Below are 110,840 nucleotides of genomic sequence, written 5' to 3' on the forward strand. Positions count from 1 at the left end.
CCGACGCGCTGGGGCTGACCGGCAAGCACGTCTACTTCAACGAGCAGTGGGTGCCCTACCACGAGCGCCAGAACTGGCTGCTGGACGCGAACTGCGGCGTCACGACGCACTACGAGCACGTCGAGACGACCTTCGCGTTCCGCACCCGGGTCCTGGACTACCTGTGGGCGGGCCTGCCGATCGTCACCACCGACGGCGACGCGTTCGCCGACCTGGTCCGGACCGAACGCCTCGGCGTCGTCGTCCCGGCCGAAGACGACGCCGCCCTGGCCGACGCGCTCGAAAAGGCGTTGTACGACGAGGAATTCGCCGCGGGCTGCGTCGAGCGGCTCGCCGTCGTCGCGCAGCGGTTCGCGTGGCCCGAGGCGCTGAAGCCGCTGGTGGAGTTCTGCCGCGACCCGCGCCCGGCGGCCGACCGGCTGCCCGGCTCGGCGGACCTGGTGACGACGCCGCCGATCCGCGGCCGGGCGATGCTGCGGCGGGACCTGGACCTGATCCGCGAATACCTCGACGCCGGCGGGCCCGCGGAGCTGGCCCGGCGCGTGGGCGGTCGCGCGGTGAAGGTCGCGAAGCAACGGCTCCGCCGTGGCTAGGTCTCTGAGTGTTCTCCTCGACGGCACCCCGCTGCTCGGCGCGCGCACCGGGATCGGCCGCTACACGGCCGCGCTGAGCGAAGAACTGGTCTCGATCCCGGAGGTCGACACGCGCGCGGTGGCGTTCACCCTGCGCGGCTGGCGGCGGTTGCGCCACGTGCTCCCGTACGGCGCGCGCGCCCGGGGGATGCCGGTGGCGGCGCGGCTGCTGCGGGCGGCGTGGCTGCGGTCGGACTTCCCGCCGGTGGAGCTGTTCGCCGGCCCGACGGACGTGGTGCACGGGACGAACTTCGTGCTCCCCGGCCGCCTCCGTGCGGCGGGCGTGGTGACGATCCACGACCTGGCGTTCCTGGACAACCCGGCCGAGCTGGCCCCGAGCGACCGCGGCTTGCCGGCCCTGGTCCGCCGCGGCGCCCGCCGCGCCAACGTCATCTGCACCCCGACGGCGGCGGTGGCGGACGCGGTGGCCGAGCGCCTCGACGTCTCCCGCGAGAAGATCGTGGTGACCCCGCTGGGCGTGAACCCGGCGTGGTTCACCGCCCGCCCCCCGGACGACGAGCGCCGCGCGCGCCTCGGCTTGCCGGCGCGGTATCTGTTGTTCGCGGGCGCGGCCGGGCCCCGCAAGGGCTTGGACTGGCTGACCCGGGCCCACGACGCGGCCCCGGACCTCCCGGACCTGGTGTTCGCCGGCCCGGGCCCGTTCCCCCGCGGCCCGCGACGGTTCCAGACCGGCTATCTGTCCGATGTGGACCTCCGCACGGTGGTGGCGGGCGCATCGGCCCTGGTGCTGCCTTCGCGCGACGAGGGGTTCGGCCTGCCGGTCCTGGAGGCGATGGCCTCCGACGTCCCGGTGGTGTGCACGGACATCCCGGCCCTGCGCGAGGTGGCGGGCGAGTGCGCGAGCTTGGTCCCGTACGGCGACGTGGACGGCTTGGCGGCCGCGCTGCGGACGGCGGTGACGGACCCACACGCGGTGGCGACCTCGGCATCCCGGCGAGCCCACGCGGCCAACTTCACGTGGCGAACGTGCGCCGAGCTGACGGTCGGCGCCTACCGGCTGGCCTCAGGGCGCCACTGACCTCTTGTAGGCGGCGAGAACACCGTCGAGCGACCGCTCAGACGGATCCGGCCTTCGTCCATCCACAGGGCGCCGGTGCACAGTTCTCCGAGCAGTTCGTCGGAGTGCGAAGCGAAGACCGGGATCCCGGACCGGTCGCTTCGCCGGCAAGGACCAGCTCCTGTTCGCGGTGAAGGATCAGCTGCTCAGCCGTTGAAGGCGAGCGTCGGCGAAGCCCTCCGCGACCCGCCACCCGGGGTCCGCGCGGTCGTCGGCGCGTTCACCCAGTCCTTGGCGGGCCACCATCCAGCAGGCCTTCGTCGAAGCCGTGGGCGACAGCCCGGCCGCCCGGACCGTCATCGGCGCCTGCGTGCACCGCGCCGCCACCCGCCACTACTGGCCCGACGGCCTGGACTGGACCACGTGGGCCGCCGAGACGACCGCGATGACACTCGCTTACTCGGCACCCTCGAAGTAGGCGTCCAGCGCCGCTTCCCACGACCGCAGCGGCGTCAACCCGGCCTCCACCCACGAAGCCGGCGACAGCACCGAGTACGCCGGACGCGGCGCGGGCCGTGGGAACTCCGCCGTGGTGCACGGCTTCACCCGGGACGGATCCGCCCCCAAGTGCGCGAACACCGCACGCGCGAACCCGCACCAGCTCACCGCACCCGAGTTCGTGCAGTGCAGCACCCGTGCCGCCGGCCCCTCCCCCGCGACCACCCGTGAAGCCAGCTCCAGCAACCCCGCCGCCAGGTCGGCCGTCCACGTGGGACCGCCCACCTGATCGTCCACAACGGACAGTTCCGGCCGGGAAGACTCCAAAGCCGCCATGGTCTTCACGAAGTTCGACCCCGACTTGCCGTACAGCCAGGACGTCCGCACCACCCACGACGACGCCCCGGACCCGAGCACCGCGTCCTCGCCCGCCGCCTTCGTGCGGCCGTACGCCGACCGGGGCCCCAGTTCGTCCGTGGGCTCGTACGGCTGCGAAGCGTCTCCGGAGAACACGTAATCCGTCGACACGTGGATCAGCGGCACCCGCCGGGACGCGCAGGCCGCCGCGAGCACGCGCGGGCCGTCCGCGTTCACCGCGAACGCCCGCTCCTCGTCCGTCTCGGCCTTGTCGACCGCCGTGTACGCCGCCGCGTTGATCACCACCGGCGCCGAACCCGCTGCCCGGGCCCGCTCGGCCAACGCGCCGACCGCGGCCAGTACCTGGCCCGTCGCCGTCACATCCAGTTCGGCCGAACCCGGAGCCACGACGTCCACCGAAGCGGACGCCAGTGCGGCGAGATCCCGGCCGAGCTGCCCGGAACCCCCGGGCACAAGCACCGTCAGCGGCACAGAAACTTCCCCTACTTCTTCAGCGCGGCCCGCTCGGCCAGCGGTTCCCACCACGCACGATTGTCCCGGTACCAGGCCACCGTCCCGGCCAGACCGTCTTCGAAGGAAACGCGCGGAGCGTACCCCAGCTCCTCGCTGATCTTCGTGATGTCCACCGAATACCGGCGGTCGTGGCCCTTCCGGTCCTCGACCGGCTCGACGCTGTCCCAGCCCGCGCCGACGGCCTCGAGCAGCTTCTCCGTCAGCGAGCGGTTCGTCAGCTCGGTGCCGCCGCCGATGTTGTAGATCTCGCCCGGGCGGCCGCCGTCGGCGACCAGCTGGATGCCGTGGCAGTGGTCGTCCACGTGCAGCCAGTCACGGACGTTGAGGCCGTCGCCGTACAGCGGCACCTTCCGGCCGTCGAGCAGGTTCGTCACGAACAGCGGGATGACCTTTTCCGGGAACTGGTACGGACCGTAGTTGTTGGAACACCGGGTGATGCACACCGGCAGCCCGTGGGTGCGGAAGAACGACCGTGCCACCAGATCCGACGACGCCTTCGACGCCGAGTACGGCGAATTCGGCTCCAGCAGGTGGTCTTCGGACCACGAACCGTGCTCGATCGAGCCGTACACCTCGTCGGTGGACACGTGCACGAACTTCGAGACGCCCGCTTCCAGCGCCGCCTGCAGCAGGTTCTGCGTGCCGAGCACGTTCGTCAGCACGAAGTCGGCGGCACCGAGGATCGAGCGGTCCACATGCGACTCCGCGGCGAAGTGCACGACGAGGTCCACACCGGTCATCACGTCGGCCACCAGTGCCGTGTCGCAGATGTCGCCGCGGACGAACCGCAGCCGCGGGTCGGCGGCCACGGGGGCCAGGTTGGCCTCGTTGCCCGCGTAGGTGAGCTTGTCCAGCACCACCACCTCGGCGTCGCGCAACGCCGGGTAGGCGCCGGTCAGCACCTGCCGGACGTAGTGCGACCCGATGAAGCCGGCACCACCGGTGACCAGGACCCGCATCTTCCCGCCTTTCCCTCGCGCCCCGGAGGGGGCAATCCGCCCCCAGCCTACGGAGGTCCCACAACACCCTCAGTAGAGTCTCGGTGGAGGCACGCTGGTGCCCTGGGGGAAGTACGGGGTCACAGGGGAGGAAGCGCGTGACCGAACAGGCTGCGCCGACCATCCCGGCGCGCCGGGGGCGGACCGGCCACGGTGTCGCGGTCTTCGCCCGCCGCGGCGGCAAGGTCGTGGTGTCCCTGCTGTCCGTCGCCGTCCTGGCGCTGACCTGGTACGGCTGGAACTACATCGGCGACCCGAACACCGGCCTGACGACCACGAACGTGTTCGCCGACACCGAAGCGCACGCGAAGCCGCTCGACGGCGCGGTCGACATCCTGCTGGTCGGCCAGGACAGCCGCACCGACGCGCAGGGCAACCCGCTGCCCCGCGAGGTGCTGGACATGCTGCACGCCGGCGTCTCCGACGGCGAGCTGAACACCGACACGATGATCCTCGTGCACATCCCCCAGAACGGGAAGCAGGCGATCGCGATCTCGTTCCCCCGCGACTCGTGGGTGGAGCTGACCGGCGGCTTCGGCAAGCACAAGCTCAACAGCGCGTTCGTCTACGCGTACACGGACACTTACCGGGCGTTGCAGCGCCAGGGCATGACCGACCTCAAGGAAGCCGACGCGCAGGCAAAAGTCGCAGGGCGGAAGAACCTCATCGCCACGATCGAGAAGTTCATCGGCAAGCCGGGCATGATCGACCGCTACGCCGAGGTCAACCTGGCGAGCTTCTACGAGATCACCAAGTCCATCGGCGGCGTCGAGGTCTGCCTCAAGGGTCCGGTCAAGGAGACGAAGTCCGGCGTCGACCTGCCGGGCGGGCGCCAGACGATCGAAGGCGTGCAGGCGCTCGCGTTCGTCCGCCAGCGCTACGGCCTGCCCAACTACGACCTCGACCGGATCGCGCGGCAGCAGGCGTTCCTGTCCGGGCTGGCCCGCAAGGTGATCTCGACCGACGTCCTGACCAGCCCCGGCAAGATCGCCGATCTGGTGGCGGCGGTGAAGAAGTCCGTGGTGCTGTCCCAGGGCTGGGACCTGACGGAGTTCGCCGAGCAGATGCGCGGCCTGACCGGCGGCCGGATCGAGTTCCACACCATTCCGACGCTGGGCAACGCGACCATCGGCGGCGCCGACGTGCTGCGCGTCGACCCGGCCCAGGTGGCGGCGGAGGTGATGCGGCTGACGTCGGACGGCGACACCCCGGCCACGCCGACGTCGACGCAGCTGGCCGGCGCGCAGGCCGTCACGGTCGAGCTGTTCGACGGCTCGGGTTCGCCGTCGCTGGCCGGCCAGACGCACGCCACGCTGCAGAGCAAGGGCTTCACGCTCGCCGCGGACCAGCGGCTGAGCACCCGCAACGCCACCGTCATCCGCTACCACCCGGGCGACGACACCGCGCTGGGGCTGGTCAAGCAGGCGCTGGGCACCGCGGCGCAGGCCGAGCCGGACCGGGACGTCCCGGCCGGGCACGTGCGCGTGCTGCTGGGCAAGGACCTGCGGAACTCGGCCGCCGGAGCCGGTGGCGCCCCGACGTCGCCGGCCACGAAACCGCCGGTGGCCCCGGCCACCCCCGCCGCGCCGCCGATCACGGCGGGCGACGTCCCCTGCGTCAACTAGACTGGGTACGCAGGGTGTTCGGGGGAGGAAAGCCAGCGTGGCAGACGACCAGGAAGAACCGGAGGCAACCGCCGAGCCGGTGACGGAGAGCGACGACTGGAAGCCGTCGCCGTTTCCGCGGCAAGCGCCTGCGCCTTCGCGGGTGCGTCGCGCAGGCCGGGTGACGCGCCGCGTGGCGGTCGGCTTGGTGTCCCTGCTCGCGCTCGGTGCCAGCGGCTACGTCTACGTCACCAAGGACCAGCTGCAGAGCACGGTCCCGACGACCGACGCGCTCACCCCGCGGGCCGGCGAGCCCGCGCCGCCGCCCGCGGACGACGGCGCCGAGGACATCCTGCTCGTCGGCAGCGACGCGCGCACGGACGCGCAGGGCAACGCGCTGCCGCCGCGGGTGCTGCGGCAGCTGCGCACCGAAGCCAACGACGGCGCGGTGAACACCGACACGATGATCCTGCTGCGGGTGCCGAAGAACGGCGGCAAGCCGTCGGCGGTCTCGATCCCGCGCGACACCTGGACGGCCATCCCGGGCCGCGGCGAAGCCAAGATCAACTCAGCGTACGGCGTGGCGAAGGCGCGCGCGGCGCAGGCGATGCGGGGGCAGGGCGAGCGCGACCAGGCGAAGATCGAACGCGACTCCGACACCGAAGGCCGCCGCGTGCTGGTGCAGGCGCTGCAGGACCTGACGCAGGTGCGGATCGACCACTACGCCGAGATCAACCTGCTGGGGTTCTACCTGATGACCGAGGCGCTCGGCGGCGTCAAGGTGTGCCTGAACCACGCGACCGAGGACAAGGACTCGGGCGCGAACTTCCGCCGCGGCGAGCAGACGGTCTCGGGCGGCGAGGCGCTGTCGTTCGTCCGGCAGCGCAAGAACCTGCCGCGCGGCGACCTGGACCGGATCGTGCGGCAGCAAGCGTTCCTGTCGTCGGCGCTGCACCAGCTGCTGTCGGCGGGCACGCTGACCAGCCCGGGCATGCTGAACGACCTGATGGACGCGGTCCACCGGTCGCTGACCCTGGACCCGGGCCTCGACCTGCTGCAGTTCGCGCAGCAGGCGAAGGGGATCGCGTCGGGCGACCTGACGTTCGCGACGATCCCGGTGGTGACGGCGAACGGCCGCAGCGCGGACGGGCAGAGCATCGTCCAGATCGACCTGAAGGCGGTCCGCGAGTTCGTGGCGGGCCTGGCGGGCCGTCCCGCCCCGGCAGCGGCGGCCCAGGCCCCGGCGGGCGGCGGTTCCGGTGGCGGCTCGGGCAGCGGCGCCGCCCCCGCCGCGGCGCCGCTGCCCGAGGCCTCCCCCGGAGTCACCTGCGTCAACTGAAGTCGGCGCGGTGCTCCTCGACCCACTGGCGGAACGTCCGCGGCGCGTGGCCGGTCACCTCGCGGACCACGTCCGTCACCACCGACGGCTCCCGCACCGTCCGCTCCCAGGCCCCGAGCACGGACGCCGGCACGTCCGGCGGCCAGCCCAGCGCCAGCATGCGCTCGATGGCCTGCTCCTTCGTCAGCTCTTCGACCCGCAACGGCCGGCCGAGAACGGCCGAAAGCACCTCGGCCTGCTCGCGGAACGAGATCGGCTCCGGGCCCGTCAGCGCGAGCGACTCCCCGTCGTGCGAGCCGTCGATCAGGATCCGGGCCGCGACGTCGGCGATGTCCCGCTCGTGGATCGCCCCGATCCGCGAGTCGGGGTACGCCGTGCGGACCACTCCCTCCGCGACGTCGGCGCGCCAGCCCAGGGTGTTCGTCGCGAACGCGCCCGGGTTCAACGCCGTCGAAGCGAACGACCCCGCGGCCAGGGCCTGCTCGACCGCGCGGTGCAGCCCCGCGATCCGGCTGTGCGCGGCATCCGGTTCGAGGGTCGCGGCCGACGACAGCAGCACGACGTGCCGCACGCCGGCCGCCTCGGCCGCCTTCACGAATCCTTCGATGCCCTGCGGACGCGTGTACAGGAAGGCGGCGGAGACACCGTCGAGCGCGGGCTCCAGCGTCGAGGCCACTTCCAGGTCCGCGCTCACCTTCGCGACGCCGTCCGGCACGTCGAGCTTCGCGGCGTCACGGCTCGACGCGCGCACGTCCTGACCGGCCGCGACGAGGGCGTCGACCACCGCGCGCCCGACGTGTCCGGTGGCTCCGGTGACGAGAATCGTCATGCTGTCCCCCAGCTCGCGAGATAACTTTGCTTTCAAAGCAAACGTACTGAGGCCGGTCAGCCGGTGTCAACCGGCGCGGCGCGCGGTCCGCGCTTTAGCCTTGTCCCCATGAGCCTGACCGACGAGCTGCTGCGCCCGCTGCCGGCCGCCCAACCGTTGATCACCCACTACGACGACCAGCTGGGCAGCCGCGTCGAGCTGTCCGTGGCGACCACCGCGAACTGGGCGGCGAAGACGGCCAACTGGCTGACCGAGGAGTTCGACGTCGAGCCGGGCGACGCCGTGGCGGTGCAGCTCCCGGCGCACTGGCAGACCGTCGGCGTGCTGCTCGGGGCGTGGTGGTGCGGGGCGCGCGTGGTGACCGAAGGCGCGGGTGCGCGGGTGGCGTTCGTCGGGCCGGACGACCCGGAACCGACCGGCGCGGCGGCCACCGCCGTCGTGACGCTCGACCCGATGGGCCGCGGCCTCGCCGAGCCGCCCGGCGGCGGCGCGTTCGACTACCTGAGCGAGGCGCGGCTGGCCGGCGACCAGTACCGCCCGCTGTTCCCGATCCCCGGCAGCACGGCCGCGCTCTTCGAGTCCACTGTGGAGGAGGTGCTGGCCGAAGCCAGGGCCCGCGCGGCGAAACTCGGCCTCACCGCCGGCGACCGGGTGCTGTCCACCCGGGACTGGACCGAGCCGGAGGGCATCCTCGACGGCCTGCTCGTCCCCCTGGCGGCGGGCGTCCACCTGGTCCACATCAGCAACGCGGACCCGGCGAAGCTGGACGCCCGCCGCGAGGCGGAACGCACCACGGCGGACCTCCCGGCGTGAAACGGTGAAGGCCACCTCGGCGAGGTGGCCTTCACCGCGCTTGCGGCTCAGGCGTTCTGCAGCTCGCCCGCCTCGACGTCGCGGCGGGCGCGCCTGCGGCCCCACAGCAGGTGGTCGAGCGAGATCCGGCCGCCGTTGAAGCCGAGGGCGAGCCCGGCGAGCGCGAGCACCAGGACCAGCTCGTAGCCGCCCTGGCCGGTCAGGCCGTTGTCGATGTGCACCGAGAGCAGCGCACCGACCGAGATCACGACGTAGCCGATGCCGACGAGCGGCAGCAGGAAACCCACGATGAAGGCGACCGAGCCGAGGATCTCGACCGTCATCGCGAAGACCGCGGCGGCCGTCGGCAGCGGGATGCCCGCCATCTCGAAGAACTTCGCCGTGCCGTCGATGCCGTTGTTCCACTTCTGGAGCCCGTGCGCGAGGAAGACGACCGCGACGCCGATCCTCCCCAGCAACAGGGCCACGTCCTTGAATCGTCCGAACATCGGTTTCAGCTCCCGGGTAGGTGAATATTCAACTGACCCGACCCAAAGTAGGGCACCGAGCACCCGGACCCGAAGCTCCGGACGGTGATCGACAGGAAACCGACAGGCACGCCCTCAGCGCTTGTGCGCCCAGGCCGCGCCGAAGCAATAGGCGCCGAACGCGGCGAGGCCGAGCGCCACGACGGTGAGCAGAACCGGGCCGAACGGCTGGGCGGCGAGCGTCTTCAGGGCCGCGTCCAGCCCGCCGGCCTTGTTCGGGTCGGCCTGGAAGCCGGCGATGGCCAGCAGGATCGCGACGACGGCCAGGACGACACCCTTCGCCAGGTAGCCGGTGGTGCCGACCCCGCCGATCCAGCGCTTGGTCTTGCCCGGCAGCTCGGTCGTGTTCAGGTCTTCGAGGAACTTCTTCTTCGCACCCTTGACACCGGCGGCGATGGCGACCCCCAGCACGCACGCGGCGGCGATCACGACCAGCGCCGGCCCGGCCGGCAGCTGGAGCAGCTTGGCGGTGAACTCCTGCTGGTTCTGGTTGCTGGACCCGCCTCCGCTGCCGGTGGCGATGCGGATGGCGCTGATGCCCAGCGCGATCACGACGACACCGCGCGCGGCCGCGCCGATCCGCTTGCGCGTCCGCTTGCCGCCGCTGACCCACTCGTAGCCGGTCGCGGCCATCATGAACTGCCAGAGCCCGAACAGGATCAGGCCGACGGCGACGATCCAGAGCAGGACCTGCCCGAACGCCGTCGAGCCGATCTGCTCCAGGGCACCCTTCTGGTCGGCCTGCTCGCTGTCGCCGAAAGCGACCTGCAGGGCCAGGTAGGCGATGACGAGGTGCACGACGCCGTAGCACGCCATGCCGGCGCGGCCGAGCAGTTGCGCGGTGTTGCTCTTTTCGCCTCGTTCGGCGGTGGCCTCTGTCCGGTTCATGCCTGCTGGAGTACCCACGCCCGACCCCGTTCCGCTCGGCCAAGCGGCCTAATCACTTGCTGTGCCTGGGACGATCCGCTCATGGACAACCCGCTGCTCGGCTATTGGTCGGAACAGGAGGTCTACCCGAACGACCCCGAGTACTCGGACCTGGGCTTCCGCCCGGACGGGTCGGGCTGGATGTACTGGGCGAGCTGGAGCACCGAATTCCTCGTCCACCGGTTCCGCTGGCACGTCCCGGCACCGGGCCGGCTGACCGCCCGGCTGCACCTGACCGTCGGCGGCGAGTGGTCGGTGGCCGACGGGCACGTCACGCACCAGGTCGAGTACCGGGAGGAGGCCGACGCGGTCGTCGAGCTCGGCTGGGCGATCGAACCGGACTCGGAGCTGACCCTGGACCGCCCGCTGGCCGACCTGTGCGGCACGCGGTTCCGGCCGGTCGCGGCGGGCGGCACCGATCCGACGGTGACGGCGGCTTAGGCCGGGCGGCGCCGCACCTCGTCGAGACCGGCCCAGCCGCCGTTGACCGCCAGCAGCGTCAGGACCTGTTCCGCCTGCTCGGCGAACCGGGCGAGGTCCTCGTGCAGCAGGGCCGCGCGTTCGCCGTCGAGCTGGTCGAAGTCGTCGAACCACAGCGAGATCGCCGAGCCCGCCGTGACGGCGAGGCCCTGCGTCAGGCTCAGGAACCCGGCCGACGGCTCATCGGCGGCCGCGCGGTAGGCGGTCTCGATCTCGTCGCACGCGGCGAGCAGGTCACGCAGCTGGCGGACGGCGCCGGCCGGGGTCCCGTCCCAGGCGGCGGTCGGCCAGGCGCGATCGGACAGCTCGAGCCACAGCCGCCAGCCGGCGACCAGCTCGGCTTCGTCGTGGGGCGTCCAGGACGCCGGAACCGGCCAGTACATGCTTCGAGGGTGACACCGCCGGAGCGCAAATCCGCCCCGGCGGTGGGTTATGTCTCATGTGGCGAAACTCAGCCGAGGACGGGCGGCACGAAGACACACGGCGGCGTCTTCGCGTGCGCGGGATCGAGCGCGTTGAGCACCAGCCCCTGCGCGACGGGGTCGTAGGTGATGCCGAGGTGGTCGGTGAAGTCGAGCCCGCAGACGTCCTGCAGCAGGATGTTCCGCACGTTCGACGCGGGGGCGAGGAAAGCGCTCGTGTACGGCGTCACGACGTCGTCGTAGCGGGTCTGGATGACGGTGTACCGGATGCCGGGCACGGTTTCCCCGCCGGCGTTGAGGTCGGCGAGGAAGTCCGAGCCGACGGCCTGGTCGTTGCAGGCCTGGCAGACGGCCCCGAGCGCGGCGGGGACCCCGGGGATCATCTCGAGGGTGCTCAGCAGCCCGAAGAGATCGGTCCCGTGGTTGGACGGCGACAGCCCGACGAGCCGGCTGATCTTGTCCGCGCCCCCGAGGTACTTGATCCAGTACCGGATGTTCATCCCACCCTGCGAGTGCCCGACGACGTCGAGCTTCGCGGCCCCGGTGGCGGCGAGGATCCGTTCCCCGAAGGCGGCAAGGGCTTTCGCGGTGTCGGCGACGGGCCCGACGGTCTGCAGGAAGGAGCCGGGGGCGCCGCCGAAGTTCCCCGCGAAGACGCAGTACCCGGCGTCGGCGAGCTTCTGCGAGAGGTTGGCCCAGTTTTCGTAGGCGTTGGCGGTGGTCCCGTTGGAGAGGAGAACCGGGTTGGGGTGCTGCGCGCTCGGTTTGCAGTTCCAGTCGTTGGCCCCGGGAGGAGCGATGGTGGGCGCCCCGAGCGAGTAGACGGCGGCCGTGAGGATGGTGGGCTGCACGGGCCCGGTCGGTTCTCGTTCGGCCGCTCGACCGGTTCCGGCCCCCAGTGCGAGTGCCGCCACCGCGGCGACGACCGTCGTGAGCCACCTGCGCGTCGTTGCGCCCATCCGCTTCACCTCTCTGTGAACCGATGGTGACCCGCGTCACCGCACGTTCAACGCGCGAGTAACTTGTTCGAACCTCCCCCTAGTGGGTCATTTTCCGCCGACGGCGAGGGCGTCCCGGAAGTAGCCGGCGAGCTTCTCGACGGCGGGGTCGATGTACTCCTTCTTGTCGTAGAGGTCGACGTGGCTCGCGCCCTCGATCCAGTGGAGCTCCTTGGGGCCGGTGGCGCGCTGGTGGACGTCGACGGCCATCCACGAAGTGACGGCCCGGCTGCCGACGATCTGGAGCAGCGGGCGCGGGGCGATGAGCGGAACGGCGTGGAAGGCGTCGAAGGATGCCAGCTTGTCGACGCTCGGCCAGGCGAAGGACTTGGCGGACCGCTCGTGCTCGCCGCGCGGGGTGCAGTAGTACTCGAAACCCTCGACACCGTGCTCACCGCCGAGCGCACCGGCCTGTTCGGCGGTCTCGGGGAACATGGTCAGGACGCCGGGGTCGTCCCCCCGCGCGGCGGCGGTGCGAGCCTGGGCGGCGAGGTCGAGCAGGCCCTGGAAGACGGCGGGATCCTGGGTGCCGTCGGCACCGAACCGGAACTGGCGGGCGACGTCGGCCCCGCTGACGGTGGCGACGGCCTTGACGCGGTGGTCGCCCCCGGCCGCGGCGAGCGAGTAGCCACCGGAAGCGCAGATGCCGAGCAGCCCGATGCGGTCGGCGTCGACCTCCTCCCGGGTGATGAGGAAGGAGACAGCGGCCTTGAAGTCTTCGACCCGCTGGGCGGGGTCTTCGAGCCCGCCGGGCAGGCCGCCGGACTCGCCCTGGTAGGCGGCGTCGAAGGCGAGGGTGACGAAGCCGCGTTCGGCCATCAGCCGGGCGTAGGTGCCGGCGGTCTGTTCCTTGACCCCGGTCCCGGGGTGCCCGACGACGAGGGCGGGCCACGGCCCGGCGGCCGGCGTGTCCGGGGTGTGGAGGTGGGCGGCGAGTGTGATGCCGGCGCTGTCGAAGGTGACGGTGGTCCTGGCCATCGGGGTGTTCTCCTCGAGACGTGGTGGTCGTTGCTCCACCACAGTCCGTCGGTTCCGCCCCGGGCGGGAGAGCGGGTTCCTGCCTGGGAAAGACCTTGCCCCCCTTCGAGCGCGGCGGCGCGGGGACACTGGAGGCATGACACCGGATTCCGGCCCCCGGGCGCTGGGCGCGTTCCTCAAGGCCCGCCGCGCCCAGCTGACCCCGCGGGACTGCGGCCTCCCGGACCGGGCGGCGGGCCGCCGGGTCACCGGCCTGCGCCGCGAAGAGGTCGCCGGGCTGGCGGCGATCAGCGTGGACTACTACACGCGCCTGGAGCAGGGCCGCGTCCGGGCCTCGGCACCGGTGCTGATCACCCTGGCGAAGGCGTTGCGCCTGGACGAAGACCAGCAGCGCTACCTGTACGAGCTGGCCGGCCGGGCCGACGCCCTCCCCCGCAGGCGCCGGCCCGCGCAGCGCGTGCGTCCGGCCATGAGCAGGCTCCTGGCCCAGCTCACCGGAACCCCGGCGCTGGTGCTCGGCCGGCGCCTGGACATCCTGGCCTGGAACCCGGCGGCCACGGCCCTCTTCACCGACTTCGCGGCGATCCCCCCGCACCAGCGCAATTACCTGCGCTTGCTGTTCACGAACCCGGCGGTCCGCGAACTCCACGAGAACTGGCAGCACGACGCCCGCGAGGCAGTGGCGGCCCTCCGCATGGAGGCGGCGGCCGACACGGCCGACCCGGAGCTGTCCCGCCTGGTCGGCGACCTCTCGGTCGCCGACCCCGACTTCCGCACGTGGTGGGCGGAACACCACGTCAACAACGCGAGCTACGGAACCAAGCACTACCGCCACAGCCTGGTCGGCAACCTGACGCTGGACTGCGACACCTGGGCCAGCCCGGACGGTTCGGGCCAGCGCCTGATGGTCCTGACGGCCGAACCGGGCACGCCGTCCCACGACGCGCTGTCGATCCTCACAGCGTGGGAAAGCGAACCGAACCGCGCCGGGCGAGCCGGCGCCGACGGCTGGTAGACGACCTGGCGAAGTCGGGGAACTCGGCGTGACTGCGGAGTGAGCGGGTCCGGCAGGGGATACGCAGGTGCCGATCGCGCACCACGCGTGCGACATCCGCCACGTCGCTGCTTACCCTGCCGGTTCGGCTGTGCCTCGGGCGCCCCGTGCACCTGTTGAGGCGGATTGGCCACAGTATGGCGCCACGGTCCGCTGGTCCCCAACGGGTTTACCGGTACCCGACTGCCGCCCGCCCTGCCGGATCAAGATCGATCTAGCCCTTGAGGAGAGCCCGGGCCATCACGACCTTCTGGATCTGGTTGGTGCCTTCGTAGATCTGCGTGATCTTGGCGTCGCGCATCATGCGCTCCACCGGGAAGTCGCGGGTGTAGCCGGCGCCGCCGAAGAGCTGGACGGCGTCCGTGGTCACCTCCATCGCGATGTCCGACGCGTACGTCTTCGCCGCGGACGCCATGAAGCCGGCGCGCTTGTCGCCGCGCTCGGAGGCCGCCGCCGAGGCGTACACCAGGTGGCGGGCCGCCTCGATCTTGGTCCCCATGTCGGCCAGCATGAACTGGACGCCCTGGAACTCCGCGATCGCCTTGCCGAACTGCTTGCGGTCCTTCACGTACGCCACCGCCGCGTCCAGGGCGCCCTGCGCGATGCCCAGCGCCTGCGCGCCGATCGTCGGACGGGTGTGGTCGAGCGTGCGCAGCGCCGTCTTGAGGCCGGTGCCGGGCTCGCCGATGATGCGGTCGGCCGGGATCGTGCAGTTCTCGAAGTAGATCTCCCGCGTCGGCGAGCCCTTGATGCCGAGCTTCTTCTCCTTCGGCCCCACCGAGAAGCCCGGGTCGTCCTTGTGCACGACGAACGCCGAAATGCCGTTGGCCTTCTTCTCGGCGTCCGGGTCGGTCACCGCCATCACCGTGTACCACGACGACTCACCGGCGTTGGTGATCCAGCACTTGGTGCCGTTGAGCACCCAGTGGTCACCGTCGAGCCGGGCCCGCGCCCGCATGGACGCGGTGTCCGAACCGGCCTCCCGCTCCGACAGCGCGTACGAAGCCGACGCCTCCCCCGACGCGATCGAGGGCAGCACGAGCTTCTTCAGCTCCTCCGAAGCCGACAGGATGATCGGCTGGGTGCCGAGCTTGTTGACCGCCGGGATGAGCGACGCCGAAGCGTCGACCCGCGCGACCTCTTCGATCACGATGCAGGCACCGACCGCGTCCGCACCCTGCCCGTCGTACTCCTCACCGATGTGCACGGCGTTGAAACCCGACTTGACCAGCGCGTTGTACGCCTCGATCGGGTAGCGCTCGTTCTCGTCGACCTCCGCCGCGTACGGCGCGATCTCCTTCTCGGCCAGGGCCCGGACCGCGGCCCGCAGCTCCTCGTGCTCCTCGGCAAGCTGGTACAGGCCGTCGGTCACTTCCGGTCACCTTCTCTACGACGTCGGGAGGGATCTATCGATGTTAGCGCTCGTTCACCTACGTCGTCCTTGTGGCGTTGACCGCACCGTTCGTATGGTCGGGTGATGCCGATCACCGCGCCGACGACGCCGCCCGGTCTGCCCACCTCCCTCGAGTACCCCGAAGTCCCCGTCGGTTCGATCCTGGCGGCGGGTGCCGCGCGCTGGGGCGACCGGACGGCCTTCGCCCACGACGGCCGCAGTCTCTCCTTCACCGAGACCCACCGGGCCGCCTGCCGGTTCGCCAACGCCCTGCGCGAACGCGGCATCGGCCGCGGCGACGTCGTGGCGCTGCACCTGCCGAACTGCCTGGCCTTCCCGGTCGCCTACTACGGCACGCTGCTGGCCGGGGCCACCTTCAGCCCGGCGAACCCGCTGCTCCCGCCGGACGACCTCGCCTTCCAGCTCGCCGACTGCGAGGCCGCGGCCGTGGTGACGTTCGGCCCGGTCGCGGGCGCGCTGGCGAGCGTCGCCGACCGGATCCCGGCGCGGTTCACCGTGGTCGTCCAGCCCACCGGCGACCTGCCCGAGGGCGCGCTCGAGTTCGAGGCGTTCCACGCCGCCCAGCCGGAGACTCCCCCGGACGTCGACCTCGACCTCCACGAGGACCTCGCCCACCTCGCCTACACGGGTGGCACCACCGGCCGGTCCAAGGGGGTGCGGCTGTCGCACCGCAACGTCGTGGTCAACACGCTCCAGCACGCCTGCTGGGGCACCGGCTCGGTCCCGGCGCTCGACGCGCACGGCGACGTCACGCTCGACCAGATCGGCAGCGAGGACGAGTGGCCGTCGCGCCTGGGCACCGGCGTCGCGATCAACCTGACGCCGTGGTTCCACGCGATGGGCATCATCGGCGGCCTCAACGCGGCGGTGATCGCGGGCACGACGATGGTCCTGCACACGCGCTTCGACCCGGCGGCGTACGTCGCCGACGCCGAGCGGCTCCGCATCACCGGCATCGGCGGCGCACCGGCGTTGTTCGCGGCCCTGCTCGCGACACCGTCGTTCCACACCGCCGACCTCTCGTCGGTCCGCTCGATCGGGTCGGGTGCGGCACCGATGAACCACGCGATGATCAACGCGCTGCGCGAGCGGTTCCCGGGCGTGGTGGTCACCGAAGGCTACGGCCTCACCGAGGCGACGATGGGCGCGGTGATCTCGCCGACGTACCGCTCGGGCACGCGCAAGGTCGGCTCGGTGGGCGTGCCGATCTTCGACACGCAGGTCAAGATCGTCCCGCCCGAGGGCGGCGAAGACCCGCTGCCCGTCGGCGAGCGGGGCGAGGTCTGCCTGCGCGGCCCGCAGATCATGCTCGGCTACCGCAACCGCCCGGAGGAGACGGCGGCCGCCCTGGTGGACGGCTGGCTGCACACGGGCGACATCGGCATCCTCGACGACGACGGCTACCTGTCTATTGTGGACCGCAAGAAGGACATGCTGCTGTACAAGGGGTACAACGTCTTCCCCCGCGAGCTCGAGGAGCTGCTCGTCACCATGCCGGGCGTCGCGGCGGCCGCGGTGGTCGGCCGGCCGGACCCGGAGGTCGGCGAGCTGCCGGTGGCGTTCGTGGTGCCCCGCGAATCGCTGGACGCGGACGCGCTGATGGCCGCGGTCAACGAGAAGGTGCTGCCGTACAAGCGGCTCCGGGAGGTGCACGTGGTGACGCAGATCCCGGTGTCCGCGGCGGGGAAGGTGCTCAAGCGCGAGCTGAGGCAGCAGCTCGTCGGCGACTTGGACGGCTGACCGCGGCGCACGGGCCGGCCGGCGACGCGCCCGGGCCGGCTCGTGCTCCGGCGAGCCCGGCTAGTGGCCGGTTTTCTCGCGCAGGGCCGCGTCCTTGTCCAGCACCAGCTTCTCCAGGTCCGCCTGGAACTTCGCCATCTTCGCGCGCAGGCCCTCGTCGGACGCCGCCAGGATGCGGACCGCCAGCAGGCCCGCGTTCCGCGCGCCGCCCACCGAGACGGTGGCCACCGGGATACCCGCCGGCATCTGGACGATCGACAGCAGGGAGTCCAGGCCGTCCAGGTACTTCAGCGGGACCGGGACGCCGATCACCGGCAGCACGGTCGCCGAGGCCACCATGCCCGGCAGGTGGGCCGCGCCGCCCGCGCCCGCGATGATCACGCGCAGGCCGCGCGAAGCCGCCGACGTCGCGTAGTCCAGCATGCGCTGCGGGGTCCGGTGCGCCGAGTAGACGCCGACCTCGTACTCGACGCCGAACTCGTCCAGCGCCGCACCCGCCGCCTCCAGCGTCGGCCAGTCCGAGTCGCTGCCCATGATCACGCCCACCTGCGGCGCCATACCGACCTCTCCCGTCAGTGGATTTCGTAGCCGTCGAGCCAGACGGCGTGGGACAGCCAGTGCGCCGACAGCAGCGCGCGGTTGCGCAGGTCCTCCATGCGCTCGCCGGTGAAGTTCACGTGCCCGAGCTTGCGGCCCGGCCGCTCCTGCTTGCCGTACAGGTGCACCCGCGCCTCCGGGTACCGCGCGAACAGGTGGTGCAGCCGCTCGTCCGGCCCCATCTCGGGCAGCTCCGGCGCGCCCAGGACGTTCGCCATCACGCACGCGGGCGCGATCAGGTCCGTCCGGCCCAGCGGGTAGTCGAGCACCGCCCGCAGGTGCTGCTCGAACTGGGACGTGCGCGAGCCGTCCATGGTCCAGTGCCCGGAGTTGTGCGGGCGCATCGCCAGCTCGTTCACCAGCAGCCCGGTGTCGGTCTCGAACAGCTCGACCGCGAGCAGCCCGGTGACGTCCAGGGTCGACGCGATCCGCAGCGCCAGGTCCTGGGCCTCGTGCACCCGCGAGTCGTCGAGCCCCGGCGCCGGGGCGAGGACCTCGGTGTTGATGCCGCCGGTCTGCACCGTCTCGACCACCGGGTACGCCGCACCCTGGCCGAAGGGCGAGCGGGCGACGAGCGCGGACAGCTCCCGCCGCATCGCCACCTTCGCCTCCACCAGCAGTGCCGTGCCCGCGGCCAGCAGCTCCGGCACGGTCTCGCGCGCGTGCTGCGCGGTGTCGAGCATCCAGACGCCACGGCCGTCGTACCCGCCGGTCGCCGCCTTGAGCACCACCGGCCAGCCGTGCTCGGCGCCGAACGCCACCACGTCGTCCACAGAGGACACCTCGGCGAACGCCGGGCCCGGCACGCCGAGGCCCGCCATCATCTCGCGCATCACGAGCTTGTTCTGCGCGAAGCCGAGCGCGGACGCCGCCGGCCGGATGACGTGGCCCTCCATGGCCAGCGTCAGCAGGTGCTCCCCCGGCACGTGCTCGTGGTCGAAGGTGAGCACGTCGACCGACGCCGCGAACTTCCGCAGCGCCTCGAGGTCGGTGTGGTGGCCGATGGTGACGTCGCCGGCGACGAGCCCCGCGGCTTCGTTCTCCCCCGCGGCGAGCACGCGCAGGGACTGGCCGAGGGAGATCGCCGCCTGGTGGGTCATCCGGGCGAGCTGGCCGCCGCCCACCATGCCCACGACAGGCAGACCGGTGTGTTTGTCCATAGCGCCAGTCAGCCTAAACGGTCACGACCTGGGGTGACCGCCGGACCAGACGAAGCTCACGCGCCGCGAGCCCCAGGATGCCGCCGGCCGCCGCGAGCACGTAGCCGTTGCCGAGGACCGACCACCCCAGGCCCCAGCCGAACTCGACGTCCCCGCCGTTGGGCACGAGCATCACGACCTGCGAGACGAACAGCGCCGTGACGGCCGCCGCGGCCCACCACCGCGCCTTCACCAGGAGCAGCGTGATCAACGGCACGCACCACACCCAGTGGTGCGACCACGACACGGGCGACAGCAACAGCCCGTAGAACGCCGTCACGAGCAACGCGGCCGCGTCCTCGCCACGCCGGTGCAGCCGCACGACGAGCCACACCGCCGGCACGGCGAGCACCGCCGCCACTCCGACCGCCACCGCCAGCGACCAGGGCGCCAGCGCGGAGGCCCGGTTGACCAGCCCGTTGAGCGACTGGTTGAAGATCCAGTGCACCGACCCGACCCGGCTCGGGTCGGTCGCCGAATCCCGCCAGAACCGCACCGCGTCGGCCGGGATGATCGCGAACATCACCGCTTCGAGCGCCGCGAACGTGCCCAGGGCCCGCAGCCCGTCCTTCCACCGGCCCGTGAAGAACAGGTGCGGCACGAAGATCAGCGGGGTCAGCTTGATCGCCGCTGCCACGCCGATCAGCACGCCCGCCCAGCGCGACCTCCGCGCCGACAGCACCAGGACGTCCAGCACCACGAACGCCATCAGTATCAAGTTGATCTGGCCCAGGAACAGCGTCTTCCACACCGGTTCCAGCGCCAGCGCGACGGCCGTTCCCGCCGGCAAGGCCCACCGGCTTCTTCCCAGAAGCGACGAGCCCCCCGGCGGCGACGAAACCACCGTGATGACGACCATAAGACCGACCACCGACAAAACCGCGATCACGCCCCAGACCAACCCCGACGGCACCAGGGCGAGCGGCAGGAAGAGCGGCGCGGCGGCCGGTGTGTAGGTGAACGGCAGGCGCACCCAGTCCGGCAGCGCGGTCAGCACGTCCCGCGTGTAGAGCGGGTCGCCGTGCAGCAGCGTCAACGCCCCCGCACGGTACACGGCGCTGTCCGCGCCCAGGTGCCAGCCGGCCAGCCAGCCGACCACCCCGAAGGCCAGGACGAGGAGAGCGAGAACCCCGGCGAGGACGCGGCCGGTGCGCGCCTCAGACCCCGGCGGGGACGTCGGCATCCGCGGCCGCCTTCTTCCGCGCCCGCCGCAACAGCCCCCAGCGCAGGATGAGCGCGAGGGCCAGCACGACCGGCATCAGGATGTACGCGTCACCCAGCACGTTCTGCCACACCTTCCAGTGCAGCTCGACGTTGCGGCCGTTCGGCAGGATCAGCAGCACGCAGCTGACGAACACGAACGCCACCAGCCCGGTCCCGACCCAGCGCTTCCACGCCGTCTTCGGGGTGGTCTTCGGCAGCCGCGAGACCAGCAGCACGATCAGCGGGATCACCCAGACCCAGTGGTGCGTCCACGAGATCGGCGAGATCAGCAGCGTCCAGAACGCCGTCACGAGCATCGCGGCCAGCGCCTGCCCCTTGCGGTGGAACCGCAGCAGCAGCCACAGCCCCGGGACGGCGAGCAGGAAGCCGATGCCCATCGCCGCCTTCGACGCCCACGGCGCGAGGTCGGTGGCCCGGTTCATCAGCGCGTTGAGCGACTGGTTGCCCGCCCAGTGCACCGGTCCGATCCGGCCGGTGTCCGGCAGCGTGACGGTCCAGTACTTCGCCGCGTCGTGCGCGTTGATCAGGAACATCAGGCCCTGGAGCACGATGAACGTGGCCAGCCCGCGCAGCGCGTCCATGCGGCGGCCGGTGATGAACAGGTGCCCGAGGAACACCAGCGGCGTCAGCTTGATCGCCGCCGCGACGCCGACCAGCACGCCGCCCCAGCGGCTCCCCCGCGCGCCGATGACCAGCATGTCGAGCAGGATCATGGCCATCAGGATCAGGTTGATCTGGCCGAGGAAGATCGTCCGCCAGACCGGCTCGAGGCCGAGGAAGACCAGGAAGAACACGATGGTCGAGCGGGCGGGCGAGGCCCACCAGCGCGGGCCGTCCGCGGCCGGGCGCGGCAGCGCGCCGATGGCGATCCGGATCGACAGCGCCATCGCCCCCAGCGAGACGGCCGTGATCAGGCCCCACGAGATCTGCGTGGGGAACGCCGCGAGCGGGACGAAGATCAGTGCCGCCGTCGGCGGGTAGGTGAACGGCAGGAGCGCCCACCACGGCTCGTTGGGCAGCGTGTTCGCGTCGTAGAGGGAGTCGCCGTGCAGCAGGGTGAGGGCGCCCGCGCGGTAGACCGCGCTGTCGACGCCGAGCACCCAGTCGTGCTGCCAGCCGTAGATGCCGTACCCGATCGCGACCAGCGGAATCACCGACAGGATCAGGATCGACCGCGGGCGGACGGACAGCCGGGCGAGTGATTTCCGAAGGGCCAGCCGGTGCTGGGGTCTGGCCGCGATCTCGCCGTCGACGTCGGTGGGTACGGTCCGGGTCACCGCACCAGGAAATCATGACCGGCCCGGTCCCGGTCGGAAGGGTCCGGGCGAAACCGGACTTTCCGGTGTTCTACGCGCGCGCCAGGTGGGCCAGCAGGTCGCAGGCGAGCTCGTGGGTGGCCGGCAGCCGCACCGCCGAGACGCGCGGACGGCCGACGTCCGCCAGCTGGGCGTCGACCTGCAGCCGCTCGTGCAACGCCCGCCGCAACGCGACCCCCTGCGAAGCGACCCGCTCGTCCTTCGGGACCAGGGCCGCGACGACGGACGGGCCCAGCGAGGCGACGCTCTGGCCGCTGTCGAACACCGTCCGCAGCGCGTCCGCGACCAGGATCATCCCGGTCAGCCGCGGGAACCCGGCGACGGCGCTGAGGTCGAGCGAGACGACGAGCAGCACGTGGTCTTCGGCGGCCGGCCGCTCGCGCGCCTCGGCGGCGCGGTAGACCTCCGCGAGCCGGGTGCGCAGGTAGGCGGCCGACGGCAGGCCGGTCAGCGGGTCGGTGACCTCGGTGTGCACGAGCTGGTCGGTGGCGACGTCGGCCCAGGCCAGCGCGGTGGTCCGGAGCAGCCGCGCCGGCGTGGCGTCGACGTCCGGCGAGACGAACCCGTCGCCGCTGTGGCCGAGCACGGCGTGCAGCGCGGCGAGGTCGGCGAGGGTCTCCGCGAGCCCCGCACCGGCCGCCGCGCGGGCCCTGGCCAGGCCGGCCAGCGCGGTTTCGGCGGCTTCGACGCGGCCCTTCGCCATCACCGCCGCGCAGACGGCGTCGACCTCGGGCAGGGCCCAGTCGCTGGGGAACCGCCAGCCCGCGGCGAGGCTGGCCGTGCGCCAGCGGGCCCGCAGCGCACGCAGGGAGGCGTCCCGCTCGGCCGGCGTGGACGGGGTGTCACCGGAGCCGGGTCGCGCAGCCGGAACATCCACTGGCCACCCGCCCCTTTCGTCCGGTTCGCAACGATCTTGTTCGGTGCTTCACGATGAGGACGCACCCCGGTGGGCCCCGTGACGCGTACTGACCAGTTTTTGTCTCGGCGCTTTTCCCCGGGCGGGCCCGGGGGTGGGTGATTTTGCTCCGCCGTCGGAGTCATCACCCCCACCACGACGTGACCGCCGGAGGCGGGTCAGTCACACTTGTCTCGCGTCCCGGATCGGCCTGTAATGGCAGGTCCTGGCTCTAGCCGACCGAGGAGTGCCGTGTCCACCGTTCCCGCCGATCTCAGCGGAAAGAGTGACGCCGAGCTGATCGCGGAGGTCCGCTCCGGGAAGATCGACTCGTACGGGACGCTCTACGAACGGCACACCGGCGCGGCCCGCAATCTGGCCCGCCAGCTGGCCCGCTCCAGCTCCGAAGCCGACGATCTCGTGTCCGAGGCGTTCGCCAAGGTGCTCGACACGCTCCGTGGCGGCAAGGGGCCGGACACAGCCTTCCGGGCGTACTTGCTCACCGCCCTGCGTCACACCGCGTACGACCGCACCCGCAAGGAACGCCGGGTCGACCTCAACGAAGACATGACCGAGGTCGGCGGCGCCGCGGCCGAGGCGCTGACCGTGCCGTTCTCCGACACCGCGGTCGCCGGCCTCGAGCGGACGATGGCCGCCAAGGCGTTCGCGCGGCTGCCGGAACGCTGGCAGGCGGTGCTCTGGCACACCGAGATCGAGCAGCAGAGCCCGGCCGAGGTCGCGCCGCTGCTGGGCCTGACCGCGAACGGCGTCTCCGCGCTCGCCTACCGCGCCCGCGAAGGCCTCCGCCAGGCGTACCTGCAGGTCCACCTGCAGGAGAACGCCGAGGAACGCTGCCGCGCCTGCGCCGAGCGGCTCGGCGCGTGGACCCGCGACGGACTGTCCAAACGGGAGCGCGCCCAGGTGGAGAGCCACCTCGACGAGTGCGACCGGTGCCGGGCGCTGGCCGCGGAGCTGGCCGACGTCAACGGCGGGCTGCGCGCGATCATCGCCCCGATCGTCCTGGGCGGCGCCGCGCTGGGCTACCTCGCCACGATCGGCGCCGCGAAGGCGAGCGCGGCCACGGCGGCCACCGCGGGTGCGGCCGCCGCCGGTGCCGCGGCGGCGGGCGGCAAGGCCGGTGCGGGCGCGGGAGCCGCGGCCGGCGGGCCCCGCCAGTTCGCCGGGGTCGCCGCCTCGGGCGCCGCGGTCGTCGCGGCCGTCGTCATCGCGCTCGCCGCGGGCGGCGGGGCGCAGGAGGTCCCGGTCGCCGCCCCGGTACCGCCGCCGGCCCAGCAGGTCCAACCGCCGGCCCCGAAGCCGCAGCCCCCGGCCCCGCCCGCCGCTCCGCCGGTCGAACCCCCGGCACCCCAGCCCCCGGCCCCGCCCGCGGCACCGCCGGTCGAGCCCGCTCCGCCGCCGGTCGCCCCGCCCGCCCCGGCCCCGCCGCCCGCGCCGGCTCCGCCCGCTCCGGCGCCGCCGTCGATGTCCGCGACGACCCCGCCGGACGGCGTCGAGCTCAGCCCGGGCACCGCGACGAACCTCCCGATCACCGTGCGCAACGACGGCGGCAGCGTGTCCGAGCCGGTGGCGGTCGCGCTCAAGCTCCCGCGCGGGGTTCGCGCGGTCGAGACCGGCGGTGGCGGCGCCCCGGCCGCCCGAGCGCAGGCCCCCGGCCCGGTTTCGGTGAACTGCCCCGGCGGCGAGGGCACGGTCACCTGCAAGACCGGCGCCGGCCTGCAGCCCGGCCAGAGCGCGACGCTGAACTTCCGCCTGCAGGCCGACGAAGACGCCGAAGGCGGCACGGTGACCGGCTCGGTCACGGCCGGCGTGCAGATCTCCGTCGCGGTGAGCGTCAAGGTCACCGTGAAGGTCCCGCCGGACGCCGTGGTCCTGGAAGCGCACACCGACCCGATCTCGATGTTCCCGTGGTTCCCCCACCCGCGGATCTACGTGACGGTCCACAACACCGGCCAGACGGCCAAGCCGGTCACGGTCACCTTCGACGCCCCGCTCAAGCAGTGGTGGAGCCTGCGCGACTTCCCCTGCACGTCGACGGGCACGGGCGCGACCTGCACGACGAAGAGCGCACTGGCCCCCGGCCAGCACGTCAACCTGTGGGTCCAGCTGAAGAGCCGACCGAACGACGGCCGGGCGACGGTCGAGGGCCTGCTCGGCCGGGCGACGGCGCCGCGGGTCACCGTGGACTTCGGCTGCTGGCGCCACTGGTGCGGCAAGGACCCGGTGCCGGCCCCGACGACGCCGTCGGTCCCGAAGCCGACGCCGTCCAAGCCGAAGCCGACCCCGACCAAGCCGACGTCGAAGCCACCGGCCACGACGCCGGACGAGCCGACGAGCGAGCCGCCGGTGTCCACGACCACGACCACGACCGGCGCACCGCCGCGGTCCGGCGGGAAACCCGGGGCAAAGCCGCCGACCGTCACCCCCGAGAAGGCGTTCGGCTGGCTGACCGGCTGACGCAGCCGCCCGATATCCGGACATTCACGGCAGCAGTGCCGCCTGAACCACAGGTAAACGCGGTGTTCTCCTAGACTGCGTGGTGTGACCGTTGTGGAAACCGTGCTCAAGCGCACGCCGGAACCACTGCGTTCGGTGCTGATCAAGCACCGGGAGCTGCTGAAGTTCGCGATCGTGGGCGGCACGACGTTCGTGGTCGACAACGGCGTCTGGTACGCGTTGAAGCTGACGGTGCTGGAGCCGAAGCCGACCACGGCGAAGGCGATCGCGATCATCGTCGCGACCATCGTGTCCTACATCCTCAACCGCGAGTGGTCCTTCCGGACCCGCGGCGGGCGCGAGCGGCACCACGAAGCCGCCCTGTTCTTCGTCATCAGCGGCATCGCGGTGGGCGTCAACCTGGTTCCCCTGGTCATCTCGCGGTACGTGCTCGACCTCGAGGTCCCGCACGTGACGTTCCTGGTCCAGGAGGTCGCGGACTTCGCGAGCGGGTCGATCATCGGCATGCTGCTGGCGATGTTCTTCCGCTTCTGGGGCTTCAAGAAGTGGGTGTTCCCGGACGAGCTGGGCGAGCGGCGCCGGGACAGCGACCAGGTCAGCCGCCTGCCCTGAAAAAATACTTGTCTTCAGACATGTACTTGTCTAGAGTCATCTTCGTCAGTGTTCCTGCGTAGAGGACGCCGTCCGGGTTCGGCCGGGCGAGCGGGACGATTCGAGGTGGTTTCCGAGCGCGAAGAGGTCGCATCCGTTCGCGGATGACGATGGAGCCTTTTCCCGACTCGACGGGGCGCGTTTCCGACGCGTCCGCATCTCTCGTCCCTTCTGACGAAACAAGGTTTTCTCTTGAGCACGATCGCGCCTTCGCGCGCCCTGAAAGCTGCCCTCACGGGCCTGTTCCTGTCCGTTTTCCTCGCGATGCTCGACGCCCAGGTCGTCGCCACCGCGCTGCCCCGGATCGCCGCCGAGTTCGGCGGCACCGGCGCCTACGCCTGGGTCACCACCGCCTACCTGCTCGCCGGGAGCGCCACCGCGCCCCTCTACGGCAAGCTCGGTGACGTCTTCGGCCGCAAACGTGTGCTCCTGGGCGCACTCGCCCTGTTCCTGCTGGGCTCGCTCGCCTGCGGCCTGGCGCCGTCGGCCGCGTTCCTGGTTGCCGGGCGCGTACTGCAGGGCGCCGGTTCCGGTGGCCTCTTCATCTCCGTCGGCGCTTCGCTCGGCGAGATGTTCTCGCCCCGCGAAGGCGCGAAGTACTTCGGCTGGTTCTCGATCTGCTTCGCCGTCGCTTCGCTCGCCGGGCCGGTGGTCGGCGGCCTGCTCACCGGCGTCGCCGGGTGGCGGTCGATCTTCCTGATCAACCTTCCGCTCGGGCTCGTCGCCCTGGCCTGCCTGAAGACGCTCGACCTGTCGACCCGGCGCCGGGAAGCGCCGTTCGACTTCGCCGGCGTGCTCCTGCTCGGCACGGCGATCACCGGGTTCACCCTGCTCACGCCGTGGTCGCTCGGCCTCGGCGCGGTCGCGGCCGTGGTGTTCGTGGTCGTCGAACGGCGGGCCGAAGCGCCCGTGCTGCCGCTGCGGCTGTTCCGCGACCGCACGTTCACCGTGTCCGTGCTGCTCAGCGTGCTCGCCGGGTTCGCGTTCCTCGGCTCGGTCAATTACATCGCGGTCTACCTGCAGGCCGACGCCGGTCCGGCGGAAGGCGGGCTGCGGCTGCTGCCGATGACGCTCGCCGTGTCCGTCGCCTCCGTCGTCGCCAGCAAGGTCATCGCCCGCACCGGCGCCTACCGCTGGGCACCGCGGCTGAGCATGGCGCTCGGCCTGCTCGCGGTGCTCGGCCTGCTCACGCTGGAGGGCCTCCCGCAGGTCCTCGGCTGCCTGGTCGTCTTCGGCTTCGCGGCCGGGCTCAACCTGCAGGTGCTCGCCATGGCCACGCAGAACACCGCCCCCGCCGCGGACCGCGGTGCGGTCGCCGCCGGCGTCAACCTCGCCCGCGCGCTCGGCTCGGCCCTCGGCCCGGTCGCGCTGGGCTTCGCCTACCACGCCGGCACCCACGGCGTCTTCCTCGCGCTGCTGCCCGTGCTCGCGCTCGGCCTCGTCACGGCGTTCGCGCTCCCCCACGTCCCCCTTTCCCGATAAGGAGAACCCACGATGATCTTCGTCCTCGGCGCCACCGGCAAGGTCGGCCGCCACCTCGTCCCCGCCCTGCTCGACGCCGGTGCGGACGTCCGCGCGCTGACCCGCGACCCGGCGAAGGCCCGGATCGACCCGCGCGCCGACGTGGTCCGCGGCGACCTCGACACCTCGGACCTGCCCGCCCTGCTGGCCGGCGCGGACCGCGTGTTCGTGCTGACCCAGGGGCACAGCGCCGACCGGGAAGCGGCGGTCGCGCAGGCCGCCGCCCGGGCCGGCGTCACCCACCTCGTCAAGCTGTCCACCACGGGTGTCCACTTCGGACAGCAGGACGCGATTTCCCGCGCCCACGCCGAAGCCGAGCAGGCCGTCCGCGAAGCCGGACCGTCCTGGACCATCCTGCGGCCCGGCGCCTTCATGGACAACCGGCTCGCCTGGATCGGCTCGATCCGCGAAGAAAACGCCGTGTACGTGCCCGAAACCGATCCGCCGTCCGCGCTGGTCCACGTCCGCGACATCGCCGAGGTCGCGACGCTCGTCCTCACGACGTCCGGGCACGAAGGCGCGACCTACGGGCTCACCGGCGGCGAAGCCCTCACCGCCGAGCAGCAGGTCGCCATCCTGTCCGAGGCGATCGGCCGTCCGCTGAAGTACGTCGAAGAAACCGAAAGCGCCGCGAAGGACCGGCTGATCCGGACGTACGGCTGGCCCGCGAAGGCCGTCGACGGCCTCTTCGCCCTCAAGCGCGAGTCCGCCCCGCACGAACACGTCGTCTTCGACACCGTCGAGCGGCTGCTCGGCCGGCCGCCGCTGACCTTCGCGGTCTGGGCACGGGAGAACGCGTCCGCGTACCATCACCAGGAGTGACCAGGGGGAGGTGGGGCGGATGAGCGACCTGCGCGTCCTCGTCGTGGACGACCATCCCCTGTTCCGGATCGGCGTGGGCACGCTGCTCGCCGCCGAACCCGGCATCGAGGTCGTCGGCGAGGCCGCCGGCGGGGCCGACGCGGTCGCCTCCGCCGCCACCCTCCGCCCGGACGTCGTCGTGATGGACCTGCACCTGCCCGACCTGTCCGGGATCCAGGCGACCCGGCACATCGTGGCGGCCAACCCGGGCACCGGCGTGCTGATGCTGACGATGGCCGACGAAAGCGAGTCGGTCTTCGCGGCGATGCGCGCCGGTGCCCGCGGCTACCTGCTCAAGGACGCCGAGCCGGACGAGATCATCCGGGCCGTCCAGGCGGTCGCCCGGCGCGAGGCCATCTTCGGCCCGGACATCGCGAACCGCGTGCTCGCCTTCTTCAACCAGCCGCCGGTCAGCGAGCCGGTGTTCCCGGAGCTGACCGGGCGCGAACGCGAGGTGCTCGCGCTGATCGCGGCCGGGCACAGCAACAGCTTCATCGCCGGCACGCTGTGCCTGAGCCCGAAAACCGTGCGGAACCACATTTCGAACGTCTTCGCCAAGCTGCACGTGGCCGACCGCGCCGAGGCGATCGTCCGGGCCAGGGACGCGGGCCTCGGCCGGTCCTGAGAGGCAGTCGCCCGGGCAACATCGGGACGCCGGTCCCATGCGCCCGGGACACCCGAGCGGGCAGGCTGGGCAGCCTGCACCGTTCGAGGGGAATGGGGAACGATGTTCGAAACCGACCGGACCCCGGTGGTGGTCCGCGCCACCGATCCGATCCTGCACGACGGCGTCTGCATGGCGCTGCGGTCCCGCGACGACGTCCGGGTGGTGGACGACGGCACGGCCCTGGTCGCGCTGCTGGTCGCCGACCGGCTCGACGAGGCGATGACCCGGCTGCTGTCCGCGCTGCACCACCAGGGCTTCACCCGCATCGTGCTGATCGCGGGCGACGTCGACGACAACGAGATCCTCAACGCGGTCGAGCACGGCGTCTGCGCGGTCGCCCGGCGCGCCGACGCGGGCCCGGACGTCCTCGTCCGCCTGATCAAGGCCGCGGCCGCCGGGGAGGGCGCGCTGCCGCCCGACCTGCTCGGCCGGCTGCTGAACCGGGTTTCCCGGCTGCAGCGCCAGGTGCTCCAGCCGCGCGGCCTGCGCCTGGGCGGCATGAGCGACCGGGAGACGGAAGTCCTGCGGCTCGTCGCGGCGGGGTATTCGACGCAGGAGATCGCCGACGAGCTGTGCTACTCGCAGCGCACGGTGAAGAGCATCCTCCACGACGTCACCAACCGGTTCCAGCTGCGGAACCGCTCGCACGCGGTGGCTTACGCGCTGCGGGAAGGCCTGATCTGAGCCGACGGCCGGGCGCGTCGCCTACCGCGGGACGCGCTCGGCCGGCCAGCGCACCTCGGGGACGTCGCTCGGCCGCGGCACCTTCAGGAACAGGCTGAACACCGCCGGTCGCCGGTTCGACAGCTCCAGGCGGCCGCCGTCCGCCTCGACCAGGGCCCGCGCCAGCGCCAGGCCCACCCCCGTCGAGCCGCCGCCGGAGAATCCCCGCTCGAAGATGTGCGGCGCCAGCTCGTCCGGGACGCCGGGGCCGGTGTCGCTCACCTCGATCACCACCGTGCCCTCGGCGTCGCCGCGGCGGGCGATGAGGGTGACCGTGCCCGAGCCGTGGCGCAGCGCGTTGTCCAGCAGCACCCCGACGACCTCGCGGAGCCGGCCCGGCGTCGCCCGCGCCATCAGGCCGTCGGCCACGCGCGTGCGCAGGTTGCGGCCCTCCGAACGCAGCAGCTCGCGCCATTCCTGCGCCATCTCCGGCAGCTGCGTCGGCAGGTCCACCGGCTCCGCGCCGACCTCACGCGCCGCACGGGCGGCCGCGAGCAGCTCGTCGAGCGCCTCCGCGAGCCGGTCCGCCTGCTCCTGGGCGGCCTTCGACTCGTCGGCCACCTCCTCGTCCGGGTGCACGGTCAGCGGTTCCAGCCGCAGCTGCAACGCCGTCAGCCGGCTGCGCAGCTGGTGCGAGACGTCCCCGACGAGCTGGCGTTCCCGCTGCACGAGCTGGGCCAGTGCGGTGCCGGACGCGTCCAGTGCTTCGGCGACCATGTCGAGCTCGCCGACGCCGTAGCGGCTCGGGTCGGGCCGGAAGTCGCCGCCGCCGAGGCGGGCCGCGCGCTCGGCCACGTGCCGCAGCGGCTTCGCGAGCCGTCTGGCCGTCGCGATCGCCACCACCGCGCCGGTGCCGATCGACAGCAGCACCAGCAGCACGACGACCAGCGTGACCGTCGTCTGCCGGTCGTGCATCGGGCCGGCCGGGACGGCGATCTCGACTTTGCCGTCGCGGGCCAGGTCGGCCGTCTCGGTGACGGTGTCGGGGCCGGGACTGCTGCCGTAGCGCTTCTCCCTCTGGCCGCTGGCCCGGACGGTGAGCAGCCCGTTCGCCGGGACCGCCGCGCGCACCTGGTCGAGGTCGATCTCCTGGCCGTTGGCGATTTCGGTGTCCAGGATCGCCGCCGCCGCGCGGGCGTTCTCCGCGAGCGTCTCGCGGTAGCTGGACTCGATCTGCCAGCTCGCCACGATGCCCAGCGGGATGCCGAGGACCGCCGAGCTGACCGCGACGGCCAGCAGGATGGCCAGCAGGATGCGGCGGCGCACGGCTTATTCGGCGTTGAAGCGGAAGCCGACGCCGCGGACGGTCGCGATCCGCCGCTCGCCGTCGTGGCTCTTGCTGGTGCGGCCGGCGGCCTCGTCGGCGGCGATGGCGAGCTTCCGGCGCAGCCACGACATGTGCATGTCGAGCGTCTTGGACGTCTTCGACTCGAGGTCGTTCCAGACCTCGGCGAGGATCTCGTCGCGGCTGACGACCTGCCCGGCGCGGGTCATCAGCACGCGCAGCAGCTCGAACTCCTTGTTGGCCAGCTGGACCTCGTGGTTGTCCACGGTGACCAGCCGGGCGCCGAGGTCCATCCGCACCCCGCCGGCCTCCAGGACCTCGGGCACCCGGCGGCGCAGCAGCGCGCGGATCCGGGCCAGCAGTTCGGCGAGCCGGAACGGCTTGGCGACGTAGTCGTCGGCCCCCGCGTCCAGGCCGACCACGAAGTCGACCTCGTCGGTGCGGGCGGTGAGCATGAGGACGGGCAGCTCGGTCCCGGCCGCGCGGAGCCGGCGGCAAACCTCCAGGCCGTCCATCCCGGGCAGGCCGAGGTCCAGCACGAGCAGGTCGACGCGCTGGGCGGCGGTGGCATCGAGCACCGAAGGGCCGTCGGTGACGACGTGGATCTCGTATCCCTCGCGTTCGAGGGCGCGGGAGAGCGGTTCGGCGATGGCCGGATCGTCTTCGGCAAGTAGGACCATGCTCACCTGGCCAACTCTACGGCGCACGGGCGTGAAAACATCGTGACCGTGCCTGGCTACGAAGATGATCTGGCTCTCGCCACCCGGCTGGCCGACGCCGCCGACGCGATCACGACGGCGCGGTTCCGCGCCCTGGACCTGGCGGTGGAGCGCAAGCCCGACCGCACCCCGGTGACCGACGCCGACACCGCGGTCGAGGACGCGATCCGGGCCCTGCTGGCCGCGGAACGCCCCGGCGACGCGGTGCTCGGCGAGGAACGCGGCGGCTCGGCGGCGACCGGCCGCGCGTGGGTGCTCGACCCGATCGACGGGACCAAGAACTTCCTGCGCGGAGTACCCGTTTGGGCGACCCTGATCGCCTTGGTTTCGGACGGCGACCCGGTGGTCGGCATGATCAGCGCACCCCTGCTGGGCCGCCGCTGGTGGGCGGCTGCGGGCGCCGGAGCGTTCTCTTCGGACGCCGCCGGGACGCGGAAGCTGTCGGTTTCGCAGGTTTCGTCCCTTTCGGACGCTTATCTGTCCACAACGGACCTGAACTCGTGGGTCGAGTACCACTCGCGCGACAAGTACCTGGGCTTGGTGGACGCGTGCTGGGAGACCCGCGCGTTCGGCGACTTCTGGCACCACGTGCTGGTGGCCGAAGGCGCGTTGGACGTGGCGGCCGAGTGCGTCGTCAACCCGTGGGACGTCGCGGCCGCGCAGGTGATCGTGACGGAGGCGGGCGGCCGCTTCAGCGACCTGGACGGCGTCGGGCGGTACGACAACGGGAGCGCGCTCTCGACGAACGGCCGGCTGCACGAAGAGGCTCTGGCGATCCTGAAGCGGTAGTCAGGAGCCGGGGAGCAGGCCGACGGCGCCGCGGGCGACCTGCGCCCACGCGAGCCGCCCGAACAGGTAGTGGCAGGCCACCTGCTCACTGGTGAACCGCGCCCAGTCGTAGCGGTTGCCCTGCTCGCGCCAGAACACCTCCCACGCCTCGTCCTCGCCCTGCATCAGGCACCAGGCGTTGTCGACCTCGGCGCCGAGCGAGACGACCTCCGGCGGCACGCCCAGCACGCCGAGCCACCGCTGGATCGACTGGGTGTTCATCAGTCCTCTTCCCCCTTGGCCTCGGCGAGGTAGCCGAGGGTCACCAGTTCGTCGGCCGCCAGGAGGGCACGGTACCGGGTGCCGCCGCCGACCTGGCCGTACCAGTTCGCGGTCTCCGAGCGCCACATCGGCACCTTGCGCACGACGACGTACCGGCGGTACTCGGCGTCCAGGAACGCCGGTGGCAGCGAGCGTTCCGCGAACGGCGTGCCGTCCTCGTAGAGGATCCGCCCGTAGGCCGGGCCGAAGCGGTCGAGGACCGTGTTGACCGGGACCATCACCGGCTCGGGCCAGTCCACGCTGCCCTCGGGGTACTGCTCGCCCGGCGGCCACGCGTACTCGGGGCCGAGATCGCTGTGCCCGACGACGAACCGGCGGATCCACACCGCCTGCGTCGCCCGCGCATACGGCACGTACCCCTCTTTCAGGTGCCGCGGCACCGGCCGTGACGGTGCGGTCGGCGAGCGGCGGAAGCCCGCGGTGACGTTGGTGAGGGCCTGGTCGTCGAAGATCAGCCGGGCGTCCGGGTGGTCGTTCGGCGGAAAGCCGTCGGGGTCGTCGGGCAGCGGCAGCTGGCGCGCAGGCTTGTCCATCGCCACCGGGAGGTGCCCGATCGGGAACATGTGCACCAGGAACAGCGCGACGACGCTTTCCCGTTCCGTGCGCGGCGAGCCCAGCGGCGGCAGCGGCGCGGGCGAGCCCGGGTTCGGCGGCGGGCCCGCGACCGGCGGCGGCCCGGCCACCGGCGGCGGGGGCAGCGGGGCCGGCGTCGGTGGAGGCGGCGGGGCCGGGGGCAGCTGGAACGGCGGCAGCAGCGGCGACACCGCGTGCGGCCAGGCCGCGGGGTTGCCCGAGGGCGGGGTGGGGGCCTCTTCGAAGGCACCCGAATCCGCCAGGCCGTACCCGGGCAGCTGCACCGGCCCGGTGTCGAGGTCGCCCTCGCCCGGTTCGGAGCCCGCCTCGGAAGGCTCGGTCACACCCATCCTCCGGCTCGGTCGGTGCCCGGCGGGCACACGCTGTTCGACGCGGCCGCGGCGCTGCCGGTCCCCCTTGATACCGCACCCCTTCCCCCAGGGCGCGACTAGGTCAGCTCAATGCGGCGACCACGCGGGACGGGCTCGGGCGGCCGAGCTGTCCCGCCATCCACGCGCTGGCCGCCACCAGCGCGTCCAAGTCGACGCCGGTGGCCACCCCGAGACCCTCCAGCATCCACACCAGGTCCTCGGTCGCGAGGTTCCCGGTGGCCGATTCGGCGTACGGGCAGCCGCCGAGCCCGCCCGCCGACGAGTCCACAGTCGACACTCCACATCGGAGCGCCGCCAGGGTGTTGGCGAGCGCCTGGCCGTAGGTGTCGTGGAAGTGCACCGCCAAAGCACCGACGTCGCCGAACAGCCCGATGAGCGTCTCGACCTGCCCGGCTGTCGCGACGCCGATGGTGTCGCCCAGGGAAAGCTGCGAGCACCCCATGTCCAGCAGCCGGCGGCCGGCGGCGGCGACCTGCTTCGCCGGCACGACACCTTCCCAAGGGTCGCCGAAGCACATCGACAGGTACCCGCGGACGTCCAGGCCCGCTTCCCGGGCCCGTGTGACGACCGGTTCGAACATCGCGAACTGTTCGTCCAGCGACGAGTTGAGGTTTTTGCGCGCGAACGTCTCCGTCGCGCTGGCGAAGATCGCGATGTGCTCGACACCGGCGTCGAGGGCCCGGTTCAGGCCCTTCTCGTTCGGCACCAGCACCGGGTACCGGACGCCTTCGCGGCGGTCGAGCCGGGCCAGCAGCTGCTCGGCGTCGGCCAGCTGCGGCACCCACTTCGGGTGGACGAAGCTGGTCGCCTCCAGCGTGGTGAGCCCGGCGCCGGCCAGCCGGTCGAGGAACTCGAGCTTGACCTCGACCGGGACGATCGCCTTTTCGTTCTGCAGCCCGTCGCGCGGGCCGACCTCCCAGATGGTGACCCGGTCCGGCAGGTCGCCCGCCGAGGGGACCCGCTCGGGCAGGCCCAGTTCGCGCGTGCCCATCAGCGCCGTCTCTCGCCACGTGGCGGGTGCCCGCCGCCCTGGGGCGGCAGGGGCGTGGTCTGCTGGGCGCCCGGCCGGTAGTCGTCGTACGGGTTGTCGTTGACCTCGCGGTAGATGACCGTGTGCACCTTCTCGACGTGCGGGATGTCCTCGAAGCGCAGCGGCTCGTCCGACGCCGACTCGATGATGAGCGTGCCGCAGCCGAAGACCCGGTCCAGCAGGCCGTGCTCGAACTGGACGCTGTTGATCCGGCCCATCGGGATGTCGATGCCGGTGCGCTTGAGGACGCCCTCGCGGGCGATCAGCCGGTCCGTCGTCACGATGAAGTGGGTGGTCCGCCAGCGCACGAGCGGCGCCAGGAACAGCCACACGATCAGCACGAGCGCGACGACCCCGATGGCGATCAGCCCGACCGAGTTCCACGGCGAGGACGCGTCCTTCGCCAGGATCGCCAGCCAGGTGCCCGCACCCAGGGTGACCAGCAGCGCGAGCGTCGGGAAGATCAGCATCTTGAAGTGCGGGTGACTGTGCACCACGACGTGCTCTTGCTCGCTGAGCAAATCGTCCGGATAGGCCACGGCGGACGCTCCCAAGGTCGGTGCGGCGGTGTCGTCTCACCGTACCGGCGAGCGAGCAGGTGGTGGGCGCGGACGCCCCGACAAATCAGGCCGGACGGACGTGGACCACGTCACCCGCGAAGACGGTGTGCCGCTGCCCGCCCGCCACGTCGATCTGCAGCTGGCCGGCGGCGTCGATGTCGGCCGCGCGGCCGGTCAGCGCGGAGCCGTCCGGCAGCTGCACCTCGACGTCCTGGCCGAGGGTCGCGCAGTGGGCGCGGTAGTCGCCGAGCAGCCCCGCCTCGGTGAGGTCGCCGCCGGCCAGCCGCCAGCGCCGCTCCAGGTCGGCGAACCCGGTGAGCAGCGCGATCGCGACGTCGGTGCGGTCGGTGTTCGTGGCACCCTGTTCGGCCAGCGACGTCGCGGGCAGGCCGCCCGGGCCCGGCTGGACGTCGCCGAGGGGCAGGACGTTGAGGCCGATGCCGAGCACGATCGACGGGGCGTCCCCGGCGACGGCCTCGGCGAGGATGCCGGCGCACTTGGCGCCGTCGACGAGGACGTCGTTCGGCCACTTGAGCACGGCGTCCACCCCGACGGAGGCAGCGGCGGCCCGGACGGCGAGCCCGGCGACGACGGACAGTGAGCCGAGCACCGCGAAGGGGACACCCGGCCGGAGTGCGACGCTCAGGTACAGCCCGGCACCCTTCGGCGAGCTCCACGAACGTGCCCGCCTGCCGACTCCCGCTGTCTGCTCTTCGGCGAGCAGGACGGTCCGGTCCGCGGCGCCGTCTTCGAGGGCTTTTCGCAGGTCAGCATTGGTGGACCCGGTGCGCTCGACGACGTCGATCTTCGCGTAACGATCTTGGAGCGCCGCGGTCAGCCGCCCGGCGTCGATCTCAGGCATGTGCCCACAATATGGGAGTCCCCCTAACGTGCAAGCTACTCAGTCGTTCACCAAGAGGTGCGCTCTTCTAAGTTGGAACCCGTGACGGCGAAGCAGACTTCGTGGGCCCGCGGCGCGGCGCTGCGCGGCCTGGTGGCGCTGCCGCTCGTCGCCGGGCTCGTCACGGCGGGCTGGCTGCTGGCCGACCGCTCGCCGGAACCCGCGGCCGCCCCGGCGCCCCCGCCGGTCGTGCGCGACGCGGCGTCGGGCCCGTCGGTCCTCGAAGTCAGCGCACCGGTGAAGGCGCAGGAGCCTGGCCAGGGCGCGTCCGGCCAGGGCGGCAAGAGCCCCTTGCGGCAGTGGGCGGACCAGCTGGCCGGCCCCCTCGACATCCCCGCCGACGCGCTGGTCGGCTACGCGAACGGCGAGCTGACGCTCCGCGGCGAAGACCCGTCGTGCCACCTCTCGTGGGTCACCCTGGCCGGCGTCGGCGCGGCGGCATCGAACCACGGCCGCAGTGGTGGCAACCTGCTGGGTCTCTCGGGCGCGCAGGCCAAGAAGTACGGCTCCGACGCGCCGGTCGCGGCCGGCCGGGCGCTGTGCGCGGGCGGCACGGACCTCGGCGCCGGCCCCGGCTGGTGGAAGGCGATCGCGGCGTACCACCCCGGCGACGGGGCCGAGCTGTTCCGCCAGCGCGTGCTCGGCATGGCCCAGCTGTACGCCACGCTGTCCCTCGACCCGGCATCGGCGGACTCGCCGCGGGTCCGCGCGACCCGCTTCGCGCTGGGTCAGCTCGGCCTCCCGTACGTCTGGGGCGGCAACGGCCCCGACGCGGGCGCGGCGGGCTTCGACTGCTCCGGCCTGACGAAGGCGTCGTACGACAGCGCGGGCGTCGCCCTGCCGCGGACGGCGGACAGCCAGTTCCGCGCGCTCCCCCCGGTACCGGCCACCCAGGAGCCCCGCCTCGGCGACCTGGTGTTCTACGGCAGCCCGGCGACCCGCATCCACCACGTCGGCCTGTACCTGGGCAACGGCCTGATGATCAACGCGCCGACCGAGGGCCAGGCCATCCAGATCCACACGTACCACTCGAAGGGCGACGACTACGCGGGCGCGGGCCGTCCCGCCTGACGCGACACCATCTCGGCGATCCAGACGGGCGCGAACGGTGAGGTTGCTGCGCCAGGCAGGCGTTCATCGCCCACTGCAGCCGGGCGGGCGCGGTCTTGAGCCCCGTTCGAACGCCTTCGGGCGGCAGATCAGGGTCGCTGGTTGTCGCCGTGGTTCTCACGTCACTCACTGCGGCACCACCAGCCCCGACTGGTAGGCGAACACCACCAACTGTGCCCGATCCCGCGCTCGCAGCTTCATCATGGCCCGGTTGACGTGCGTCTTCGCGGTGAGCGGGCTGATCACCATCCGTCCGGCGATCTCCTCGTTCGACAACCCGCGCGCCACGAGCGTGACGGCTTCGCGCTCCCGGTTCGTCAGTTCCGCCAGCCCCGCCCCGGGAACGAGCGGCTGGGTCACGTACCGGTCGATCAGCTTGCGGGTGATCGACGGCGCCAGCAACGCGTCCCCGCGCGCCGCGACGCGCACCGCGTGCAGGAAGTCCTCCGGCTGGATGTCCTTGACGAGGAACCCGGCCGCACCCGCGCGCAGCGCCTCGAAGACGTACTCGTCCAGGCCGTAGTTGGTCAGGATGACGACGTGCACCCCGGCCAGCGCCGGGTCCGCGGCGATCCGCCGGGTCGCCTCGATGCCGTCGACGCCGGGCATCTGGACGTCGACGAGCGCGATGTCCGGCCGGTGCTCCAGCGCGAGCCGCACCGCCTCGCCGCCGTCACCGGCTTCGGCGACGACCTCGATGTCGGCTTCGACGTCGAGCAGCGCGCGGAACCCGCTGCGGATGAGCGGCTGGTCGTCGGCCAGCAGGACGCGGATCACGCCGGGTCCACCGGGAGTTCGGCCTGGACGCGGAAGCCGCCTCCGCGGCGAGGCCCGGCTTCGAGCCGGCCGCCCAACGCCGTGACGCGCTCGCGCATCCCGGTCAGGCCGACGCCCGGTGCACTGTCCACTGTGGCCTTTCCGTTGTCGTCGACGCGGATGACCAGCGCGCCGGGCCGGTGGTCGATCCGGACCGACGCGGTGTCCGCGGCGGCGTGCCGGGCGACGTTGGTCAGCGACTCCTGGACGATCCGGTAGGCGGTCCGGCCGACCGCAACCGGCACGGCGTCGTGCGTGCCCTCGACGGTCAGCTGTGCGTCGAGGCCGCCGGTCCGGGCCTGGCGCACGAGGTCGGGGACGTCGTCGAGCCCGCGCGGCGGGTCCTTGTCGTCGTCGCGCAGCGCCTCCAGGGTCGCGCGCAGTTCCCGGGTCGCCTCGCGGCCGGCGTCGCGGATGGCCAGCAGCGCCTCGGGCACGTCTTCGCCGCGCTTGCGGGCCAGGTGGACGGCGACTTCGGCCTGCACCTTGATGACGGAGATCTGGTGGGTCAGCGAATCGTGCAGCTCACGGGCGATGTGCAGCCGTTCCTCGTCCGCACGCCGCCGCGCGGTCTCCTCACGGGTGCGTTCGGCCTCGTCGGCCCGGCGCTCGGCCTGCCGCAACGCCTCCCCCGCCGCCCCCGCGGCGATCAGCCACGCCAGCTGGAGGACGTCGCGCGACTGCGTGAACGCCGCGCCGGTGTCGGGCACGCCGGATACCAGGAGCGCCAGCGGAACCGCGGCCAGCATGAGCACCGAAGCGACGACCGCGGCGATCCGGTGCCCCGCCCGGACGGCGGCGTACACGGCGAAGAGGTAGGCGACGACGGGCACTTCGAACCCGGCGACCTGGTAGGCGAGCGCGCAGAGCGCGGTCGCGGCCAGCACGGCGACCGGCGCCCGGCGGCGCGCGGCCAGGGCCAGCCCGCCGGCGGCCAGCGCCGCGTACCCCAGGACGTCGAGGTCCGTGGAAGCGTGCGTCGCGGACCGCCCGGCGACCACCAGGGCCGCCGCGACCCCGGCGGCGATCACCCCGTCGACGACCTGCGCACGGCTCATCCCCGAACCCTAACCGGGCGCCCGCCCGGCGAAGTCGTGCGTGAAGCGCATTTCCCGGCTACTGCGCCCGCGGTAGTCCTCCGTTTCCTGCGACGTCCGCGGCAGCGCGAAGTGCCTGCTCGCGCACAACGACGGGCCCGGGGGCGGGCGGCCATGCTTCCGGCGTCCGATCCGGAACAGAAGGAGCACCTCATGAATGTCCTCGCCGCGGCCAGTGCCTACGACCTGACCCCGGGACGGCTCTGGTCCTTGATCGCCGTGGTGTTCGGAGTGGCGGGGGTGGTCGCGGGCGTGCTGGCCCTGCGCCGCGGCCGGGGAGCCGTCGCGGCCCTGGCGAGCGGCGTCGTTTCCGTCGTGATCGGCGGGTGGGTCGTGGCCACCGCGAAGGGCGGGCCCGGCACCGGCTACGGGATCGTCGGCGGCTACGTGGACCTGGTGATCGGCGCGGTCGCCCTCGTCCTCGGCGGGCTGGCGGTGGCGCGCTCGCGCGGTTTTGTCGGTGGTCGCCGCTAGCGTCGGGTCATGTTCGAAATCGACTTCGCGGAGTTTCCGTCCACGTCCGCCGAGGCGTCCGGGCGGTTCTTCGAGCGCGCGTTCGGCTGGAAGGCGACCCCGTACGGACCGGACTACACCGACGTCCGGGCCGAGGGCCTCACGCTGGGTTTCCAAGCGGACGCGGCAGAACAACCCCGCGCACCCCTGCTCACGATCCGGACCGACGACCTGCCGGCGGCCCGCGAGGCGGTGGCGGCCGCGGGCGGCGTGGTCACGAAGGAGCCGTTCGCCTTCCCGGGCGGGCGGCGCTTCCACTTCCGCGAGCCCGGCGGCAGCGAACTGGCGGTGTGGTCACGGGATTAGCACCGCCTGATCCAGGTAACCGGCCGCCCCGCCGCCGTAGAACGTCGCCGGGTCGGCGGCTTCGAGCGGATGCCCGAGCGCGAACCGCGTCACCAGGTCCGGATTCGCGACGAAGTGCCGCGCGTACGACACCGCGTCCGCGATCCCGGCGTCGATCACCGCGTCGCCGGTCTCGCGGTCGAAGCCGTTGTTGACGATGAGGAGGCCATCGAACAGGTCCCGATAGCGAGCGAAACCCGCGAAGTCCGGCCCGGTGTCGGGACCCCGCAGGTGCAGGTAGTCCGCGTCGAGCCCGGCGACCAGTTCGTCGTACTCGGCCCGCAGCGCATCGTCCACGGTGAACAGTCCGCCGGTCCACCACGGCGAAAGCCGGACGCCGACCCGGCCGTGCGCGGCGGCCGCGTCGACCACCTCGGCGAGCAACCGGCGACGAGCGGCCGCGGACCCGCCGTAGGCATCGGTGCGGTGGTTCAGCCGCGGGTGCAGGAACTGCGCGAGCAGGTACACGCCGTTGGCCGCGATCTCGACGCCGTCGAACCCGGCGCGCCGGGCGTTCTCCGCCGCCGTGCCGTAATCCGCGACCGTCGCCCGGATCTCGGCCACGCTCAGCTCGCGCGGCGTGCCGGTCGGGCCGCGCCCGGACGGCAGGTACACCGGCTCGTCCGGGTTCACCGCCGACGGCCCGGCCGGCCGCTCGCCGAGGAAGTGCGGGTGCGAAACCGCCCCGGTGTGCCACAGCTGCAGCACGATCCGGCCGCCGAGCGCGTGCACGACGTCCGTGACCCGCCGCCACCCGTCGACCTGGGCTTCGGTGTACACGCCGGGAACGTCCGAAAAGCCGACGGCCCGTTCACTCACCCAAGTGCCTTCGGCCACGATGAGCCCGGCGCCGGCGCGCTGCGCGTAGTAGGCGACCTGGAGGTCGCCGGGCACTCCGCCGGGGACGCGCGCCCGGGTCGTCGGGGCCACGACGACCCGGTTCGGCAGGCGCCACCCGTCCAGGTCGGCAGGGGTCAGCAAGCTCATCCGGTCACCTCCGGTCGCGGGGATACGTCGAGGAGGCGACGGTGGACGCGAGCGAAAGGTGACCGATGGACGACCTGGCGGCGGGATTCGAGGCCGAACGCGGCCGGTTGCGCGGGCTGGCCTACCGGATGCTCGGCTCGGCGGCCGAAGCGGACGACGCCGTGCAGGAAGCCTGGTTGCGGCTGAACCGGGTGGACTCGGTGGACAACCTGGCGGCCTGGCTGACCACGGTCGTCTCCCGCGTCTGCCTCGACGTGCTGCGGTCACGGAAAGCCCGCCGCGAGGAGCCGTTGGACGTCGTCTCCGAGCCGGTGGCCGACGCCGATCCGGCGGGCGAAGCCGCGCTCGCCGACTCGGTGGGCCGCGCGCTGCTCGTCGTGCTGGACGCGCTCGGGCCGGCCGAGCGGATCGCCTTCGTGCTGCACGACCTGTTCGCGGTGCCGTTCGACCGGATCGCCCCGGTGCTGGACCGCACGCCGGTGGCGGCGAAGAAGCTGGCGAGCCGGGCGCGGCAGCGGATCCAGGGCACCACGCCGCTGCCCCCAGCCGACCTGGCCCGGCACCGCCGGGTGGTCGACCGTTTCCTGGCCGCGGCCCGCGGCGGCGACCTCGCCTCGCTGCTCGACGTGCTGGCCCCGGACGTCGTCCGCCGCGCCGACGCCGCTGCACTGCCGGTGGGTGCACCGCTCGAGGTGCGCGGGGCCCGCGCGGTCGCCGAGGAGACCCAGGTGTTCGGGAAGCGGGCCCGGTTCGCCGAAGCGGCCCTGGTCGACGGCGCGGTCGGCGTCGTCGTCGCGCCGCGCGGGCGGCTGCTGCTCGCCCTGGCCGTGACCGTCGAGGGCGAGCGGGTGGCGGCGTATGAGGTGATCGCCGACACCGCCCGCCTCGCCGCGCTGCACGTCACGCTCCTCAGCGCTTGACCCGGTAGGACAGGTGCGTCACGCCGGTGCCCTCGGTGACCTCGGGGTCGGTCAGCTTCGTGGTGGCGTCGAGGTTTTCGAAGAAGCGGACGCCGGAGCCGAGGAGCACCGGGACCAGGTCGACCTGGACGCCGTCGAGCAGGCCGAGGTTGAGGCACTGCTGGGCGATCGTCGTGCTGGCCACGGCGACGTTCTTGTCGCCGGCGGTCTTCTTCGCCTGCTCGACGGCGCTTTCGAGGCCGTCGGTGACGAAGGTGAACGGCGCGTCCGGGTGCGGCCAGTCCGCGGGCTCCTCGTGGGTGACGACGAAGACCGGGACGCCCATCGGGTGCGTGCCACCCCAGCCCTGGGTGAGGTTGAACAGGCGGCGGCCGGTGATCAGCGCGCCGACGTTCTCCATCGCCGCGCGCAGCATCTTCGCGCTGGCTTCGGAGGTCTTGAAGGTGGCCCAGTCGACGGCGGTGGGGACCTCGACGTCGCCGTTGCCGAACCACTCGAACAGGTGATCGATGCGGTCTTCCGGGTCGGCCACGAAGCCGTCGAGGGACATGGACATGTTGGCGATGACGTCGGCCATTTCTAGCTCCTTTTCGCTGGTCAGAGGCGGTGTGCCCTGATGACGGGAAGTCTTCCGCGTCCGGCTCGCCGGAAGATCTGCCACCTGGCCGACATCCGGGGACGGGTGGCCGATGCCTTGACACCGGATGGTCGCGGCGGCAGCATGAACACGTGTTCATGAACGCTTGTTCACAACGGAGGGGATGAAGATGGCCGGGATCGTCAACACCGCGCAGGCCGAAGCATGGAACGGGTACGAGGGAGAGCACTGGGCGGCGCACGCCGACCGCTACGACGCCGTGAACAGCGGCTTCAACGGCTATCTGCTCGATCAAGTGCGCGCGGACGACCGCGTGCTCGACATCGGCTGCGGCAACGGCCAGCTGACGCGGCTCGCGGCGGCGCGGGCCCGGTCCGCGATCGGCGTGGACCTGTCCGGGCCGATGCTCGCGACCGCGCGAGCGCGGGCGGCCGAGGTGCCGAACGTGACGTTCGAGCAGGGTGACGTCCAGGTCCACCCGTTCGCCGAAGGCGGGTTCGACCTGGCGGTCAGCCGGTTCGGGGTGATGTTCTTCGCCGATCCGGTGGCCGCGTTCGGCAACGTCCGGCGCGCGCTGGCCCCCGGCGGGCGGCTCGCGTTCCTCTGCATGACGGCGCTGTCCGGCACCGACCTCGGCCGGGTGTTCGGCGCGCTGGCGGCGTACCTGCCGCAGCCGACGGGGCCGGACGGCAGCGGGCCGACGTCGTTCGCGGACCCGGACCGCACCCGGGCGGTGCTGACCGGAGCCGGCTTCGAAGACGTGGTGTGCACCCGCGTCGAGGCCGACCAGGTCTGGGGCCGGGACGTCCCCGACGCGGCGCGGTTCATCGCGGACTGGGGGCCGGTCCGCCACCACCTGGGCCTGGTCGACAGCGCGAGGGCGGCCGCGGCGACCGAGGCTCTCGCCGTGGCGCTCGAACCGTTCGCGGGGCCCGGCGCGGTCCGGTTGCGCGGCACGGCGTGGCTGGTCACGGGAAGGAGGTCGTAGCGGGGCGCCCGTACGATGGCGCTGATGTCACCGAGGAAAGCCGCCGCCCAGCGGGACGGGCAGTCACTGCACGACCTGCTGCTCGAGACCGCGCGGAAGATGATCGCCACGCACGGCACGACCGGCATGACCGTGCGGGAGATCGCGCGCATGGCGGGCGTCGCCGACGGCGTGCTCTACAACCACTTCTCCGACAAGGAGGAGCTGGTGGCCCGGGCCCTGCTGGAGCACGTGCGCACGACGGAGGCGGAGCTCGGCGAGCTGCCGGTGGCCGGCGAAGGCACCCTCACCGGGAACCTCCGCCGGCACCTGGAGTTCGGCCTGGCGCTGCACAAGGTGCTGGTGCCGGCGTTCAGCGGCCTGGTCGCGCAGCCGAGGGTGCTGGAGCGGTTCGCGGAGATCAGCGAGCGGTCCAGCCACTGGCGTGATCGGCTGGTGGCCTACCTCGAGGCGGAACGAGCGCTGGGCCGCCTGCGCCCGGAGTCCGAAGTGGACGCGACGGCGGCCATGCTGGTCGGCTACTGCCACGCCTCGGTGCTGACGGCGGTCTTCCCGCACACGGCGCCCCTCGACCCGCCGCCGGTGGACGCGGTGGTGAGCGCCGCGCTCCACGGGATCGCCCCGGCGGGAACCGAACAGCCCGGCTAGATCATCGGGTTGCCGCTCGCGGTCGCCTCCGGGACCTCCTGCACCACGTCCCAGTGCTCGACGATCCGGCCGTCCCGGACCCGCATCACGTCCGCGATCGCGCTGCCACGCGAGCCGGGCGTCAGGCGCAGCAGGCTGTGCGCGCAGACGAGGTCGTCCTCGGCGATCACCCGGTGCACGTCCAGGCTGAGGTCCGGGAACCGCGCGACGAACCCGGCGAGGTAGCGGGCCGAGGCCTCCCCGCCCGCCGGGGCGTGGGGGTTGTGCTGGACGTAGCCGTCGCCGACGTACTCGGCGAAGGCGTCGGCCGGGCGTTTCTCGGTGAAGGCCAGCCGGAGGAAGGCGAGGACCACTTCCTTGTTGTGCTGCGTTTGCGTCATCCGTTGTCCGTCCTTTGTGGAGTTATCGACACCAAGCCCACCATGCGCGAATCAGAAAGGGAAAGACCTGTGGACTCTGCCGCGATACTCTCCCGGTATGGACGATGTCGAGGTCCGTGAGCTGCGGTATTTCCGCGCGGTCGCCGAAGAGCTGAACTTCTCCCGCGCCGCCGAACGGCTCGGGATGGCGCAGCCACCGCTGTCCCGCGCGATCCGGCTGCTCGAGCGGCGGCTCGGGGTGCAGCTCTTCGAACGCACCAGCCGGCACGTCTCGCTGACGCCGGCCGGGGCCGTCCTCTTCGCCGAGTCGGCGAAGGCGCTGGACGCCGTCACCGCGGCGGTCCGGCGGACGCGGCGGGCGGCACAGCAGACGCCGGCGCTCGTCGTCACCGCGAAGCCGGGCGTCGCCACCGATCTGCTGCGGCGGATCGCCGACGCGCACCCCGACCCGGTCGACGTGCGGGTCAGCGGGTTCGGCGAGCAGGCGGAGATGCTGCGGGACGGCCGGGCCGACGTGGCCGTGCTCGGCTGCCAGGGCGGCACCCACCACGGCCTGGACGTCGAGGTGCTGTTCAGCGAGCCGCGGGTGGCCGCGCTGCCGTCGGGCCATGAGCTCGCCGGCCGGGCGGTGCTGACCTGCGCCGACTTCGCCGGGCGGCCGACACCGTGCTGGCCGCTCTCCTCGGCCGCGGACCGGGCGTACTGGTCCGGGCAGGACGTGACCGGCGGGCCGGTGACGCCGGGGCCGATCGTGCACGACAGCGCTCAGCTGCTGGAGACGGTCGCGCTCGGGCTGGCGGTGGCGCTGCTGCCGGCGTCGGTCGCCGAGCTGAGCGCGCGGGACGACGTCGTCTACCGGCCGGTCGTCGACGCGACGCCGTACGCGCTGGCGCTCGCCTGGCCGACCGGGGCGCGTGACCCGCGGATCGCGCGGTTCGTGCGGACGGCCACCGAGGTCAGCGAAGCACTACCTCGGCCGGAAGCTGTCCCGGCGGGGTGACCGTGTGGATCACCGGCGGCACCCGGACGTCGTCGGCCGCGAAGGCGGCGCGCACCTGCTCGACGTCGGCGGTGGCCATCAGCTCGGCCAGCTCGTCGGCGCGGGCGAGGGTGGCCGGGGGAAGTTCCACGGTGTCGTCGAGCGCGCCCCAGATGTCCCACTGGAGCATCTCGTGCTTGTTGAGCGCCGCGAGGTCGCGCACGAGGTTCTGCCACGCGTACGGGATCCCGCGCAGGAACGGCACGTCGAGGTCCGGGTTGACGACCACCAGGGCCGGGTCGAGCTCGCCCGCGCGGATCGCGGTCCACGCGTCGGGGCCGGTCCGGAAGCGGTCGCGGGGGACGTCGAGGAGGTCGAACTCGACGTCGTCCACCGGGTCGCGGAAGCCGGGTGGCAGCTGGGCTTCGACCAGGCGCCAGCCGTCGGCGGTGCGGACCTCGGCGACGACGTGGTCGAGGTACCAGCCGGGGATCAGGTAGCTCGCGAACCCGACGCGGGCGCGGGCCGGGATGCCGTGGTGGCGCGCCATCGAGACGAACAGGAGCGTGAAGTCGCGGCAGCAGCCGACGATCCGGTGCAGCGGCGGCCGCGGCTCGCTCGGCGGGGCCGGGTCGAGCTCGCGCAGGCGGGCCCACATGTCCGCGGCGTACCGCAGGGTGATCTCGTCGTTGCGGGCGGCCGGGAACCCGTGTTCGGTGATGGGGCCCGAGCCCCAGTAGTGGAACACCAGCCCGCATGCCGCTTGTCGCAGGGCGGCGAGGTCGCCGGGGGTGGCGTCGAGCCAGCCGACGTGCGGGCCCGGGTCGGTGAAGCGGCTGTGGCTGACGTAGAAGTCGTCCATAGCCGGTGAAGCTAGCGAAATCTTAGGCGGATTGAACAGCCAGTTCGCCGCGGAACGTCGAGCGGTACGCGCTCGGCGACACCCCGAGCGCTGCCTGGAAGTGCTGGCGCAGCGAGGCCGCCGTGCCGAATCCCGCTTCGGTGGCGACGCGGTCGACCGGGAGGTCCGTCTCCTCGAGGAGCTGGCGGGCGCGCTCGATGCGTTGCTGGGTCAGCCACTGCAGGGCCGAGATGCCGACCTCCTCGCGGAAGCGGCGGGTGAACGTGCGCGTGCTCATCGCCTCGCGGGCGGCGAGCTCGCGCAGGGTCAGCGGCCGGTGCAGGTTCTCCAGGGCCCAGGCTCGCGCCGCTTTGGTCGACGACGTGCGGGGCTCCGGCACCGGCCGCCGGACGAACTGGGCCTGGCCGCCTTCGCGGTGCGGGGAGACGACCGTGCCGCGGGCGACGTCGTTGGCCACCGCCGCGCCGTGGTCGCGGCGGATCATGTGCAGCACCAGGTCGATGCCGGCGGCGACGCCCGCCGAGGTCAGGACGTCGCCGTCGTCGGTGTAGAGGACGCACGGGTCGACGTCGACCTCGGGGAAGCGCTCCTGCAGTTCCTCGGCGGAGCGCCAGTGGGTGGTGGCCCGGCGGCCGTCGAGGAGGCCGGCCGCGGCGAGCACGAACGCGCCGGTGCAGATGGACGCGATGCGCGAGTCCGCCGGGATGCGATCGAGGGCGGCCTTGAGCGGCGGGGTCAGCACGCGCGCCATCGGCTCGTACTCGGCCAGGGACGCCGGGACGATCACCGTGTCGGCCTCGGCCAGCACCTCGGGGCCGCGGTCGACCGGGATGGCGATGTCCGCGTCGGTGCGGACGAGGCCGGGCTCGAGCGTGCAGGTCACGACCTCGTACAGCGGCTCCCCCGTCGCCGAGCGGGCCTGGCCGAACAGCCGGTGGACGATGCCGAGTTCCATCACGAGCATGCCGTGGCGGACCAGGACGGCGACGTGGTGGCGGTTCGGGTGCACGAATTCGGCCATGGCTCGATTCTTGCACATGTTGGCTATCCGGCCACTCGATCGAGCCACGCGGCGGCGTGATCATCGAGGACATGAATGTGTTGTGGGTATTCGCGCATCCCGAGCCGCGCTCGCTGAGCGGGGCCCTCCGCGACGACGGACTCCGGACGCTCGGGGAGCTCGGGCACGACGTCCGGGAGTCGGATCTGTACGCCATGAAGTGGAACCCGGTGGTCGACGCGGGCGACTTCGGCGCCGAAGCCGAGGACGGGCGGCTGATCGTCGGGGCGACGTCGGCCCGGGCGCACGCGCGCGGCGAGCTGAGCGCGGACATCGTGGCCGAGCAGGACAAGCTGGAGTGGGCGGACGCGGTGATCGTGCAGTTCCCGCTGTGGTGGTACGGCTTGCCGGCCATCCTCAAGGGCTGGTTCGACCGCGTTTTCGTCAAGGGCTTCGGCTACGGCGTCCGCGCCGAAGACGGCCGGACCCTGCGCTACGGCGAAGGCCGGCTCGCGGGCAAGCGCGCGATGGTGGTGCTCACCGCGGGTGCCCGCGAGCCGGCCATGGGGCCACGCGGAGTGAACGGCGCCCTGGACGAGGTCCTCTTCCCCCTCCAGCACGGGACGCTCTTCTACGCTGGGATGTCGGTGCTGCCCCCGGTGCCGGTTTACGGCTCCGACCGCGTGGCGAACGAGGAGTTCGCCGAGGCGCGAAACCGGCTACGCAAACGCTTGCGGACGCTGGCAACCGCGGATCCGATTCCCTTCCGCCCGCAGAACGGTGGCGACTACGACGAGGATCTGGTTCTCCGCCCCGACCGCGCACCGGGGATCACCGGCCTGGGCGCCCACCTCACGCGGGCAGGGTGAGCCGCTGCCCCAGCCCGCCGTCCACCGGGAGGTCGGCGCCCGTGGTGAACGTCGCCTCGAACGCCAGGAACAACACCGCCGCCGCGACCTCCTCGACCGTTGCGTGGCGTTTCAGCGGCGTTGTCTCGTCGCCGATCGCCTTGAACTCCGCCAAGACCGCGTCCGGCACGCCGGTGACGCCCATCGTCGGCGTGTCCGTGTAGCCCGGGCTGACCACGTTCACCCGGACTCCGCGCGGCGCCAGCTCGGCCGCGTACGTGCGGGCGAACGAACGCACCGCCGCCTTGGCCGCCGAATACAGCCCCATTCCCGCGATGCCCGCCTCGGCCGCGACCGACGTCGTGAACACGAACGCGCCACCGGGCCGGACCAGCGGGGCCAGCCTGCGGGCCGTGAAATACGCGCCCTTGGTGTTCACGTCGAACGTCCGGTCGTAGAGCTCCGGCGTCGCGTCCTCGTACGGTGTCAGCGTCGAGAACCCCACGTTGACGAACACCAGGTCCAGCTCACCGAGCCGGTCCTCGGCCACCGCACCCAGCTCGGCGACGTCGGCCAGGCGCGCCGCGTCCGAGGACAGCAGGTGCGCCTTGCCCGGCAGCTGCCCTTCCAGCGGCGTCACGTCCCGGCCGGTCAGCAGGACCTCCGCGCCGCCGTCGAGGAGGGCGCGGACCACCGCCAGTCCCATGCCGTGCGTGCCGCCCGTGACGACCGCCTTCTTCCCCTGGTACTTCACCGGATCTCCTCGATGACGCTGGCGATCGCGTGCGCGCCGTGGCCCGCCGCGACCGCTCGGTCGAACAACTCCTGCAACACGGCGGGCACCGCCGTGTCGATGCCCTGCGCGCGGCTCGTCTCGACCAGCAGGGCGAGCCCGGCCGCGTTGATGTCCAAAGCGGACACGTCGGTCGCGTAGTCGCCGCTCGCGACCTGCTCGCCGATGCCCGGCAGGAAGCCGCCGACCGCCGACTGCCACGCCGTGGCCATCGGCGCGAACTGCGCCGGCGTGACGCCCTCCGTCCCGACCAGCGCCAGCGCTTGCAGGTACCCGGCCATCGTCGACCACATCATGCCCAGCAGCGCCAGGTCGTACAGCGCCGCCAGCCCGGCGTCCTCGCCGAGGAACACCGGTGTCCCCAGCACTTCCAGCACGTCACGCTGCGCCGCGAACGCCGGTTCCGCGCCGCCGTAGAGGAGCTGCGCCGCCGGTGTCCCGATGCCCTGCGGGACGGCCATGATCACGCCGTCCACGTAGCCGATGCCTTCGGACGCGGCCCACTTCGCGGCCGCACGCGCCTGCTCCGGTGTTCCGGACGTGAGGTTGACCAGCGTCCGGCCGGTGAGGGCAGCCGCCTCGAGCACCGGCTGCTGAGTGTCGTATGTGGACAGACAACTGAGGACGACGTCCGCCGACGCCGCTTCCGCCGGGGTGGCGGCGAGGCGGGCGCCGCGGTCGAGCAGCGGTCCCGCCTTGAGCGGCGACCGGTTCCACACCGAGACGTCGTGTCCCGCCCCCAAGAGCGCCCCGGCGAGGGCGGCGCCCATCCGCCCCAGGCCGAGCACGCCCACGCGTTTCTTGCTTTCTCCCATGGATTCCATGCTGCTGGCGCGCTTTACACTGGACAAGTACCGACTAATAAGTCAGGTACCCACCAAAACGTAAGGATCCTGCATGCTGGCGAGAACTTACCGCTGCGGGCTGGACGCGGCCGTCGACGTGATCGGCGGCCGGTGGAAAGCCCTCATCCTCTGGGCGCTGCACGCCGAGCCGCTGCGGTTCGGCGAGCTGAAGCGGAAAGTGGCGGGGATCAGCGAAAAGGTGCTGATCCAGGCCCTGCGGGAACTGGAGGCGGACGAGATCGTGCACCGCGAGGTGTTCCACGAGATCCCACCGAAGGTCGAATACTCGCTGACCGACCTGGGTCAGCGGCTGAACACGGCCCTGCTGCCGCTGGGCGACTGGGGCGAGGAGAACATGGCCGGCATCGCGAAACGCCGCGGTGTCACGCCGGCGCCACCGCATACGGCTTCAGCGTGATCGCGTTGCCCGCCTTGAGCGGCAGCTCTTCGATCAGCTTGCGCCACGGCAGGTACGGCAGCAGCCGGTAGTTCAGGTTGCGGAACCGCAGCCACCCGCGGGTCGGCGGGACGAACCACTTCCCGTTGCCCACGGCCAGTTTCTGGCACGCGTCGACGAAGCCGCGCATCTCGCGGGTGTAGGCGCCGAACGCCGTCGCGTGGTCGCCGCCGGCGGCCGCGAGCTCGCCCGCGAGCACGTACGCGCCGACGATCGCCAGGCTCGTCCCCATCCCCGAGAGCGGCGCGGCGCAGTACGCGGCGTCGCCGACCAGCGCGACGCGCCCGCGCGCGTACGAGTCCAGCTTGATCTGGCTCGCCGAGTCGAAGTAGAAGTCCGGCGCCTCCCGCATGGCCTTCAGCAGCGCCGGCGTCTCCCAGCCGACGTCGCGGAACGTCTCCTCGACGATCCGGCGCTGCTGCTCGACGTCGCGGTGGTCGTAGTCCAGCCTGTCCGAGCCGAACCACAGCAGCGCCTTGGCCTCGGTGTTGTCCCGCGCGCTGTAGACGCCGACGGTCCGGTTCGGCTCGTTGTAGAACCGGCCGACGCGGTCGAGGCCGAGGTGGTTCGGGACGGTGAAGATGGAGACGTAGTAGCCGAGGTCGTGGCGGAAGCCGGCCTCGTCGCCGAAGGCCAGCGACCGCACGTTCGAGTGCAGCCCGTCGGCCCCGATGACCAGGTCGAACTCGCGCGGCTCGCCGTGGGCGAAGGTGACCGTGACGCCGTCGCTGTGCTCGGTGAGGCCGGTGATCGAGTCACCGAAGACGTACTCGACGCCGTCGCGCGTCGCGTCGTACAGGATGCGCGCGAGGTCGCCGCGAAGGACTTCGAGCTCGCCGCTCTGGTACGTCGCGGGCGTGACCACCAGCGGCCGGTCGTCACTGTCCACATAGGTCACATCGCCCATCCGGGTCGCGGCCGCTTCGACCGCGCCCAGCAGGCCCATGCGTTCGAGAACCCGCAGGGACGCGCCGCGGAAGTCGACCGCGTAGCCGCCGTCGCGCAGTTCCGGAGTGCGTTCGACGACCGTCGGGACGAAGCCGTGGCGGCGGAGCCAGAAGGCCAGGGCGGGGCCGGCGACGCTCGCGCCGGAGATGAGGACTCGGTTGTTCTGCATGCCGAGAACGGTAACCCGGATTTGGGCGATCGCGCAAGGCGTTTGCCTAAGACGTTCGTGCTAGGCTTCGGGCATGGGCAACAAGGAGTCACTGCTGGCCGGCGCGAAGCGCTGCCTGTACGAGAAGGGCTACGCCCGCACGACGGTGCGGGACCTGGCCTCGGCGGCGAACGTGAGCATGGCGGCCATCGGCTACCACTTCGGTTCACGCGAAGCGCTGCTCAACGCCGCGCTGATCGAGGCGAACCAGGAGTGGGGCGAAACGCTGGCGAAGACGCTGCAGGTCGAGACGCCGCCGGGCGCGTCGCCGGCCGAGCGGTTCGCGCTGATCTGGCAGCGGGTGATCGAGTCGTTCGGCGAGCACCGCCGGATGTGGGCGGTCAGCTTCGAGGCGTACTCGCAGCCGGAGCTCGACGAGAACGTCCGTGCCCAGCTGGCGGACGCGCTCGAGCAGGCCCGCCACGGCCTGGCGAACCTCTTCCAGGGCCTCGACGACGAGAGCGCCGAGGCCCGGGCCGCCGGCACGGTGCACCAGGCCCTGCTGTCGGGCGTGATGCTCCAGTGGCTGATCGACCCGGGCCACGCCCCCTCGGGCGCCGACCTGGTGAGCGGCCTGCGCCTGATCGCGAAGGACGTCCTGACCTAGGCGGTGACCAGGGCCGCGCCGGCGAAGAACGTCCGCGCGGCCGCCGTCGCGTCCTCGTCCAGGAGCACGTCACCCGGGCGGCTGCCGTTGCCGAGCAGCACCCCGCCCCAGTCCATGCCCAGGTACTCCGCACACAGCTCTAGCGTGCCGATCAGCGGCTGTGCCTCGCGCGCCGTCTCGCTCAGCACGCTCACCCCCCACAGCGCCTTGCCGCGCATCCGCGGCTTGAACTCGACCGGCAGCCGCATCCAGCCCGACCAGTAGTCCAGGTAGAGCTTCACGCTCGCCGCGACCGAGTACCAGTACACCGGCGACACGATCACGATGTCCGTCGCGGCGAAGGTCGCGTCCATCAGCAGCTGCTCGTTCTCGCCGGGCTCCGGGTGCGCCCCGGCGCCGTGGCGGCGGTCCTCGAACGGCGGCAGCGGCACCTCCGGCAGCCGGATCCACCGCTGCTCGACGTCCTTGGGCAGCTCCTTGGCCGCCAGCCGGGCCAGCATTTCGGTGTTGCCCCCGGCCCGCGCGGCGCCCACCAGGAACAGGAAGCTGCGATCGCTCATGTCAGCCCTCTCGATGTACTTGCATGTACATATAAATACTGTCCCTGGACTATCCTGGCGTCAAGAGGAGGCCGGAAGATGACCGTCGACGAGCAGGCCTGGGGCCGCGTACTCGTGCTGCACGCCCGGATCGAGCAGGAACTCGCCAAAGCCCTGCAGCGGCGCCACGGGCTCGGCCTGTCCGAGTACCGCGCGCTCGGCAAGCTCGTGGCGGGTCCGCGGGGCGGCCTGCGGATGCAGGAGCTCGCCGACGCGATCGGCCTCAACCAGAGCTCGGTCAGCCGGATGTGCGCCCGCCTGGAAGACGCCGGCCTGACCATCCGCGACCTGTGCGAAGACGACCGCCGCGGCGTCTACTCGGTGATCACCGACGCCGGCCGCAAGCGCTACTCCGAGACCGAGCCGACGTACAACGCGGTGCTGCGGACCGCGCTCGACAAGGCCGCGAGCGACCCGGAGCTCGCCGCCGCCGTCTCCGCCGTCCGCGGCGCTTGACCCCGCATATTCCTCAGTGGTTATATACCGGCACAGGCAACCCACGGGAGGAAGCGTGTCCGGACGAGCGAGGCTGCAGACCGACGGCGAGCGCCCGGTGCTCCGGCTGGAACGCCGCCTGAAGCACGCGCCCGAGAAGGTCTGGCACGCCATCACCGACCCGGCGGAGCTGGAGCACTGGTTCCCGGCGAAGGTCGACGTCGAGCTGCGGGCCGGTGGCGCGATCCGGTTCACCTTCCCCGGCGAGGACAGCACGACGACCGGGCGGGTCGTCACCGCCGACCCGCCGCGCGAGTTCACCTTCGTCTGGAACGACGACACCCTGCGCTGGCTGATCACCGCCGACGGCGACGGCAGCCTCCTGGAGTTCACCCACACCTTCGGCCGCGGCGACCCGGCGATCGCCAAGCTCGCCGGGGGCCGCACCGCCGCCGGCTGGGACGTCTGCCTCGACGCCCTCGCCGCGCGCCTGGCCGGGCAGGACTTCGAGCAGCCGCAGGAGTGGCACGAGCGGATGGTGTCCTATGTGGAGGAATTCGGCCTGGACGCCGGCGAAGTCCTCGCGGACGGCACGATCCGCTTCCGCCGCGACCTCGGCTGGAAACCCGAGGCCGAACTCCGGCCGCTGCTGCCGGACGAACCCGGCTGGCGCCTGGTCCACGACCCGCTCGAAGGCAACCGCGTCGAGTTCACCGAAGCGGCGGGCGACGACGTCCCGGCGCAGCTGGCCCGGCGGCACGAGCAACTCGACAAGCTGTTCGCCGCCACCCACGGCGTCACCCTGCCGGACTGGCCGCCCGAGCGCGTCGAAGCCGTGAAGAAGCAGTACGCGGAGCATCCGACCCAAGGTTGACGCGCGGCCGGAAAGTCCGCATTACCGTCGGTTCATGCGCATTCGCGTCGTCCTGGACGTCTTGGCCGTTCTCGTGCTGACCCTGGGGGCCGGCGGCAACCTCGCCGCCGGCGCGTGGTCGCTGCCGCTGTGGCTGCCCGCTTGGCTCGGCTGGACCATCCTCGTGCTGAGCGTCGGGCCGATCGTGCTGCGGCGCTGGTGGCCGCGCCCCGCCTACATCTTCTCGCTGGTGATGACCGCGGCGGCGGTGCCGATCGGCGGCCCGGTGCTGGCGGTCGCCGTCGTGTCGGCCGGGTGCGCGCTCTACACGTTCGTGGTGGCCCGCGGTAGCCGCGCCTCGCGGATCGGGCTGGCGGCGGGGCTGCTCGGGATCGGCCTGGTCGGCGTGGCGGTGCCGAACCCGAGCACGGCGACGACGGTGAACTTCGGGGCGTCGGCGCTGATCGTCGGTTTCGCGCTCGGCATCGCGGTCCACGGCCGCCGCGAATACGCCGCGATCGAGCGGGAAAACCATGCCCGGGAAGCGGTTTCGGCGGAACGGCTGCGGATCGCCCGGGAGATGCACGACGTCGTCGCGCACAGCATGAGCTTGATCGCGGTGAAGGCGGCGGTCGGCAACCACGTCGCGCTCGAACAACCAGACCAGGCCCGCGACGCGCTGCGCGTCATCGAGGACACCAGCCGCGAGACTCTCGCGGAGCTGCGGCGCATGCTCGGCGTGCTGCGCGACGGCACCGGCGTCCCGGCGCTGGCGCCCGCCCCATCGCTCGACGATCTGCGGGCGCTCACCGAACGCGCGCAGCAGGCGGGTCCCGCCGTCGACCTGGTCATCGACGGCCTCACCGAACTGCCGAGCGGGGTCGGCCAGTCGGTGTACCGTATCGTGCAGGAGGCCCTGACCAATGTGGTCAAGCACGCGGCCGCGTCGACGTGCCGCATCCACATCACCGGCGGCGAAGGCGAAGTACGCATCGAGGTCCTCGACGACGGCCGCGGCGGCTCCGCGACCCCGGGCCACGGCTTGATCGGGATGCGCGAGCGCGTCGCGGTGTACGACGGCGAATTCTCCGCGGCACCGGCCGAAACCGGCTTCCGCGTCTTCGCGCGGCTGCCCTACGAAGAGAAGGTGGCGGCCCGATGACCCGCGTCCTGATCGCCGACGACCAGGCGCTGCTGCGCGGAAGCTTCCGGGTCCTGGTCGACAGTGCACCGGGCCTCGAGGTGGTCGCCGAAGCGTCCGACGGCGCCGAAGCGGTGGCCCTGACCAGAGTCGAGCGGCCGGACGTCGTGCTGATGGACGTCCGCATGCCGGAGATGGACGGCATCGAGGCGACCCGCCGCATCTGCCGGGAGACGGACGTGAAGGTCCTGATGCTGACGACGTTCGACCTGGACGAGTACGTGTATTCGGCGTTGCGCGCGGGAGCGAGCGGCTTCCTCCTGAAGGACACCCGCCCGGCCGACCTCCTGGCGGCGATCGAGGTGGTGGCCTCGGGCGACGCGCTGCTGGCCCCCTCGGTGACGCGCCGCCTGGTGGCGGAGTTCGCCAGGCTCCCCTCGGGCCCGGTGACCCGCTTGGACGGCGTGACGGCCCGCGAGCAGGAGGTCCTGACGCTGATCGCACGCGGGTTGTCGAACGACGAGATAGCGGCCCGCCTGCACCTGGGGATAGCCACGGTGAAGACCCACATCGGCCGCCTCCTGCACAAGCTCACCGCGCGCGACCGGGCCCAACTGGTGATCGCGGCCTACGAGTCGGGCTTGGTCAGGCCCACGACGTCGTGACGTTGCCTACGCCACACGCGAAGTGACCGACAAGTAGTTAAGCTCCCGTGGCATGAGCAGTGCGACGGAGCCGCTCGGGACGCCGCCCGAGGACGAACCGGACATCCACACCACGGCCGGCAAGCTGGCCGACCTGTACCGCCGGTACGACGAGGCGGTGCACGCGGGCTCGGCCCGCGCGGTGGAGAAACAGCACGCCAAGGGCAAGAAGACCGCTCGCGAACGCATCGAGCTGCTGCTCGACGAGAACTCCTTCGTCGAGCTCGACGAGCTGGCCCGGCACCGCTCGACCAACTTCGGCCAGGAGAAGAACCGCCCGTACGGCGACGGCGTCGTGACCGGCTACGGCACCGTCGACGGCCGCCCGGTCTGCGTCTTCAGCCAGGACGTGACCGTCTTCGGGGGCAGCCTCGGCGAGGTCTACGGCGAGAAGATCGTCAAGGTGATGGACCTGGCGATCAAGACCGGCCGGCCGATCATCGGCATCAACGAAGGCGGCGGCGCGCGCATCCAGGAGGGTGTCGTCTCGCTCGGCCTGTACGGCGAGATCTTCAACCGGAACGTCAAGGCGTCCGGCGTCATCCCGCAGATCTCGCTGATCATGGGCGCGAACGCGGGCGGGCACGTCTACTCCCCCGCGCTCACCGACTTCATCGTGATGGTCGACGAGACGTCGCAGATGTTCATCACCGGCCCGGACGTCGTCAAGACGGTCACCGGCGAGGACGTCACCTTCGAGGAGCTCGGCGGCGGCCGCACCCACAACACGAAGTCCGGTGTCGCGCACTACCTCGGTTCCGACGACGAGGACGCCATCGCCTACGTCAAGGAACTGCTCTCCTACCTGCCGCAGAACAACCTGTCGGACGCGCCGGTGTTCGAGCCGCCCGCCGACCGGCCCGGGTTCTTCGACGACGTCACCGACGCCGACCGCGAGCTCGACACGATCATCCCGGACTCGCCGAACACGCCGTACGACATGCACGAGGTGATCACCCGCGTCGTCGACGACGGCGACTTCCTCGAGGTCCACGAGCTGTTCGCGCCGAACATCATCGTCGGCTTCGGCCGTGTCGACGGCCACAGCGTCGGCGTGGTCGCCAACCAGCCGACGCAGTTCGCCGGCTGCCTCGACATCGACGCGTCCGAGAAGGCCGCGCGGTTCGTGCGCACCTGCGACGCGTTCAACATCCCGGTGCTCACCTTCGTCGACGTCCCGGGCTTCCTCCCGGGCACCGACCAGGAGTGGAACGGCATCATCCGCCGCGGCGCGAAGCTGATCTACGCCTACGCGGAGGCCACGGTCCCGCTGGTCACGATCATCACGCGCAAGGCGTACGGCGGCGCGTACGACGTCATGGGCTCGAAGCACCTCGGCGCCGACATCAACCTGGCCTGGCCGACCGCGCAGGTCGCGGTGATGGGCGCCCAGGGCGCGGCGAACATCGTCCACCGCAAGACCCTCGCCAAGGCGGCTTCGGAAGGACAGGACGTCGACGCCCTGCGCGCCGAGCTGATCCAGGAGTACGAGGACACGCTGCTGAACCCGTACGCGGCGGCCGAGCGCGGGTACGTCGACTCGGTGATCGTGCCGGCGCACACGCGCGGCCACGTCGCGCGGGCGCTGTCCCTGCTGCGGAACAAGCGGGAATCGCTGCCGCCCAAGAAGCACGGGAACATCCCGCTGTGAGCGAGGAAAAGCAGCGCCCCCTGCTGAGGGTGGTCCGCGGAAACCCGACCGACGCCGAGCTGGCGGCGCTGACGGCGATCATCGCCGCGGCGTCGGTCGCGAAGACGCCGGAGAAGCCGAAGCCGCGTACGTCGTGGTGGGGCGATCGCGCTGCTTCGCTGCGTCGGCCGCTTCACCCCGGCGAAGGTGCTTGGCGCGCTTCGGGTTTGCCTCAGGGCTGAAGGGCGTCGAGGAAGACCGTCGGGGCTTCGTTGTCCCGCACGATCGTCCCCAGCAACGCCGCGAGCCGGTCGCGGTCCGGGGTGCTCAGGCCCGCGGCCAGCTCGTCGACCCGGCGGCACGTCGCCGCGTAGAAGTCCTCCGCGAGCTCGCTGCCTTCGCCGGTCAGGAGGACCTGGACGGCCCGGCGGTCGTCCGGGTCGGGTTCGCGGCGGACGAGCCCGCGCTTGACCGCCCGGTCGACCAGGCCGGTGAGGCTGGACTTTTCGAGGCCGAGCGTGGCGCCCAGGTCGCCCATCCCGTACGGCCGGCTCATCAGCACGCAGAGCAGCTGGCCCTGCTGCACGGTGAGCCCGTACTCGCGGGCGGACTCGGCGTAGACCGCGTTCACCAGGAACGACGCCCGCACGAGCCCGGCCACCACCCCGAGGTCCGCCCCGCTCTTCCCCATCCGATCAGCCTACGGCTTCCCGCACCGCGGGCACGATCTCCTCGGCCCACCGCGCGGTGGCGACGGCGTCGGGCGTGCTGCCGCCGGGCCCGAAGAGCACGAACCCCGCGGCGCCGTGCTCCAGCACCGCGCCGGTGAGCTCTTCGATCCACTGGGCGGGCGAGCCGCCGATCCAGCGTCCGTCGTCGGTGCGGGTCTTGGCGAGCGGCTCGGCGGTGATCCGCCCGGGGAAGTTGTAGACGGTTTCGATCTCGCCGGGATCCCGCCCGGCGTCCACGGCGGCCTTGTCGATCAGCGGCCGCGAGGTCCGGTACCGCTCGCTGAGCCAGTCGGCGGCGTGCCCGGGCATCCACCCGTCGGCCACCCGCCCGGTGACGGCGAGGGACTTCGGCCCGACGGACCCGGTCCACACCGCCGGCATCGCCTCCGCGGCGGGTTCCAGGTCGGTGACCTGGTAGAACTCGCCGTCGAAGGTGACCGGCGCACCGCCCCCGCCGAGCAGCTTCACCAGCCGGATGCCTTCTTCGAAGGCGCGGACGGCCTGCCCCGGCGTCAGTTTGGTGAAGCCGAGCCGCGCGATGTCGTCCCACAGCCCGCCGACCCCCATGCCGAGCACGATCCGGCCGCCGGTCAACGCGGACAGGGAGGTGATCGTCCGAGCGAGCATCGCCGCCGGCCGCGTCGGCAGGTTGGTGACGCTGACCAAGCCGGAGATCCGTTCGGTCTTGCCGAGCAGGACCCCGATTTCGGCGTACGCATCAAGCCGATCGGCGTGGTACGGGTGATCGGAGACGGTGATGAGATCGAGCCCGCTCCGGTCGGCTTGGGCGGCCAGTTCGAGGGTGCCGGAGACGGCGGTGACCGCGGTGGACACGCCGATGCCGAAGTGCGTCATGATTCCTCCCAGTTAGTTCGCACTACGAACATAGCATATATAGTTCTTAGTACGAACTAGTTGACTTCCGGGCGGCGCGGGACCCGGCCGGAAAACCGGTCGTCCCGCCGCCGATCGCTTGCTACCTTGGGCTGCACAAGGGAGCCACGGCGACACCGATGCCCGGTGCGCAGGCGAGGGTTACTTCCACTCTTAATGGGCAGGTCGGGGGTTCGAATCCCTCCCGGACCACCGCACGGTCCGGTAGCTCAGCGGCCTAGAGCAGCTACGTACCTTCACCGACTTCGATCTCGGGCATCGCCGTGGCTCCCGCACCAGGGGGAGAAATGAGCAAGTTCAACACCGCACGCGCGCCCGCCGCGACCTCGCCGGTCCGCGGCGAGGCCACGGCGTCCACCGTCACCCACCAGGGTGGTGCCGGGTACGCCCGCGACACCAAGTCCGAGCTCTTCCTGCTCGCCGTCACCAACATGGTCGGCGAGCACGCCTTCTACGAGTCCGCGGACACGCGCGACACCCGGTACGCCGAGCTGGTCCGGAAGTCCACACTGGACGATCCACAGTGGACCGCCCGGTTCCTGCGCTGGCTGCGCACCGGCGCGCACCTGCGGACGGCGTCGCTCGTCGGTGCCGCCGAGTTCGTCAAGGCGCGGCGGGACGCCGGCCTCGACGGGCTCGGCCGTCAGGTCGTCGCCGACGTGCTGCAGCGGGCCGACGAGCCCGGTGAGCTGCTCGCCTACTGGACGTCCGTGCACGGCCGCGCCCTTCCGAAGCCGGTCAAGCGCGGTGTCGCCGATGCCGCGGTGAAGCTCTACGACGAGCGGGCCTTCGTCAAGTGGGACTCCGCCGCGCGCGCGTTCCGGTTCGCCGACGTCCTCGAGCTGACCCACCCGGCCGGCGGGGGTGCGCTGTTCAAGCACATCCTCGACGAGCGGCACGACCGCGGCAACGCGATCCCGGACGCCCTCACCACCCTCCGCGCCCGCGCCGAGCTCATGAGCTGGGCCGTCGCCGATCGCCGGAAGCTCTTCGGCCGGCCGGACGCGGCGGGCGTGCTCCGCGCCGCGGGCATGACGTGGGAGTCCGTCGCCGGGTGGCTGCAGGGTCCGCTGGACGCGCGCGTCTGGGAGGCGCTGATCCCGTCGATGGGCTACACCGCTCTCCTCCGCAACCTCCGCAACTTCGACGAGGCCGGCGTCTCGGACGACGTCGCGCAGCGGGTGGCCGAGCGGCTCGCGAGCCGGGTGCAGGTGGCGAAGTCGCGGCAGCTGCCCATGCGGTTCCTCGCGGCCTACCGGGCGGCGCCGTCGCTGCGGTGGGCGTGGGCGCTCGAGCGGGCGATCGCGCACGCGCTGGCCAACGTGCCCGTGCTGGGTGGCCGCACGCTCGTCCTCGTCGACACGTCGGCGTCCATGAAGGACCGGTTCAGCAGGGACGGCAGCCTCATGCGGTGGGACGCGGCCGCGGTCTTCGGCCTGGCGCTCGCACGGCGCTGCGCGAAGGCCGACCTCGTCTCGTTCTCCGACGGCGCCTGGGACCACCGCCAGGGCACCAAGGTGTTCAAGCTGAGCCGGGGCGGGTCGCTGCTGGGTGACGTCGAGCGCTGGAAGTCCGGCGGGTACTTCATCGGCGGCGGCACCGACACGGTGGGCGCGGTGCACGAGCACTTCGCGCACCACGACCGCGTCGTGATCCTCACCGACGAGCAGGCCGCGTACGGCGACGTCGGGCAGGCGCTGCCCGCGCACGTGCCGCTGTACACCTGGAACCTGGCCGGCTACCAGGCCGGCCACGCGCCGTCCGGCGGTGGGCAGCGGCACACCTTCGGCGGCCTGACCGACCAGGGCTTCCGGATGATCCCGCTGCTCGAACGAGGCCGCAGAGCCGACTGGCCGTTCTGAGAATCAGCGTGAAGGCCCCCATGACGACAGCGTGGGGGCCTTCACGCTGTGTACGAACCGTCACAGGAATGACCGTGGACCCCTCCCTATCCCACGTCGTATAGTCCACGTGGAATAACCGACCGGGAGGGACCACGTCATGGCCTCGGCCAAGCTGACACCGCTCGGCATCGCCGTGCTGGAACTGCTGCACGAGCGGCCGATGCACCCGTACGAGATGGCCGCGCTCATGCGCGAGCGGTACGTCGACACCCGGGTCAACGTGAAGGCGGGTTCGCTCTACCACACCGTGGAACGGCTGCACCGCAGCGGTTTCATCGAGGTCGTCGACACCCAGCGCGACGGCAGGCGGCCCGAACGGACCGTCTACGGCATGACGCAGACCGGGCTCGACGAGTTCAACCAGCGCGCCCGCGAACTCCTGGGGGACGTCGCCACGGAGTTCCCCGCCTACCTGTCCGGGCTCGCCGTGATCGACGAACTGGGGCGCGAGGCGTCGCTCAACGAGCTCGAAACCCGGCTCATGCGGCTGCGTGCCGCGGTGGCCTCCGACCGGGCCGTGCAGCAGCGGCTCACCGAAAACCAGGTGCCGGAGATCTACTGGCTCGACTGGCGCTACCAGTGCGACCACCGGCTGTTCGAACTCGAGTGGACCGAACGCCTCGCCGAGGACCTGCGGTCCGGGCGGATCCCGTTCCAGGACCACCAACCACCCAAGCTCACGCTCATCACCAGGGAAGACGACGATGAACGCAAGACAAGCTAACCCGTGGGCCGCGCTCGGCGCGCTGTGCCTCGGCTTCTTCATGATCCTGCTCGACACGACGATCGTGTCGATCGCGATCCCGACCATGCTGCGCGAGCTGGGCGCCGGGCTGAACTCGATCGTCTGGGTGATCAGCGTCTACCTGCTCACCTACGCCGTGCCGATGCTGTTCACCAGCCGGCTCGGTGACCGGTTCGGCCCGAAGCGCGTGTTCCTCGCCGGGCTGATCGTGTTCACCGGCGCGTCGCTGTGGTGCGGCCTGTCCGGCAACGCCGAGATGCTCATCGCCGCGCGGGCCGTGCAGGGGCTCGGCGCCGCGCTGATGACACCGCAGACGCTGGCGTTCATCACGCACCTGTTCCCGCCGGCCAAGCGCGGCCCGGCGATGGGCATGTGGGGCGGCGTCGCCGGGCTGGCGACGATCGCCGGCCCGCTGCTCGGCGGCGTGCTGGTCGACCACTTCGGCTGGGAGTGGATCTTCTTCGTCAACGTGCCGATCGGCGCGATCGCCGTCGTGCTCACCGTGCTGCTGGTGCCGGACTGGCAGCCGAAGCACTCCCACTCGTTCGACGTGCTGGGGATCGTGCTGTCGAGCGCGGCGCTGCTGTGCATCGTGTTCGGCGTCCAGAACGGGCAGCAGTACGACTGGGGCACGGTCTTCGGCGGCATCACGGTGTTCGAGATCATCGGTGCCGGCGTGGTGCTGCTCATCGCCTTCCTGGTGTGGCAGCGGTTCAACAAGCGGGAACCGCTGCTGCCGCTGCAGGTGTTCTCGAACCGGAACTTCTCGGCCGGGACGCTCACCGCGGCCACCGTCGGCTTCGCGATGACCGGCATGTTCCTGCCGCTGGTCATCTACATCCAGTCGGTGCTCGGGCTGACCCCGACCATGGGCGGCCTGCTCACCGCGCCGATGTCGCTGCTGTCCGGGATCATCGCGCCGTTCGTCGGGCGCGCGTCGGACAAGGTGAACGGCAAGTACCTGGTGATGTTCGGCCTGGCGGCGCTCGCGGCCGGGCTCGGCGTCATCGCGCTGCAGGCGACGCCGGACAGCAACCCGTGGTCGTTCGTGCCGGCGCTGCTGGTGTGCGGGCTCGGCATCGGCTGCATCTTCTCGCCGATGAGCAACCTGACGATGGGCTCGGTCGAACCGCGGCTGGCCGGGACCGCGTCCGGCATCTTCAACACCGCCCGCCAGGTCGGTGGCGTGCTCGGCAGCGCGGCGATCGGCGTGCTGCTGCAGGCGCGGATCAGCGCGTCCATCGCGGACGAGGCCACGAAGGCGGCCGCGCAGCTGCCGGAGCAGTACCGGGCGCCGTTCGCCGAGGGGATCGCGCACGCGGCGGCGAGCACCGGGGAGTTCGGTTCGGCCGGCGGTCCGTCGCCGATGCCGGGTCTGCCCGCGGAGATCGCCGCGCGGGCGGGGAAGCTGGCGACCGAGGCGGTCCACAGTGGACTGACCGACGCCGCCCGCGTGACGATGCTGCTGCCGATGGGTGTGCTGCTGCTCGGCGTGGTTTCCGCGGCGGTGCTGCAGCGGGTCAAGCCGCGCTGGGAAACCCCGGTGCCCGAAGCGGCCGCGGCGTAGAAACCGTGCAGACCCCCGTTCCGGTGTCGGGTACCGGAGCGGGGGCCTGCACGGACCGCGGGAGCGGTGGCTAGCGGCGGTACGACAGGCCGAACCCGTACGGGAACAGGCCCTGCTTGCCGTCACCGGTGTTGATCGGTTCCTGCGACGAGCCGGCCGGCCAGGTGAAGCTCAGCTTCCCGGCCGGGTTGTAGTCGCCGTAGAGGACGTCCGCGACGCCGGCGCCTTCCGAGCCCGGCAGCCAGGCCGCCACCAGACCCTTCATCGACGGTAGCTCCGCCGCGATGTCCAGCGGACGCCCGGACACGGTCACCACGACCAGCGGGACACCCGAGGCCTTCAGCTTGCCGATGAGCGCGACGTCTTCGGCGTCGAGGCCGACGCCGCCGGGCCGGTCTCCCTGCCCTTCGGCGTACGGCGTTTCGCCCACCACGGCGACCGCGACCTTGTAACCGGAGTTGATTCCGCTACCCGCACGGTCATAGGTCACCACCGTGCCTTTCCCGGCACCGGCCTTGATGCCGTCGAGGATCGTCGTGCCCGGGATGACCCGGGTGCCGCTCTGGCCCTGCCAGCTCAGCGTCCAGCCGCCCGCTTGGTTCCCCAGGTCGTTGGCGTTCTTGCCGGCCACGAAGATCCTGTTGTCCTGCTTGGCCAGCGGCAGCACGCCGTCGTTCTTCAGCAGCACCTGCGACTCGCGGGTCGCCTGCCGCGCCACGGCGTGGTGCGCCGCGCTGCCGAAGTCCGCCTGCAGCGAGCGGTCGGTGTACGGGCGCTCGAAGAGGCCCAGTTCGAACTTCTTCGTGAGGATCCGCCGGTTGGCGTCGTCGATGCGGGACATCGGGACGTGCCCGTTGAGGACCTCCGCCTTGAGCGTGCTGATGAACTTCAGATAGTCGTTCGGGACCATGACCATGTCGATCCCGGCGTTGACGGCCTGGCTGACCTCGGCCGCGGTGAAGCCGGTCCGGCCGTCGATCTGGTCGATGCCGTTCCAGTCGGAGATCACGTACCCGGAGAAGCCCAGCTCCGTCTTGAGCAGGTCGGTGACGAGGAACTTGTTGCCGTGGTCCTTGACGCCGTTCCAGCTGTTGAAGCTGATCATCACCGAGCCGACGCCGTGGGCGATCGCGGCCTGGAACGGCGGCAGGTGGATCCTCCGCAGCTCGTCGAGGCCGATCTGGGTGTTGCCCTGGTCGACGCCGCCGGTGGTGCCGCCGTCGCCGATGAAGTGCTTGGCGGTGGCCATGATCGACGTCGTGTTGCCGAGCGAAGAACCCTGCAGGCCTTCGATGACGACGGAGTTCGCGACGGCGTTGTCGGGAACCTCGCCGAAGGACTCGTACGTGCGGCCCCAGCGGTCGTCGCGGGCGACGCACAGGCACGGCGCGAAGCCCCACTTGACGCCGGTGGCGGCGGATTCCTGGGCGGTGATCGCGCCGATCTGCCTGACCAGCTGCGGGTCGTTCGCGGCGCCGAGACCGATGTTGTGCGGGAAGATCGTGGCGCCGGCGGCGTTGTTGTGGCCGTGCACGGTGTCGGAGCCGTAGACGAGCGGGATGCCGAGGCCGGTCGACGTCGCCGCCCGCTGGTAGGCGTCGACCATGTCCGCCCACCCGGCCGGGGTGTTCGGCGACGGCGTCGAGCCGCCGCCGGAGAGGATGGACCCGAGCCGGGCGGCGGCGGACTGGGCGGGGGTCGCGGCACCGCGCTCGCCCTCGGTCATCTGCCCGACCTTGTCGTCGAGCGTCATCCGCGCCATCAGGTCCGTGACGCGGTCGGCCACCGAGGCGCGGGAGTCCTTGTAGAGCGGTGTCACGGAGGCGGAAGCCATCGGGACGAGAGCCGTGCCCGCGAAGAGGAGGCCGGCCAGCGCAAGGGGTCGCAAAGATCTCGTGGTGCGGAGGAGCGGCATGTGTTCCCTCCGTGACGTTCCGTCGATCCATAAGTTGCGAGCCAAAACAAATTAACTCCCCGGTGACGTGACGCCGGTCACAATTCGGTCACGACCGCCTGGTCAAGTAAGTTTCAGACGTGCAGTTCGTCCTCGCCTCCCAGTCCCCCGCCCGCCTCGGCCTCCTGCGCTCCGCGGGCCTCGATCCCGCCGTGTTCGTCTCCGGCGTCGACGAGGACGCGGTCGCCGCCTCGCTGACCGATCCGTCCCCGTCCGAGCTGGTCCAGGCCCTCGCGACGGCCAAGGCCGAAGCGGTCATCGACCAGGTCGCCGCGGCGCACCCGGACGCCGTCGTCGTCGCCTGCGATTCGATGCTTTCGATCCACGGGCAGATGGTCGGCAAGCCCGGTACGCCGGACGTTGCCCGCACCCGCTGGGCCGCGATGGCGGGAACATCCGGTCAACTCCTCACCGGGCACGCGGTCGTCCGACTCGACGGCGGGACGCGCGCGAAGGAGGCCGCGGGCTGGGAATCGACCACCGTCCGGTTCGGGACGCCGAGCGAACACGAGATCGACGCCTACGTCGCCAGCGGCGAGCCGCTCAACGTGGCCGGCGGCTTCACGATCGACGGCCTGGGCGGCTGGTTCGTCGAAGGGCTCGAAGGCGGCCACACCAGCGTGATCGGGATCAGCCTGCCCCTGACGCGGCGGCTGCTGGCCGAGGTCGGCGTGAGTGTCGTGGATCTCTGGCGGCCTCCCGCATCCTGAGAAAGGCACCACACCTTCGGGTGATCCGGAAGAGTCCTTCCTTGCCTAACGTTCTCTTCACCCGGCAAGACTGGAAACTTTCGAGCACCGGAGTCGCCCCGTGTCTTTCGTACGGACATACACCAAGCCGCGGGTGTTCGCGGCCGCGGTTCTCGGCTCGCTCGTCGTCGGCGCCCTCCTGGGCGTCGTCGCGCGGCAAACCGAGGCCGGCTGGCTGACCGATCTCCTCGACCAGATCGGCACCATCTTCACCACGCTGCTGCAGATCGCGGTGATCCCGCTGGTCTTCACGGCGATCGTGGTCGGCATCAACAGCCTCCGCAAGCTCGGTGGCGGCCGCACCGCGGCGCGCCTCGGCGGCAAGACGGTGCTGTGGTTCGCGATCACGTCGTTCATCGCGTCGCTGATCGGCATCGCGGTCGGCCGGATCTTCAACCCCGGCTCCGGTGGGCTCGGCGGTGTCGAGGCGACGGCCAAGAACGCCGACAAGGCGGCGCAGAGCGTCGACCACTGGGGCTCGTGGAGCGCTTTCGTGGACGGGCTGCTGCCCGAGAACTTCGTGAAAGCGTTTGCCGACGGCGAGACGCTGCAGGTGCTGTTCCTCGCCCTGGTCATCGGTGCGGCCGCCTACAGCCTCGGTGACAAGGCGAAGCCGTTCGTGGACTTCACGACCAGCGTGTTCGAGATCATCCAGCGCTACCTCGGCTGGATCGTCCGGCTCGCCCCGATCGGCATCATCGGCCTGATCGGCGCGGCGGTGTCGAACTACGGCGACGCGCTGTTCCGGCCGCTGTTCTCCACCACGCTCGCGGTGTACGTCGGCTGCCTGCTCGTGCTGTTCGTCGTCTACCCGATCCTGCTGCAGTTCGTGGCCAAGGTCAGCCCGCTGAAGTTCTTCGCGAAGGCGGGCACGGCGATCCAGTTCGCGTTCGCCTCGCAGTCCTCGGCCGCCACGCTGCCGCTGACCCGCCAGTCCGCGGTCAACCTCGGCGTCCAGCCGGCGTACGCGGCCTTCGCGACCCCGCTCGGCAGCGCGACCAAGATGGACGGCTGCGCGGCGGTGTTCCCGGCGATCGCGGCGATCTTCGTCGCCAACCTGGCCGGGGTGTCGCTGAACTTCTGGCAGTACGTCGGCATCGTCGTGGTCGCCGTGGTCGGCGCACTGGCGACGGCCGGGACCACCGGCTGGCTGACGGCGTTCACGCTGACGACGTCGTTCATCGGCCTCGACGCCAAGCAGGTCGCGCTGGGCCTGGCCCTGATCTACTCGGTCAACCCGATCATGGACATGATGCGGACGGCGACGAACGTGGCCGGCCAGATCGTGGTCCCGACGATCGTGGCGCGCAGCGAAGGCCTCCTCGACGACGAGGTCCTCAACGCCCCGACCGACCGTCCCGAGCACAGCGACGACGGCTCGGCCGCGCGCCACACCGAGCCCGCCCCCGCCTGATCCGCCCGCCCGTGACGGCCGCCTCGAGTGTTCGAGGCGGCCTTCACGCGTTTCAGGAGGGGCAGCTGCGGAGGTCGGCGCGGGTGAGGCGGATGTCCGGCCAGCCGCGCAGGTCCGACGGCGACGTCACCCGGCGCGTGCAGCCCACCGTCCGGCCCGAGAGGTCGTACACCTCGCCCAGCACCGGGGCGGCCGCGCACTTCGGCGTGCCGGAAGCGGAATCCGGGCAGTCGTGGCGGACCACGATCACGTCGGGGCTGGCGTCGGCCGTGACGTCGTAGAGCGACAGCGTCCCGGCGTCCGCGTAGAACGGCTTGCCCCAGTCGCGCCACACTCCCCCGCCGGCGACCAGCAGCTCGCCGTACGCGGCCGTGCCGTCGTCGCCCACGTCGCCGCGGACCAGGCACGCCGGCGCCGGGCCGTCGATGCAGCGCAGCGAGTTCTGGTCCAGCCGGACACCCAGCTGGGCGATCGACAGCTCGAACACCGTGCCCGGCTCGGGCCCGACGCGCAGGCGGGCCGAACCGCCCGCGGAGTCGGTCAGCAGCACCACCGGCGTGCCCCCGACGGTCACCGCCGCGAGCTGACGGCACGGGCCACCGCCGCAGGTCACCGCGGGTGTCACCGGGCCGGCGGCGGGCTCGGCCAGTCCGGGGGCCGCCTCGGGCCGCGGCCGCAACAGGAACACCGCGCCGATCGCGCCGACCGTGACCACCGCGGCCAGCACCGCGGTCAGCAGCGCCGACCGGGGCGTCCGCGCTGCCGTAGTCCGCATAAGGCAGAGGGTAAGCCGCTTCACGTGGGCGTGTCGGCAACGCCCCGTCGCGGTGTGGCCGGTTCAACCTGACGGGGTCGCACGTAGCGGAGGGTGTCCGTCTATGTTGTCCGGGTGACGAACCCGAACCTGCCGCCCGCCCTGTACCTCCCGACCGGCCCGGTCGACCCCGAGGCCGAAGGCGCGTCCATCGAGCTGCGCCGCACACCGGACGGCCGCACCGCGCTGGTCGCCTTCACCGCGCTGGACCGGCTGATCGACTGCTGCGGCGAGCACCAGCCGTGGGTGCTGGTGAACACCGAGCACCTGCCGAAGGTGCACTCCGCGAACCCGTACGACGTGATCGTGCTCGACTCGCCGCTGCCCGAGGAGCTGCGCCACCACGTCTGAGCGTGGTCCACCTCTCACTCAGGAGACTCCGGACGTCAGATCCGTAGACTTCCCTGATGCCGCGTGGGCGGTCAGCAATGCAGCTGTCGGACGCAGGAGGTGCGGGGTGGCCGAGCAGGTCGGCGAAACCACGGGTGGTCCGGTGACCAAGATCCTGGTCGCCAACCGTGGCGAAATCGCGGTACGCGTCATCAGAGCCGCGAAGGACGCTGGGCTGGCCAGTGTCGCGGTGTACGCCGACCCGGATCGCGACGCACCGCACGTGCGCCTGGCCGACGAAGCCTTCGCGCTCGGCGGCACGACGGCCGCCGAGAGCTACCTGAACTTCGACAAGCTCCTGGACGCCGCCAAGCGGTCGGGCGCCGACTCGGTGCACCCCGGCTACGGCTTCCTGTCGGAGAACGCGGACTTCGCGCAGGCTGTCCTGGACGCCGGGCTGACCTGGATCGGGCCGAGCCCGCAGGCGATCCGCGACCTCGGCGACAAGGTCACCGCCCGCCACATCGCCACGCGCGCGGGCGCCCCGCTGGTGCCGGGCACGAAGGAGCCGGTCAAGGACGCCGCCGAGATCGTCGCGTTCGCCGACGAGCACGGCCTGCCGGTGGCCATCAAGGCCGCGTTCGGCGGTGGCGGCCGCGGCCTGAAGGTCGCACGCACCCGCGAAGAGATCCCTGAGCTGTTCGAGTCGGCCACCCGCGAGGCGGTCGCCGCGTTCGGCCGCGGCGAGTGCTTCGTCGAGCGGTACCTGGACAAGCCGCGCCACGTCGAGGCGCAGGTGCTGGCCGACATGCACGGCAACGCGATCGTCGTCGGCACCCGCGACTGCTCGCTGCAGCGCCGGCACCAGAAGCTCGTCGAGGAGGCGCCCGCGCCGTTCCTGAGCGACGAGCAGCGCAAGCGCATCCACGAATCCGCGAAGGCGATCTGCAAGGAAGCCGGCTACTACGGCGCCGGCACGGTCGAGTACCTCGTCGCGACCGACGGCACGATCTCCTTCCTCGAGGTCAACACCCGGCTGCAGGTCGAGCACCCGGTGTCGGAGGAGACGACCGGGCTGGACCTGGTCCGCGAGATGTTCCGCATCGCGCGCGGCGAGCAGCTGCGGATCACCTCCGATCCCGAACCCCGCGGGCACTCGATCGAGTTCCGCATCAACGGCGAGGACGCCGGCCGCGGCTTCCTGCCCGCCCCGGGCACGGTGACGAAGTTCGTCGCGCCGAGCGGGCCGGGCGTGCGCGTCGACTCGGGTGTCGAATCCGGCAGCGTCATCGGCGGGCAGTTCGACTCGATGCTGGCCAAGCTGATCGTCACCGGGTCGGACCGGAACAACGCCCTCGAACGCAGCCGCCGGGCACTCGACGAGATGGTCGTCGAAGGCATGGCGACGGTGCTGCCGTTCGACCGCGTGATCGTGAACGACCCGGCGTTCATCGGCGACGAGAACGGCTTCAGCGTGCACACGCGCTGGATCGAGACGGAGTTCGACAACCGGATCGAGCCGTTCGTGGCCCCGGACGTCGAGGCCGCCGAAGAGGAACCGCGGCAGAACGTCGTCGTCGAGGTCGGCGGGCGCCGGCTCGAGGTGTCGCTGCCGGGCGGGTTCGCGTTCGAAGGCGGCGGCGGGGGCGGCGGGACGGCCGTCAAGGCGAAGCCGCGAAAGCGGGCCGGCGGCACCAAGGCGGCGGTGAGCGGTGACGCCGTCACGGCGCCGATGCAGGGCACGATCGTCAAGGTGGCCGTCGAAGAGGGCCAGACGGTCGAAGCCGGTGAGCTGATCGTCGTCCTCGAGGCGATGAAGATGGAGAATCCGGTCACCGCCCACAAAGCGGGCACGGTCACCGGGCTCTCGGTGGAGGTCGGCGCCGCCGTGACGCAAGGCACACAGCTGCTCGAGCTCAAGTAGCACGGTTCGTTACAGATGTCGTGGTGGGCCGCCCCCGGGGCGGCCTACCATCGACTACGTGACCGAAGTCCCGTCTCCGCAGCTGCGGATCAGCGACCAGAACCGTGAGTCCGCGCTGTCCGCCCTCGGCGAGCACATGAGCGCGGGGCGGATCGACATCGACGAGTACGGCGAGCGCTCGGCCCGGATCACCGCGGCCAAGACGCGCGGCGAGCTCGCCGAGATCTTCGCGGACCTCCCCGCCCCGCACCCGCGGTACGAGGACGTCCCGCAGGCGGTCGCGGCCCCCGAGCCCGCCGCCGCGCCACCCGAGCCGGCGCGCCCGCGGACCCCGGACAACTGGTCGCCGCCGCAGCGGTTCCTCGCCGCGATCGTGCCGCTGGCCTTCATCGCCGCGATCGCGCTGATCGCCACCGGCACGCTGGCCTGGCCGATCATCTTCGTCCCGATCGGGCTGACGGTGTTCGGCAAGTCGATGTGGGGCCACGACTGGAACCACGACCAGCACCACCGCGACCGCCGCGAGCGGCACCTGCGCGACCGCGAGCGCCGCCGCGAGCTGCGCGACTCCTACCGCCGCGAACTGGGCCGCTGATCCGGCCGTGGGCGACATGCGGTTGAGCGACGAGGAACGCCAGGACGCCCTGGACGTCCTGGAGGAACACGTCCGCACCGGCCGGCTCGACATCGACGAGTACGGCGCCCGGTCCGCGAAGGTCACCGCGGCGAAGCGCGTCAGCGAGCTCGTGCCCCTCTTCGACGACCTGCCCTCGCCCCGGCCGAGCGCGTTGCTGACCGGGGTGTCCGCGCCCATGGTGGCGCCTGCCGGGGACACCGCCCTGGTCCGGTTCCTGACGGCGGGCGCGGTGCCGATCGCGATCGTCCTGGCGATCGCGGTGCTGATCCTCTCCCGCGGCCGGCTGCTGATCATTTCGGTGGCGCTGCCACTGGTGGTGGCCATGATCGCCGGGGCACGCCGCCGCCGTTCCTGATTGCTCCCTTCGCCGGGCAACCTGCTCCCGCGCTCCGGCGTGGTGATCACACGCAGGTCGGGGGAAAGGGAGGAATCCATGGGCAGGATGTGGGCGCGATCGGGGGTGCTCGCCACCGTGGCGATCGCCGTCGCGGGGCTGGCCGCGGGGCCGGCGCAGGCCGAGGGCGGGCGGCCGAGCTGGCAGCCGGCGGTGCTGCCGTTGCCGGCCGGGGCCGACCCCGCGGGGCACGGCTACCTGAAGGCTTCGAACGGCCGCGGCGAGTACACGGGGTCGTTCGTCGTCGACGGCAAGCTGCAGGTCGTGAGCTGGCGCGGCGGCAAGCCGGTGCTGCGCGGCGTCCCGGACGGCTTCGAGTGGGCCATGGTCGAGGACGAGAACGGCGCCGGCACCGTCGTCGGCACGGCGACCGACTACGACGCGAGCGCCGTCCGGCCGTTCGTGCTGGACGCGAGCGGGTTCCACCTCCGCGAGACGCCGGCGGGCTACCAGGAGGCCCAGACCACGGCCGTCAACGCCCGCGGAGACGTGCTGGGGCAGGTCTTCCACGAGGACCCGGCGCGGGACGGCGCGATCGTGTGGCCGGCGGACGGCCGCGCACCGGTGATCATCCCGGCGACACACCAGTACGAGCTCCCGCTGGACATCGACGACGACGGGACCGTGCTGTTCTCCTCCTTCGAGTGGGGTCTGTTGTGGAAGGACGGCGGCTACCGGGCGCTCACCGCACCGGGCTTCCAGTACACGAGCGGCTCGGCGATCCGCCACGGCGTCGTCGTCGGCTCGGCCTCGGACGGCACGGTCGCGGGCTCCCGGGCCATGCGCTGGAACTCCGCCGGGGTGCCGGCCGTCCTGCCCGGCGGCGACGCCGCGTATGCGCTGAACCGCGCGGGGCTGACCTACGGGACGACCCCGGTACCGGGCTCGTTCCGCGGCAAGCCGAGCACGTGGTTCGGCACCACCCCGACCGGTGAGCTGCGGCAGCCGGGCGGTTATCCGAACTTCCAGGCGAACGGGGTGACCGACGACGGAACGTTCGCCGGTGTCGCGTCGAACGGGCCGCTCGACGAGGGCGGAGTGCCGGTGATCTGGCGCTTCACCCGCTGAGCCGTCCTTGATCGCCGGGCCGGGAGCGGCTCGCTCCCGGCCTGGCTAGGCTGGGCGGAGTGGAACCGGTGGAGATCAACGCGGGCACGTACTACCTGCGCCAATTGCGCGCCGACCGCCACCTCGACGACCGCCCGTTGCTGATGGAGGCGTTCGCCGATCCGACGCACCGCAAGTACGTCCTGAACTACCGGCTGCGCACCCTGGACGAGGCCACGGAGTACGTGGCCCTGCGGGCGGCCCAGTGGGCGGGCGACGAGCGTTGTTCCTGGGCGATCGCCGAGCCGACCTCGGGCCGGCTGCTGGGCGAGGTCGGGCTGCGCGAGCTGAACCTGGACGCGTCGTACGCCGAGGCGACGATCTGGGTCCACCCGGCCGAGCGCGGCAAGGGGATCGCGACGACGGCGTTGAACGCGGCGCTGCGGTTCGGCTTCGGCGGCCTCGGGCTGACCGAGGTCAGCTACCGGTACGAGGAGAGCAACGCGGCCTCGGCGATCGTCGCCGAGCGCTGCGGGTTCACCTTGGTGGGCCCGGAGGCCGAGCGGGCGCCGACCGGTGAGCGGCTGATCCGCTGGCACCGGACGTCGTGACCCCCGCTCAGCTCACCGGCTCCACGATGCCCGCCCGGGCCTCCGGCGCCGCCGACCGCAGCGCGTCCGCCGCTTCGTCGTTCGGCTGCGACTGGGACTTGCGCTCCGCCTCCACCCGGGCCCGGTAGACCTCGATCTCGTGCTTCACCGTTTCGGGCGACCAGCCGAGCACCTCGCCCACGAGTGTGGCCACCTGCTCGGCGCAGTCCACGCCGCGGTGCGCGTACTCGATCGAGATGCGCGTCCGGCGGGCGAGGACGTCCTCCAGGTGCAGCGCCCCTTCGTGCGAAGCCGCGTACACCACTTCGACGCCCAGGTAGTCCGGGGCGTGCTCGATCGGCTTCAGCAGCTCCGGGCGGCCCTCCGCCGAGGCCAGGACCTCGTGGACGAGTGAGCCGTAGCGGTCCAGCAGGTGCCTCACCCGGTAGGGGTGCAAGCCGTGCTCCGCGGCCAGGTGGTCGGCCTGGTTGACCAGCGCGTGGTAGCCGTCCGCGCCCAGGAGGGGGACCTTGTCCGTGATCGATGGCTGGGAGCGGCCCGGCAGGTCCACCGCCGCCGCGTCGACGGCGTCCGCCGCCATCACCCGGTAGGTCGTGTACTTGCCGCCCGCGATCGCCACCAAGCCCGGGGCCACGCGGGCCACCGCGTGCTCGCGCGACAGCTTCGACGTCTCTTCGCTCTCCCCCGCCAGCAGCGGGCGAAGGCCGGCGTACACGCCTTCGATGTCGTCGTGCGTCAGCGGGGTCGCGAGGACCGTGTTGACGTGCTCGAGGATGTAGTCGATGTCGTGCTTCGTCGCCGCCGGGTGGGCGAGGTCGAGGTTCCAGTCCGTGTCCGTCGTGCCGACGATCCAGTGGTTGCGCCACGGGATGACGAACAGGACCGACTTCTCGGTGCGCAGGATCATCCCCGACTCCGAGACGATCCGGTCGCGCGCGACGACGATGTGCACGCCCTTGCTCGCGCGCACCCGGAACCGGCCGCGGCCGCCCGAGAGGCGCTGCAGCTCGTCGGTCCAGACGCCGGTGCAGTTGATCACCGCGGCGGCCGAGATCTCCGTTTCGCGCCCGTCCTCGACGTCGCGCACGCGCACGCCGGACACCCGGTCGGCTTCGCGCAGGAACCCGACGACCTGGGTCGACGTCCGCACGACCGCGCCGTAGTGCGCCGCCGTCCGCGCCACCGTCATCGTGTGGCGGGCGTCGTCGGACTGCGCGTCGTAGTAGCGGATCCCGCCGATCAGCGCCGAGCGCTTGAGCGCCGGCACCATCCGCAGCGCGCCGGCGCGGGTCAGGTGCTTCTGCCCCGGGACGCTGCGGGCGCCGCCCATCGTGTCGTACATCAGCAGGCCGGCCGCGGTGTACGGGCGCTCCCAGACGCGGTGCGTCAGCGGGTAGAGGAAGCTGACCGGCTTCACCAGGTGGGGCGCGATCGTCGTCAGCATCAGCTCGCGCTCGCGCAGCGCCTCCCGGACCAGGCCGAATTCGAGCTGTTCCAGGTACCGCAGGCCGCCGTGGAAGAGCTTGCTCGACCGGCTCGACGTCCCGGACGCGAGGTCGCGGGCCTCGACGAGCGCGACCCGCAGCCCGCGCGTCGCGGCGTCCAGCGCCGTGCCCGCCCCGACCACGCCGCCGCCGATGACGACGAGGTCGAACGTCTCCTTGCCGAGCCGCTGCCACGTCTCTTCCCGCTTGACCGGGCCCAGTCGAGCCGGGTTCGTCTCCGCTGCGTGCTGCGCCACGTGACATTCCTCCTCGTGCCGGCGAGGCTTCCAGCATCGCACGACCCGGTGATCATCCGCCCGTCCACGGATGACACTTGTGGCGTAACCCTCCGCGATCTTGAAAAGATTCGGCTGCCCGGTGCTTGGAAGTAGCTTCTACGCCCCGGTAACGTCGCGCGGACGTGGGTCGGCAACGGGGCCGTGGCACGCCGTGATCGACCCTGCGCAGAGTGTCCAGTGTGGAGGTGCAGCGGTGAGTGCTGGAGCAATAATCGTCTGGGAACTACTGGGAACGGCCGCGCTGATCCTGCTCGGCAACGGCGTCGTCGCGAACCACGTGCTCCGTAAGAACAACGGTCACAACGCGGGCTTCCTGTTCATCAACTTCGGCTGGGCGTTCGCCGTCTTCACCGGCGCCAGCATCGCCGCCCCGAGCGGGGCCCACCTCAACCCGGCCGTGACCCTCGGCCTCGCCATCGCCGACAAGACGAAGTGGGCGGACGTCCCGCTGTACTTCATCGGCCAGTTCGCCGGCGCCATCCTCGGTGCCGTCCTCTGCTGGGCCGCCTACAAGCTGCAGTTCGACGACCACCCCGAGCCCGAGAACACCCTCGGCATCTTCTCCACCGCACCGCAGATCCCCAACACCGCCTGGAACCTCGTCACCGAGATCATCGGCACCTTCGTGCTGGTCGCCTGGATCCTGCTCAGCCCGGTCTACGCGGCCGGCGACGGCGGCACCCCGAACTTCGGCAACTCCGCACTGGGCTACGCGGGCGTCTCGTTCGTGGTGCTCGTGATCGGTACCTCCCTCGGCGGGCCGACGGGCTACGCCATCAACCCGGCCCGCGACCTGGGCCCGCGGATCGCGTACGCGTTCCTGCTGCCGATCAAGAACAAGGCCAACGCGAACTGGGGCTACTCGTGGATCCCGGTCGTCGGCCCGCTCGTCGGCGGCGCCCTGGCCGCTCTGCTGTACCTCGCCGTCCACAACCTGACCTGATCGCCCGTTCGACGGAAATCCGGGAGCACACATGACTTCGTACGTAGCCGCGATCGACCAGGGCACCACGTCCACCCGGTGCATGATCTTCAACCACGAGGGCCGCGTCGTCTCGGTCGACCAGCGCGAGCACGAGCAGATCTTCCCGCGCGCCGGCTGGGTCGAGCACAACGCGGAAGAGATCTGGGAGAACACGCGCCGGGTCGCGGCGGGGGCGCTGGCCAAGGCCGACCTCACGGCCAAGGACATCGCCGCCGTCGGCATCACCAACCAGCGCGAGACCGCCCTCGTCTGGGACAAGACCACCGGCAAGCCGGTGTACAACGCGATCGTCTGGCAGGACACCCGCACCGACAAGATCGTCACCGAGCTCGGCAACCTCGGCGGCGGCCAGGAGCGCTACCGCGACAAGGTCGGCCTCCCGCTCGCGACGTACTTTTCCGGGCCCAAGGTCAAGTGGATCCTGGACAACGTCGAGGGCGCGCGCGAGAAGGCCGAGGCCGGCGACCTGATCTTCGGCAACATGGACACCTGGGTGCTGTGGAACATGACCGGTGGCGCGGACGGCGGCGTGCACGTCACCGACCCGACCAACGCGTCGCGCACCATGCTGATGGATCTCGACACCCTGCAGTGGGACGCCGAGATCGCCGGTGAGATGGGCATCCCCCTTTCGATGCTGCCGGAGATCCGTTCCTCGTCCGAGGAGTACGGCAAGGTCCGCGAGAAGGGCGCGCTGGCGGGCGTCCCGATCGCGGGCATCCTGGGCGACCAGCAGGCCGCGACGTTCGGCCAGGCCTGCCTCTCACCCGGCGAGGCCAAGAACACCTACGGCACCGGCAACTTCATGCTGCTCAACACCGGCACCGAGAAGGTGATGTCGCAGAACGGGCTGCTCACCACGATCTGCTACAAGATCGGCTCGAACGACACGGTCTACGCGCTGGAAGGCTCCATCGCCGTCACCGGTTCGCTGGTGCAGTGGCTGCGCGACAACCTCGGCATGATCACGACGGCGGCCGAGATCGAGGAGCACGCGCGCAGCGTCGAGGACAACGGCGGCGCGTACTTCGTCCCGGCGTTCTCGGGCCTGTTCGCTCCTTACTGGCGATCCGACGCCCGCGGCGCGATCGTCGGCCTCACCCGGTTCGTCAACAAGGGCCACCTCGCCCGCGCGGTGCTGGAGGCGACGGCGTTCCAGACGCGCGAGGTGCTCGAGGCGATGAACGCCGACTCGGGTGTTTCGCTCACCTCCCTCAAAGTGGACGGCGGAATGGTCGTCAACGAGCTGCTCATGCAGTTCCAGGCCGACATCCTCGGCGTGCCGGTGATCCGCCCGGTGGTCAACGAGACCACCGCGCTGGGTGCCGCGTACGCCGCCGGCCTCGCCGTCGGGTTCTGGAAGTCCGAGGACGACATCCGCACCAACTGGGCCCAGGACAAGCAGTGGGAGCCGTCGATGGACGACGCCCGCCGCGAGCGCGAGTACCGCAACTGGAAGAAGGCGGTGACCAAGACCTTCGACTGGGTCGCCGACGAGGACTGACCGGCCGGGGCCGGGGGTGCCACGTCGTGGCGCTCCCGGCCTGGCTGTTCAGGCCTCCGCGCGCCGAGGTCCCGCCGCGCTCCCGGCTCGCCCGGCCGCACCCCCACGCCAAAGGCGCCATCCGGGCCCTCCCGGTCTGGCCGGTCGCATCGCCCACGGCCGAAGGTGCCGCCTCACAGCGTTCTCAGTCCGCCCGACGACCCCTCCCAACGCCGAGCGCGCCGACGGCACTCCCAGCCCGCCCGACGACCCCTCCCAACGCCGAGCGCGCCGACGGCACTCCCAGCCCGCCCGACGACCCCTCCCAACGCCGAGGCCGCCGACGGCGCTCCCGGCCTGGCCGGTCACACCTCCCACAGCCGGAGGCGCCGCGCCTTGGCGCTCCCAGGCCGCCCGACACCGGCCGAGGTCGCCGCCTCCCGCTGCTCCCGGCTCACCCGATCACGCCTCCCGCGGCCAACCACGGCCCCCGGCCAAAAGCACCGCCCGGTTCACACCTCCCAGCCCTCCGGCCCGCCCGGGTCACACCTCCCAGCCCTCCGGCCCGCCCGGGTCACACCTCCCAGCCCTCCGGCTCACCGGATTGCGCGTTCGGGGCGATGATCACGAACGGCACTCCCTGATCGTCCGCCACCCGCACCTGCCGCCCGTACGGTGAGTCGAACGGCTTGCCCTCGACCGTGCCGCCCAGGTCGGTCACCTTGGCCGCGCTCTGGTCGGCGTCCGCCACCCAGAAGTACGCCGACCAGTACGACGGCACCTCGGGTGGTACCGATGCCGGCACCGTGCCGAGCCCGCCGATCGGGCGCCCGTCGATCAGCACCACCGCGTACGTGAATCGGTCGCTCGAGATGTCCTGGAAGCCGTAGCCGAAAATCTCCTCGTAGAACGGCTTCGCCGCCGCGAAGTCGCGGCTCATGCATTCGTTCCAGGCCAAGGTGCCCGGGGCCGCCGTGACCTGCGTGCCGATGTGGTTGCCGGCCTCCCAGAGCCCGAAGACGGCACCCGCCGGGTCGGCCGCGATCGCCATCCGGCCCTCCTTCAGCACTTCCGTCACCGGCACCACGATCTGCCCGCCCGCCTCGGTGATGGCCGTGGCCGTGCGGTCCACATCGGACACCGCGAGGTAGGTCGTCCAGAACGGGGGGATGTCCTGGCCCGGTGGGGTCCGGCCGAGGCCGGCGACCGGGCGCCCCCGCAGCTGCGCCATGCCGTAGAAGCCGGTCTCCTCACCGCCCCGCTGCACGTCCCAGCCGAACAGGCCGCCGTAGAAGGCGATCGCCTTCTCCTGATCGGGCACCATCAGGTCCACCCAGCCGGGCGTACCGTCCGGCCAGCTTTCGTCCCGGAACACCATGCCGACTCCCAACCCCTCGTCCGTGCCGCCGCTGGTGACGACCGGCACAGTCTTGCACCGGGCACCGACAAAAACCGAAAATCAGGCCTGGACCAGGCGGGCGTACACGACGATGTTGTCGACGTAGTTGTGCGCGCTCCGGTCGAAGACGCCGCCGCAGGTGATCAGCCGCAGCTCGGGACCGGCCGTGTCGTCGTAGACGCCTTCGGCCTCGAAGTCCTTCTTCGGCACCTGGTGCACCTTCGTCACCTCGAAGACCGCCGTGGTGCCGTCCTTGCGGGCGATCGAGACGCGGTCCCCGGCGGCCAGCTCCTTGAGCCGGAAGAAGATCCCCTTCTGGTGATTGCCGTCGACGTGCCCGAGGACGACGGCCGGGCCGACCTCGCCCGGCGTCGGCGCGTAGGTGTACCAACCGGCCTGCAGCGGCGTGGTCACCGGCGGCACCTCGACGGTGTTGTCCGGGTTGAGTCCCAGCGGGACCAGCGACGAGTGCGCGCCGATCTTCGGGATGTCGATGGAGACGGGTTCGGACTTGGGCAACGCCGCGACGGCCTCCGGGCTGTCCGCCTGCGGCTCCGGCGCGACCGCGACCGGCTGGGCCGCCGGCGGCTCGGCGGTACCCGGGCCGGGGCCGCCGCCGAGCGTCAGCGCCAGCACCACCAGCGTGGCCAGCACCGCGGCGACGACGGCGATCAGGACACCCCGTCTGTTCGTGATCCTCCTGGTCATGTCTCCCCCTGACTGGCGCCTGCAAGTTCACACGTCCGGGTGGTCCATTCGGTTGCGTCCCGACGGTACCTCCGCGGCCGGATCAGCGGCGGCGCGCCCGCCGGGCCAGCACGAGCCCGGTTCCGCCGAGGGCCAGCACCCCCATGGCGGCCGCGGCCGGGAAACCGGAGCCGTCGACCGGGCCGTCGGTGCCCCCGGTCTGCGGCGCGCCGGACGGCACCTTGGCGACCTGCCTGGCCGCCGGGAGCACCTCGAAGACCGTGCTGGAGTCCTCGTGGGCGCAGTACATCGTCACGGTGTACTTGCCGGGCTTGACGTCCTTCACCACGGCGGTCGCCCAGGCACCGCTCTTGTCGAAGGCCAGCGCCGCCGACTGGACGGAGACCTTCTCGTCGGGCCCGTGCGTGCGGCAGACGAAGTCGAGCTTCACGCGCGTGCCCGGTACCGCCTTGCCGGGCACCACCGTCAACGAGCGGTTGATCCGGGCGATCGGGCCGTCCGGGAAGTCGGTGCCCGGGTCCGTCGTGCGCGGCACCGTCGGCATGCCGGTCGGGGACGGCGGCGCGGTCCGGATCGTGCTCGTCGACGGGGTCGCCGGTCCCCCGGTCGGCGTCGTGGCGAGCGCCGCGCCGGGCGCGAGAACCAGGAAAGCCGCGGCAACGCCCGCGACGACAACGGTGTTCTTCATTCTTTCTCCCCTGTCGATTCCGGATCGGAAAACAACGGGCGACGGCCACCGTTCGCAGTTCCCCCTGCTTCGGCCCCAGCCCCCACCTTCGCTTATCAAGACGTCTCCACCTGCGGTTGGTTGCGTCCGGAGGTCACGAATGCGTCGCGAAAACGCGCAGGAAAAAAGCCGCCCTCGGGCGGCTTCCGGTTCGGGGAAATCAGCGGATCAACGTCGCCATAATCGTCGCGCCAGCACGAGACCGCCACCGCCGACGGCCAGCACGCCCATCGCGCCGGCGGCGGCGAGCGGTCCGTGGCCGGCCGAACCACCACCGGTCTGCGGTGCGCCCGACGGCACCTTCGCCACCTGACGACGTTCACCCAGAACGGTGAACTTCGTGGTCAGTTCCGCGCCGCCGCAGGAGAACGACACCCGGTAGACGCCCGGTTTCGCGGCCTGCACCACCGCCGCCGCGGCCGCGGCGGGCGCCTTGGCCGGGTCGTTCTGCGGGCCGACGCGCCGCAGCGCGCCGACCTTGAGGACCGGGGACGCCAGGTCGCGCGTGCTCGCGGCTTCGCAGCCGAGCCGGATCTGCACCTTCGCGCCCGGGCGGGCCGCGGTCGGCATGACGCGGAGGTAGGCCTTCGGGTTTCCCGCGTGCTCGGCCGGCGTCGCGGCGAAGGCCGCCGGGGCCGAGAGCAACAAGCCACTCGAAACGGCGGCGACGGCCAGGAACCTTTTCATTTCCAACCCCTCTTCCCTCCCCGGAGAGTTCTGGGGGGAAATCAGCCCGCCATGCTGCCGTCGCCGGCCTTCGCGGCGCCGGACGGCACCTTCGCGACCTGGGCGGCGGGCACCGAGAACTGCGTGGTGTAGGTCTGGCCGCCGCAGGTCACGCTCAGCGGGTACGTCCCCGCCGCGGTGCCGGGCTTGAGCTCGACGTCGGCGCTGATGTTCGCGTCGGCGCCCATGAACGGGCCGGGGGTGTAGTTGCTGAACGTCAGCACCGGCGAGGCGAAGGCCGGCGAAGGGCCATCGCACTTCGCCAGCGCGACGTTCGGCGCGTCGCGGACGTACTTGTCCACCAGCGTCTGGTTGATCGCGGTGTTCACGTTGAGCTGAACGCTGCCCGTCTTCGCGTTCGGCGCGGGGCTCGTGCTCGGGGCCGGACCAGTGCTCTGCGCCATCGCCGGTCCCGTCAGCGCCGTCGCCCCGATCACCGCTGCCGCAACGAAAACCACCGTCTTGCGCACGTTCGCACCCTTCGCGTCCTTCAGCCTTACAACCGACAAGACGCGGCGGGTGCGCCCGGGTTGCGTGCCGGATCAGTCGAGATCGTCGTGGCGCATGAGCTGGCGGCCGGCCTCGGTGATCGAGCCCGACAGCGACGGGTACACCGAAAATGTCAGTGCCAGGTGGTCCACTGTGAGCTGGTTCTGGACGGCGAGCGCGATGGGAAGGATGAGCTCGCTCGCCTGCGGCGCCACGACGACACCACCGACGACCACGCCGGTGGCGGGGCGGCAGAACAGCTTCACGAAGCCTCGGCGGAGGCCCTCCATCTTCGCGCGCGCGTTGGTGGCCAGGGGCAGCATGATGGTGCGCGCGGGCACCTCGCCGGAGTCGATCGCCTGCTGGCTGATGCCGACGGTGGCGATCTCCGGGTGGGTGAACACGTTGGCGGCGACGGTCTTGAGCTTGATCGGCGCGACGCCTTCGCCCAGCGCGTGCCACATCGCGATGCGGCCCTGCATACTCGCCACCGAGGCCAGCATGAGCACGCCGGTGCAGTCGCCGGCGGCGTAGATCCCGGGAACGGAGGTGCGCGAAACGCGGTCGACGGTGATGAACCCGCCGGGGCCGGGCTCGATGCCGACCTTGTCCAGGCCGATGTCCCTGGTGTTGGGCACCGACCCGACGGTCATCAGCGCGTGGCTGGCCTCGATCACGCGGCCGTCGGCGAGGTGGATCTCGACGCCCTTTTCGGTGCGCTCGACGCGGTCGGCGCGCGCCTGCTTGGCGACGGTCGTGCCGCGCTGGGAGAAGACCTCTTCGAGCACGGCGGCGGCGTCGGCGTCCTCGTGCGGGAGGACGCGGTCCCGGCTGGAGACGACGGTGACCTTGACGCCCATCTCGGTGTAGGCGGACGCGAACTCGGCGCCGGTGACGCCCGAGCCGATCACGGCGAGGTGCTCCGGCAGCTCCTGGAGCTCGTAGAGCTGGCGCCAGTCGAGGATGCGCTCGCCGTCGGGCACCGCGCCGGGGAGGACGCGCGGGGTGGCGCCGGTGGCGATGAGGACGACGTCGGCGGGCAGCTTCTCGGTGCCGTCCTTGGTCGTGACGGCGACCTTGTGCGTCGCCAGGCCGGGCTCTTCGTCGCAGAAGCGGGCCTCGCCGGCGATGACGCGGACGCCTTCGCGCTGGACGCGGGCGCGGATGTCGGCGGACTGGGCGAGCGCGAGGCCCTTCACCCGGCCGTGGACGGTCGGGAGGTCGATGCTGGTGTCGGCCAGGTCGGTGTTGATGCCGAGCTCGCTGAGGTCGTGCATCTTCGCCAGCGCGCCGGAGCTCGCGATGAACGTCTTCGAGGGGACGCAGTCGTAGAGGACGCAGGCGCCACCGAGGCCGTCCCGCTCGACGATCGTGACGTCGGCTCCGTGCTGGGCCGCGACCAGCGCGGCTTCGTAGCCGGCCGGGCCCCCGCCCATGATCACGATCCTGGTCACCTGGGTCCTCCTCGGAGTGAGCGTGCGGTGGCTCTCACCGTACGCGGCGAAGGTGACCGGACACTGAAGTGGGCGAACACGGCGAGTGCGTCCACTCGGGTGAGGGAGGTGTCGCTACGCTGTCGGCGTGCCGTTGTATGCCGCGTACGGATCGAACATGGAGCCCGCCCAGATGCTGGAGCGCGCGCCGCACTCGCCGATGGCCGGCACCGGCTGGCTGGAGGGCTGGCGCCTGACCTTCGGCGGCGAGGACCTGGGGTGGGAAGGTGCCCTGGCCACGATCGTCGAGGACCCGGGCTCCCGGGTGTTCGTCGTCCTCTACGACGTGACCTCGCTGGACGAGGACGGCCTGGACCGCTGGGAAGGCGGCGAGCTGGGGATCCACTCGAAGATCCGCCTCCGCGTCCAGACGATGGACGGCTCGGTCCTGGCCTGGCTGTACGTCCTGGACGCCTACGAAGGCGGCCTCCCCTCAGCGCGTTACCTGGGCGTCCTGGCCGACGCCGCCGAGGCGGCCGGCGCCCCCGCCGACTACGTCGACGACCTCCGAACCCGCCCCTGCTCCGGCATAACCGGCTAACCCGTGTCGTCCGTCCAGGTACGCGTGTCGTCCACCTGAGTACGCGTGTCGTCCAGCCAGGTACGTCCACCTAGGCGGAGCGCAGCCGGAATGCCTCATCGAGCTCTTTCAGGAGCCGAGTCGAGTCCCGGAGGTCCGCCGCAATTGCGCGGATGGTGAGCCAGCCGCGCCCCGCTATCCGGGCGTCTCGCTCTGCGTCGTAGACCTTTCGATCCTCGTGGGCGGCGTACCCGTCGTACTCGAGTGCAATTCGCCGAGATGGCCACGCCATGTCAAGCCGGTAGAGAAGTCGACCGTCGACAGCCGTGAGCTCGTACTGCGGCTCCGGCACCGGAAACCCCGCCTCGACCACCAACAGCCGCAGCCAGCTCTCCGGGGGCGACTCGGCCTTGCCGGTGGCGAGCTCCAGGAGCGTCCGCGCCCTGTGGATACCTCGGCGATCCCGGCGGTCGTCGAGGCGGTCTCGAATGTTCTCGCGGAGCTTCCGATCATGGTTCGACGGCAACTCCCGGAGGCATTCGTCCAAGGCGGCGAACGCCGTTCGCCGGTCACCGTCGCAGAGGAATTCCGCCAGTGCGAGATCGATCGGAAACGTAGCGAGCCCGTCGACTTCGATGACGTCCGTCGGCCGGTGGTAGCCCTGATGAACGACGAGGCCGGGCTTTGACTTGATCCTGCGTTCGTAGGGCACCGTGATGTGGATGTCCGCACACTCCGCGGCCGAAACCCCATGCAGGGCAAGGGATGTCGGTCCGGACAACACGGCAGGTCGCCCCACCGCCAGCAGGGCGCCCTCAGCCCTCGTCCTCAATTTCAACGCGTCGCTGGAGCGCATGACGACGCCTCGCCACGGTTGCGCCAGCAAGCCGCTTGCCAACGCCTCGCGTACTGCGCGCTGCCCCATGATCTGCACGGCCTGTCGACGCGACACCGCGCCGTGCCGTCCTCCCCACTCGGTCACAACATCAAGAATCAGGCTCTCCCGCCATCTTGGGGAGAGCCTGATTCAGCCGCTGTGGATAACTACCTGCCTGTGGATAACCCTGGGGACAACTCTTGTGCACAAACGGACGACACGCGTACCTGGATGGACGACACGCGTACTCAGGCGGACGACACGGGTTAGGCGAGGGTGGTTAGGGCGGTGTGGACGAGGGTTCGGACTCCGCAGAGGAGGGCTCGCTCGTCGAGGATGAAGGTCGGGCGGTGGATGTCCGATTGGGGGGCGGGCGGGCCGGGCCAGACGCCCAGGCGGGCGAAGGCTCCCTGGACGTGCTCCAGGTACCAGCCGAAGTCCTCGCCTCCCGAGGACTGCTCCGTCGGGGCCACCGCGCCCTCGCCGAGGGCCGCCTCGACGCCGGCGCGCATCAGGGCCGTCGACTCCGGGTCGGAGACCACCGGGGGGACGCCGCGGCGATAGTCCAATGAGAAGCCGACGCCGGTGGGGGCCAGGAGCGACTCCACCGAGGAGGCGACCAGGGGCTCCAGGGCCGTCCAGACCTCGTGGTCGGCCGTGCGCAGGGTGCCGCGCAGGACGCCGTCCTGGGGGACCGCGTTGGCCGCCTGGCCCGCGTGGACCGCTCCCCACACCAGGACCGTCCCGGAACGCGGGTCGACGCGGCGGGAGAGCACCGCGGGCAGGGACGTGATCACCGTGCCCAGCGCGTGGACCAGGTCCGCCGTCAGGTGGGGCCGGGACGTGTGGCCGCCCGGGGACGTCAGGCGCAGCTCGATCAGGTCGGCCGCCGACGTCAGGGCCCCGACGCGCATTCCGACCGAGCCCACCTCGAGCCGCGGGTCGACGTGCAGGCCGTAGATCCGCTCGACGCCGTCCAGCGCGCCCGCCGCGATCATGTCCAGGGCTCCCCCGGGCATGACCTCCTCGGCCGCCTGGAAGATCAGCCGGACCCGGCCCGGCAGCTCCGGCGCGCCGGCAAGGGCGCGGGCCGCGCCCAGCAGGATCGCCGTGTGGGCGTCGTGGCCGCACATGTGGGCCGCGCCCTCGGTCGTCGACGCGTAGGGCAGGCCCGTCGCCTCCGTCAGCGGCAGCGCGTCCATGTCCGCGCGCAGCGCCACGCACCGCTCGCCACTGCCGATGTCGCAGACGACGCCGGTGCCGCCCGGCAGCACCCACGGCTTGAGCCCGACCGAACGCAGCAGCGTGACGACCAGTTCCGTGGTCGCGAACTCGTGCCGCGACAGCTCCGGATGCGCGTGGATGTGCCGCCGCCAGGCGAGCACGTCGGTCGCGTTGGCGCGCAGCCAGTCGTCCAGCCAGAACGGGCCGCGGCCCGCACCAAGGTCCTCCACGGGAGCCATGCTTACGCCGGCTTCGGAAATGAGCGCCTCGGACCCCTCCATGGGGTTGATGATGCGCCCTTGGGGGTCGCCTGGAACGTCCGGCCGTGAGTCGAGCACCGTCACGCCGCACCTCCTCCCGCAACACGGGTAACCCGCGCAGCGGCTGGGGTCACGCGTCGTGCCGATCGATCTGTACGCATTTGCAGACGATCGTGCACCATGCAGGCGGCAAGCCGCGCCTCGAAAAGCGCCGTCCTAGACGGCCGGTACCGGATCTGCGTTGAACGGCGTGGCTAGTTCGGCAAAGCCGAAAACCTCAGGACCCCTTGGCCCGCTTCGAACGGATCTTGCGCCCCCAGATCACGATGCCGAGCAGGACGACCGCGATCAGGCCCGCGACCAGCTTGTTCCGGGTCTTTTCGCTGTTCGCCTTGTCCGTCTGGGCCGGGTCGAGGACCGGCCCCGGAGGCTGGGTCTGCGCCGGCACCAGCGCTGCGGAAGACACGCTCACCGTCACGGCCACCGGGCGCACCGGCGCCGCGTACGCCGGCGACGCGGTGAACAGCACCGCCCCGAGCAGCCCGACCAGGACCAGACCCCGCAGTTTCGCCATGTCATCCCTTCGCCACGACCAGGCATTCTGCCCGTGGACCGCCCGCACGTCAGCCACCGAACGCGTCGAGGATCCGCTGAGCACCGAGGGTAGCCGTCAGTTCACCGTCCCGCACCGCCCGCTCGACGTCGGGAACGACCGTTCGCACGTCCGGATGCACCGCCAGCCGACCCAGCAGCTGCTCGCGCACCATCGCCCAGGTCCAGTCGACCTGTTGCTGCCGCCGCCGCGCGTCGAGTTCGCCGGACGCCGTCAGCGTGTCGCGGTGCCGCTCGATCGCGCCCCAGACCTCGTCGAGCCGCAGGTTGTGCAGGCCGCTGCAGGTCAGCACCGGCGGCGTCCACGACGCTTCGGGCCCGTAGATCATCCGCAGCGCGCCGGCCAGTTCCCGCGCCGCGCGCCGGGCGTCCCGCTCGTGGTCGCCATCGGCCTTGTTGACCGCGATGACGTCGGCGAGCTCCAGCACGCCCTTCTTGATGCCCTGGAGCTGGTCGCCGGTGCGGGCCAGCGTGAGGAACAGGAAGCAGTCGACCATGTTCGCGACGGTCACTTCGGACTGTCCGACCCCGACTGTCTCGACCAGCACGACGTCGTAGCCGGCCGCCTCCATCAGCACGATCGTCTCGCGGGTGGCCCGCGCGACCCCGCCCAGCGTCCCGGACGTCGGCGACGGCCGGATGAACGCCCGTTCGTCGACCGCCAGCCGCGCCATCCGGGTCTTGTCGCCGAGGATCGACCCGCCGGTCCGGGTGGACGACGGGTCGACGGCCAGCACGGCGACGCGGTGCCCGGCCGCGGTCAGGTCCGTGCCCAGCTGGTCGATGAATGTCGACTTGCCGACACCGGGGACGCCGGTGATGCCGACGCGCTGGGCGCCACCCGCCGACGGCAGCAGTTCGACCAGCAGTTCCTGCGCCAGCGCCCGGTGGTCGTCCCGCTGCGACTCGACCAGCGTGATCGCCTTCGACAGCGTCCCGCGGTCGCCCGCCAGGACCCCCTTGGCGTAGGCGGTGACGTCGATCTTGCGCGGCAAGGGTCAGGACTCCTGCGCGGACAGCTGGCCGAGCAGGTCGATGGCCGCGTCCGCGAGCACGGTGCCGGGCCCGAAGATCGCCGCCGCGCCGGCCTCGCGCAGCGCCGGGTAGTCCTGCGGCGGGATGACACCGCCGACGACGACCATGATGTCCTCGCGGCCCAGCTCGGCGAGCTCGTGCCGCAGCGCCGGCACCAGCGACAGGTGCCCGGCGGCCAGCGACGAGACGCCGACGACGTGCACGTCCGCCTCGATCGCCTGCCGCGCGACCTCGGCCGGGGTGGAGAACAGCGGGCCGACGTCGACGTCGAAGCCGAGGTCGGCGAAGCCGGTGGCGATCACCTTCTGGCCGCGGTCGTGGCCGTCCTGACCCATCTTCGCGACGAGGATCCGCGGGCGGCGGCCCTCCTCCGCGGCGAACTCCTCGACCAGCTGACGGGCCTTCTCGACGTTCTGCGTCTTCCCCACCTCCTCGCGGTACACCCCCGAGATGGTCCGGATCTGGCCGGAGTGCCGGCCCCAGACCTTCTCCAGGGCGTCGGAGATTTCGCCGACCGTGGCCTTCGCCCGGGCCGCGTCGATCGCGAGCTCCAGGAGGTTGCCGCCGTTCTGCGAGCCCTCGGTGAGCCGCCGCAGCGCGTCCTCGGTGGCCGCGGGGTCGCGTTCGGACCGCAGCCGCCGCAGCTTCTCCAGCTGCTGGGCGCGGACGCCGGCGTTGTCGACCTTCAGGACGTCGATCTCTTCGTCGTCGGTGACCTGGTATTTGTTGACGCCGATCACCGGCTGCCGCCCGGAGTCGATGCGCGCCTGGGTGCGCGCGGCGGCCTCCTCGATGCGCAGCTTGGGGATGCCCGCGTCGATCGCCTTCGCCATGCCGCCGGCCTGCTCGACCTCGGTGATGTGGCCCCACGCCTTGCGCGCCAGGTCGTAAGTCAGCTTCTCGACGAACGCGGACCCGCCCCACGGGTCGATCACGCGCGTGGTGCCGGACTCCTGCTGCAACAGCAGCTGCGTGTTGCGGGCGATCCGCGCGGAGAAGTCCGTCGGCAGCGCCAGGGCCTCGTCGAGGGCGTTCGTGTGCAGGGACTGCGTGTGCCCCTGGGTCGCGGCCATCGCCTCGACGCACGTCCGGACGACGTTGTTGTAGACGTCCTGCGCGGTCAGCGACCAGCCCGACGTCTGGGAGTGCGTCCGCAGCGAAAGCGACTTCGGCGACGAAGGGTCGAAGCCCTTCACGAGCTTCGCCCACAGCAGGCGCGCCGCGCGCAGCTTCGCGACCTCCATGAAGAAATTCATGCCGATCGCCCAGAAGAACGACAGCCGCGGCGCGAACTTGTCGACACTGAGCCCCGCGTCGACGCCCGAGCGGATGTACTCGACGCCGTCCGCGAGCGTGTAGGCCAGCTCCAGGTCGGCGGTCGCCCCGGCTTCCTGCATGTGGTAGCCGGAGATGGAGATCGAGTTGTACTTCGGCATGTGCTGCGAAGTGAAGGAGAAGATGTCGGAGATGATCCGCATCGACGGCTGCGGCGGGTAGATGTAGGTGTTGCGGACCATGAACTCCTTGAGGATGTCGTTCTGGATGGTCCCCGCGAGCTGCTCCGGCTTCACCCCCTGCTCCTCGGCCGCGACGACGTAGAGCGCCAGCACGGGCAGCACCGCGCCGTTCATCGTCATCGACACGGACATCTTGTCCAGCGGGATCCCGTCGAAGAGCTGCCGCATGTCGTAGATGGAGTCGATCGCCACGCCCGCCATGCCGACGTCACCCGACACGCGCGGGTGGTCGGAGTCGTAGCCGCGGTGGGTGGCCAGGTCGAAGGCGACCGAAAGCCCTTTCTGCCCGGCGGCGAGGTTGCGCCGGTAGAAGGCGTTGGACTCCTCGGCGGTGGAGAACCCGGCGTACTGGCGGATGGTCCACGGCTGGTTGACGTACATCGTCGGGTACGGCCCGCGCAGGAAGGGCGCGATGCCCGGGTACGTGCCGAGGAAGTCCACATCGGACAGGTCGGCGGCGGTGTAGACGGGCTTGACGCCGATGCCCTCGGGCGTCTCCCAGGCCAGGGCGTCCGGGCCCTTGCCGGTGGTGCTCTCCACCGCGCGCGCCCACGCGTCGCGGTCACCCGGCGACGGCGTGCCGAGGTCGAGACCGGCGAAGTTCGGGATGCTCATCGCGTGACTCCCAGCTTGGCGTGCAGGCCTTCGAGGACTTCCAGGGCGTTGCACCCGGCGAAGACGTTCGCGTCCACGCCGTCGTAGGTGCCCTTCCCCGCGAGCAGGACGTACTCGGCGCCGAGCGACTTGGCGACTTCGGCGGCCTGGGCGGCGTAGGCGTCATCGGTGCCGCAGAGGCAGGCGATGCGCGCGCCGGAAGCCGCGAACGCGCCGGGCAGGTCGTCGGTCGCGCCCGGGTTGACGGCTTCGATCCCGCCCGCCTGGAACAGGTTGGCGGCGAAGCCGGCCCGCGTGGTGTGCGCGGCGACCGGGCCGAGGGTCGCGAGGAAGATCTTCGGCCGCGAGCCGTGCGAAGCGAGGTACGCGTCCGAAGCGTCGCGAAGCGCTTCGAAACCCTCGGCGTACCGGTGCCGCGGCAGCCCACCTTCCACAGTGGACGGAACCGGCTCCCGCACCACCGGCTTCTCGGCCAGGTTGGGGAACTCACTGACGCCGGTGAGCGGGTCACGCCGGGTGGCGATCCGCGACGAGCGCTTCTCCCACGTCTCGGCCAGCCGCCCGGCCAGCGCGCCGGAGGCCAGCGAAGCCGCCAGGCCGCCCTCGCCCTCGATGGCGGTGAACTCGGCCCAGGCGGCGTGCGCGAGGTCGTCGGTGAGCTTCTCGACGTACCAGGAGCCGCCCGCCGGGTCGGCCACGCCGGCCAGCCTGGACTCCTCCAGCAGCACGGCGTGGGTGTTGCGGGCGATCCGCGCCGAGAAGGCGTCGGGCTTGCCGATCGCCGCGTCGAAGGGCAGCACGGTGACGGCGTCCGCGCCGCCGACGCCCGCGCCGAAGCAGGCCACCGTCGTGCGCAGCATGTTCACCCAGGGATCGCGCCGGGTCAGCATGGCCGGCGACGTCACGGCGTGCTGGCGCATCGGCGAGGTGAAGCCGCAGACCTCGGCGACGCGGGCCCACAGGCGGCGGGCCGCGCGCAGTTTCGCGATGGTGGAGAACTGGTCGGCGGTCGCGGCGAGCCGGAACTCCAGCTGGCCGGCGGCGGCCTCGACGTCCAGCCCCGCGTCCGTCAGCGCCCGCAGGTAGGTGACGCCGGCGGCGACCAGCGCGCCGAGTTCCTGCGCGTCCGACCCGCCGGCTTCGTGGAACGGCAGGCCGTCGGCGACGATCGTCCGCACTTTCGGGTACTTCCCGGCGACACGCACGGCGAGCGCGGCGGCCGGTTCCAGCTCGACCGCGGAACCGGACCGCGCTGCCAGCCCGACCGGGTCGGCGCCCAGGACGGCGGTGGCCTCGCTCGCCGGGATCTCGCGCTCGTCGAACAGCGCCAGCAACTCCGAAGCGGCCGCTTCGTACTGCGCACCCACGTCCAGCACGACGGGCGCCAGGTCGAGGTACACCTCGTTCAGGGCGTCGGCCAGGGCCGCGGGCGGGACCGACAGCCAGATCGACGTCACGCCGCCTTCGAGGTCGGCCAGGATCGCCTTATTGACCGCGCGGCCGTCGTCGCCGGTGAACCGGGCGCGGACGTCCCAGCCGGTGCCGACCCGGCCGTCCGGGCGCGCGCCGCGCACGTAGGGCGGCAGGCCGGGGAAGCCGATGTCGCCGGGGACGTCTTCGGCCGTGTACAGCGGCTGGATCCCGATCCCGTCGTAGGTGCGCGTGACGAGCTTGCTCTCCGGGGCGCCCGTGAAGTCCTCCGGCAGCTTCCCGCTCTTGCGCAGCACGCCCGCGACCAGCTCCTGCCACTGTTCGCGCGTCGCCTGCGGGAACTCGGCCGCGAGGTCGAGCTCGGAGATCGGCACTGACTCCGGACCGGCCACATCAGTCATAACCTGTGATGGTAGAGGCACTCGCCGCGCTCGACCTGTGAGTCTGGTCGCGCTAGGGGCCGTCACCGGACAGGTTAGGGGCCGGTGCCGCGGGTACGACACAATTGGCCCGTGCCCCCCTCCAGCGAAGAGACACGAGTGGTCGCCGGTCGCTACCGGCTGCGTTCGGTGCTCGGCTCCGGCTCGATGGGCACCGTCTGGTCGGCCTACGACGAGTTCCTGCACCGGCAGGTGGCCGTCAAGGAGATGAAGGTGCCGCCGGGCATCCCGGCGTCGCAGGCGGACGAGCTGCGGGAGCGCACGCTGCGCGAGGCGCGGGCGATCGCCGTGCTCTCCCACCCCAACGTGATCATCCTGCACGACGTCGCCCGCGAGGACGACCAGCCGTTCGTGGTGATGGAGCTGCTGCCCTCGCGCAGCCTGGCGCACATCCTGCGCGACCACGGGCCGCTGACCGTCGGGCAGGCCGCCGCGGTCGGCATCGCCGTGGCGTCCGCGCTGGAGGCCGCGCACGCCGCCGGGATCACCCACCGTGACGTCAAGCCGGGCAACGTCCTGGTGGCCAGTGACGGCCGGATCAAGCTGACCGACTTCGGCATCGCCCGCAACGTCTCCGAGGCGACCATGACCCGCACCGGGATCATGCTCGGCTCCCCCGCCTACATCGCGCCGGAAGTGGCCTCCGGCGGCGCCGTCACGCCGGCGGCGGACCTCTGGGGCCTCGGCGCGACGCTGTTCGCCGCGGTCGAGGGCGCGCCGCCGTACGACGCCGACGGCGATCCCCTGGAGACGGTCGGCAAGGTCGTCAACGGGAAGGTGCCGCAGCCGAAGGCCGGCCCGCTGGCCGACGTCATCGGCGCGCTGATGAAGAAGGAGCCCGGCCAGCGGATCACCCTGCGCGAGGTCCGGCACCGGCTGTACCCGCTGCAGACGAAGACGCCGCTCGACCTGTTCGGGCCCGAGCTGTTCCACACCCCGGACGGCAAGAAGACGTCGGCGCAGCCGGACGCCACCGACACGCAGGTGATCAAGACCGTCCTGCCCGAGAAGGCCAAGGCGGAGAAGAAGGCCGAGGGGTCGAGCAGCGAGCTCGCCACCGACCCGGGCCCGCTGCCGTTCCTGCGCCCGCCGTCCCCGGCGCCGTCCCCGACGCCGAGCGCGCCGACGGTGTTCGTCGCGCCGCCCCGGCCGGCCCGGCGCAGCTCCACGGCCACCGCGGTGCTCGTCGCGGTGGCCATCCTGCTCTTCCTGCTCGCCGCGGGCGGCGGGTTCGCGCTGGCCAGGGCGGTCGGCGGCCAGTCGCTGCTGCCGCCGGCCGCCGCCCCGCGGAGCACGTCGAACGGCCCGACCGACGTGCCGCCGCCGTCGCTGGTGCAGCAGTCCGGCGACGCGAGCTACGTGACCGGCAACGGCGGGCAGTTCGGCCTCCAGGTGCCGGAGGGCTGGCAGAAGTTCGTCGCCCCGCACACCACGAGGTTCGGGGCGAGCACCGCCGTCCAGTACGTCTCGCCGGACGGCCGCCGGTCGCTGCGGGTGGAACGGCTGGTGAAGTACTTCGCCCAGTTCCCCGACGACAACGAGTACATCGCCTACCTGAAGACGTCCTACCCGGGCAACGCCTTCTTCCTCTTCCCGCCGTCGCCGCTGCCGGACGGCAAGGGCACGACGCTGACCTACCGCCTGGCCGAGGGCGGCACCCTCCCGGAGAGCGACGGGGGCGGCGGCACCCGCGTCACCTTCATGAACCTGGTCCAGGCGGGCACCAGCCTGTGGATCCTCTCCGTCACCGTGCCGGCCGAACAGGAGAACTCGGGCCGCCAGGACGTCTTCGACCGGGTCGCCCCGACGCTGAGCGTCTCGGACTAACCGCCGAGGACCGTGCGGGACACCTGCTCCTGCGCGAGGTGGCGCAGGCCGGCGAAGATCCGGTCGCCGAGGACGGTGGCGACCAGCCCGGTCTCGATGATCTTGTCCAGCGACGTCAGGCCGACCACCACCTCGACGTCGACTTCCGCGACGCGCATCGCCAGGTCGGCGTACTCCTCGAGGCGTTCGGTCAGCTTCTCCTGCCCCAGCTCCTTGGCCGTCGCCAGCGCGGCGATGAGGTTGGCCATCGCGCGGTGCTCGGCCGGGTGCTCCTTCCAGCCGTGGCGGCGCATGACGTCCGCCAGCCGCCCGGACGCCCACTCGGCGGCCTCGTCGGACACCTTCGGCGCGGGCCCGGCCAGCTCCTGCTGGACGACGCCCATCGTCCGGTGCGGGGTCTCGTGGTCGTCGATCGCGCCGAGCACGACGCCGACGGAGGCCAGCGACAGGCCGCCGACCTCGGTGAGCGCCTTGATCAGCCGCAGCCTCTGGACGTGCGCCGGGGAGTACCGGGCCTGGTTCGGGCTGGTGCGCTCGCCGGGCGGGAGCAGGCCTTCACGCAGGTAGTACTTGACGGTCGCGACCGGCACCCCGGACTCGGCGCTCAGCTCGGCCATCCGCATGCGTTTCCGCTCCGATCCCGGGGTCCGTCTCGGGGACAACCCTGAAGACTTCTCAGTATGGATAGTTTAACTTTCCAAAACGGAGAGCTTGACTATCCGTTCTGGGAGGAACTCATGACCATCCTTGCCGATCTCCGGAGCAGAACGAACACCTGGCACCGGCCGTCCGCGCTCGCGGCGGCCGCCCTGGGGGTGGTGGCACTGCTGTGCGTGGCCGCCATGGTCCTCGACCAGCGCACCCTGGGCGGCGCGCCGATCTGGGCGAAGCCGTTCAAGTTCGCGGTGTCCGGCGCGCTCTACTTCGCCACCTGGAGCTGGCTCGTCTCGCTGCTGCCGCGGTTCCGGCGCACGGCGAACTGGCTCACCAACCTTCTGGTGGTGATCTTCGCGGCCGAGTACGTCCTGCTGGTGTTCCAGGCCGCGCGCGGCCGGGCGAGCCACTTCAACGTCGCGACCCCGCAGGACGCCGCGATCTTCGGCAGCATGGCCGTGATGATCGTCGTGCTCTGGGTCGCCACCCTGGCGCTCACGGTGCTGATGCTGTTCACGAAGATGCCCGACCGTGCGTCGTACTGGGCGGTGCGGGCCGGAGCGGCGCTGTCGCTGGTGGGGATCACGCTCGGCCAGCTGATGACGTCGCCGACCGCGCAGCAGCTCGCGCAGTGGCGGACCGGCGGGCAGCCGTCGATGGTCGGCGGGCACACCGTCGGGCTCGAAGACGGCGGCCCCGGCCTGCCGATCCTCGGCTGGAGCACGGTGGGCGGCGACCTGCGGATCCCCCACTTCGTCGGGATGCACGCCCTGCAGGCCCTGCCGCTGCTCGCCATCGCGCTGGTGGCGCTGGCTTCGCGGTTCCCGCGGCTGCGCGACGACGTCGTCCGCGCGCGGCTCGTCCTGCTCGGAGCGGCCGGGTACGCGGGCCTGATCGCGCTGGTCACCTGGCAGGCGCTGCGGGCACAGTCGATCGTGCACCCGGACGCGGCGACGCTCGGGGCGTTCGCGCTGCTGGTCGCGGCGGTCGGGCTGGGTTCGTGGGCTACGGTGCGCGTCCGATGAACCTCTTCGACCTGGCCTTCCCGCTGGCCGCGCCGTTCTGGGCGCTGCTGATCCTGGCCCCGAAGTGGCGGTGGACCGAGCGGGTCATGCGCTCGCCGTGGGTGCCGCTGCTGCCGCTGGTGTGCTACTTCGCGCTCGTGCTGCCGCACTTCGGCGAGTGGGGACGGGCGATGCTGCGGCCCGACCTCGGCGTCCTCCAGACGCTGCTCGCGACGCCGTGGGGCGCTGGGCTCGTCTGGGCGCACCTCATCGCGTTCGACCTGTTCATCGCGCGGTGGATGTACCTCGAAGGGCGCTCGGCCGGGATCTCGCCGTGGCTCGTCAGCCCGATCCTGCTGCTGACGATCTTCCTGTCGCCGTTCGGGCTGGTGGTGTTCCTGGCCGTGCGAAGTGCCCGGTTACGCTCCCTCGCATGAGTGAACACGAAGCCGCGAGCGCCATCGCCAAGCGCACCGGCGTTGACGCGCACGACATCGCGGTGGTCCTGGGGTCGGGCTGGCGCCCGGCGGCGGACGTCATCGGGGAGTGCGAGACGGAGATCCCGTTCGCCGAGCTGCCCGGCTTCACCACGCCCGGCGCGGTGGGCCACGGCGGCACCATCCGGTCGCTGAAGATCGGGGACAAGAACGTCCTGGTCATGCTGGGCCGGACGCACTTCTACGAGGGCAAGGGCATCGACCCGGTGGTGCACAACGTGCGCACCGCCGCGGCGGCCGGCGTCCGGTCGGTGCTGCTGACGAACGCGGCGGGCGGCCTGCGCGAAGGGTTCCGGGTGGGGCAGCCGGTGCTGATCTCGGACCACCTGAACCTGACCGCGCGCTCGCCGATCGTCGGCGCGAACTTCGTCGACCTGACGGACCTGTACTCGAAGCGGCTGCGGGACATCGCCCGCGAGATCGACCCGTCGCTCGAAGAAGGCGTCTACGCGGGCCTGACCGGGCCGCACTTCGAAACGCCGGCGGAAATCCACATGCTGCGCACGCTGGGCGCTGACCTGGTCGGCATGTCGACGGTCCTGGAGGCCATCGCCGCCCGCGCGGCCGGCGTCGAGGTCTTCGGCCTGTCCCTGGTGACGAACCTCGCCGCGGGCATGACCGGCGAGCCCCTGAACCACCAGGAAGTCCTGGAGGCCGGCCGCGCCGCGGCCACCCAGATGGGTTCCCTGCTCCGGGAACTCGTCACCCGCGCCTAACTTCGTGTCGTCCCCTCAATCACGCGTGTCGACCCTTCAATCACGCGTGTCGACCCTCCGCGCACCGGAGCGGTGTGCGGGAAACGCCGACACGCGTGATCAGGAGGTCGACACGCGTGATCAGAGGGTCGACACGATGTCAGGTCAGGGTGGGGAGCTGGGCGGCGACGTCGGCTGGGGAGGGCATGGCCGCGACTTCGGCGGCCAGGGCTTGGGCCGCGTCGCGGACCGCGGTGTCCGTGAGGAGGTGACGGGCCTTGGTGGCGACGGCCTCGGCGGTGACTTCGGCGCCGAGGAGGCGGTCACCGACGCCGGCCGCGAGGACCGCGTCCGCGTTGGTGAACTGGTCCGCTCCCTGCGGGAGGAGCAGCTGCGGGAGGGCCGCGCCGAACGCGCCGAGCGTCGTGCCGCTGCCGCCGTGGTGGACCACCAGGTCGACGTGCGGGAGCAGGGCCGCCTGCGGGACCCACGCCTCGAGCCGGACGTTCTCCGGGACCTCGCCCAGCACGCCCTCGGGCAGCGACGGGCCGGTGGCGACCAGGACGTCGACGTCCAAACCGGACAGACCGGCGATCGCCTCGGTGAGCACGCCCGCGTGCCCCATCGCCGTGCCCAGCGTCAGGTAGACCAGCGGACGCCGCTTGTCCAGCACGCCCTTCGGCAGCTCGCCCGGCTCGCTCCAGCCGACCGGGCGCAGCGGCACCCGGCGGGTGCGGGCCAGGAAGTCCGCGTCCTGCACCGACTCCGGGCAGATGTCGACGAACGGGCCGCCGAACGCCAGGTCCTCGCCCATCTCGATGCCCAGCTCGGTGGCGTGGACGCGGATCGCGTCGCGGATCTGCCCGGTCATCGGGTCGCCGGTCGACACGCGGCCGAAACCGTGCATCACCACCGGGATCCCGGCCTTGATGGCGGCGAACGCCCCGCCCGAATTGCCCGCTTCGCTGACCACGAGGTCGGGGCGGACGTGCTCGAACAGCGGCCGCAGGTCGGCGACGAACCGCTTCGGCATCAGCTCGCCGAACACCTTCGCGACGACCGGGAACAGCAGCTCCCGCGGGATGTCACCCGGCGGGCCGGGCCGGCCCGCTTCGCCGAACGCCTGGCCGAACGCGTCCTTGATCGCGAGCCCGGCGGCCGCCGTCTCGAGCCCGGCTTTGGTCAGCTGTGGCAGGAAGTCTTCCGAGGTGGCGAAGACGACGTCGTGGCCCGCCTCGCGCGCGGCGACCGCCAGCGGGACGAGCGGGAAGGTGTGGCCGAAGGACCCCAGTGAGGTGAAGAGTAAGCGCACCTACCCGACCATAGCCCGTAGGCTGTCGCGGTGACATCGGATTCCACCCTGCGTGACGCCGCTTCCCGCTGGATCGCCGCCGATCCGGACCCCGCCACCCGCGCCGAGCTCGAGGCCGTCCTGGCCCGGGCCGAACGCGACCCCGGCGCCGCCGCGGACCTGGCCGACCGCCTGGCCGGCCCCCTGGAGTTCGGCACCGCCGGCCTGCGCGGCCCGGTGCGCGCCGGGCCCAACGGGATGAACGTCGCCGTCGTCACCCGTACGACGGCCGGGGTCGCGGAGTGGCTGACGGCGCACGGGCACGCCGGCGCGCTGGTCGTCGTCGGCCGGGACGCGCGGCACGGCTCGGAAGCCTTCGCCACGGCCGCCGCCGAGGTGCTGACCGCGGCCGGCTTCGACGTCAAGGTGTTCCCCCGCCCGCTGCCGACGCCGGTGCTCGCGTTCGCCGTCGGCCGGCTCGGCGCGGTGGCCGGGATCCAGATCACCGCGTCGCACAACCCCCCGGCGGACAACGGCTACAAGCTCTACGACGCGACCGGCGGCCAGATCGTCCCGCCGTCGGACGGCGAGATCGAGCGCGCCATCGAGGCCGCGCCCGCGGCGATCGAGGTGCCGCGGGCGCCCGGCGCCGAGGTCGTCGACCTGCTGGACCGCTACCTCGACGAGGTCGCGACCCTGCCGCTGGGCCACGAGCGCACGGTGCGGGTGGCGGCGACGGCGTTGCACGGCGTCGGCGCCGACACGCTGCGCGCGGCCTTCGAGCGGGCCGGGTTCACCGACCTGCACCTGGTCGAAGCCCAGGCCGCGCCGGACCCGGACTTCCCGACCGTGTCGTTCCCGAACCCGGAGGAGCCGGGCGCGACCGACCTGCTGCTGGCCCTGGCGTCCGATGTGGACGCCGACCTGGCGATCGCGCTCGACCCGGACGCCGACCGGTGCGCACTCGGCGTCCGCGAGCGGACAGGCGAGTGGCGGATGCTGCGCGGCGACGAAACCGGCGTGCTGCTCGGTTCGTACGTACTGTCCACAGTGGATAGAACGGTGCTGCCGGACCCGCTGGTGGCGACCACGATCGTGTCGTCGTCGATGCTCGGCGAGATCGCGAAGGCCGAGGGTGCCCGGTACGCCGAGACGCTGACCGGCTTCAAGTGGCTGGTGCGGGCCGGCGAAGGACTGGTGTTCGCCTACGAAGAGGCGCTCGGGCTGTGCGTGAACCCGGGTTTCGTGCGCGACAAGGACGGCATCGCCGCCGCGACCCTGGCCGCGGGGCTCGCCGCGCAGCTGAAGGCGCAGGGCCGCACGCCGCTGGACGTGCTCGACGAGCTGTCCCGGCGCCACGGCGTCCACCTGACCGATCAGGTTTCGCTGCGGGTCACCGATCTCGCCGTCCGCGGGCAGCTGATGGCGAAGGTGCGGGCCACCCCGCCGGCCCGGCTCGGCGGCGTCGAGGTCACCCTCGAAGACCTGCTGCCGGAGGCCGACGTCGTGCGGCTGACCGGCGACGGGGTGCGCGTGGTCGTGCGGCCGTCCGGGACCGAGCCGAAGCTGAAGGCGTACCTGCAGGTGGTGGCCGACGCCCGTGAGGTCGCGCAGGAGCGGCTGACGGCGTTGCGGGCCGACGTCGAGGAGCTGCTCGCCTGATGGCGCGGCTGCTGATCGTGCACCACACGCCGTCGCCGTCGATGCAAGCTTTGTTCGAGGCGGTCGTCGCGGGCGCGACGCACCCGGACATCGAAGGGGTGGAGGTGGTCCGCCGCGCGGCGCTGGCGGCCACCGCCACCGACGTCCTCGAAGCGGACGGCTACCTGCTGGGCACGCCGGCGAACCTGGGCAGCATGAGCGGCGCGTTGAAGCACTTCTTCGACACGATCTACTACCCGTGCCTGGACGAGACGCGAGGTCGCCCGTTCGGGTACTGGATTCACGGCAATAGCGACATTTCGGGCACCGAGCGGCAACTGCTGGCCATCACGACCGGCTTGGCGTGGGCCAAAGCGGCGGAATCGGTCACCGCAACCGGTGATCCGGACCGGAAGACCCTGGAAGCGTGCACCGAATTGGGTGGCACGCTGGCCGCCACGCTGATGGCCTGAAGGAAAATAAAAGGGGCCTGTCACCGGAAGCCCTGGGGGTCGACCTCCGGCAACAGGCCGTGGTCAAGGGTTCGCCCGAGGGCGATCAACCTTGACCCCTGAAGCGTACTACAGACGGCCGATCATGACGAGTCGAAGGCACGACAACCTCTCGCCTGAGCGTTCCGTACACCCCCAGGGCACGGAGAGCCAGGCGAGAGGCTTGCCAACTGTAAACCACTGCATACGATAGCTGTCAACATGTGCGTACAGTGGTTCTGCGGCTAGAATTTTCCGCGGCTGGATTCCCAGGGGGTGGAGATGGCACGGGAACGCACCTTTGCGGAGCGCCTGAGCGCCCTGATCGAGGCGGCGCGGCTGGACGGGCGCGCACCGCACAGTTACCGGGAAATCTCCGCCGCCGTCGAGCGCGCGGGCGGCCCGGCGATGTCGCCCGCCTACCTGCAGCAGCTCGCCACCGGCAAGCGGGTCAACCCGAAGATCCACTACGTCGAGGCGCTGGCGAGGCTGTTCGGCGTGCCGGTGACGTACTTCTTCGACGAAGAGGCGGCCGCGCCGCCGGCGGGCGAGGCGCAGCTGATGGCGATGCGGGCCCAGGAGCTGTCCCCGCAGGGCCGCCGGCAGGTGATGGACCTGCTGGAGCTCGTCGAGCGCTATGAGCGCGCCGAACGCGAGGGCCGGAACCCGGACGACCGGGGCCCGGGAAGCGCGCTGCGATGAAGGAACGCGAGCTGCGCCGCCGCTGCCGGAAGCTGCTCAAGGACCTGGACATCGGGCCGCCGCTGGACGTCGAGGTGCTGTGCGCGCGGCTGGGCGAGCGGCGCGGGAAACCGATCCGGCTGCTGGCGTACCCGCTCGAAGTGCCGGGCCCGTTCGGCTGCTGGATCGCGACGTCGTCCGCGGACTACATCTTCTACCAGGCCGAAACCACGAAATCCCACCAGGACCACATCATCCTGCACGAGCTCGGGCACATGCTGGCCGACCACCACCCGCACGGCGACGCCGAGCCGGCGGACTTCCTGCGCGGCCCGGCCACCGATCTCGACCCGGATGCCGTGCACCGCGCCCTGCGCCGCTCGTCCTACGATGACGCGCACGAGTGGGAAGCCGAGACCGTCGCGACCATCATCCTCGAGTGGGCGTCGGTCCTGAACTACACGATCCCGCGGCGTGCTGCGGACCGGGATCTCCGCCGGATCCAGGGGGCGCTCGGCGATCACCAAGGGTGGTTGTGAGCACACTTTTCAGCCCCGTGAACTTGATCGCGCTGGTGCTGTTCGCCGCTGCGCTCGCGTGGCGGATCTACCAGGTGACGCGCGCGCCGACCGTGCCGAACTGGGCCGTCACCGCGTGCGTGGCCGGGTTCGCGGCGGCGTTCCTGCTGCAGCAGCCGGAGCTCTCCGACGACGTCGACGCGCTGCTGGGCCGCGGTGCGGCGCGGGTGGCGAACAACGCGCTGCTGGCGTGCGGCATCTGCGCGCTGGTGATCTTCTTCCTCGGCTCGGCGCTGGGTCCCCGCCGGTACCGCCGGGTGGTCGCCGAACTGATCCCGCTGGCCGCGGCGATCGCGCTGATGATCGTCGCGATGGATCTGACGCGGCCGGAGCTGCGCGGCCTGCCGCTGGGGCCGTCGACGATCCACGACAGCGGTGTCGCGGTCTTCTATCTCGGCGCCGGGCTGTACCTGATCTACGGTCTCATCGCCTGCACGGCCTGGATCGTGCGATATCTGCGGGTGGCCGACCGGAATCTGCGGATCGGGTTGCGGCTGGGCGCGATCGGCATGGCGAGCGCGGCCGCCGGCAGCGTCTTCCGCGCGCTGTACATCGTGGTGGCGTGGGTGTTCGGCCCGGTCGTCAAGATCCTGCTGCTGCTCGGCGTGCCGTTCGTGGTGGTCGGCGGGATGCTGTTCCTGGCCGGCGTCACCTACCCGGGGTTGCGGGCGCGGGTTTCGGCGTTGCGGCGCCGCCGCCAGCACCGGCGCGAACACGAGGCTCTGGCTCCTTTGTGGACGGTGCTGGTCGAGGCGTTCCCCAGCATCGTGCTGCGGACCCCGCCGCGCCGCGGCGACCGCCTCTCCCCGCGCGGCATCCACCGCGTGCACTACCGCCGGGTGATCGAGATCCGGGACGGCCTGGTGCAGCTGTCGCCGTACCTGGACGCGGACTTCGGCGAAGTCGTCGCGGCCGATCCCGGGGCCGCGGCGGCCGCGCTGAAGTCGGCGCTGCGGCGGCACGCGGACGGCGAGGCCAGCGACGGCCGCGCCAAGCAGGTCCTGCCCGCCGGGGCCGACGACCTCGAATCCGACGTCCGGCCGCTGCTCGCGCTGTCGGCCGCGATGACGGACGGGAAGTGACGTGGACACCCTGATCACCGCCGGTCGCGTGCTGCCGCGGCCCGCCACCCCGGTCGAAGACGGCGCGGTGCTGGTGCGCGACGGCGTGATCGTCGCGGCGGGCCCGCGCGCGGACGTCGTCGCGCAGGCCGCACCGGACGCGGCCCGGCACGACTTCCCCACCGGGACCGCGCTCGCCGGGTTGTTCAACGTCCACGTGCACCTGGCGTTCGACGCCTCCCGCGAGATGCTGGCCCACTTCTCCGCGAGCGAAGACCTCTTGGACGGCGCGCGCTCGCGGCTGACGGCGATGCTGCGCAGCGGTGTCACGACCGTGCGGGACCTCGGGGACCGGGGCCACCTCGGCGCGGCCGTCCGGCGCTCGTTCGAAGGTTCGCCCGCGCCGCGGCTGCTGGTGTCGGGACCGCCGATCACCGTGCCGGGCGGGCACTGCCACTTCTTCGGCGGCGAAACGGCTTCCGACGGCGAAATCCGCGCCCTGATCGACGCGAACGCGGCGGCGGGCGCGGACGTGATCAAGGTGATGGCCAGCGGTGGCCAGATCACCGAAGGCGGCGCGGACATGTGGGAGTCGCAGTTCGACGCCCGGCAGCTGCGCGTGGTCACCGAACACGCCGCGTCGCACGGGCTGCCGGTCGCCGCGCACGCCCACGGCGCCGACGCGATCGAGGCCGCCGTCGACGCCGGCGTCTCGACGGTCGAGCACTGCAGCTTCATGACCGGGCCGCGCTCGTTCGACCGGCGCGCGAACATGGCCGAGCGGATGGCTGCCGAAGGCATCTCGGCGTGCTCCACGAGCAGCCGCAACTGGCGGACGATCGTCGAGCGGCTCGGCGACGAGCTCGGGCAGGCGATGTACGGCCGGCTGCCGTGGCTCGAGGAGCAGGGCGTCCGCCTGCTCGCCGGAACGGACGCGGGCCTGGCCGGCTCGGTGTTCGACGACCCGGCCGGCGCGCTCGAGCTGTACGAGTGGCTCGGCTTTTCCCGGCGCCGGATCCTCGAGATCGCGACCGAGGACAGCGCGGCCGGGCTCGACCTCGGCGCCGTGACCGGCCGGCTCGCGCCCGGGCTCGCGGCGGACGTCCTGGTCGTCGAAGGCGACCCGCTCGCGTCGCTGGCCGCGCTCCGCAATCCCGTGCTGGTGCTGGCCCAGGGCCGCGTCGCCTAGTTCCCCGATCGGGGAATGCCTTCTTTGGTGACAGCGTTTTAAAACAGTGTTACTGTTGCGCTACCCCACCTCGAAGGAGCTCCCCGATGCACGGACCGACCCAGCTGTTCACGGTGATCGCGCTGGTCTCCCTGCCGACCGTGATGTACGGCGGCTACGCGCTGATGGGCGTCCTGCGCGACCGCAAGCTGACCGAGCACCAGCGCGCGATGTTCCGGGCCGGCCACGCGCACGCCGGCGTCCTGCTGGTCCTCGCCCTGGTCGCGCTGCAGATCCTCAGCCGCACGACGCTGTCCGACACGACGTTGTGGATCACGTGCTTCCTGCTGTTGTTCGGGATCCTCGCCCAATCGGGTGGATTCTTCCTCCACCTGCTCCCGAACCGGGGCCGGCTCGGCGGGCGGGTGACGTCCGCGGGCGCGGTGCTGCTGGCCGCGGCGATGCTGCTCACGGCGTACGGGGTCGCTTTCGCCTGAGTGCCGGTCGTTAAGCTGGTGACGTGCCTGAATACCTGCCGACCGCGCCCTACAAGGGGACCCGGGACTTCCTGCCCGCCGAAATGTCCGTGCGTACCCAGGTGTTCGGTCATCTCTACGACGTCCTCGAGCGCCGCGGTTTCCTCCGCTACGACGGCCCGATCCTCGAGTCGGCCGAGATCTACGAGCGGAAGTCCGGGCAGGAGCTCGCGGACAAGCAGCTGTACACGCTGACCGACAAGGGCGGGCGGCGGCTGGCGCTGCGGCCGGAGATGACGCCGTCGGTGGCGCGGATGATCGCCGGGAGCGCGAAGTCGCTGTCGTTCCCGGTCCGCTGGTACAGCCACCCGAACTGCCACCGGTACGAAGCGCCGCAGCGCGGCCGCGTGCGTGAGCACTGGCAGATCAACGCGGACATCTTCGGCTCGGACAGCGCCAACTGCGAGATCGAGATCTTCGAGCTGGTGCACGACATGATGGCCGCGCTGGGCGCGACGCCGGACATGTTCGTGCTGCGCGTCAACGACCGGAACCTGCTGACGTCGGCGCTCACCGACGTCGCCGGGGTGTCGGCGGACCACCTGAGCCAGGTGTTCGCGCTGGTCGACCGTTGGGAGAAGTACCCGCGCGAGAAGCTGGCCGAGAGCGCCGGCGAGATCGGGCTCTCGGACAAGCAGTTCGAGAAGCTGGCGGAGACGCTCGACGCGGGCGAGGCGCTGCTGGACGAGCTGCCGGCGGAGGTGCTGGAGCAGTCGAACCTGGTGCGCGTGCTGAACAGCAGCGCGGGTTCGCTGGTCAAGTACGAGCCGATGATCGTGCGCGGGCTGGCGTACTACACGTCGACCGTGTTCGAGGTCTTCGACACCTCACCGGAGAACCGCCGCGCCCTCTTCGGCGGCGGCCGCTACAGCGACCTCGCGTCGATGTTCACGCCGCAGCAGATCCCGGGCATCGGGTTCGGCATGGGCGACGTCACGCTGATCGACTTCCTCGACACGCACGGGCTGACCCCGGCCCCGCGCAGCGAGGTCGACGTCATGGTGATCCCGGTGACCGAGGACCTCTCGGACGCGGCCCGCTCGGTGGCGGCGTCCCTGCGCGGCGCGGGCCTGCGGACGTCGACGCCGATCGAGCACCGCAAGCTGGGCAAGGAGCTGACCCGCGCGGACAAGGCGGGAGCGGCCGCGGTGGTGATCGTCGGCCAGGAGGACTGGGCCGCGGGGAACGTGACGGTCCGCAGCCTGGCGACGCGGGAGCAGAACCCGGTCGCGATCGCCGACGCCCCGGCGGCGGTGCGCGCGCTGCTGGCGTAAATCGGTTCGACGCCCCTCCGGGGCCGGGGCATCCTGGGCGCCGGAGGGGAGACCGATGATCGTCTACCGGGATGTGCGGCAGTGGGCCGAGTTCGACGCGGCCGTGCGGCGCGCGTCGGGGTATCGCCGCGGGAGGCGGCTGAGCCGCCGGCCTTCGCGCGAAGAGCTGTCCGAAGCCGTGTGTGACGGTGACGGGTACCTGCGCGAGGCGGCCGTCGAGCGCTTGGCGGTCAGCACCGATCCCGAGGCACTGCCGCTGCTGCTGGTCCGGTGCGTCGACTGGGTGCGGCCGGTCCGGGAGCTCGCCCGGTCGATCGTGCTGTCCCGGTTGGACGAATCCGCGTTCCGGGCGATGCTGCCGCTGATCGGCGTGCTGCGACGGCGGCAGGTCGACGACTGGATGACCACGCTGTTCCGCTCCAACCTGCCGGGCGCCCTCGACGACGCGCTCGCGTTGGAGGACCGCGAAACCCGCCGGTGGGTGCACGCGGAGGCGAGCGGGCTTCTGTCCCGCGAGCGGCTGCTCGGCATTGCCGTGCGGGACGCCGACATCGTCGTGCGCGCGACCTGCGGCAATACGCTGCTGGACCGCGGCGAGTGCGTCTCGGAGCTGTTGGCGTTGGGGGTGCCGAAGGTCCGGATGCGGGCGTTGGCGTTGCTGGGTCCCGATGCCGCTGTCGCGCACCTGGCGGACCGGTCGTCGGCGGTCCGGTCGATGGCGCAGGCGTTGGTCCTGAAGGCGGGCGGCGACCCGGCGGCGCACTACCGCGTGATGCCGATGTCGTTCGGCGTGCTCGCGGGGCTCGGCGAGACGGGTGTCGCCGCCGACGCCGCGTTCCTGGAGCGTCACCTCGCCGACGACCGTCCCCGGATCCGCCGGGCGGCGGTCCGCGGCCTGCGCCGGATCGCGCCGGAGTCGGCGGCGGTGCGTCCGCTGCTGACGGACCCGTCGCCGTCGGTGACCCGCCAGGTGGTGCTGTTCCTGCGCGGGCGGTGCACCGACCCGGCGACGCTGCGGCCCCTCCTGGGCCGGGACCGCCCGCTCCACACGCGCCGCGCGGCGGTGGCCCTCCTGCGCGACCACGACGTGTGGCTCCGCCTGCACACGGACCTCACCCTCCTGCACGACCCGGACCTGGCGGCCGACGCCCACCAGGACCTCCACGCCTGGCTCACCCACTCAGCCGGCACCTACACCACCCCGAGCCCGGGCCTGGCCGCGGAAATCGACGCGGCCTGCACCACCCTCACCCCGGCCTTGGCCCGCGAAATCCGCTTCGCCCTCCCGGGCCGGCGTGCGGGAAGGGTCGACACGCGTGATTGAGCAGTCGACACGCGTGATTGAAGGGTCGACACGGCGAAACCGGGGAACCTTGCCGTGTCGACCCTCTGATCACGCGTGTCGACCCTCTGATCACGTGTGTCGGCTCTCTGATCACGTGTGGTCGGCGCGGAGGAGGCGGAGGGTGAACGTGGCTCCGGCGCCGGGGCGGGCGGCGGCCGCGATGGTGCCGCCGTGGCCCGTCACCACTTCGCGGACCAAGGCCAGGCCGAGGCCGAAGCGGCGGCCGTCGCCGTCGGAGCCTCGGGCGAAGCGCTCGAAGATGCGGTCCGCGTCGGCGGCCGGGAAGCCGACGCCCGTGTCACGGACGCGCAGCTCGACGTGCCGCTCGTCGGGGACGCCGAGCCAGACCTCGATCGAGCCGCCGGGCGGGGTGTGGCCGAGCGCGTTGTCCAGCAACGCCGACAGCACGCGACGCAACGCCGTCGGCACGCCCTGGACGACGTACGGCCGCCGCTCACGCTTCACCGCCAGCTGAACCTGCCCCTCCGACGCGCGCACTGCCTCCGCCGCCACCGCCTCCTCGGCCAGCACGCCCAGCTCGACCAGCTCCAGCGACGGCCGTTCGCCGCACGCCTGTGCCGACAACAGCAGGTCCTCGACGACTTCGCCGAGTTCCCGCGTTCCGCGTACCAGCCGGTCGAGTTCCACCGCGTCGCGGCCGGACGAGCGCCGGGCGAGCAGCTGCGCGCGCGTGTGCAGCCGGGTCAGCGGCGCGCGCAGCTCGTGGGACGCGTCCGCGACGAACGTCCGCTGCCGCCGCAACGCGTCCTCCAACGGCCGGATCGCCCGGCGGGCCAGCACGCGCCCGCACCCCAGGGCCGCCAGCAGCGCGAGCCCCTCGGCGACGAAGAGCCCGAACACCAGCGACGCCCGGTCCTGGATCTGGTACCGCTCCTCGAAGAACGCCTGGGAGACGACGCCGCCGCGGTTCTCCGCGCGGAGTGTGTACGTCATCTCGCCGATCGCGCGCCGTTCGGTGTGGACGTCACCCGGCGATGGCACCGTGGCCGCCAGCGAAGGCAACGGCATCCCCGCCGGCGGCGGGCCCGCGGGCGCGTGCGCGCCCGGGGTGAACAGCCAGACGCAGCCGGGCGGGGTCGTGCCGGGGCCGAGCTGGATGGTCCTGGCCAGCAGGCGGTCCGCGTCGGCGTGCTGGCTCGAGAGCAGGATCCCGTAGGCGATGGCGCCCGCGACGGCCACGAGCAGCGACACCACCACGGCGATCTGCGCGGTGATCGCCCACCGCGCCCGCCGCAGGGCCCGCGCCTCGGGTTCCGGGCTCATACCACGCCGATCTGGTACCCCAGGCCGTGCACGGTCCGCACGGCGTCCCGGCCGAGCTTGCGCCGCAGGTAGTACACGTACGTGTCGACAATGGACTCACCGGTCGAGTCGGCGAACACGCGCGTGCGCAACGCCGCCCGCGGGTGGATCGCCTTGGGCCGCTGGGCCAGCGTCCGCAGCAGCTCGAACTCCCGCCCGGACAGAGTGATCCGCTCCCCGCGCGGCAGCACGACCTCGTGGCGCTGCAGGTCCAGCGCCGCCGTGCCGAGCGGCAGGCACTCGGCGCCGTCGAGGTCGCGGCGCCCCAGCGCGCGCAGCCGGGCGAGCAGCTCCTCGGCCTCGAACGGCTTGACGAGGTAGTCGTCCGCGCCGGCGTCGAGGCCCGCGACGCGGTCGGCCACCTCCCCCAGCGCCGAGAGCACCAGCACCCGCGTGGTCACCGCGCGGGCCCGCAGCCGCCGCAGCAGCTCCAGCCCGTCGAGCACCGGGAGCCGGCGGTCGATGACCATCACGTCGTACCGCCCGGTGAGCCCGAGGTGCAGACCTCGCTGGCCGTCGTGGGCCGCCTCGGTCTCGTAGCCCTCGTCGGCGAGCAGCTCCCCCAGCATGCCCGCCAGTTCCCGGTCGTCTTCGACCACCAGCACCTTCGGCTTCGCCACCCCGTCGCGCACCGATCCATCTTGACAGTTATTTCCGAACTTGAAGAATCAACTTTTCCCGGCCACCGGCACAGGTTCGGCCGTCAGGAGTACCTCGGTGCTCCCCTTGCGCGCATCGCGGCGGTCGAGCCAGGCCAGTACCGGCGCGGTCATGATCGTGGTGACCAGGGCGACGAGCACCAGCACCGTGAACAAGGCCGGCGAGACGATCCCCGCGGCGAGCCCGACGTTGAGCGCGATCAGCTGCATCAGCCCGCGCGCGTTGACGAGCACGCCGACGCGCGTGGCGATCGCCGGCGGCTCCCCCGCCAGCCGGGCCGCGCCCCACGACGCGCCCAGCTTGCCGACGATCGCGACCGCCACGCAGAGCACCGCGAAGGCGAGCAGCTTCGGGTCGGCGAGCAGCGCGAACCGCGTGTTCAGGCCGGAATAGGTGAAGAAGAGCGGCAGGAACACGATCCGGCCGATCGGCATGATCTTCGCGAGCACGGCGTCGGCGGCGGGTGTCCGGGGGAACGCGATCCCGACGCAGAACGCGCCGAACACCGCGTACAGGCCGATCATGTCGGTGAACCAGGCGGCGGCGAACAACGTCATCGCGGTGACGAGCACCCGCTGGTCGACCCCCATGCGCTCGCTCTTCATCACCTTCGCCAGCAACCGCCGGCCGACGATGAACACCAGCCCGGCGAAGAGCACCCCGCCGCCCAGCGCGAGCGCCACCGGCCCGGCCGACCCGGCGTGCATGCCCAGCACGACCGCCAGCAGCAGCCACGCCAGCACGTCGTCCAGCGCGCCGCAGGCCAGGGCCAGCGAGCCGAACTTCGTGGCGGCGATGCCGCGTTCGGTGATGATCCGCGCCAGCATCGGGAACGCCGTGATCGCCAGCGCCACGCCGACGAACGCCGCCGACGTCACCGGGGAGACCCCTTCCTTGCCGATGCCGACCCACGTCGTGCCGACCACCGCGACGCCGACGCCGAGCGCCAGCGGCACCAGCGTCCCGGCCGCGGAGATGGCCGCGACCGACTTCCGCGAGTCCCGGATGCTGCCCACGTTGAACTCGTACCCGGCGCCGAACATGTAGATGACCAGGCCGATCTGGCCGCCGACGTAGAGCAGCGGGCGGATGCCGTCCGGGAACAGCGCCTCCTGCACGTCCGGCAGCAGCAACCCGAGCAGCGACGGCCCCAGCAGCACCCCGGAGATCATCTCCCCGACCACCGGCGGCTGGCCGAGCTTGACCGCGACCAGGCAGACCAGCCTGACCACCACGAGGATCGCCACGACGGCGAGGAAGAAGACCGGTGCCGCTTCGGACGGGCTCATCGGTTGCCTCCGGCGAAGTAGGTCGAGCACAGGGCTTGGTGACGGGCGTCGAGGACCATGTACGTGCCGAACACGAGCTGGGCGAAGCTGCGCCAGACGTCTTCCCAGCGGTCGCGGACCGCGAGCCACACCAGGGCCGCGCGCCGCGGGCGGGCACCTCGGGGGGTGAGCAGGGCCGGGCCGCGGTTGGGGATCGAGCGCGTGTGCGCGGCCGTCGAGGCGAGGCTGAAGCGGCGCAGCACCTCCTGCGTCACGACCCGCATGGTCGGCGGCGCGAGGCCGCGGGCCGGGCAGGCGCGGTTCTGCGCGACGCCGAACGGGATGAAGTCCTCCTTGGCCGACTGCTCGGCGAAGTCCGGGTAGCTGAAGCACAGCACTGTCCCGGCCGGGATGGTGAGGTGGTCCAGCTCGATGTCCGCAGTCGAAATCCGGTGCGCGATGCCGAAAAGAGGGTACGCGCGCAGCCCGTCGTCGATGACGCGGTCGATGTCTTCCGGGTGCTCGGCGAGCCGCTGCTGGAGGCGCTCGTCCTGCGCGATGATCATCAGCAGGTGCGCCATCGCCTCGGACATCTGCACGACGGCCGTGTTGAAGAACGTGCCCTGCAGGTAGTAGACCTGCTCCTCCGGCGTCAGGGACGGCGGCAGCGGGTGCGGGACGTCGCCGAGGCGCCGCCGCAGGTACTCCGTCAGCCGGGCCCGGCGCCGCATGTTCCGCGGGCGCACGCACTTCAGCGCCGAGACCACGTCGCCGGCGTGCCCGACGATCAGGTCCCGCGCCTCCGGCGGGCACGGCTCCTCGAACACCAGCTCGTGGTACAGCTCGGCCCAGATCGGCATCATCGCGTCGCGCAGCCGGACCGGGCCCGGCTCGAGGTCGTCGAGCACGTGCGCGGCGACCCGCCGGGCCAGCTCCTCGGAGTCCTTTTTGGACCGGACGAGGATGTGCCGGGTGCACTTGGCGACCTCGTCGTAGCGCGGGCCGGCCTCGAGGTGTTCCTGGTGCACCTGCGGGCCGGGCGCGAGCCAGTACCAGAACAGGTCCGACAGCGCGGCGCCGCGGCTGCGGCCGTTCGCGGCGGGGTCGGCGTAGACGCGCTTGAAGTCGCCGACGCCGACCCGCGGCCCCGGGATCGTCACCGCGTCCTGGCCGTTGACCAGCGCGAAGATCTTCATCCGCAGCGCCACGACCCGCCGCGGCAGCCAGGTGGGCGCGGACAGGACCGCCAGTGCGGCGGCCGCCTTGCCGATCACCGCCGCACCTGGTCGGGGGTGAGGTCGGCCGGGTGCCGCCCGCCGCACAGCGCCAAGGCCTGGTCGAAGTCGGCCCGCAGCATTTCCAGCACCTCGGAGACGCCTTCGCGGCCGCCCGCGGCCAGCCCCCACACGATCGGGCGGCCGACGCCGACCGCGTCCGCGCCCAGGGCGAGCGCCTTGACGACGTCGGTGCCGCGGCGGATCCCGCCGTCGAGCAGGACCGGCAGGGCGCCCCCGACGGCCGCGGCGATCTCGGGGAGCACGTCGATGGTGGCGGGCACGGTGTCGAGCTGGCGGCCGCCGTGGTTGGACACGACGAGGCCGGCGACGCCGTGGTGCACGGCCAGCCGCGCGTCCT

115 protein-coding genes and 1 tRNA gene (2 of these 116 cut by a window edge) are annotated in these 110,840 nt (G+C 71.9%); 60 read left to right on the top strand and 56 right to left on the bottom strand.

Translation table 11 applies throughout. From position 1 onward, the window contains the following. The 3 genes from H5965_RS16940 to H5965_RS16950 form a co-directional block, all read left to right on the top strand. Nucleotides 1-593, top strand: partial view of a glycosyltransferase gene (locus H5965_RS16940; RefSeq protein ID WP_310970909.1) — the end only. It extends 1,918 nt beyond the left edge of the window; the window shows 593 of its 2,511 coding nt (coding positions 1,919-2,511); the start codon falls outside the window, past its left edge; its stop codon occupies nt 591-593. Then, nucleotides 586-1,671 carry a glycosyltransferase family 1 protein gene (locus tag H5965_RS16945; protein ID WP_310970910.1) on the top strand — a complete coding sequence of 362 codons (1,086 nt, stop codon included), beginning with the start codon at nt 586-588 and terminating at the stop codon, nt 1,669-1,671. The genes H5965_RS16940 and H5965_RS16945 overlap by 8 nt, the downstream gene beginning before the upstream one ends. A 307-nt stretch (nt 1,672-1,978) precedes the next feature. Beyond that, nucleotides 1,979-2,128 (top strand): hypothetical protein, encoded by a 150-nt coding sequence (locus H5965_RS16950; RefSeq protein ID WP_310970912.1) that lies wholly within the window; start codon nt 1,979-1,981, stop codon nt 2,126-2,128. On the opposite strand, the gene rfbD is transcribed toward H5965_RS16950, so the two are convergent. Both rfbD and rfbB read right to left on the bottom strand, forming a co-directional pair. After that, nucleotides 2,107-2,997, bottom strand: a complete 891-nt coding sequence (rfbD, locus tag H5965_RS16955) for a dTDP-4-dehydrorhamnose reductase (protein ID WP_310970913.1) — start codon at nt 2,995-2,997, stop codon at nt 2,107-2,109. The genes H5965_RS16950 and rfbD overlap by 22 nt on opposite strands. Before the next feature lie 11 nt (nt 2,998-3,008). Continuing rightward, complete coding sequence (gene rfbB / locus H5965_RS16960) at nt 3,009-3,998, bottom strand: dTDP-glucose 4,6-dehydratase (protein ID WP_310970914.1); 990 nt, start codon at nt 3,996-3,998, stop codon at nt 3,009-3,011. Between the two features lie 137 nt (nt 3,999-4,135). Between rfbB and H5965_RS16965 the strand changes: the two genes are divergently transcribed. Together H5965_RS16965 and H5965_RS16970 are read left to right on the top strand one after the other, a co-directional pair. Further along, on the top strand, nt 4,136-5,662 hold the full coding sequence (locus tag H5965_RS16965; RefSeq protein ID WP_310970915.1) for an LCP family protein: 1,527 nt from the start codon (nt 4,136-4,138) through the stop codon (nt 5,660-5,662). A 37-nt stretch (nt 5,663-5,699) separates the two neighbouring features. Beyond that, nucleotides 5,700-6,980 (top strand): LCP family protein, encoded by a 1,281-nt coding sequence (locus H5965_RS16970; protein WP_310970916.1) that lies wholly within the window; start codon nt 5,700-5,702, stop codon nt 6,978-6,980. Here the strand turns inward: H5965_RS16970 and H5965_RS16975 are convergent. Next, a complete protein-coding gene (locus H5965_RS16975; protein WP_310970918.1) occupies nt 6,973-7,809 on the bottom strand; it encodes an NAD(P)H-binding protein in 837 nt (278 codons plus the stop codon). The two genes, H5965_RS16970 and H5965_RS16975, sit on opposite strands and share 8 nt — an antisense overlap. A 108-nt stretch (nt 7,810-7,917) precedes the next feature. On the opposite strand from H5965_RS16975, the gene H5965_RS16980 reads away from it, so the two are divergent. Then, nucleotides 7,918-8,622, top strand: a complete 705-nt coding sequence (locus tag H5965_RS16980) for a TIGR03089 family protein (protein WP_310970920.1) — start codon at nt 7,918-7,920, stop codon at nt 8,620-8,622. A 47-nt stretch (nt 8,623-8,669) separates the two neighbouring features. Here the strand turns inward: H5965_RS16980 and H5965_RS16985 are convergent, their stop codons facing one another. Together H5965_RS16985 and H5965_RS16990 are read right to left on the bottom strand one after the other, a co-directional pair. Continuing rightward, on the bottom strand, nt 8,670-9,110 hold the full coding sequence (locus H5965_RS16985; RefSeq protein ID WP_310970921.1) for a DoxX family protein: 441 nt from the start codon (nt 9,108-9,110) through the stop codon (nt 8,670-8,672). 114 nt (nt 9,111-9,224) lie between these two features. Continuing rightward, nucleotides 9,225-10,037 carry a DUF1206 domain-containing protein gene (locus tag H5965_RS16990; protein WP_310970922.1) on the bottom strand — a complete coding sequence of 271 codons (813 nt, stop codon included), beginning with the start codon at nt 10,035-10,037 and terminating at the stop codon, nt 9,225-9,227. Nucleotides 10,038-10,118: 81 nt separating this feature from the next. Here H5965_RS16990 and H5965_RS16995 point away from each other — a divergent pair, with 81 nt between their 5' ends. Then, nucleotides 10,119-10,517 carry a hypothetical protein gene (locus tag H5965_RS16995; protein ID WP_310970924.1) on the top strand — a complete coding sequence of 133 codons (399 nt, stop codon included), beginning with the start codon at nt 10,119-10,121 and terminating at the stop codon, nt 10,515-10,517. Here the strand turns inward: H5965_RS16995 and H5965_RS17000 are convergent. The 3 genes from H5965_RS17000 to H5965_RS17010 form a co-directional block, all read right to left on the bottom strand. Further along, nucleotides 10,514-10,939 (bottom strand): hypothetical protein, encoded by a 426-nt coding sequence (locus H5965_RS17000; protein WP_310970926.1) that lies wholly within the window; start codon nt 10,937-10,939, stop codon nt 10,514-10,516. The two genes, H5965_RS16995 and H5965_RS17000, sit on opposite strands and share 4 nt — an antisense overlap. A gap of 68 nt (nt 10,940-11,007) precedes the next feature. After that, nucleotides 11,008-11,937, bottom strand: a complete 930-nt coding sequence (locus H5965_RS17005) for an alpha/beta fold hydrolase (RefSeq protein ID WP_310970927.1) — start codon at nt 11,935-11,937, stop codon at nt 11,008-11,010. 87 nt (nt 11,938-12,024) lie between these two features. Beyond that, entirely contained in the window at nt 12,025-12,954 is a 930-nt protein-coding gene (locus H5965_RS17010; RefSeq protein WP_310970929.1) for an alpha/beta hydrolase, read from the bottom strand. Nucleotides 12,955-13,090: 136 nt separating this feature from the next. On the opposite strand from H5965_RS17010, the gene H5965_RS17015 reads away from it, so the two are divergent. Next, nucleotides 13,091-13,969 carry a helix-turn-helix domain-containing protein gene (locus H5965_RS17015; protein ID WP_310970930.1) on the top strand — a complete coding sequence of 293 codons (879 nt, stop codon included), beginning with the start codon at nt 13,091-13,093 and terminating at the stop codon, nt 13,967-13,969. A gap of 253 nt (nt 13,970-14,222) precedes the next feature. On the opposite strand, the gene H5965_RS17020 is transcribed toward H5965_RS17015, so the two are convergent. Beyond that, nucleotides 14,223-15,380: an acyl-CoA dehydrogenase family protein gene (locus H5965_RS17020; protein WP_310970932.1), complete on the bottom strand. Its 1,158-nt coding sequence runs from the start codon at nt 15,378-15,380 to the stop codon at nt 14,223-14,225. 105 nt (nt 15,381-15,485) lie between these two features. Here H5965_RS17020 and H5965_RS17025 point away from each other — a divergent pair, with 105 nt between their 5' ends. Next, a complete protein-coding gene (locus H5965_RS17025; RefSeq protein ID WP_310970934.1) occupies nt 15,486-17,162 on the top strand; it encodes an AMP-binding protein in 1,677 nt (558 codons plus the stop codon). A 60-nt stretch (nt 17,163-17,222) separates the two neighbouring features. On the opposite strand, the gene purE is transcribed toward H5965_RS17025, so the two are convergent. The 5 genes from purE to H5965_RS17050 all read right to left on the bottom strand — a co-directional run bounded on the left by purE (nt 17,223) and on the right by H5965_RS17050 (nt 22,375). Continuing rightward, the gene (purE, locus tag H5965_RS17030) at nt 17,223-17,720 is read right to left on the bottom strand and encodes a 5-(carboxyamino)imidazole ribonucleotide mutase (protein WP_310970935.1); all 498 of its coding nucleotides are present in this window, start codon (nt 17,718-17,720) and stop codon (nt 17,223-17,225) included. Nucleotides 17,721-17,734: 14 nt separating this feature from the next. Further along, complete coding sequence (locus H5965_RS17035; RefSeq protein ID WP_310970937.1) at nt 17,735-18,919, bottom strand: 5-(carboxyamino)imidazole ribonucleotide synthase; 1,185 nt, start codon at nt 18,917-18,919, stop codon at nt 17,735-17,737. A gap of 13 nt (nt 18,920-18,932) precedes the next feature. Next, entirely contained in the window at nt 18,933-20,141 is a 1,209-nt protein-coding gene (locus H5965_RS17040) for a glycosyltransferase 87 family protein (protein WP_310970939.1), read from the bottom strand. Then, nucleotides 20,116-21,459: a glycosyltransferase 87 family protein gene (locus H5965_RS17045; RefSeq protein WP_310970940.1), complete on the bottom strand. Its 1,344-nt coding sequence runs from the start codon at nt 21,457-21,459 to the stop codon at nt 20,116-20,118. Before H5965_RS17045 ends, H5965_RS17040 begins: the two co-directional genes overlap by 26 nt. Nucleotides 21,460-21,529: 70 nt before the next feature. Further along, entirely contained in the window at nt 21,530-22,375 is an 846-nt protein-coding gene (locus H5965_RS17050) for a GGDEF domain-containing protein (protein ID WP_310970941.1), read from the bottom strand. A gap of 270 nt (nt 22,376-22,645) precedes the next feature. Between H5965_RS17050 and H5965_RS17055 the strand changes: the two genes are divergently transcribed. The 6 genes from H5965_RS17055 to H5965_RS17080 all read left to right on the top strand — a co-directional run bounded on the left by H5965_RS17055 (nt 22,646) and on the right by H5965_RS17080 (nt 29,252). Beyond that, nucleotides 22,646-24,868, top strand: a complete 2,223-nt coding sequence (locus tag H5965_RS17055) for a sigma-70 family RNA polymerase sigma factor (RefSeq protein ID WP_310970942.1) — start codon at nt 22,646-22,648, stop codon at nt 24,866-24,868. 84 nt (nt 24,869-24,952) lie between these two features. Continuing rightward, nucleotides 24,953-25,480, top strand: a complete 528-nt coding sequence (locus H5965_RS17060) for a GtrA family protein (protein WP_310970943.1) — start codon at nt 24,953-24,955, stop codon at nt 25,478-25,480. Nucleotides 25,481-25,711: 231 nt separating this feature from the next. Then, nucleotides 25,712-27,001 (top strand): MFS transporter, encoded by a 1,290-nt coding sequence (locus H5965_RS17065; protein ID WP_310970945.1) that lies wholly within the window; start codon nt 25,712-25,714, stop codon nt 26,999-27,001. A 12-nt stretch (nt 27,002-27,013) separates the two neighbouring features. After that, complete coding sequence (locus tag H5965_RS17070; protein ID WP_310970946.1) at nt 27,014-27,862, top strand: NAD(P)H-binding protein; 849 nt, start codon at nt 27,014-27,016, stop codon at nt 27,860-27,862. A 19-nt stretch (nt 27,863-27,881) separates the two neighbouring features. Continuing rightward, nucleotides 27,882-28,526: a response regulator transcription factor gene (locus tag H5965_RS17075; protein ID WP_310970948.1), complete on the top strand. Its 645-nt coding sequence runs from the start codon at nt 27,882-27,884 to the stop codon at nt 28,524-28,526. A gap of 102 nt (nt 28,527-28,628) precedes the next feature. Then, a complete protein-coding gene (locus tag H5965_RS17080) occupies nt 28,629-29,252 on the top strand; it encodes a response regulator transcription factor (RefSeq protein WP_310970949.1) in 624 nt (207 codons plus the stop codon). Nucleotides 29,253-29,273: 21 nt separating this feature from the next. Here the strand turns inward: H5965_RS17080 and H5965_RS17085 are convergent, their stop codons facing one another. Together H5965_RS17085 and H5965_RS17090 are read right to left on the bottom strand one after the other, a co-directional pair. Continuing rightward, on the bottom strand, nt 29,274-30,557 hold the full coding sequence (locus H5965_RS17085; RefSeq protein ID WP_310970951.1) for an ATP-binding protein: 1,284 nt from the start codon (nt 30,555-30,557) through the stop codon (nt 29,274-29,276). A 3-nt stretch (nt 30,558-30,560) separates the two neighbouring features. Next, complete coding sequence (locus tag H5965_RS17090) at nt 30,561-31,256, bottom strand: response regulator transcription factor (protein WP_310971365.1); 696 nt, start codon at nt 31,254-31,256, stop codon at nt 30,561-30,563. Between the two features lie 42 nt (nt 31,257-31,298). Between H5965_RS17090 and hisN the strand changes: the two genes are divergently transcribed. Continuing rightward, complete coding sequence (gene hisN, locus H5965_RS17095) at nt 31,299-32,084, top strand: histidinol-phosphatase (protein ID WP_310970953.1); 786 nt, start codon at nt 31,299-31,301, stop codon at nt 32,082-32,084. Here hisN and H5965_RS17100 read toward each other — a convergent pair whose 3' ends face one another. From H5965_RS17100 to H5965_RS17120, 5 genes are all read right to left on the bottom strand, one after another. Beyond that, on the bottom strand, nt 32,085-32,345 hold the full coding sequence (locus H5965_RS17100) for a hypothetical protein (protein WP_003105220.1): 261 nt from the start codon (nt 32,343-32,345) through the stop codon (nt 32,085-32,087). Beyond that, entirely contained in the window at nt 32,345-33,322 is a 978-nt protein-coding gene (locus tag H5965_RS17105) for a TNT domain-containing protein (RefSeq protein ID WP_310970955.1), read from the bottom strand. The genes H5965_RS17100 and H5965_RS17105 overlap by 1 nt, the downstream gene beginning before the upstream one ends. Nucleotides 33,323-33,431: 109 nt before the next feature. Continuing rightward, nucleotides 33,432-34,361 (bottom strand): hydroxymethylglutaryl-CoA lyase, encoded by a 930-nt coding sequence (locus H5965_RS17110; protein ID WP_310970957.1) that lies wholly within the window; start codon nt 34,359-34,361, stop codon nt 33,432-33,434. Beyond that, nucleotides 34,361-34,939 carry a PH domain-containing protein gene (locus H5965_RS17115; protein WP_310970959.1) on the bottom strand — a complete coding sequence of 193 codons (579 nt, stop codon included), beginning with the start codon at nt 34,937-34,939 and terminating at the stop codon, nt 34,361-34,363. Before H5965_RS17115 ends, H5965_RS17110 begins: the two co-directional genes overlap by 1 nt. 85 nt (nt 34,940-35,024) lie before the next feature. Continuing rightward, the gene (locus tag H5965_RS17120; protein WP_310970961.1) at nt 35,025-35,822 is read right to left on the bottom strand and encodes a biotin--[acetyl-CoA-carboxylase] ligase; all 798 of its coding nucleotides are present in this window, start codon (nt 35,820-35,822) and stop codon (nt 35,025-35,027) included. 81 nt (nt 35,823-35,903) lie between these two features. On the opposite strand from H5965_RS17120, the gene H5965_RS17125 reads away from it, so the two are divergent. Next, a complete protein-coding gene (locus tag H5965_RS17125; protein ID WP_310970963.1) occupies nt 35,904-36,932 on the top strand; it encodes a C40 family peptidase in 1,029 nt (342 codons plus the stop codon). A gap of 165 nt (nt 36,933-37,097) precedes the next feature. Here H5965_RS17125 and H5965_RS17130 read toward each other — a convergent pair whose 3' ends face one another. Together H5965_RS17130 and H5965_RS17135 are read right to left on the bottom strand one after the other, a co-directional pair. Further along, complete coding sequence (locus H5965_RS17130; protein WP_310970965.1) at nt 37,098-37,748, bottom strand: response regulator transcription factor; 651 nt, start codon at nt 37,746-37,748, stop codon at nt 37,098-37,100. Then, nucleotides 37,745-38,845: a histidine kinase gene (locus tag H5965_RS17135; RefSeq protein WP_310970966.1), complete on the bottom strand. Its 1,101-nt coding sequence runs from the start codon at nt 38,843-38,845 to the stop codon at nt 37,745-37,747. Before H5965_RS17135 ends, H5965_RS17130 begins: the two co-directional genes overlap by 4 nt. 192 nt (nt 38,846-39,037) lie before the next feature. On the opposite strand from H5965_RS17135, the gene H5965_RS17140 reads away from it, so the two are divergent. Together H5965_RS17140 and H5965_RS17145 are read left to right on the top strand one after the other, a co-directional pair. Then, nucleotides 39,038-39,358 (top strand): DUF6223 family protein, encoded by a 321-nt coding sequence (locus H5965_RS17140; protein WP_310970967.1) that lies wholly within the window; start codon nt 39,038-39,040, stop codon nt 39,356-39,358. A 9-nt stretch (nt 39,359-39,367) separates the two neighbouring features. Continuing rightward, nucleotides 39,368-39,703: a VOC family protein gene (locus H5965_RS17145; RefSeq protein ID WP_310970969.1), complete on the top strand. Its 336-nt coding sequence runs from the start codon at nt 39,368-39,370 to the stop codon at nt 39,701-39,703. Here the strand turns inward: H5965_RS17145 and H5965_RS17150 are convergent. Further along, nucleotides 39,692-40,729: an alkene reductase gene (locus H5965_RS17150; protein ID WP_310970970.1), complete on the bottom strand. Its 1,038-nt coding sequence runs from the start codon at nt 40,727-40,729 to the stop codon at nt 39,692-39,694. The genes H5965_RS17145 and H5965_RS17150 overlap by 12 nt on opposite strands. Nucleotides 40,730-40,794: 65 nt before the next feature. Between H5965_RS17150 and H5965_RS17155 the strand changes: the two genes are divergently transcribed. After that, on the top strand, nt 40,795-41,649 hold the full coding sequence (locus H5965_RS17155) for a sigma-70 family RNA polymerase sigma factor (protein ID WP_310970971.1): 855 nt from the start codon (nt 40,795-40,797) through the stop codon (nt 41,647-41,649). Here H5965_RS17155 and H5965_RS17160 read toward each other — a convergent pair. Next, entirely contained in the window at nt 41,639-42,226 is a 588-nt protein-coding gene (locus tag H5965_RS17160; RefSeq protein ID WP_310970972.1) for a dihydrofolate reductase family protein, read from the bottom strand. The two genes, H5965_RS17155 and H5965_RS17160, sit on opposite strands and share 11 nt — an antisense overlap. A 190-nt stretch (nt 42,227-42,416) precedes the next feature. On the opposite strand from H5965_RS17160, the gene H5965_RS17165 reads away from it, so the two are divergent. Continuing rightward, nucleotides 42,417-43,235 carry a class I SAM-dependent methyltransferase gene (locus H5965_RS17165; protein ID WP_310970977.1) on the top strand — a complete coding sequence of 273 codons (819 nt, stop codon included), beginning with the start codon at nt 42,417-42,419 and terminating at the stop codon, nt 43,233-43,235. A gap of 15 nt (nt 43,236-43,250) precedes the next feature. Further along, entirely contained in the window at nt 43,251-43,883 is a 633-nt protein-coding gene (locus H5965_RS17170; RefSeq protein ID WP_310970978.1) for a helix-turn-helix domain-containing protein, read from the top strand. On the opposite strand, the gene H5965_RS17175 is transcribed toward H5965_RS17170, so the two are convergent. After that, nucleotides 43,880-44,263: a nuclear transport factor 2 family protein gene (locus H5965_RS17175; protein ID WP_310970980.1), complete on the bottom strand. Its 384-nt coding sequence runs from the start codon at nt 44,261-44,263 to the stop codon at nt 43,880-43,882. The genes H5965_RS17170 and H5965_RS17175 overlap by 4 nt on opposite strands. Nucleotides 44,264-44,360: 97 nt before the next feature. Between H5965_RS17175 and H5965_RS17180 the strand changes: the two genes are divergently transcribed. Further along, nucleotides 44,361-45,263: a LysR family transcriptional regulator gene (locus tag H5965_RS17180; RefSeq protein WP_310970982.1), complete on the top strand. Its 903-nt coding sequence runs from the start codon at nt 44,361-44,363 to the stop codon at nt 45,261-45,263. On the opposite strand, the gene H5965_RS17185 is transcribed toward H5965_RS17180, so the two are convergent. Both H5965_RS17185 and H5965_RS17190 read right to left on the bottom strand, forming a co-directional pair. After that, nucleotides 45,220-46,104, bottom strand: a complete 885-nt coding sequence (locus H5965_RS17185) for a transglutaminase domain-containing protein (RefSeq protein WP_310970984.1) — start codon at nt 46,102-46,104, stop codon at nt 45,220-45,222. The two genes, H5965_RS17180 and H5965_RS17185, sit on opposite strands and share 44 nt — an antisense overlap. A gap of 22 nt (nt 46,105-46,126) precedes the next feature. Continuing rightward, entirely contained in the window at nt 46,127-47,125 is a 999-nt protein-coding gene (locus H5965_RS17190) for a helix-turn-helix domain-containing protein (protein ID WP_310970987.1), read from the bottom strand. A gap of 71 nt (nt 47,126-47,196) precedes the next feature. On the opposite strand from H5965_RS17190, the gene H5965_RS17195 reads away from it, so the two are divergent. After that, the gene (locus tag H5965_RS17195; protein ID WP_310970990.1) at nt 47,197-47,973 is read left to right on the top strand and encodes an NAD(P)H-dependent oxidoreductase; all 777 of its coding nucleotides are present in this window, start codon (nt 47,197-47,199) and stop codon (nt 47,971-47,973) included. On the opposite strand, the gene H5965_RS17200 is transcribed toward H5965_RS17195, so the two are convergent. Then, nucleotides 47,957-48,706, bottom strand: a complete 750-nt coding sequence (locus tag H5965_RS17200) for an SDR family oxidoreductase (RefSeq protein WP_310970992.1) — start codon at nt 48,704-48,706, stop codon at nt 47,957-47,959. The two genes, H5965_RS17195 and H5965_RS17200, sit on opposite strands and share 17 nt — an antisense overlap. Further along, the gene (locus H5965_RS17205) at nt 48,703-49,560 is read right to left on the bottom strand and encodes an NAD(P)-binding domain-containing protein (protein WP_310970995.1); all 858 of its coding nucleotides are present in this window, start codon (nt 49,558-49,560) and stop codon (nt 48,703-48,705) included. The genes H5965_RS17200 and H5965_RS17205 overlap by 4 nt, the downstream gene beginning before the upstream one ends. An 82-nt stretch (nt 49,561-49,642) precedes the next feature. Between H5965_RS17205 and H5965_RS17210 the strand changes: the two genes are divergently transcribed. Next, nucleotides 49,643-50,008: a helix-turn-helix domain-containing protein gene (locus H5965_RS17210; RefSeq protein ID WP_310970997.1), complete on the top strand. Its 366-nt coding sequence runs from the start codon at nt 49,643-49,645 to the stop codon at nt 50,006-50,008. Here the strand turns inward: H5965_RS17210 and H5965_RS17215 are convergent. Continuing rightward, a complete protein-coding gene (locus H5965_RS17215; protein WP_310970999.1) occupies nt 49,974-51,164 on the bottom strand; it encodes an FAD-dependent monooxygenase in 1,191 nt (396 codons plus the stop codon). The genes H5965_RS17210 and H5965_RS17215 overlap by 35 nt on opposite strands. 73 nt (nt 51,165-51,237) lie before the next feature. Here H5965_RS17215 and H5965_RS17220 point away from each other — a divergent pair, with 73 nt between their 5' ends. Continuing rightward, nucleotides 51,238-51,810 (top strand): TetR/AcrR family transcriptional regulator, encoded by a 573-nt coding sequence (locus H5965_RS17220; RefSeq protein WP_310971001.1) that lies wholly within the window; start codon nt 51,238-51,240, stop codon nt 51,808-51,810. Here H5965_RS17220 and H5965_RS17225 read toward each other — a convergent pair. Then, a complete protein-coding gene (locus H5965_RS17225; protein ID WP_310971003.1) occupies nt 51,807-52,370 on the bottom strand; it encodes an NAD(P)H-dependent oxidoreductase in 564 nt (187 codons plus the stop codon). The two genes, H5965_RS17220 and H5965_RS17225, sit on opposite strands and share 4 nt — an antisense overlap. Nucleotides 52,371-52,448: 78 nt before the next feature. Here H5965_RS17225 and H5965_RS17230 point away from each other — a divergent pair, with 78 nt between their 5' ends. The 6 genes from H5965_RS17230 to H5965_RS17255 are packed head-to-tail and all read left to right on the top strand — an operon-like array spanning nt 52,449 to nt 57,414. Continuing rightward, nucleotides 52,449-52,865 (top strand): MarR family transcriptional regulator, encoded by a 417-nt coding sequence (locus tag H5965_RS17230; protein WP_310971005.1) that lies wholly within the window; start codon nt 52,449-52,451, stop codon nt 52,863-52,865. Nucleotides 52,866-52,920: 55 nt separating this feature from the next. Beyond that, nucleotides 52,921-53,718: an SRPBCC family protein gene (locus H5965_RS17235; protein ID WP_310971007.1), complete on the top strand. Its 798-nt coding sequence runs from the start codon at nt 52,921-52,923 to the stop codon at nt 53,716-53,718. 34 nt (nt 53,719-53,752) lie between these two features. Continuing rightward, complete coding sequence (locus H5965_RS17240) at nt 53,753-54,859, top strand: sensor histidine kinase (RefSeq protein ID WP_310971009.1); 1,107 nt, start codon at nt 53,753-53,755, stop codon at nt 54,857-54,859. Continuing rightward, a complete protein-coding gene (locus tag H5965_RS17245) occupies nt 54,856-55,503 on the top strand; it encodes a response regulator transcription factor (protein ID WP_310971011.1) in 648 nt (215 codons plus the stop codon). Before H5965_RS17240 ends, H5965_RS17245 begins: the two co-directional genes overlap by 4 nt. 52 nt (nt 55,504-55,555) lie before the next feature. Continuing rightward, a complete protein-coding gene (locus H5965_RS17250) occupies nt 55,556-57,193 on the top strand; it encodes an acyl-CoA carboxylase subunit beta (protein ID WP_310971012.1) in 1,638 nt (545 codons plus the stop codon). Further along, a complete protein-coding gene (locus H5965_RS17255) occupies nt 57,190-57,414 on the top strand; it encodes an acyl-CoA carboxylase subunit epsilon (RefSeq protein WP_310971014.1) in 225 nt (74 codons plus the stop codon). Before H5965_RS17250 ends, H5965_RS17255 begins: the two co-directional genes overlap by 4 nt. Here H5965_RS17255 and H5965_RS17260 read toward each other — a convergent pair. Beyond that, nucleotides 57,405-57,863 carry a MarR family transcriptional regulator gene (locus tag H5965_RS17260; RefSeq protein ID WP_310971016.1) on the bottom strand — a complete coding sequence of 153 codons (459 nt, stop codon included), beginning with the start codon at nt 57,861-57,863 and terminating at the stop codon, nt 57,405-57,407. The genes H5965_RS17255 and H5965_RS17260 overlap by 10 nt on opposite strands. Nucleotides 57,864-57,867: 4 nt before the next feature. After that, nucleotides 57,868-58,758, bottom strand: coding sequence for an LLM class flavin-dependent oxidoreductase (locus H5965_RS17265; RefSeq protein ID WP_310971018.1), 891 nt, complete (start codon nt 58,756-58,758; stop codon nt 57,868-57,870). A 162-nt stretch (nt 58,759-58,920) separates the two neighbouring features. Between H5965_RS17265 and H5965_RS17270 the strand changes: the two genes are divergently transcribed. The 4 genes from H5965_RS17270 to H5965_RS17285 all read left to right on the top strand — a co-directional run bounded on the left by H5965_RS17270 (nt 58,921) and on the right by H5965_RS17285 (nt 63,013). Further along, a tRNA-OTHER gene (locus tag H5965_RS17270) sits at nt 58,921-58,989 on the top strand. A 95-nt stretch (nt 58,990-59,084) separates the two neighbouring features. Further along, a complete protein-coding gene (locus H5965_RS17275) occupies nt 59,085-60,659 on the top strand; it encodes a TROVE domain-containing protein (RefSeq protein ID WP_310971020.1) in 1,575 nt (524 codons plus the stop codon). Nucleotides 60,660-60,798: 139 nt separating this feature from the next. Further along, complete coding sequence (locus tag H5965_RS17280) at nt 60,799-61,425, top strand: PadR family transcriptional regulator (RefSeq protein WP_310971021.1); 627 nt, start codon at nt 60,799-60,801, stop codon at nt 61,423-61,425. Next, nucleotides 61,406-63,013 (top strand): DHA2 family efflux MFS transporter permease subunit, encoded by a 1,608-nt coding sequence (locus H5965_RS17285; RefSeq protein WP_310971022.1) that lies wholly within the window; start codon nt 61,406-61,408, stop codon nt 63,011-63,013. The genes H5965_RS17280 and H5965_RS17285 overlap by 20 nt, the downstream gene beginning before the upstream one ends. A 70-nt stretch (nt 63,014-63,083) precedes the next feature. Here H5965_RS17285 and H5965_RS17290 read toward each other — a convergent pair whose 3' ends face one another. Continuing rightward, complete coding sequence (locus tag H5965_RS17290; protein WP_310971023.1) at nt 63,084-64,928, bottom strand: glycoside hydrolase family 3 N-terminal domain-containing protein; 1,845 nt, start codon at nt 64,926-64,928, stop codon at nt 63,084-63,086. 119 nt (nt 64,929-65,047) lie between these two features. On the opposite strand from H5965_RS17290, the gene H5965_RS17295 reads away from it, so the two are divergent. After that, entirely contained in the window at nt 65,048-65,677 is a 630-nt protein-coding gene (locus H5965_RS17295) for a nucleoside triphosphate pyrophosphatase (RefSeq protein ID WP_310971024.1), read from the top strand. Between the two features lie 100 nt (nt 65,678-65,777). Beyond that, nucleotides 65,778-67,130 carry a dicarboxylate/amino acid:cation symporter gene (locus tag H5965_RS17300; RefSeq protein ID WP_310971026.1) on the top strand — a complete coding sequence of 451 codons (1,353 nt, stop codon included), beginning with the start codon at nt 65,778-65,780 and terminating at the stop codon, nt 67,128-67,130. Between the two features lie 52 nt (nt 67,131-67,182). On the opposite strand, the gene H5965_RS17305 is transcribed toward H5965_RS17300, so the two are convergent. Next, a complete protein-coding gene (locus H5965_RS17305) occupies nt 67,183-67,905 on the bottom strand; it encodes a hypothetical protein (protein WP_310971027.1) in 723 nt (240 codons plus the stop codon). 114 nt (nt 67,906-68,019) lie between these two features. Here H5965_RS17305 and H5965_RS17310 point away from each other — a divergent pair, with 114 nt between their 5' ends. From H5965_RS17310 to H5965_RS17335, 6 genes are all read left to right on the top strand, one after another. After that, entirely contained in the window at nt 68,020-68,295 is a 276-nt protein-coding gene (locus tag H5965_RS17310) for an SAV_915 family protein (protein ID WP_310971029.1), read from the top strand. A gap of 106 nt (nt 68,296-68,401) precedes the next feature. Next, entirely contained in the window at nt 68,402-70,198 is a 1,797-nt protein-coding gene (locus tag H5965_RS17315; protein ID WP_310971030.1) for an acetyl/propionyl/methylcrotonyl-CoA carboxylase subunit alpha, read from the top strand. 58 nt (nt 70,199-70,256) lie between these two features. Then, complete coding sequence (locus H5965_RS17320; RefSeq protein WP_310971032.1) at nt 70,257-70,793, top strand: DUF1707 domain-containing protein; 537 nt, start codon at nt 70,257-70,259, stop codon at nt 70,791-70,793. A 7-nt stretch (nt 70,794-70,800) separates the two neighbouring features. After that, a complete protein-coding gene (locus H5965_RS17325; RefSeq protein ID WP_310971033.1) occupies nt 70,801-71,190 on the top strand; it encodes a DUF1707 domain-containing protein in 390 nt (129 codons plus the stop codon). Between the two features lie 78 nt (nt 71,191-71,268). Beyond that, nucleotides 71,269-72,297: a hypothetical protein gene (locus H5965_RS17330; RefSeq protein WP_310971035.1), complete on the top strand. Its 1,029-nt coding sequence runs from the start codon at nt 71,269-71,271 to the stop codon at nt 72,295-72,297. Nucleotides 72,298-72,356: 59 nt separating this feature from the next. After that, nucleotides 72,357-72,887, top strand: a complete 531-nt coding sequence (locus H5965_RS17335; RefSeq protein WP_310971036.1) for a GNAT family N-acetyltransferase — start codon at nt 72,357-72,359, stop codon at nt 72,885-72,887. Between the two features lie 7 nt (nt 72,888-72,894). Here the strand turns inward: H5965_RS17335 and H5965_RS17340 are convergent, their stop codons facing one another. Continuing rightward, nucleotides 72,895-74,628 (bottom strand): glycerol-3-phosphate dehydrogenase/oxidase, encoded by a 1,734-nt coding sequence (locus tag H5965_RS17340; protein ID WP_310971037.1) that lies wholly within the window; start codon nt 74,626-74,628, stop codon nt 72,895-72,897. A 235-nt stretch (nt 74,629-74,863) separates the two neighbouring features. Between H5965_RS17340 and H5965_RS17345 the strand changes: the two genes are divergently transcribed. Together H5965_RS17345 and glpK are read left to right on the top strand one after the other, a co-directional pair. Beyond that, nucleotides 74,864-75,613 (top strand): MIP/aquaporin family protein, encoded by a 750-nt coding sequence (locus H5965_RS17345; RefSeq protein WP_310971038.1) that lies wholly within the window; start codon nt 74,864-74,866, stop codon nt 75,611-75,613. 31 nt (nt 75,614-75,644) lie between these two features. Next, nucleotides 75,645-77,159 carry a glycerol kinase GlpK gene (glpK, locus tag H5965_RS17350; protein WP_310971039.1) on the top strand — a complete coding sequence of 505 codons (1,515 nt, stop codon included), beginning with the start codon at nt 75,645-75,647 and terminating at the stop codon, nt 77,157-77,159. Between the two features lie 553 nt (nt 77,160-77,712). On the opposite strand, the gene H5965_RS17355 is transcribed toward glpK, so the two are convergent. From H5965_RS17355 to H5965_RS17380, 6 genes are all read right to left on the bottom strand, one after another. Continuing rightward, nucleotides 77,713-78,516, bottom strand: a complete 804-nt coding sequence (locus tag H5965_RS17355) for a VOC family protein (protein ID WP_310971040.1) — start codon at nt 78,514-78,516, stop codon at nt 77,713-77,715. A gap of 81 nt (nt 78,517-78,597) precedes the next feature. Further along, nucleotides 78,598-79,245, bottom strand: coding sequence for a class F sortase (locus H5965_RS17360; protein WP_310971041.1), 648 nt, complete (start codon nt 79,243-79,245; stop codon nt 78,598-78,600). An 82-nt stretch (nt 79,246-79,327) separates the two neighbouring features. Further along, a complete protein-coding gene (locus H5965_RS17365; protein WP_310971042.1) occupies nt 79,328-79,933 on the bottom strand; it encodes a hypothetical protein in 606 nt (201 codons plus the stop codon). A 207-nt stretch (nt 79,934-80,140) separates the two neighbouring features. Beyond that, nucleotides 80,141-80,659 carry a hypothetical protein gene (locus H5965_RS17370; RefSeq protein WP_310971043.1) on the bottom strand — a complete coding sequence of 173 codons (519 nt, stop codon included), beginning with the start codon at nt 80,657-80,659 and terminating at the stop codon, nt 80,141-80,143. A gap of 41 nt (nt 80,660-80,700) precedes the next feature. Then, on the bottom strand, nt 80,701-81,168 hold the full coding sequence (locus H5965_RS17375; RefSeq protein WP_310971044.1) for a hypothetical protein: 468 nt from the start codon (nt 81,166-81,168) through the stop codon (nt 80,701-80,703). Nucleotides 81,169-81,240: 72 nt separating this feature from the next. Continuing rightward, the gene (locus tag H5965_RS17380) at nt 81,241-82,641 is read right to left on the bottom strand and encodes an NAD(P)H-quinone dehydrogenase (RefSeq protein ID WP_310971045.1); all 1,401 of its coding nucleotides are present in this window, start codon (nt 82,639-82,641) and stop codon (nt 81,241-81,243) included. A 127-nt stretch (nt 82,642-82,768) separates the two neighbouring features. On the opposite strand from H5965_RS17380, the gene H5965_RS17385 reads away from it, so the two are divergent. After that, nucleotides 82,769-83,221 (top strand): gamma-glutamylcyclotransferase, encoded by a 453-nt coding sequence (locus tag H5965_RS17385; protein WP_310971046.1) that lies wholly within the window; start codon nt 82,769-82,771, stop codon nt 83,219-83,221. 70 nt (nt 83,222-83,291) lie between these two features. On the opposite strand, the gene H5965_RS17390 is transcribed toward H5965_RS17385, so the two are convergent. The 6 genes from H5965_RS17390 to H5965_RS17415 all read right to left on the bottom strand — a co-directional run bounded on the left by H5965_RS17390 (nt 83,292) and on the right by H5965_RS17415 (nt 91,172). Further along, the gene (locus tag H5965_RS17390) at nt 83,292-84,125 is read right to left on the bottom strand and encodes a hypothetical protein (RefSeq protein WP_310971366.1); all 834 of its coding nucleotides are present in this window, start codon (nt 84,123-84,125) and stop codon (nt 83,292-83,294) included. 218 nt (nt 84,126-84,343) lie between these two features. Then, entirely contained in the window at nt 84,344-85,645 is a 1,302-nt protein-coding gene (locus H5965_RS17395) for an amidohydrolase (protein ID WP_310971047.1), read from the bottom strand. A 193-nt stretch (nt 85,646-85,838) separates the two neighbouring features. Next, nucleotides 85,839-86,135 carry a hypothetical protein gene (locus tag H5965_RS17400; RefSeq protein ID WP_310971048.1) on the bottom strand — a complete coding sequence of 99 codons (297 nt, stop codon included), beginning with the start codon at nt 86,133-86,135 and terminating at the stop codon, nt 85,839-85,841. A 49-nt stretch (nt 86,136-86,184) separates the two neighbouring features. Continuing rightward, on the bottom strand, nt 86,185-87,168 hold the full coding sequence (gene meaB, locus H5965_RS17405; protein ID WP_310971049.1) for a methylmalonyl Co-A mutase-associated GTPase MeaB: 984 nt from the start codon (nt 87,166-87,168) through the stop codon (nt 86,185-86,187). Between the two features lie 3 nt (nt 87,169-87,171). After that, on the bottom strand, nt 87,172-89,340 hold the full coding sequence (scpA, locus tag H5965_RS17410) for a methylmalonyl-CoA mutase (protein ID WP_310971050.1): 2,169 nt from the start codon (nt 89,338-89,340) through the stop codon (nt 87,172-87,174). Next, on the bottom strand, nt 89,337-91,172 hold the full coding sequence (locus H5965_RS17415; RefSeq protein WP_310971051.1) for a methylmalonyl-CoA mutase family protein: 1,836 nt from the start codon (nt 91,170-91,172) through the stop codon (nt 89,337-89,339). Before H5965_RS17415 ends, scpA begins: the two co-directional genes overlap by 4 nt. A gap of 138 nt (nt 91,173-91,310) precedes the next feature. Between H5965_RS17415 and H5965_RS17420 the strand changes: the two genes are divergently transcribed. Beyond that, nucleotides 91,311-93,038 (top strand): serine/threonine-protein kinase, encoded by a 1,728-nt coding sequence (locus H5965_RS17420; protein ID WP_310971367.1) that lies wholly within the window; start codon nt 91,311-91,313, stop codon nt 93,036-93,038. Here H5965_RS17420 and H5965_RS17425 read toward each other — a convergent pair. Beyond that, complete coding sequence (locus H5965_RS17425; RefSeq protein ID WP_396136910.1) at nt 93,035-93,661, bottom strand: MerR family transcriptional regulator; 627 nt, start codon at nt 93,659-93,661, stop codon at nt 93,035-93,037. The genes H5965_RS17420 and H5965_RS17425 overlap by 4 nt on opposite strands. Before the next feature lie 114 nt (nt 93,662-93,775). Between H5965_RS17425 and H5965_RS17430 the strand changes: the two genes are divergently transcribed. The 3 genes from H5965_RS17430 to H5965_RS17440 are packed head-to-tail and all read left to right on the top strand — an operon-like array spanning nt 93,776 to nt 95,909. Beyond that, on the top strand, nt 93,776-94,717 hold the full coding sequence (locus H5965_RS17430; protein WP_310971053.1) for a hypothetical protein: 942 nt from the start codon (nt 93,776-93,778) through the stop codon (nt 94,715-94,717). After that, nucleotides 94,714-95,133 carry an ABA4-like family protein gene (locus H5965_RS17435; protein ID WP_310971054.1) on the top strand — a complete coding sequence of 140 codons (420 nt, stop codon included), beginning with the start codon at nt 94,714-94,716 and terminating at the stop codon, nt 95,131-95,133. The genes H5965_RS17430 and H5965_RS17435 overlap by 4 nt, the downstream gene beginning before the upstream one ends. After that, the gene (locus tag H5965_RS17440) at nt 95,130-95,909 is read left to right on the top strand and encodes a purine-nucleoside phosphorylase (protein ID WP_310971055.1); all 780 of its coding nucleotides are present in this window, start codon (nt 95,130-95,132) and stop codon (nt 95,907-95,909) included. The genes H5965_RS17435 and H5965_RS17440 overlap by 4 nt, the downstream gene beginning before the upstream one ends. 139 nt (nt 95,910-96,048) lie before the next feature. On the opposite strand, the gene H5965_RS17445 is transcribed toward H5965_RS17440, so the two are convergent. After that, nucleotides 96,049-97,200, bottom strand: a complete 1,152-nt coding sequence (locus H5965_RS17445; protein WP_310971056.1) for a glycosyltransferase — start codon at nt 97,198-97,200, stop codon at nt 96,049-96,051. A gap of 30 nt (nt 97,201-97,230) precedes the next feature. Between H5965_RS17445 and H5965_RS17450 the strand changes: the two genes are divergently transcribed. The 9 genes from H5965_RS17450 (at nt 97,231) to H5965_RS17490 (ending at nt 105,933) form a co-directional block, all read left to right on the top strand. Beyond that, complete coding sequence (locus tag H5965_RS17450) at nt 97,231-98,841, top strand: phospho-sugar mutase (RefSeq protein WP_310971057.1); 1,611 nt, start codon at nt 97,231-97,233, stop codon at nt 98,839-98,841. Further along, nucleotides 98,841-99,293, top strand: a complete 453-nt coding sequence (locus H5965_RS17455) for an NAD(P)H-dependent oxidoreductase (protein ID WP_310971058.1) — start codon at nt 98,841-98,843, stop codon at nt 99,291-99,293. Before H5965_RS17450 ends, H5965_RS17455 begins: the two co-directional genes overlap by 1 nt. 300 nt (nt 99,294-99,593) lie before the next feature. Beyond that, nucleotides 99,594-100,013 (top strand): helix-turn-helix transcriptional regulator, encoded by a 420-nt coding sequence (locus tag H5965_RS17460; protein WP_310971059.1) that lies wholly within the window; start codon nt 99,594-99,596, stop codon nt 100,011-100,013. Beyond that, nucleotides 100,010-100,531 carry a hypothetical protein gene (locus H5965_RS17465; RefSeq protein ID WP_310971060.1) on the top strand — a complete coding sequence of 174 codons (522 nt, stop codon included), beginning with the start codon at nt 100,010-100,012 and terminating at the stop codon, nt 100,529-100,531. Before H5965_RS17460 ends, H5965_RS17465 begins: the two co-directional genes overlap by 4 nt. Continuing rightward, on the top strand, nt 100,528-101,652 hold the full coding sequence (locus H5965_RS17470) for an MAB_1171c family putative transporter (protein WP_310971061.1): 1,125 nt from the start codon (nt 100,528-100,530) through the stop codon (nt 101,650-101,652). Before H5965_RS17465 ends, H5965_RS17470 begins: the two co-directional genes overlap by 4 nt. A gap of 1 nt (nt 101,653) precedes the next feature. Further along, nucleotides 101,654-102,820: an amidohydrolase family protein gene (locus H5965_RS17475; RefSeq protein ID WP_310971062.1), complete on the top strand. Its 1,167-nt coding sequence runs from the start codon at nt 101,654-101,656 to the stop codon at nt 102,818-102,820. Nucleotides 102,821-102,906: 86 nt separating this feature from the next. Next, nucleotides 102,907-103,296 carry a hypothetical protein gene (locus H5965_RS17480; protein ID WP_310971063.1) on the top strand — a complete coding sequence of 130 codons (390 nt, stop codon included), beginning with the start codon at nt 102,907-102,909 and terminating at the stop codon, nt 103,294-103,296. Nucleotides 103,297-103,319: 23 nt separating this feature from the next. After that, nucleotides 103,320-104,609: a histidine--tRNA ligase gene (gene hisS / locus H5965_RS17485; protein ID WP_310971064.1), complete on the top strand. Its 1,290-nt coding sequence runs from the start codon at nt 103,320-103,322 to the stop codon at nt 104,607-104,609. Nucleotides 104,610-104,664: 55 nt separating this feature from the next. Beyond that, nucleotides 104,665-105,933 carry a HEAT repeat domain-containing protein gene (locus H5965_RS17490; protein ID WP_310971065.1) on the top strand — a complete coding sequence of 423 codons (1,269 nt, stop codon included), beginning with the start codon at nt 104,665-104,667 and terminating at the stop codon, nt 105,931-105,933. 111 nt (nt 105,934-106,044) lie between these two features. On the opposite strand, the gene H5965_RS17495 is transcribed toward H5965_RS17490, so the two are convergent. The 5 genes from H5965_RS17495 to H5965_RS17515 all read right to left on the bottom strand — a co-directional run. After that, entirely contained in the window at nt 106,045-107,238 is a 1,194-nt protein-coding gene (locus H5965_RS17495; protein WP_310971066.1) for a HAMP domain-containing sensor histidine kinase, read from the bottom strand. Then, a complete protein-coding gene (locus H5965_RS17500; RefSeq protein WP_310971368.1) occupies nt 107,235-107,882 on the bottom strand; it encodes a response regulator transcription factor in 648 nt (215 codons plus the stop codon). The genes H5965_RS17495 and H5965_RS17500 overlap by 4 nt, the downstream gene beginning before the upstream one ends. 63 nt (nt 107,883-107,945) lie before the next feature. Beyond that, a complete protein-coding gene (locus H5965_RS17505; protein WP_310971067.1) occupies nt 107,946-109,226 on the bottom strand; it encodes a cation:proton antiporter in 1,281 nt (426 codons plus the stop codon). After that, entirely contained in the window at nt 109,223-110,479 is a 1,257-nt protein-coding gene (locus H5965_RS17510) for a cytochrome P450 (RefSeq protein WP_310971068.1), read from the bottom strand. The genes H5965_RS17505 and H5965_RS17510 overlap by 4 nt, the downstream gene beginning before the upstream one ends. Continuing rightward, a protein-coding gene (locus tag H5965_RS17515; RefSeq protein ID WP_310971069.1) for an alpha-hydroxy acid oxidase crosses the window boundary here: on the bottom strand, nt 110,476-110,840 show its 3' end. It continues 706 nt past the right edge of the window; only the last 365 of its 1,071 coding nucleotides appear in the window; its start codon lies beyond the right edge, outside the window; its stop codon occupies nt 110,476-110,478. The genes H5965_RS17510 and H5965_RS17515 overlap by 4 nt, the downstream gene beginning before the upstream one ends.

This window comes from Amycolatopsis sp. 505 (assembly GCF_031625235.1).
GTDB lineage: Bacteria > Actinomycetota > Actinomycetes > Mycobacteriales > Pseudonocardiaceae > Amycolatopsis.

What these genes read in the sequence shown, in the direction of transcription:
- H5965_RS17355 (WP_310971040.1), bottom strand. Translation starts at nt 78,516, where the DNA reads ATGGTGTTCCGGGACGAAAGCTGGCCGGACGGTACGCCCGGCTGGGTG.
- H5965_RS17100 (WP_003105220.1), bottom strand. Translation starts at nt 32,345, where the DNA reads ATGAACACCCAGTCGATCCAGCGGTGGCTCGGCGTGCTGGGCGTGCCG.
- H5965_RS17040 (WP_310970939.1), bottom strand. Translation starts at nt 20,141, where the DNA reads ATGCCGACGTCCCCGCCGGGGTCTGAGGCGCGCACCGGCCGCGTCCTC.
- scpA (WP_310971050.1), bottom strand. Translation starts at nt 89,340, where the DNA reads ATGAGCATCCCGAACTTCGCCGGTCTCGACCTCGGCACGCCGTCGCCG.
- H5965_RS17210 (WP_310970997.1), top strand. Translation starts at nt 49,643, where the DNA reads ATGCTGGCGAGAACTTACCGCTGCGGGCTGGACGCGGCCGTCGACGTG.
- H5965_RS17180 (WP_310970982.1), top strand. Translation starts at nt 44,361, where the DNA reads ATGGACGATGTCGAGGTCCGTGAGCTGCGGTATTTCCGCGCGGTCGCC.
- H5965_RS17090 (WP_310971365.1), bottom strand. Translation starts at nt 31,256, where the DNA reads ATGGTCCTACTTGCCGAAGACGATCCGGCCATCGCCGAACCGCTCTCC.
- H5965_RS17165 (WP_310970977.1), top strand. Translation starts at nt 42,417, where the DNA reads ATGGCCGGGATCGTCAACACCGCGCAGGCCGAAGCATGGAACGGGTAC.
- H5965_RS17275 (WP_310971020.1), top strand. Translation starts at nt 59,085, where the DNA reads ATGAGCAAGTTCAACACCGCACGCGCGCCCGCCGCGACCTCGCCGGTC.
- H5965_RS16985 (WP_310970921.1), bottom strand. Translation starts at nt 9,110, where the DNA reads ATGTTCGGACGATTCAAGGACGTGGCCCTGTTGCTGGGGAGGATCGGC.
- H5965_RS17160 (WP_310970972.1), bottom strand. Translation starts at nt 42,226, where the DNA reads ATGGCCGACGTCATCGCCAACATGTCCATGTCCCTCGACGGCTTCGTG.
- H5965_RS17260 (WP_310971016.1), bottom strand. Translation starts at nt 57,863, where the DNA reads ATGGGGAAGAGCGGGGCGGACCTCGGGGTGGTGGCCGGGCTCGTGCGG.
- H5965_RS17145 (WP_310970969.1), top strand. Translation starts at nt 39,368, where the DNA reads ATGTTCGAAATCGACTTCGCGGAGTTTCCGTCCACGTCCGCCGAGGCG.
- H5965_RS17000 (WP_310970926.1), bottom strand. Translation starts at nt 10,939, where the DNA reads ATGTACTGGCCGGTTCCGGCGTCCTGGACGCCCCACGACGAAGCCGAG.
- H5965_RS17135 (WP_310970966.1), bottom strand. Translation starts at nt 38,845, where the DNA reads ATGAGCCGTGCGCAGGTCGTCGACGGGGTGATCGCCGCCGGGGTCGCG.
- H5965_RS17075 (WP_310970948.1), top strand. Translation starts at nt 27,882, where the DNA reads ATGAGCGACCTGCGCGTCCTCGTCGTGGACGACCATCCCCTGTTCCGG.
- H5965_RS17185 (WP_310970984.1), bottom strand. Translation starts at nt 46,104, where the DNA reads ATGGACGACTTCTACGTCAGCCACAGCCGCTTCACCGACCCGGGCCCG.
- H5965_RS17230 (WP_310971005.1), top strand. Translation starts at nt 52,449, where the DNA reads ATGACCGTCGACGAGCAGGCCTGGGGCCGCGTACTCGTGCTGCACGCC.
- H5965_RS17140 (WP_310970967.1), top strand. Translation starts at nt 39,038, where the DNA reads ATGAATGTCCTCGCCGCGGCCAGTGCCTACGACCTGACCCCGGGACGG.
- H5965_RS17370 (WP_310971043.1), bottom strand. Translation starts at nt 80,659, where the DNA reads ATGAAAAGGTTCCTGGCCGTCGCCGCCGTTTCGAGTGGCTTGTTGCTC.
- H5965_RS17155 (WP_310970971.1), top strand. Translation starts at nt 40,795, where the DNA reads ATGGACGACCTGGCGGCGGGATTCGAGGCCGAACGCGGCCGGTTGCGC.
- H5965_RS17035 (WP_310970937.1), bottom strand. Translation starts at nt 18,919, where the DNA reads ATGGACAAACACACCGGTCTGCCTGTCGTGGGCATGGTGGGCGGCGGC.
- H5965_RS17070 (WP_310970946.1), top strand. Translation starts at nt 27,014, where the DNA reads ATGATCTTCGTCCTCGGCGCCACCGGCAAGGTCGGCCGCCACCTCGTC.
- H5965_RS17415 (WP_310971051.1), bottom strand. Translation starts at nt 91,172, where the DNA reads ATGACTGATGTGGCCGGTCCGGAGTCAGTGCCGATCTCCGAGCTCGAC.
- H5965_RS17305 (WP_310971027.1), bottom strand. Translation starts at nt 67,905, where the DNA reads ATGCGGACTACGGCAGCGCGGACGCCCCGGTCGGCGCTGCTGACCGCG.
- H5965_RS17400 (WP_310971048.1), bottom strand. Translation starts at nt 86,135, where the DNA reads ATGGCGAAACTGCGGGGTCTGGTCCTGGTCGGGCTGCTCGGGGCGGTG.
- H5965_RS17005 (WP_310970927.1), bottom strand. Translation starts at nt 11,937, where the DNA reads ATGGGCGCAACGACGCGCAGGTGGCTCACGACGGTCGTCGCCGCGGTG.
- H5965_RS17015 (WP_310970930.1), top strand. Translation starts at nt 13,091, where the DNA reads ATGACACCGGATTCCGGCCCCCGGGCGCTGGGCGCGTTCCTCAAGGCC.
- H5965_RS16990 (WP_310970922.1), bottom strand. Translation starts at nt 10,037, where the DNA reads ATGAACCGGACAGAGGCCACCGCCGAACGAGGCGAAAAGAGCAACACC.
- H5965_RS17265 (WP_310971018.1), bottom strand. Translation starts at nt 58,758, where the DNA reads ATGACGCACTTCGGCATCGGCGTGTCCACCGCGGTCACCGCCGTCTCC.
- H5965_RS17365 (WP_310971042.1), bottom strand. Translation starts at nt 79,933, where the DNA reads ATGAAGAACACCGTTGTCGTCGCGGGCGTTGCCGCGGCTTTCCTGGTT.
- H5965_RS17290 (WP_310971023.1), bottom strand. Translation starts at nt 64,928, where the DNA reads ATGCCGCTCCTCCGCACCACGAGATCTTTGCGACCCCTTGCGCTGGCC.
- H5965_RS17360 (WP_310971041.1), bottom strand. Translation starts at nt 79,245, where the DNA reads ATGACCAGGAGGATCACGAACAGACGGGGTGTCCTGATCGCCGTCGTC.
- H5965_RS17025 (WP_310970934.1), top strand. Translation starts at nt 15,486, where the DNA reads ATGCCGATCACCGCGCCGACGACGCCGCCCGGTCTGCCCACCTCCCTC.
- H5965_RS17240 (WP_310971009.1), top strand. Translation starts at nt 53,753, where the DNA reads ATGCGCATTCGCGTCGTCCTGGACGTCTTGGCCGTTCTCGTGCTGACC.
- H5965_RS16975 (WP_310970918.1), bottom strand. Translation starts at nt 7,809, where the DNA reads ATGACGATTCTCGTCACCGGAGCCACCGGACACGTCGGGCGCGCGGTG.
- rfbB (WP_310970914.1), bottom strand. Translation starts at nt 3,998, where the DNA reads ATGCGGGTCCTGGTCACCGGTGGTGCCGGCTTCATCGGGTCGCACTAC.
- H5965_RS17110 (WP_310970957.1), bottom strand. Translation starts at nt 34,361, where the DNA reads ATGGGCACGCGCGAACTGGGCCTGCCCGAGCGGGTCCCCTCGGCGGGC.
- H5965_RS17170 (WP_310970978.1), top strand. Translation starts at nt 43,251, where the DNA reads ATGGCGCTGATGTCACCGAGGAAAGCCGCCGCCCAGCGGGACGGGCAG.
- H5965_RS17285 (WP_310971022.1), top strand. Translation starts at nt 61,406, where the DNA reads ATGAACGCAAGACAAGCTAACCCGTGGGCCGCGCTCGGCGCGCTGTGC.
- H5965_RS17195 (WP_310970990.1), top strand. Translation starts at nt 47,197, where the DNA reads ATGAATGTGTTGTGGGTATTCGCGCATCCCGAGCCGCGCTCGCTGAGC.
- H5965_RS17120 (WP_310970961.1), bottom strand. Translation starts at nt 35,822, where the DNA reads ATGCCTGAGATCGACGCCGGGCGGCTGACCGCGGCGCTCCAAGATCGT.
- H5965_RS17495 (WP_310971066.1), bottom strand. Translation starts at nt 107,238, where the DNA reads ATGAGCCCGGAACCCGAGGCGCGGGCCCTGCGGCGGGCGCGGTGGGCG.
- H5965_RS17175 (WP_310970980.1), bottom strand. Translation starts at nt 44,263, where the DNA reads ATGACGCAAACGCAGCACAACAAGGAAGTGGTCCTCGCCTTCCTCCGG.
- H5965_RS17280 (WP_310971021.1), top strand. Translation starts at nt 60,799, where the DNA reads ATGGCCTCGGCCAAGCTGACACCGCTCGGCATCGCCGTGCTGGAACTG.
- H5965_RS17440 (WP_310971055.1), top strand. Translation starts at nt 95,130, where the DNA reads ATGAGTGAACACGAAGCCGCGAGCGCCATCGCCAAGCGCACCGGCGTT.
- H5965_RS17490 (WP_310971065.1), top strand. Translation starts at nt 104,665, where the DNA reads ATGATCGTCTACCGGGATGTGCGGCAGTGGGCCGAGTTCGACGCGGCC.
- H5965_RS17080 (WP_310970949.1), top strand. Translation starts at nt 28,629, where the DNA reads ATGTTCGAAACCGACCGGACCCCGGTGGTGGTCCGCGCCACCGATCCG.
- H5965_RS17330 (WP_310971035.1), top strand. Translation starts at nt 71,269, where the DNA reads ATGGGCAGGATGTGGGCGCGATCGGGGGTGCTCGCCACCGTGGCGATC.
- H5965_RS17250 (WP_310971012.1), top strand. Translation starts at nt 55,556, where the DNA reads ATGAGCAGTGCGACGGAGCCGCTCGGGACGCCGCCCGAGGACGAACCG.
- H5965_RS17390 (WP_310971366.1), bottom strand. Translation starts at nt 84,125, where the DNA reads ATGGGGCAGCGCGCAGTACGCGAGGCGTTGGCAAGCGGCTTGCTGGCG.
- H5965_RS17480 (WP_310971063.1), top strand. Translation starts at nt 102,907, where the DNA reads ATGCACGGACCGACCCAGCTGTTCACGGTGATCGCGCTGGTCTCCCTG.
- H5965_RS16995 (WP_310970924.1), top strand. Translation starts at nt 10,119, where the DNA reads ATGGACAACCCGCTGCTCGGCTATTGGTCGGAACAGGAGGTCTACCCG.
- H5965_RS17220 (WP_310971001.1), top strand. Translation starts at nt 51,238, where the DNA reads ATGGGCAACAAGGAGTCACTGCTGGCCGGCGCGAAGCGCTGCCTGTAC.
- H5965_RS17430 (WP_310971053.1), top strand. Translation starts at nt 93,776, where the DNA reads ATGACCATCCTTGCCGATCTCCGGAGCAGAACGAACACCTGGCACCGG.
- H5965_RS17455 (WP_310971058.1), top strand. Translation starts at nt 98,841, where the DNA reads ATGGCGCGGCTGCTGATCGTGCACCACACGCCGTCGCCGTCGATGCAA.
- H5965_RS17150 (WP_310970970.1), bottom strand. Translation starts at nt 40,729, where the DNA reads ATGAGCTTGCTGACCCCTGCCGACCTGGACGGGTGGCGCCTGCCGAAC.
- H5965_RS17460 (WP_310971059.1), top strand. Translation starts at nt 99,594, where the DNA reads ATGGCACGGGAACGCACCTTTGCGGAGCGCCTGAGCGCCCTGATCGAG.
- glpK (WP_310971039.1), top strand. Translation starts at nt 75,645, where the DNA reads ATGACTTCGTACGTAGCCGCGATCGACCAGGGCACCACGTCCACCCGG.
- H5965_RS17505 (WP_310971067.1), bottom strand. Translation starts at nt 109,226, where the DNA reads ATGAGCCCGTCCGAAGCGGCACCGGTCTTCTTCCTCGCCGTCGTGGCG.
- H5965_RS17225 (WP_310971003.1), bottom strand. Translation starts at nt 52,370, where the DNA reads ATGAGCGATCGCAGCTTCCTGTTCCTGGTGGGCGCCGCGCGGGCCGGG.
- H5965_RS17435 (WP_310971054.1), top strand. Translation starts at nt 94,714, where the DNA reads ATGAACCTCTTCGACCTGGCCTTCCCGCTGGCCGCGCCGTTCTGGGCG.
- H5965_RS17425 (WP_396136910.1), bottom strand. Translation starts at nt 93,661, where the DNA reads ATGCGGATGGCCGAGCTGAGCGCCGAGTCCGGGGTGCCGGTCGCGACC.
- H5965_RS16980 (WP_310970920.1), top strand. Translation starts at nt 7,918, where the DNA reads ATGAGCCTGACCGACGAGCTGCTGCGCCCGCTGCCGGCCGCCCAACCG.
- H5965_RS17215 (WP_310970999.1), bottom strand. Translation starts at nt 51,164, where the DNA reads ATGCAGAACAACCGAGTCCTCATCTCCGGCGCGAGCGTCGCCGGCCCC.
- H5965_RS17465 (WP_310971060.1), top strand. Translation starts at nt 100,010, where the DNA reads ATGAAGGAACGCGAGCTGCGCCGCCGCTGCCGGAAGCTGCTCAAGGAC.
- H5965_RS17205 (WP_310970995.1), bottom strand. Translation starts at nt 49,560, where the DNA reads ATGGGAGAAAGCAAGAAACGCGTGGGCGTGCTCGGCCTGGGGCGGATG.
- H5965_RS17010 (WP_310970929.1), bottom strand. Translation starts at nt 12,954, where the DNA reads ATGGCCAGGACCACCGTCACCTTCGACAGCGCCGGCATCACACTCGCC.
- H5965_RS17245 (WP_310971011.1), top strand. Translation starts at nt 54,856, where the DNA reads ATGACCCGCGTCCTGATCGCCGACGACCAGGCGCTGCTGCGCGGAAGC.
- H5965_RS17190 (WP_310970987.1), bottom strand. Translation starts at nt 47,125, where the DNA reads ATGGCCGAATTCGTGCACCCGAACCGCCACCACGTCGCCGTCCTGGTC.
- purE (WP_310970935.1), bottom strand. Translation starts at nt 17,720, where the DNA reads ATGGCGCCGCAGGTGGGCGTGATCATGGGCAGCGACTCGGACTGGCCG.